109 protein-coding genes, 1 tRNA gene and 1 pseudogene (1 of these 111 cut by a window edge) are annotated in these 111,121 nt (G+C 71.2%); 67 read left to right on the top strand and 44 right to left on the bottom strand.

Going from position 1 to position 111,121, the window contains the following annotated elements; all coding sequences use genetic code 11:
- The 3 genes from ACWDN5_RS03225 to ACWDN5_RS03215 all read right to left on the bottom strand — a co-directional run.
- A protein-coding gene (locus ACWDN5_RS03225) for a ferritin (RefSeq protein WP_310968218.1) crosses the window boundary here: on the bottom strand, positions 1 to 304 show its 5' portion. It extends 251 nt beyond the left edge of the window; the window shows 304 of its 555 coding nt (coding positions 1–304); it begins with the start codon at positions 302 to 304; the stop codon falls past the left edge of the window.
- Between the two features lie 145 nt (positions 305 to 449).
- Entirely contained in the window at positions 450 to 1,634 is a 1,185-nt protein-coding gene (locus ACWDN5_RS03220) for an arginine deiminase (RefSeq protein ID WP_449674180.1), read from the bottom strand.
- A 41-nt stretch (positions 1,635 to 1,675) separates the two neighbouring features.
- On the bottom strand, positions 1,676 to 2,488 hold the full coding sequence (locus tag ACWDN5_RS03215; RefSeq protein ID WP_310968217.1) for a CPBP family intramembrane glutamic endopeptidase: 813 nt from the start codon (positions 2,486 to 2,488) through the stop codon (positions 1,676 to 1,678).
- Positions 2,489 to 2,510: 22 nt separating this feature from the next.
- On the opposite strand from ACWDN5_RS03215, the gene ACWDN5_RS03210 reads away from it, so the two are divergent.
- On the top strand, positions 2,511 to 2,972 hold the full coding sequence (locus ACWDN5_RS03210; RefSeq protein WP_003076947.1) for a PPOX class F420-dependent oxidoreductase: 462 nt from the start codon (positions 2,511 to 2,513) through the stop codon (positions 2,970 to 2,972).
- Here ACWDN5_RS03210 and ACWDN5_RS03205 read toward each other — a convergent pair.
- Positions 2,964 to 3,758 (bottom strand): DUF2470 domain-containing protein, encoded by a 795-nt coding sequence (locus tag ACWDN5_RS03205; protein ID WP_310968215.1) that lies wholly within the window; start codon positions 3,756 to 3,758, stop codon positions 2,964 to 2,966. The two genes, ACWDN5_RS03210 and ACWDN5_RS03205, sit on opposite strands and share 9 nt — an antisense overlap.
- Before the next feature lie 151 nt (positions 3,759 to 3,909).
- On the opposite strand from ACWDN5_RS03205, the gene ACWDN5_RS03200 reads away from it, so the two are divergent.
- Positions 3,910 to 4,938 carry a hypothetical protein gene (locus ACWDN5_RS03200; RefSeq protein ID WP_449674130.1) on the top strand — a complete coding sequence of 343 codons (1,029 nt, stop codon included), beginning with the start codon at positions 3,910 to 3,912 and terminating at the stop codon, positions 4,936 to 4,938.
- Here ACWDN5_RS03200 and ACWDN5_RS03195 read toward each other — a convergent pair.
- Positions 4,905 to 6,143 (bottom strand): MFS transporter, encoded by a 1,239-nt coding sequence (locus ACWDN5_RS03195; RefSeq protein WP_449674178.1) that lies wholly within the window; start codon positions 6,141 to 6,143, stop codon positions 4,905 to 4,907. The genes ACWDN5_RS03200 and ACWDN5_RS03195 overlap by 34 nt on opposite strands.
- A gap of 92 nt (positions 6,144 to 6,235) precedes the next feature.
- Here ACWDN5_RS03195 and ACWDN5_RS03190 point away from each other — a divergent pair, with 92 nt between their 5' ends.
- Complete coding sequence (locus ACWDN5_RS03190) at positions 6,236 to 7,132, top strand: LysR family transcriptional regulator (RefSeq protein ID WP_310968213.1); 897 nt, start codon at positions 6,236 to 6,238, stop codon at positions 7,130 to 7,132.
- On the opposite strand, the gene ACWDN5_RS03185 is transcribed toward ACWDN5_RS03190, so the two are convergent.
- From ACWDN5_RS03185 to ACWDN5_RS03175, 3 genes are all read right to left on the bottom strand, one after another.
- Positions 7,129 to 7,866 carry a hypothetical protein gene (locus ACWDN5_RS03185; protein WP_449674127.1) on the bottom strand — a complete coding sequence of 246 codons (738 nt, stop codon included), beginning with the start codon at positions 7,864 to 7,866 and terminating at the stop codon, positions 7,129 to 7,131. The two genes, ACWDN5_RS03190 and ACWDN5_RS03185, sit on opposite strands and share 4 nt — an antisense overlap.
- A gap of 1 nt (position 7,867) precedes the next feature.
- On the bottom strand, positions 7,868 to 9,676 hold the full coding sequence (locus ACWDN5_RS03180) for a substrate-binding and vWA domain-containing protein (protein WP_449674125.1): 1,809 nt from the start codon (positions 9,674 to 9,676) through the stop codon (positions 7,868 to 7,870).
- Between the two features lie 80 nt (positions 9,677 to 9,756).
- The gene (locus tag ACWDN5_RS03175) at positions 9,757 to 10,929 is read right to left on the bottom strand and encodes a homogentisate 1,2-dioxygenase (RefSeq protein ID WP_310968210.1); all 1,173 of its coding nucleotides are present in this window, start codon (positions 10,927 to 10,929) and stop codon (positions 9,757 to 9,759) included.
- An 85-nt stretch (positions 10,930 to 11,014) separates the two neighbouring features.
- On the opposite strand from ACWDN5_RS03175, the gene ACWDN5_RS03170 reads away from it, so the two are divergent.
- Complete coding sequence (locus ACWDN5_RS03170; protein WP_310968509.1) at positions 11,015 to 11,869, top strand: hypothetical protein; 855 nt, start codon at positions 11,015 to 11,017, stop codon at positions 11,867 to 11,869.
- Positions 11,866 to 12,507 (top strand): IclR family transcriptional regulator, encoded by a 642-nt coding sequence (locus ACWDN5_RS03165; protein WP_310968209.1) that lies wholly within the window; start codon positions 11,866 to 11,868, stop codon positions 12,505 to 12,507. Before ACWDN5_RS03170 ends, ACWDN5_RS03165 begins: the two co-directional genes overlap by 4 nt.
- Here the strand turns inward: ACWDN5_RS03165 and ACWDN5_RS03160 are convergent.
- A complete protein-coding gene (locus tag ACWDN5_RS03160; protein ID WP_449674121.1) occupies positions 12,491 to 13,144 on the bottom strand; it encodes a DUF998 domain-containing protein in 654 nt (217 codons plus the stop codon). The genes ACWDN5_RS03165 and ACWDN5_RS03160 overlap by 17 nt on opposite strands.
- 56 nt (positions 13,145 to 13,200) lie before the next feature.
- Positions 13,201 to 13,788 carry a TMEM165/GDT1 family protein gene (locus ACWDN5_RS03155; protein ID WP_310968508.1) on the bottom strand — a complete coding sequence of 196 codons (588 nt, stop codon included), beginning with the start codon at positions 13,786 to 13,788 and terminating at the stop codon, positions 13,201 to 13,203.
- 187 nt (positions 13,789 to 13,975) lie between these two features.
- On the opposite strand from ACWDN5_RS03155, the gene ACWDN5_RS03150 reads away from it, so the two are divergent.
- From ACWDN5_RS03150 to ACWDN5_RS03125, 6 genes and pseudogenes are all read left to right on the top strand, one after another.
- Entirely contained in the window at positions 13,976 to 14,935 is a 960-nt protein-coding gene (locus tag ACWDN5_RS03150; RefSeq protein ID WP_449674119.1) for a S41 family peptidase, read from the top strand.
- A 71-nt stretch (positions 14,936 to 15,006) separates the two neighbouring features.
- Positions 15,007 to 16,482, top strand: a complete 1,476-nt coding sequence (locus ACWDN5_RS03145; protein ID WP_449674117.1) for a cytochrome ubiquinol oxidase subunit I — start codon at positions 15,007 to 15,009, stop codon at positions 16,480 to 16,482.
- A gap of 358 nt (positions 16,483 to 16,840) precedes the next feature.
- The gene (cydB, locus tag ACWDN5_RS03140; protein WP_310968205.1) at positions 16,841 to 17,848 is read left to right on the top strand and encodes a cytochrome d ubiquinol oxidase subunit II; all 1,008 of its coding nucleotides are present in this window, start codon (positions 16,841 to 16,843) and stop codon (positions 17,846 to 17,848) included.
- Complete coding sequence (gene cydD / locus ACWDN5_RS03135) at positions 17,845 to 21,063, top strand: thiol reductant ABC exporter subunit CydD (RefSeq protein WP_449674115.1); 3,219 nt, start codon at positions 17,845 to 17,847, stop codon at positions 21,061 to 21,063. Before cydB ends, cydD begins: the two co-directional genes overlap by 4 nt.
- Before the next feature lie 59 nt (positions 21,064 to 21,122).
- Positions 21,123 to 21,321 (top strand): annotated as a pseudogene (locus ACWDN5_RS03130) (GAF domain-containing sensor histidine kinase); the annotation flags it as partial.
- 212 nt (positions 21,322 to 21,533) lie between these two features.
- Positions 21,534 to 22,775, top strand: coding sequence for a histidine kinase (locus tag ACWDN5_RS03125; protein WP_449674175.1), 1,242 nt, complete (start codon positions 21,534 to 21,536; stop codon positions 22,773 to 22,775).
- Between the two features lie 193 nt (positions 22,776 to 22,968).
- Here the strand turns inward: ACWDN5_RS03125 and ACWDN5_RS03120 are convergent, their stop codons facing one another.
- Complete coding sequence (locus tag ACWDN5_RS03120; protein ID WP_043788689.1) at positions 22,969 to 23,595, bottom strand: response regulator; 627 nt, start codon at positions 23,593 to 23,595, stop codon at positions 22,969 to 22,971.
- Between the two features lie 285 nt (positions 23,596 to 23,880).
- On the opposite strand from ACWDN5_RS03120, the gene ACWDN5_RS03115 reads away from it, so the two are divergent.
- Positions 23,881 to 24,348, top strand: coding sequence for an excalibur calcium-binding domain-containing protein (locus ACWDN5_RS03115; protein ID WP_449674113.1), 468 nt, complete (start codon positions 23,881 to 23,883; stop codon positions 24,346 to 24,348).
- Positions 24,345 to 24,995, top strand: coding sequence for a class F sortase (locus ACWDN5_RS03110; RefSeq protein ID WP_449674111.1), 651 nt, complete (start codon positions 24,345 to 24,347; stop codon positions 24,993 to 24,995). Before ACWDN5_RS03115 ends, ACWDN5_RS03110 begins: the two co-directional genes overlap by 4 nt.
- Here the strand turns inward: ACWDN5_RS03110 and ACWDN5_RS03105 are convergent.
- The gene (locus ACWDN5_RS03105) at positions 24,965 to 26,119 is read right to left on the bottom strand and encodes a helicase-associated domain-containing protein (RefSeq protein ID WP_449674109.1); all 1,155 of its coding nucleotides are present in this window, start codon (positions 26,117 to 26,119) and stop codon (positions 24,965 to 24,967) included. The genes ACWDN5_RS03110 and ACWDN5_RS03105 overlap by 31 nt on opposite strands.
- Positions 26,120 to 26,136: 17 nt before the next feature.
- Positions 26,137 to 26,337, bottom strand: coding sequence for a hypothetical protein (locus ACWDN5_RS03100; RefSeq protein ID WP_449674107.1), 201 nt, complete (start codon positions 26,335 to 26,337; stop codon positions 26,137 to 26,139).
- Positions 26,338 to 26,528: 191 nt separating this feature from the next.
- On the opposite strand from ACWDN5_RS03100, the gene ACWDN5_RS03095 reads away from it, so the two are divergent.
- Both ACWDN5_RS03095 and ACWDN5_RS03090 read left to right on the top strand, forming a co-directional pair.
- On the top strand, positions 26,529 to 27,896 hold the full coding sequence (locus tag ACWDN5_RS03095) for an exonuclease domain-containing protein (protein ID WP_449674105.1): 1,368 nt from the start codon (positions 26,529 to 26,531) through the stop codon (positions 27,894 to 27,896).
- A gap of 139 nt (positions 27,897 to 28,035) precedes the next feature.
- Positions 28,036 to 28,362: a DUF3024 domain-containing protein gene (locus tag ACWDN5_RS03090; protein WP_310968198.1), complete on the top strand. Its 327-nt coding sequence runs from the start codon at positions 28,036 to 28,038 to the stop codon at positions 28,360 to 28,362.
- On the opposite strand, the gene ACWDN5_RS03085 is transcribed toward ACWDN5_RS03090, so the two are convergent.
- Positions 28,359 to 28,676, bottom strand: coding sequence for a nucleotide pyrophosphohydrolase (locus ACWDN5_RS03085; RefSeq protein ID WP_310968197.1), 318 nt, complete (start codon positions 28,674 to 28,676; stop codon positions 28,359 to 28,361). The two genes, ACWDN5_RS03090 and ACWDN5_RS03085, sit on opposite strands and share 4 nt — an antisense overlap.
- A gap of 193 nt (positions 28,677 to 28,869) precedes the next feature.
- On the opposite strand from ACWDN5_RS03085, the gene ACWDN5_RS03080 reads away from it, so the two are divergent.
- The 3 genes from ACWDN5_RS03080 to ACWDN5_RS03070 all read left to right on the top strand — a co-directional run bounded on the left by ACWDN5_RS03080 (position 28,870) and on the right by ACWDN5_RS03070 (position 32,937).
- Positions 28,870 to 29,790, top strand: coding sequence for a nitrate- and nitrite sensing domain-containing protein (locus tag ACWDN5_RS03080; protein ID WP_449674102.1), 921 nt, complete (start codon positions 28,870 to 28,872; stop codon positions 29,788 to 29,790).
- Between the two features lie 88 nt (positions 29,791 to 29,878).
- The gene (locus tag ACWDN5_RS03075) at positions 29,879 to 31,240 is read left to right on the top strand and encodes a DUF6880 family protein (RefSeq protein ID WP_396136861.1); all 1,362 of its coding nucleotides are present in this window, start codon (positions 29,879 to 29,881) and stop codon (positions 31,238 to 31,240) included.
- A gap of 188 nt (positions 31,241 to 31,428) precedes the next feature.
- On the top strand, positions 31,429 to 32,937 hold the full coding sequence (locus ACWDN5_RS03070) for a hypothetical protein (RefSeq protein ID WP_310968195.1): 1,509 nt from the start codon (positions 31,429 to 31,431) through the stop codon (positions 32,935 to 32,937).
- A gap of 3 nt (positions 32,938 to 32,940) precedes the next feature.
- On the opposite strand, the gene ACWDN5_RS03065 is transcribed toward ACWDN5_RS03070, so the two are convergent.
- The 3 genes from ACWDN5_RS03065 to ACWDN5_RS03055 all read right to left on the bottom strand — a co-directional run bounded on the left by ACWDN5_RS03065 (position 32,941) and on the right by ACWDN5_RS03055 (position 34,985).
- Entirely contained in the window at positions 32,941 to 33,096 is a 156-nt protein-coding gene (locus ACWDN5_RS03065) for a hypothetical protein (protein WP_449674100.1), read from the bottom strand.
- A gap of 220 nt (positions 33,097 to 33,316) precedes the next feature.
- Positions 33,317 to 34,249 (bottom strand): type I pantothenate kinase, encoded by a 933-nt coding sequence (gene coaA, locus ACWDN5_RS03060; RefSeq protein WP_004558577.1) that lies wholly within the window; start codon positions 34,247 to 34,249, stop codon positions 33,317 to 33,319.
- Positions 34,250 to 34,373: 124 nt separating this feature from the next.
- Positions 34,374 to 34,985, bottom strand: coding sequence for a macro domain-containing protein (locus ACWDN5_RS03055; RefSeq protein ID WP_310968193.1), 612 nt, complete (start codon positions 34,983 to 34,985; stop codon positions 34,374 to 34,376).
- A 98-nt stretch (positions 34,986 to 35,083) separates the two neighbouring features.
- Here ACWDN5_RS03055 and pheA point away from each other — a divergent pair, with 98 nt between their 5' ends.
- The 3 genes from pheA (at position 35,084) to ACWDN5_RS03040 (ending at position 37,362) form a co-directional block, all read left to right on the top strand.
- Complete coding sequence (gene pheA / locus ACWDN5_RS03050) at positions 35,084 to 35,992, top strand: prephenate dehydratase (protein WP_310968192.1); 909 nt, start codon at positions 35,084 to 35,086, stop codon at positions 35,990 to 35,992.
- Positions 35,989 to 36,606, top strand: a complete 618-nt coding sequence (locus tag ACWDN5_RS03045; RefSeq protein ID WP_449674097.1) for a histidine phosphatase family protein — start codon at positions 35,989 to 35,991, stop codon at positions 36,604 to 36,606. Before pheA ends, ACWDN5_RS03045 begins: the two co-directional genes overlap by 4 nt.
- 117 nt (positions 36,607 to 36,723) lie before the next feature.
- Positions 36,724 to 37,362 carry a DUF4232 domain-containing protein gene (locus ACWDN5_RS03040; protein ID WP_310968505.1) on the top strand — a complete coding sequence of 213 codons (639 nt, stop codon included), beginning with the start codon at positions 36,724 to 36,726 and terminating at the stop codon, positions 37,360 to 37,362.
- A 51-nt stretch (positions 37,363 to 37,413) separates the two neighbouring features.
- Here ACWDN5_RS03040 and ACWDN5_RS03035 read toward each other — a convergent pair whose 3' ends face one another.
- The 4 genes from ACWDN5_RS03035 to ACWDN5_RS03020 all read right to left on the bottom strand — a co-directional run bounded on the left by ACWDN5_RS03035 (position 37,414) and on the right by ACWDN5_RS03020 (position 40,738).
- Positions 37,414 to 37,890 carry a hypothetical protein gene (locus ACWDN5_RS03035; RefSeq protein WP_310968190.1) on the bottom strand — a complete coding sequence of 159 codons (477 nt, stop codon included), beginning with the start codon at positions 37,888 to 37,890 and terminating at the stop codon, positions 37,414 to 37,416.
- Positions 37,891 to 37,929: 39 nt separating this feature from the next.
- The gene (locus ACWDN5_RS03030) at positions 37,930 to 39,195 is read right to left on the bottom strand and encodes an MFS transporter (RefSeq protein ID WP_449674095.1); all 1,266 of its coding nucleotides are present in this window, start codon (positions 39,193 to 39,195) and stop codon (positions 37,930 to 37,932) included.
- A 164-nt stretch (positions 39,196 to 39,359) separates the two neighbouring features.
- A complete protein-coding gene (locus ACWDN5_RS03025) occupies positions 39,360 to 39,710 on the bottom strand; it encodes a metallopeptidase family protein (RefSeq protein ID WP_310968188.1) in 351 nt (116 codons plus the stop codon).
- Complete coding sequence (locus ACWDN5_RS03020) at positions 39,710 to 40,738, bottom strand: septum formation family protein (RefSeq protein WP_310968187.1); 1,029 nt, start codon at positions 40,736 to 40,738, stop codon at positions 39,710 to 39,712. The genes ACWDN5_RS03025 and ACWDN5_RS03020 overlap by 1 nt, the downstream gene beginning before the upstream one ends.
- 94 nt (positions 40,739 to 40,832) lie before the next feature.
- On the opposite strand from ACWDN5_RS03020, the gene ACWDN5_RS03015 reads away from it, so the two are divergent.
- The 4 genes from ACWDN5_RS03015 to ACWDN5_RS03000 are packed head-to-tail and all read left to right on the top strand — an operon-like array spanning position 40,833 to position 44,030.
- On the top strand, positions 40,833 to 41,444 hold the full coding sequence (locus ACWDN5_RS03015) for a hypothetical protein (RefSeq protein WP_449674093.1): 612 nt from the start codon (positions 40,833 to 40,835) through the stop codon (positions 41,442 to 41,444).
- Positions 41,445 to 42,611 carry a glutathionylspermidine synthase family protein gene (locus ACWDN5_RS03010; RefSeq protein WP_449674091.1) on the top strand — a complete coding sequence of 389 codons (1,167 nt, stop codon included), beginning with the start codon at positions 41,445 to 41,447 and terminating at the stop codon, positions 42,609 to 42,611.
- 37 nt (positions 42,612 to 42,648) lie between these two features.
- A complete protein-coding gene (locus ACWDN5_RS03005) occupies positions 42,649 to 43,101 on the top strand; it encodes a DUF350 domain-containing protein (RefSeq protein ID WP_310968184.1) in 453 nt (150 codons plus the stop codon).
- A gap of 23 nt (positions 43,102 to 43,124) precedes the next feature.
- On the top strand, positions 43,125 to 44,030 hold the full coding sequence (locus ACWDN5_RS03000; protein WP_449674089.1) for a haloalkane dehalogenase: 906 nt from the start codon (positions 43,125 to 43,127) through the stop codon (positions 44,028 to 44,030).
- Positions 44,031 to 44,372: 342 nt separating this feature from the next.
- Here ACWDN5_RS03000 and ACWDN5_RS02995 read toward each other — a convergent pair whose 3' ends face one another.
- Entirely contained in the window at positions 44,373 to 44,729 is a 357-nt protein-coding gene (locus tag ACWDN5_RS02995; RefSeq protein WP_449674087.1) for a bleomycin resistance protein, read from the bottom strand.
- A 318-nt stretch (positions 44,730 to 45,047) separates the two neighbouring features.
- A complete protein-coding gene (locus tag ACWDN5_RS02990; protein WP_449674085.1) occupies positions 45,048 to 45,983 on the bottom strand; it encodes an NADP-dependent oxidoreductase in 936 nt (311 codons plus the stop codon).
- Between the two features lie 82 nt (positions 45,984 to 46,065).
- Here ACWDN5_RS02990 and ACWDN5_RS02985 point away from each other — a divergent pair, with 82 nt between their 5' ends.
- Entirely contained in the window at positions 46,066 to 46,638 is a 573-nt protein-coding gene (locus ACWDN5_RS02985; RefSeq protein WP_449674083.1) for a TetR/AcrR family transcriptional regulator, read from the top strand.
- 12 nt (positions 46,639 to 46,650) lie between these two features.
- Here ACWDN5_RS02985 and ACWDN5_RS02980 read toward each other — a convergent pair whose 3' ends face one another.
- Complete coding sequence (locus tag ACWDN5_RS02980) at positions 46,651 to 47,946, bottom strand: aspartate aminotransferase family protein (RefSeq protein ID WP_449674082.1); 1,296 nt, start codon at positions 47,944 to 47,946, stop codon at positions 46,651 to 46,653.
- Positions 47,947 to 48,064: 118 nt separating this feature from the next.
- Here ACWDN5_RS02980 and serS point away from each other — a divergent pair, with 118 nt between their 5' ends.
- Complete coding sequence (gene serS, locus ACWDN5_RS02975) at positions 48,065 to 49,324, top strand: serine--tRNA ligase (protein ID WP_449674080.1); 1,260 nt, start codon at positions 48,065 to 48,067, stop codon at positions 49,322 to 49,324.
- Positions 49,325 to 49,389: 65 nt separating this feature from the next.
- Positions 49,390 to 50,391: a DUF3558 family protein gene (locus ACWDN5_RS02970; protein ID WP_310968176.1), complete on the top strand. Its 1,002-nt coding sequence runs from the start codon at positions 49,390 to 49,392 to the stop codon at positions 50,389 to 50,391.
- On the opposite strand, the gene lhgO is transcribed toward ACWDN5_RS02970, so the two are convergent.
- Positions 50,388 to 51,578 carry an L-2-hydroxyglutarate oxidase gene (lhgO, locus tag ACWDN5_RS02965; RefSeq protein WP_310968175.1) on the bottom strand — a complete coding sequence of 397 codons (1,191 nt, stop codon included), beginning with the start codon at positions 51,576 to 51,578 and terminating at the stop codon, positions 50,388 to 50,390. The two genes, ACWDN5_RS02970 and lhgO, sit on opposite strands and share 4 nt — an antisense overlap.
- An 11-nt stretch (positions 51,579 to 51,589) precedes the next feature.
- On the bottom strand, positions 51,590 to 54,703 hold the full coding sequence (locus tag ACWDN5_RS02960; RefSeq protein WP_449674077.1) for a BTAD domain-containing putative transcriptional regulator: 3,114 nt from the start codon (positions 54,701 to 54,703) through the stop codon (positions 51,590 to 51,592).
- 126 nt (positions 54,704 to 54,829) lie between these two features.
- Here ACWDN5_RS02960 and ACWDN5_RS02955 point away from each other — a divergent pair, with 126 nt between their 5' ends.
- From ACWDN5_RS02955 to ACWDN5_RS02925, 7 genes are all read left to right on the top strand, one after another.
- Positions 54,830 to 55,963: a DegT/DnrJ/EryC1/StrS family aminotransferase gene (locus tag ACWDN5_RS02955; protein WP_449674075.1), complete on the top strand. Its 1,134-nt coding sequence runs from the start codon at positions 54,830 to 54,832 to the stop codon at positions 55,961 to 55,963.
- A gap of 23 nt (positions 55,964 to 55,986) precedes the next feature.
- Entirely contained in the window at positions 55,987 to 56,916 is a 930-nt protein-coding gene (locus tag ACWDN5_RS02950) for an NAD-dependent epimerase/dehydratase family protein (RefSeq protein ID WP_310968172.1), read from the top strand.
- A 32-nt stretch (positions 56,917 to 56,948) separates the two neighbouring features.
- Positions 56,949 to 58,145: a glycosyltransferase family 4 protein gene (locus ACWDN5_RS02945; RefSeq protein WP_449674173.1), complete on the top strand. Its 1,197-nt coding sequence runs from the start codon at positions 56,949 to 56,951 to the stop codon at positions 58,143 to 58,145.
- The gene (locus tag ACWDN5_RS02940) at positions 58,132 to 58,761 is read left to right on the top strand and encodes an acyltransferase (protein ID WP_449674073.1); all 630 of its coding nucleotides are present in this window, start codon (positions 58,132 to 58,134) and stop codon (positions 58,759 to 58,761) included. The genes ACWDN5_RS02945 and ACWDN5_RS02940 overlap by 14 nt, the downstream gene beginning before the upstream one ends.
- 264 nt (positions 58,762 to 59,025) lie before the next feature.
- A complete protein-coding gene (locus ACWDN5_RS02935) occupies positions 59,026 to 59,535 on the top strand; it encodes a SigE family RNA polymerase sigma factor (RefSeq protein ID WP_310968170.1) in 510 nt (169 codons plus the stop codon).
- Positions 59,532 to 60,239 (top strand): hypothetical protein, encoded by a 708-nt coding sequence (locus tag ACWDN5_RS02930; RefSeq protein WP_449674071.1) that lies wholly within the window; start codon positions 59,532 to 59,534, stop codon positions 60,237 to 60,239. Before ACWDN5_RS02935 ends, ACWDN5_RS02930 begins: the two co-directional genes overlap by 4 nt.
- Positions 60,240 to 60,279: 40 nt before the next feature.
- Positions 60,280 to 61,665, top strand: coding sequence for a M20/M25/M40 family metallo-hydrolase (locus ACWDN5_RS02925; protein WP_449674069.1), 1,386 nt, complete (start codon positions 60,280 to 60,282; stop codon positions 61,663 to 61,665).
- On the opposite strand, the gene ACWDN5_RS02920 is transcribed toward ACWDN5_RS02925, so the two are convergent.
- Together ACWDN5_RS02920 and ACWDN5_RS02915 are read right to left on the bottom strand one after the other, a co-directional pair.
- Positions 61,662 to 62,618, bottom strand: coding sequence for a Gfo/Idh/MocA family protein (locus ACWDN5_RS02920; protein ID WP_310968167.1), 957 nt, complete (start codon positions 62,616 to 62,618; stop codon positions 61,662 to 61,664). The two genes, ACWDN5_RS02925 and ACWDN5_RS02920, sit on opposite strands and share 4 nt — an antisense overlap.
- Positions 62,615 to 63,721 carry a DegT/DnrJ/EryC1/StrS family aminotransferase gene (locus ACWDN5_RS02915; protein WP_449674067.1) on the bottom strand — a complete coding sequence of 369 codons (1,107 nt, stop codon included), beginning with the start codon at positions 63,719 to 63,721 and terminating at the stop codon, positions 62,615 to 62,617. Before ACWDN5_RS02915 ends, ACWDN5_RS02920 begins: the two co-directional genes overlap by 4 nt.
- A 149-nt stretch (positions 63,722 to 63,870) precedes the next feature.
- Between ACWDN5_RS02915 and ACWDN5_RS02910 the strand changes: the two genes are divergently transcribed.
- Genes ACWDN5_RS02910 through ACWDN5_RS02880 form a run of 7 tightly spaced genes read left to right on the top strand, consistent with a single transcriptional unit; the run spans position 63,871 to position 70,217 of the window.
- On the top strand, positions 63,871 to 64,590 hold the full coding sequence (locus ACWDN5_RS02910) for an acyl-ACP--UDP-N-acetylglucosamine O-acyltransferase family protein (protein WP_310968165.1): 720 nt from the start codon (positions 63,871 to 63,873) through the stop codon (positions 64,588 to 64,590).
- A gap of 10 nt (positions 64,591 to 64,600) precedes the next feature.
- Positions 64,601 to 64,846: an acyl carrier protein gene (locus ACWDN5_RS02905; RefSeq protein ID WP_003096467.1), complete on the top strand. Its 246-nt coding sequence runs from the start codon at positions 64,601 to 64,603 to the stop codon at positions 64,844 to 64,846.
- Complete coding sequence (locus ACWDN5_RS02900) at positions 64,839 to 65,567, top strand: SDR family NAD(P)-dependent oxidoreductase (RefSeq protein ID WP_310968164.1); 729 nt, start codon at positions 64,839 to 64,841, stop codon at positions 65,565 to 65,567. Before ACWDN5_RS02905 ends, ACWDN5_RS02900 begins: the two co-directional genes overlap by 8 nt.
- Positions 65,564 to 66,958 (top strand): AMP-binding protein, encoded by a 1,395-nt coding sequence (locus ACWDN5_RS02895; protein WP_449674064.1) that lies wholly within the window; start codon positions 65,564 to 65,566, stop codon positions 66,956 to 66,958. The genes ACWDN5_RS02900 and ACWDN5_RS02895 overlap by 4 nt, the downstream gene beginning before the upstream one ends.
- Entirely contained in the window at positions 66,955 to 68,007 is a 1,053-nt protein-coding gene (locus ACWDN5_RS02890; RefSeq protein ID WP_310968162.1) for a LuxE/PaaK family acyltransferase, read from the top strand. The genes ACWDN5_RS02895 and ACWDN5_RS02890 overlap by 4 nt, the downstream gene beginning before the upstream one ends.
- Positions 68,004 to 69,248: an acyl-CoA reductase gene (locus ACWDN5_RS02885; protein ID WP_449674062.1), complete on the top strand. Its 1,245-nt coding sequence runs from the start codon at positions 68,004 to 68,006 to the stop codon at positions 69,246 to 69,248. Before ACWDN5_RS02890 ends, ACWDN5_RS02885 begins: the two co-directional genes overlap by 4 nt.
- A gap of 12 nt (positions 69,249 to 69,260) precedes the next feature.
- Positions 69,261 to 70,217, top strand: coding sequence for a lysylphosphatidylglycerol synthase transmembrane domain-containing protein (locus ACWDN5_RS02880; RefSeq protein WP_449674060.1), 957 nt, complete (start codon positions 69,261 to 69,263; stop codon positions 70,215 to 70,217).
- A 139-nt stretch (positions 70,218 to 70,356) separates the two neighbouring features.
- Here ACWDN5_RS02880 and ACWDN5_RS02875 read toward each other — a convergent pair whose 3' ends face one another.
- A complete protein-coding gene (locus ACWDN5_RS02875; protein WP_449674059.1) occupies positions 70,357 to 72,222 on the bottom strand; it encodes a DUF6541 family protein in 1,866 nt (621 codons plus the stop codon).
- A 267-nt stretch (positions 72,223 to 72,489) separates the two neighbouring features.
- Between ACWDN5_RS02875 and ACWDN5_RS02870 the strand changes: the two genes are divergently transcribed.
- Genes ACWDN5_RS02870 through ACWDN5_RS02860 form a run of 3 tightly spaced genes read left to right on the top strand, consistent with a single transcriptional unit; the run spans position 72,490 to position 76,304 of the window.
- Positions 72,490 to 74,133 (top strand): hypothetical protein, encoded by a 1,644-nt coding sequence (locus ACWDN5_RS02870; RefSeq protein ID WP_449674057.1) that lies wholly within the window; start codon positions 72,490 to 72,492, stop codon positions 74,131 to 74,133.
- Positions 74,130 to 75,566 (top strand): glycan biosynthesis hexose transferase WsfD, encoded by a 1,437-nt coding sequence (wsfD, locus tag ACWDN5_RS02865; RefSeq protein WP_449674055.1) that lies wholly within the window; start codon positions 74,130 to 74,132, stop codon positions 75,564 to 75,566. The genes ACWDN5_RS02870 and wsfD overlap by 4 nt, the downstream gene beginning before the upstream one ends.
- A gap of 9 nt (positions 75,567 to 75,575) precedes the next feature.
- A complete protein-coding gene (locus tag ACWDN5_RS02860; protein ID WP_449674053.1) occupies positions 75,576 to 76,304 on the top strand; it encodes a lysophospholipid acyltransferase family protein in 729 nt (242 codons plus the stop codon).
- A 66-nt stretch (positions 76,305 to 76,370) separates the two neighbouring features.
- Here ACWDN5_RS02860 and ACWDN5_RS02855 read toward each other — a convergent pair whose 3' ends face one another.
- Positions 76,371 to 77,168, bottom strand: coding sequence for an HAD family hydrolase (locus ACWDN5_RS02855; RefSeq protein ID WP_310968503.1), 798 nt, complete (start codon positions 77,166 to 77,168; stop codon positions 76,371 to 76,373).
- 96 nt (positions 77,169 to 77,264) lie between these two features.
- On the opposite strand from ACWDN5_RS02855, the gene ACWDN5_RS02850 reads away from it, so the two are divergent.
- Positions 77,265 to 78,146, top strand: a complete 882-nt coding sequence (locus ACWDN5_RS02850; RefSeq protein WP_449674052.1) for an LLM class flavin-dependent oxidoreductase — start codon at positions 77,265 to 77,267, stop codon at positions 78,144 to 78,146.
- A gap of 138 nt (positions 78,147 to 78,284) precedes the next feature.
- On the opposite strand, the gene ACWDN5_RS02845 is transcribed toward ACWDN5_RS02850, so the two are convergent.
- Positions 78,285 to 80,294: a DUF6541 family protein gene (locus tag ACWDN5_RS02845; protein ID WP_449674050.1), complete on the bottom strand. Its 2,010-nt coding sequence runs from the start codon at positions 80,292 to 80,294 to the stop codon at positions 78,285 to 78,287.
- A gap of 79 nt (positions 80,295 to 80,373) precedes the next feature.
- Between ACWDN5_RS02845 and glf the strand changes: the two genes are divergently transcribed.
- The 5 genes from glf (at position 80,374) to ACWDN5_RS02820 (ending at position 85,331) form a co-directional block, all read left to right on the top strand.
- On the top strand, positions 80,374 to 81,597 hold the full coding sequence (glf, locus tag ACWDN5_RS02840) for a UDP-galactopyranose mutase (protein ID WP_310968153.1): 1,224 nt from the start codon (positions 80,374 to 80,376) through the stop codon (positions 81,595 to 81,597).
- Positions 81,590 to 82,108 carry a phosphatase PAP2 family protein gene (locus tag ACWDN5_RS02835; protein WP_449674048.1) on the top strand — a complete coding sequence of 173 codons (519 nt, stop codon included), beginning with the start codon at positions 81,590 to 81,592 and terminating at the stop codon, positions 82,106 to 82,108. Before glf ends, ACWDN5_RS02835 begins: the two co-directional genes overlap by 8 nt.
- Positions 82,105 to 83,055: a decaprenyl-phosphate phosphoribosyltransferase gene (locus ACWDN5_RS02830; protein WP_310968151.1), complete on the top strand. Its 951-nt coding sequence runs from the start codon at positions 82,105 to 82,107 to the stop codon at positions 83,053 to 83,055. Before ACWDN5_RS02835 ends, ACWDN5_RS02830 begins: the two co-directional genes overlap by 4 nt.
- 107 nt (positions 83,056 to 83,162) lie before the next feature.
- Positions 83,163 to 83,741 carry a hypothetical protein gene (locus ACWDN5_RS02825; RefSeq protein ID WP_449674046.1) on the top strand — a complete coding sequence of 193 codons (579 nt, stop codon included), beginning with the start codon at positions 83,163 to 83,165 and terminating at the stop codon, positions 83,739 to 83,741.
- Between the two features lie 75 nt (positions 83,742 to 83,816).
- Positions 83,817 to 85,331, top strand: coding sequence for a hypothetical protein (locus ACWDN5_RS02820; protein ID WP_449674044.1), 1,515 nt, complete (start codon positions 83,817 to 83,819; stop codon positions 85,329 to 85,331).
- Positions 85,332 to 85,342: 11 nt separating this feature from the next.
- Here ACWDN5_RS02820 and ACWDN5_RS02815 read toward each other — a convergent pair whose 3' ends face one another.
- Together ACWDN5_RS02815 and ACWDN5_RS02810 are read right to left on the bottom strand one after the other, a co-directional pair.
- The gene (locus ACWDN5_RS02815; protein WP_310968148.1) at positions 85,343 to 86,098 is read right to left on the bottom strand and encodes a decaprenylphospho-beta-D-erythro-pentofuranosid-2-ulose 2-reductase; all 756 of its coding nucleotides are present in this window, start codon (positions 86,096 to 86,098) and stop codon (positions 85,343 to 85,345) included.
- Complete coding sequence (locus ACWDN5_RS02810) at positions 86,095 to 87,429, bottom strand: FAD-binding oxidoreductase (protein WP_310968502.1); 1,335 nt, start codon at positions 87,427 to 87,429, stop codon at positions 86,095 to 86,097. The genes ACWDN5_RS02815 and ACWDN5_RS02810 overlap by 4 nt, the downstream gene beginning before the upstream one ends.
- A 161-nt stretch (positions 87,430 to 87,590) precedes the next feature.
- Here ACWDN5_RS02810 and ACWDN5_RS02805 point away from each other — a divergent pair, with 161 nt between their 5' ends.
- Together ACWDN5_RS02805 and ACWDN5_RS02800 are read left to right on the top strand one after the other, a co-directional pair.
- Positions 87,591 to 88,058 (top strand): GtrA family protein, encoded by a 468-nt coding sequence (locus ACWDN5_RS02805; RefSeq protein ID WP_167384516.1) that lies wholly within the window; start codon positions 87,591 to 87,593, stop codon positions 88,056 to 88,058.
- A 6-nt stretch (positions 88,059 to 88,064) separates the two neighbouring features.
- Complete coding sequence (locus ACWDN5_RS02800; protein WP_449674042.1) at positions 88,065 to 89,984, top strand: glycosyltransferase; 1,920 nt, start codon at positions 88,065 to 88,067, stop codon at positions 89,982 to 89,984.
- 50 nt (positions 89,985 to 90,034) lie between these two features.
- Here the strand turns inward: ACWDN5_RS02800 and ACWDN5_RS02795 are convergent, their stop codons facing one another.
- A complete protein-coding gene (locus tag ACWDN5_RS02795) occupies positions 90,035 to 90,280 on the bottom strand; it encodes a hypothetical protein (RefSeq protein WP_310968146.1) in 246 nt (81 codons plus the stop codon).
- A 105-nt stretch (positions 90,281 to 90,385) separates the two neighbouring features.
- On the opposite strand from ACWDN5_RS02795, the gene ACWDN5_RS02790 reads away from it, so the two are divergent.
- The 4 genes from ACWDN5_RS02790 (at position 90,386) to ACWDN5_RS02775 (ending at position 93,805) form a co-directional block, all read left to right on the top strand.
- Positions 90,386 to 91,147: an ESX secretion-associated protein EspG gene (locus ACWDN5_RS02790; RefSeq protein WP_310968145.1), complete on the top strand. Its 762-nt coding sequence runs from the start codon at positions 90,386 to 90,388 to the stop codon at positions 91,145 to 91,147.
- Between the two features lie 129 nt (positions 91,148 to 91,276).
- Positions 91,277 to 91,726: a hypothetical protein gene (locus ACWDN5_RS02785; RefSeq protein WP_310968144.1), complete on the top strand. Its 450-nt coding sequence runs from the start codon at positions 91,277 to 91,279 to the stop codon at positions 91,724 to 91,726.
- Between the two features lie 43 nt (positions 91,727 to 91,769).
- Positions 91,770 to 92,306, top strand: a complete 537-nt coding sequence (locus ACWDN5_RS02780) for a DUF3558 family protein (protein WP_449674041.1) — start codon at positions 91,770 to 91,772, stop codon at positions 92,304 to 92,306.
- Positions 92,307 to 92,314: 8 nt separating this feature from the next.
- Entirely contained in the window at positions 92,315 to 93,805 is a 1,491-nt protein-coding gene (locus ACWDN5_RS02775) for a hypothetical protein (RefSeq protein ID WP_449674040.1), read from the top strand.
- Positions 93,806 to 93,839: 34 nt separating this feature from the next.
- Here ACWDN5_RS02775 and glfT1 read toward each other — a convergent pair whose 3' ends face one another.
- From glfT1 to wzm, 3 genes are read right to left on the bottom strand one after another with little or no spacing between them, the layout of a single operon-like run.
- Positions 93,840 to 94,748, bottom strand: coding sequence for a galactofuranosyltransferase GlfT1 (gene glfT1, locus ACWDN5_RS02770; RefSeq protein WP_310968141.1), 909 nt, complete (start codon positions 94,746 to 94,748; stop codon positions 93,840 to 93,842).
- Positions 94,748 to 95,563 (bottom strand): galactan export ABC transporter ATP-binding subunit Wzt/RfbE, encoded by an 816-nt coding sequence (gene wzt, locus ACWDN5_RS02765; protein ID WP_310968140.1) that lies wholly within the window; start codon positions 95,561 to 95,563, stop codon positions 94,748 to 94,750. Before wzt ends, glfT1 begins: the two co-directional genes overlap by 1 nt.
- A gap of 3 nt (positions 95,564 to 95,566) precedes the next feature.
- Complete coding sequence (gene wzm / locus ACWDN5_RS02760; RefSeq protein ID WP_310968139.1) at positions 95,567 to 96,532, bottom strand: galactan export ABC transporter permease subunit Wzm/RfbD; 966 nt, start codon at positions 96,530 to 96,532, stop codon at positions 95,567 to 95,569.
- A 128-nt stretch (positions 96,533 to 96,660) separates the two neighbouring features.
- Here wzm and ACWDN5_RS02755 point away from each other — a divergent pair, with 128 nt between their 5' ends.
- Both ACWDN5_RS02755 and neuC read left to right on the top strand, forming a co-directional pair.
- The gene (locus ACWDN5_RS02755; RefSeq protein WP_449674037.1) at positions 96,661 to 97,686 is read left to right on the top strand and encodes an N-acetylneuraminate synthase family protein; all 1,026 of its coding nucleotides are present in this window, start codon (positions 96,661 to 96,663) and stop codon (positions 97,684 to 97,686) included.
- Positions 97,679 to 98,809: a UDP-N-acetylglucosamine 2-epimerase gene (neuC, locus tag ACWDN5_RS02750; RefSeq protein ID WP_449674035.1), complete on the top strand. Its 1,131-nt coding sequence runs from the start codon at positions 97,679 to 97,681 to the stop codon at positions 98,807 to 98,809. The genes ACWDN5_RS02755 and neuC overlap by 8 nt, the downstream gene beginning before the upstream one ends.
- Here neuC and ACWDN5_RS02745 read toward each other — a convergent pair.
- Positions 98,806 to 99,480 (bottom strand): acylneuraminate cytidylyltransferase family protein, encoded by a 675-nt coding sequence (locus tag ACWDN5_RS02745; protein WP_310968136.1) that lies wholly within the window; start codon positions 99,478 to 99,480, stop codon positions 98,806 to 98,808. The two genes, neuC and ACWDN5_RS02745, sit on opposite strands and share 4 nt — an antisense overlap.
- A gap of 101 nt (positions 99,481 to 99,581) precedes the next feature.
- On the opposite strand from ACWDN5_RS02745, the gene ACWDN5_RS02740 reads away from it, so the two are divergent.
- Both ACWDN5_RS02740 and ACWDN5_RS02735 read left to right on the top strand, forming a co-directional pair.
- Complete coding sequence (locus ACWDN5_RS02740; protein ID WP_449674033.1) at positions 99,582 to 100,265, top strand: hypothetical protein; 684 nt, start codon at positions 99,582 to 99,584, stop codon at positions 100,263 to 100,265.
- Positions 100,266 to 100,279: 14 nt separating this feature from the next.
- Entirely contained in the window at positions 100,280 to 100,717 is a 438-nt protein-coding gene (locus ACWDN5_RS02735; RefSeq protein WP_449674031.1) for a hypothetical protein, read from the top strand.
- Positions 100,718 to 101,103: 386 nt separating this feature from the next.
- Here the strand turns inward: ACWDN5_RS02735 and ACWDN5_RS02730 are convergent, their stop codons facing one another.
- Positions 101,104 to 101,676 carry a bacterial proteasome activator family protein gene (locus ACWDN5_RS02730; protein ID WP_310968133.1) on the bottom strand — a complete coding sequence of 191 codons (573 nt, stop codon included), beginning with the start codon at positions 101,674 to 101,676 and terminating at the stop codon, positions 101,104 to 101,106.
- Positions 101,677 to 101,810: 134 nt separating this feature from the next.
- Here ACWDN5_RS02730 and ACWDN5_RS02725 point away from each other — a divergent pair, with 134 nt between their 5' ends.
- A complete protein-coding gene (locus ACWDN5_RS02725; RefSeq protein ID WP_004558816.1) occupies positions 101,811 to 103,010 on the top strand; it encodes a cysteine desulfurase-like protein in 1,200 nt (399 codons plus the stop codon).
- On the opposite strand, the gene ACWDN5_RS02720 is transcribed toward ACWDN5_RS02725, so the two are convergent.
- Positions 103,007 to 103,984 (bottom strand): NAD(P)H-quinone oxidoreductase, encoded by a 978-nt coding sequence (locus ACWDN5_RS02720; RefSeq protein WP_449674028.1) that lies wholly within the window; start codon positions 103,982 to 103,984, stop codon positions 103,007 to 103,009. The two genes, ACWDN5_RS02725 and ACWDN5_RS02720, sit on opposite strands and share 4 nt — an antisense overlap.
- An 81-nt stretch (positions 103,985 to 104,065) precedes the next feature.
- Here ACWDN5_RS02720 and ACWDN5_RS02715 point away from each other — a divergent pair, with 81 nt between their 5' ends.
- On the top strand, positions 104,066 to 105,607 hold the full coding sequence (locus ACWDN5_RS02715; protein ID WP_449674026.1) for a M28 family metallopeptidase: 1,542 nt from the start codon (positions 104,066 to 104,068) through the stop codon (positions 105,605 to 105,607).
- Positions 105,608 to 105,658: 51 nt separating this feature from the next.
- On the opposite strand, the gene ypfJ is transcribed toward ACWDN5_RS02715, so the two are convergent.
- Positions 105,659 to 106,585: a KPN_02809 family neutral zinc metallopeptidase gene (ypfJ, locus tag ACWDN5_RS02710; protein ID WP_449674024.1), complete on the bottom strand. Its 927-nt coding sequence runs from the start codon at positions 106,583 to 106,585 to the stop codon at positions 105,659 to 105,661.
- A gap of 504 nt (positions 106,586 to 107,089) precedes the next feature.
- Between ypfJ and ACWDN5_RS02705 the strand changes: the two genes are divergently transcribed.
- Positions 107,090 to 107,545, top strand: a complete 456-nt coding sequence (locus tag ACWDN5_RS02705; RefSeq protein WP_396136860.1) for a MarR family winged helix-turn-helix transcriptional regulator — start codon at positions 107,090 to 107,092, stop codon at positions 107,543 to 107,545.
- Positions 107,546 to 107,578: 33 nt separating this feature from the next.
- On the opposite strand, the gene ACWDN5_RS02700 is transcribed toward ACWDN5_RS02705, so the two are convergent.
- Positions 107,579 to 107,665: transfer RNA gene (locus ACWDN5_RS02700), tRNA-Ser, on the bottom strand.
- A gap of 64 nt (positions 107,666 to 107,729) precedes the next feature.
- On the opposite strand from ACWDN5_RS02700, the gene ACWDN5_RS02695 reads away from it, so the two are divergent.
- On the top strand, positions 107,730 to 108,200 hold the full coding sequence (locus ACWDN5_RS02695; protein WP_449674022.1) for a hypothetical protein: 471 nt from the start codon (positions 107,730 to 107,732) through the stop codon (positions 108,198 to 108,200).
- On the opposite strand, the gene ACWDN5_RS02690 is transcribed toward ACWDN5_RS02695, so the two are convergent.
- Positions 108,181 to 109,020, bottom strand: a complete 840-nt coding sequence (locus ACWDN5_RS02690) for a patatin-like phospholipase family protein (RefSeq protein WP_310968127.1) — start codon at positions 109,018 to 109,020, stop codon at positions 108,181 to 108,183. The two genes, ACWDN5_RS02695 and ACWDN5_RS02690, sit on opposite strands and share 20 nt — an antisense overlap.
- A 79-nt stretch (positions 109,021 to 109,099) precedes the next feature.
- Here ACWDN5_RS02690 and ACWDN5_RS02685 point away from each other — a divergent pair, with 79 nt between their 5' ends.
- Positions 109,100 to 109,534, top strand: a complete 435-nt coding sequence (locus ACWDN5_RS02685) for a VOC family protein (RefSeq protein ID WP_310968126.1) — start codon at positions 109,100 to 109,102, stop codon at positions 109,532 to 109,534.
- Between the two features lies 1 nt (position 109,535).
- On the opposite strand, the gene ACWDN5_RS02680 is transcribed toward ACWDN5_RS02685, so the two are convergent.
- Entirely contained in the window at positions 109,536 to 109,817 is a 282-nt protein-coding gene (locus tag ACWDN5_RS02680; protein ID WP_310968125.1) for a DUF2277 domain-containing protein, read from the bottom strand.
- A gap of 101 nt (positions 109,818 to 109,918) precedes the next feature.
- Here ACWDN5_RS02680 and ACWDN5_RS02675 point away from each other — a divergent pair, with 101 nt between their 5' ends.
- A complete protein-coding gene (locus tag ACWDN5_RS02675) occupies positions 109,919 to 110,860 on the top strand; it encodes an Ldh family oxidoreductase (protein ID WP_310968124.1) in 942 nt (313 codons plus the stop codon).
- Positions 110,861 to 111,121: the final 261 nt, after the last annotated feature.

Here is a 111,121-nt window from a genome sequence, read left to right as displayed (position 1 = left end):
TCTCCTGCTCGAGCGCGAGCTCGATGAGCTCGGTGACGCCGGAGAAGTCGTTGCGCACCTCCCCGGTGCCGGGGATCTCGACGTGGTGGTCGCGGTCGAGCATGTACTGCACGAGCGCCATCGCGTGGTTGCGCTCCTCGACGGACTGCTTGTAGAAGTGCTTCGCCAGCTGCGGGAGGTCCTCGGCGTCGAACCACACCGCGAGCGCGATGTACTGCTGGGACGCGTTGAACTCGTTGTGGATCTGCGCCTGCAGCAGTTCGTAGAACTTCGAGCGCGGCTCTTTCTTCTTGGTGAGGGCCATGCAGACCAGAATAGATCAAGATTGGCGGGAATTCCACTCGGGACTGGTGATCTGGCCCCTATTAGGGTTACCATTCCTAAAGAAGACCTGCCTAATTTAAGTAAGCCTTCCCTAAAAGCCGTGGCAATTTAGGGAAGGCTTCCCATCACAGCGGATCACGCCGGACCGGGCAGGACATGCACCGCGGCCCGCCCCGGCCGGAGCCCAGTTCGGAGCCCGCGATCGGCAGCACCTCGATGCCGGCCGCCTCCAGCCGTTCGTTCGTCTCGACATTGCGCTCGTAGCCGACGACGACACCCGGCGCCAGGGCGAGCGTGTTGTTGCCGTCGTCCCATTGCTCGCGTTCGGCCGTCACGGGGTCGAGGCCGGTGTCGATGACGCGCAGCCGGTCGATTTCCATCGCTTCGGCCGCGGCCACCAGGAACGGCGCCGGGCCGGCCACCTTCACCCCGCCGTCGCCGGTCGGGCGCAGCGTGAACGCCGTCAGCGAGTCGCGGGCCAGCGGGTACATCACCACCGCGTCCGCGTCGACCATCGTGCACACCGTGTCCAGGTGCATGGTCGCGCGGGACTGCTCGATCGGCACCGCCAGCACGGTGTGCGCGATGCCGTCGGCGAACACCGACCGGGCCAGGGACTCCGCGCCGGCCGCCGTCGTCCGCTCACCGACGCCGATGGCGAGCACGCCCGGGGCCAGCAGCATCACGTCGCCGCCCTCGATCGGCGCCGAATGGGCGCCGTACGCGCGGGCGGCGTGGCGGAACTGCGGGTGGTAGGCGTAGATCAGGTCGAGCACCGCCGTCTCGCGGCGGCGCGCGGGCATGTTCAGGGACGAAATCGCCACCCGGTCGGCGATCCACACCGACGAGTCGCGCGTGAACAGCAGGTTCGGCAGCGGGTCGACGGCGAAGTCGTGCGGGTGGTTCATCATCCGCACCAGCGACGCGCCTTCCGCGGACGGCAGCTCCTCGAACGTCATGCCGGCCATCAGCACCTCGGCGAGCCCGGCCGCGTCGACGCCCGAGAGGTGCGAACGCAGCGAGTCGGCCAGGTCGCCGCCGAGCCGCCGGTCGTCGACCGCCGCGTGCACGCCCGCCGCGTGCGCCCGGTCGTCTTCCAGCGCCGTCCGCAGGGCGTCGGCCAGCAGCAGCACGCTCACCCCGCGGCCGCGCAGCACCTCGGCGAACGCGTCGTGCTCGTCCTGGGCCCGGTCGACCCACGGGATCGAGTCGAACAGGAGCTGGTCGTTGTTGCGGGGCGTCAGCCTTTTGAGCTCGTTGCCGGGCCGGTGCAGCAGCACCGCGCGCAGGGGTCCGACTTCGCTGTCCACCCGGGGAGGTGCCGTTTCGTCGATCACCCCCCAGATCCTAGTCAGGGGAGCCAGGAAACGTGCCCCTTGAGCAGCGAGTATCCGACGAACGACACGAAGTCGAACAGCGTGTGGGCGGCGACCAGCGGCCACAGCCGGTTGGTCTTCTGCCACAGCCGTCCGAACACCAGCCCCATGATCAGGTTCCCGACGAACCCGCCGAAGCCCTGGTACAGGTGGTACGACCCGCGCAGCACGGCGGCGCCGAACACCGCGGTGTTCTCCCGGACGCCGAGCTGCCGCAGCCGCGTCAGCAGGTAGCCGATGACCAGGACTTCCTCGGCGAAGGCGTTGCCGAACGCCGAGAGCGTCAGCGAGATCGGCCGCCACCACGTATCGCCCAAAGTGGACGGTTGCACGGCCAGGCTGAACCCGAGGTGGTACGAGATGAAGTACAGCGCCAGCCCCGGGATGCCGATCAGCGCGGCGAGCACGACGGTCAGCAGCGCGTCCCGGCCCGGTGCCCGCCGGTCCAGGCCGATCTGCGCGACCTTGACGCCCGCGCGCCACAGCAGGTACAGCCCGAGCGCGCCCCAGCCGACCAGCTGCGCCGCCGACAGCAGCTGCTTGAGCAGGTCGATCAGGCTCGCCGCGGCCTGCGGCACGTTCAGCTGGGTCTGCTGCTGGGCCAGCGGCACCGGCTGCAGCAGCGAGTCCACAAGGGACAGCAGGCTGCGCACGCCGGACATGCCGAGCGTGATCCCGAAGACGATCAGCAGCTCGAGCTTGATCGCGCGGCGCTCGCGCGGGTCGTCGACCGGTTCCGGGAACGACGGCCGGGCCGGGGCCAGCCACGATCGCGCGGTGAACGTCATGGACGCACGCTACCTTCGGGGTATGCCGAGGAGCATCGCCACCAACGAAACCGTCGACCGCGCCGCGCTGGTCGAGTTCCTGTCGACCCGCCACCGCGCCATCCTGCTGACCACGAAGGCCGACGGCGGCCCGCAGCTCTCGCCGGTGACCTGCGGCGTCGACGCCGAGGGCAGGCTGGTCGTCTCGACCTACCCGAAGCGCGCGAAGGTCGTGAACGTCAAGCGCAACCCGAAGGTTTCGGCCTGCATCCTGTCCGACGAGTGGAACGACCAGTGGGTGCAGCTGAACGGCACCGCCGAGGTGCTGGACATCCCGGATTCGGTCGAGCCGCTCGTCGAGTACTTCCGCGCCATTTCCGGCGAACACCCGGACTGGGACGAATACCGCGAGGCCATGGTCAAGCAGGGCAAGAGCATCATCCGCGTGACGATCGAGAGCTGGGGGCCGATCGCGAAGGGCGGGTTCCCGGCCGAACTAGCCTGACCGCCCGCGCAGGAACGGGCAGCCGACCAGCCGGCGCAGCTCCGACGCGAGCTGCGCCGGGCTGTCGACGGACTTCGAGAACGCCAGCCGCACGTCGTGGTCGCCGCTGTCGGACTCGACGCGCAGCCGCAGCCCGAACCGGTCGAGCCCGAGCGGGCGGATCCGGCCGCCGCGCAGCGAGGCCGGCAGGTGCTTCGCGAGCTGCTCGACGACGTCGGAGTGGTCGCTCTCCAGGTGCCGCAGCCACTGGGCCTCGTAGTCGTGGAACGGGTCGGGCGGCGCGGCGCTGAACATGTGCGGGCGCAGCGAGTGCGTGCCCTCGGCGTCGGCGAGCACGAGCGACGCCGGGGTGAGCCGCAGCAGCGTGACGCCGTGGCCGACGTCGAGGAGCCGTTCGTCCGGCCGCGTCTCGGCGATCGCCACCGCCCGCGCGCGGGCCGAAACCGGCGAGAGCGGCCGCAGCCAGCCGGTGATCCACAGCAGCCCGCGGATCGGTTCCCGCAGGTCGACCGGGGCCTGGTCGGCGAGCTCGACCATCACGGCCAGCTCCCCGCGCTGAGTCTGCTTCGCCGCGCCGACCATCGGGTGGTCGTCGGGCAGCAGCACGCTGACGCTGCCGCTGTGGTGCACGTGGTGCAGCACCGGCACGACCCGCCGGCCGTCGAGGTCCGTGCGATCGCAGGTCGGCAGCAACGACGCGGGGCCGTTGCGGGTCGCGATCGTCTTGGCGCGCTCGGCGGGGTTCGGCGCCGGCGGGCGGCGGACGGTTGTGGGTGCCTCGGTCACGGCTCACCTCCTACTTAGGTGAGCCTAACCTGAATTCGGCGGTCTGGGTAGTCGTGGCGCTCACGTCCCACCCGTTGATCGGCACATCCGGTAACGCCGGTGCCCACTTTGCCGAAAAGCGGTTAACAACCCGACCCCGTGGGGGTTCCGCGTGCCGATCGTCCCGGTCCCCGAGCGCGTCAGCGCGTTCGAACTCGACCCCGCCATGCCGTCCGGGGCCCTCCCGATCTTCGGCGAGTACCTCGACCGCCTCGGCCGCGACACCGCGAACCAGCGGCTCGTGGCCGCGTTCTTCGTGGTGTTCGGGTTCGCCCAGTTCTTCGCCGGCGCCGGAGTGGCGCTGCCGGTCGGCACGTTCGCGCTGGCCGGCGCGATCGAGGCGTGGTGGCTCCACCGCGCGCACGCCCACCTGCCCGAGACGCGGTTGAAGCGGGAAGCGTTCCGGCAGGTGGACATCGCCGCCGGCGGCCTGGTCGCGGCCGGCCGGACGGTCGGCGTGCGCCTCCCGGACGGCCGGTGGCTGCGCGTCCGGCTCGACGAAGCCCACCGGTTGCTGGTCGCCGGGCACCGCCGGATCTGGCTGCTGGGCCGCGGCCCCAAGGTGTTCGTCGGCTTTTCCGGCGTGGTGCGGGTCCGCAGCGCCCGGATCCACGACACCCCGCCGCCGGGTGCCGTACCGGTCCCGCAACCGGCCGGGTCCCGCTCGCCGAGGCTCGACCCCGTGCTGGCCGCACACCGCCGCCAGCTGGCCCGCGACCTGCGCACGACGGCGGCGTTCCTGCTGGTGCTGGCCGGGTTCGCGGTCTGGGTCGCACTCGACTTCCCGGTGGTGGGGTGGCTCGCGTGGCCGTGCGGCGCAGGCGCGCTCCTGGGCGCCCTCGCGGCCGTGTGGCGAGCGATCACCTACCGCAGGCCCCTCCCGGCGGACCATTGGACGGAGCTGCGCGCGGTCCTCGACGGCCCGGTCCGCATGACCCGCCACGGCGCGGCGAGGCTGAGCGGCCTGACGATGCTGGCCGACGGCCGCGTGGTCCGCTTCCGCCTCCCCAAGGTGGACCCTTCGATGGCGGCGAACATCGCGGCGACGGGCCGCCTCTGGATCGCGGGCGCCCCCCGCCCGGGCGCGGCCAAGACAGGCCTCCCGGGCTACCCGGTACTGGGCACGGTCTGGCTCGGTTGAGCAGGCGTCCGATCGCGGCGGGGCAGCAGCAACGGCGTCGCCAGCACCAGCACCCCGGCGATCCCGATGGCCCAGCGTGGCCCGGTCAGACCGGCGAGCAGGCCCCAGAGCGCGGTCAGCGTGGCGATCGACGCCTTCGTGCTGATCGACCACGCCGAAAGCGTCCGCGCGATGCGGTCCGCCGGGAGTTGCTCGAGCCGGTAGGTCGCGAGCACCGGGTTGAAGACGCTGCAGCTGACGATCAGGCCGAGTTCGACGACCATTACGTAGCCGAGCCCGCCGGTGCCCGCCGGGATGAACGCCAGGGCGAGCAGCCAGCACGCCCTGATCGCGCCGGACGTCACCAGGACCGGGTGGCGCCCGAACTTCGCGACGAGCCGCGGGGTCAGCCGCGAACCGGCGAGCCCGCCGAGGCACGGTACGGCGAACGCGAGCCCGTACTGCCACGGCGGGAACCCCAGCTGGTTGAGCATCAGCACGGCGAGCAGCGGCTCGGTGCCCATGACCAGGCCGTTGAACACCATCGCGTTGAACAGCAGCGGCCGCAGTCCCCGATGCGCCAGCAGGAAGCGCCAGCCGTCGGCGAGGTCGCGCGGGCGCAGCCGGGTGGCGGTGCGCGGGCGCGGTTCGTCCCCGCCGATCGCGCGGATCCCGAGCGCGGAGAGCAGGAAGCTGACGGCGTTGGCGACCACCGACGTCACCGGCCCGAACAGCGCGAACGCCGCCCCGCCCAGCGGCGGCCCGAGCGCGGTGGCGGTCCAGTTCGTCGCCTCGAACCGGCCGTTCGCGACGAGCAGGTCTTCGGGCGGCACCAGGCCCTTGAGGAAGGCCCCGCTCGCGGAGGTGAAGGTGATGTCCGCCGCGGCGACGACCACCGAGACGGCCAGCAGCTGCCCGAAGCTCAGCACGCCGAGGCCATAGGCGGCCGGAACGCTGACCAGCGCGCCGAACCGCACGAGGTCCATGGCCACCATCACCGGCCGCTTCCGCCGGCGGTCGACCCACGGCCCCAGCGGAACGGCGACGAGCGCCCCGACGGCCGGCCCGACCGCGGCCAGCGCCGAGACGGCCGCGGGCCCGGCGTGCAGGACGAGGATCGCGAGCATGGGGAAGGCGCCGAAGCCGAGCCACGTCCCGAAGGCGCTCACCGCGTAGGCCGACCAGAGCCACCTGAACCGCGGTCCCAGCGACCGCCCGCGCATCACGTCGGAGATCAAAGCGGGAACGGTCGCGCGCGGCAAACAACCGACGCGGCGGCGAGCCACAACGCCGCGTTGTGAATCTAGAGTCGGGCGTCGTGGACCTCGACGCCGTGCGCACCTTCGTCGCTGTGGTGGAGGCGGGCCGGTTCCAGGACGCCGCCACCGACCTGTCGATCACGCAGCAGGCCGTCTCGAAACGCATCGCCGCGCTGGAGAAGTCGCTCGGGGCGCGGCTGTTCACGCGCACTGCGCGCGGCGCCGTGCTCACCGGCGATGGAACGGCCTTCTTACCGCACGCTCGCGAGCTCCTGGCGGCCGAGCTGCGCGCGCTGGCGTCGGTGCGCACCGGCCCGCTCCGCGTCGACGTCATCGGCAGGCGGCTGTGCCCGGCCACGTTGCTGCGCGGGTTCCACCAGGCACACCCCGACGTAGCGCTCGAGGTCGCGACGCTCTTCGACACCGCGATCGCGGCGCTCCTGGACGGCTCGATCGACGCGTCGTTCCGCGCGGTCGTCACGCTGCCCGCGGACCTCGACGCCCAGTGGGTGCTCGACGAGCCGATCCAGCTGATGTGCGGCCCCGCGCACCCGCTGGCGAACGCGGCTTCGGTGACTCCGGCGGAGCTGGCCGGGCACCGGATCCGGCTCCCCGGCGTGGTGCCCGGGACGGAGTGGGGCGCCTACTACACCGAGTTCGCGGCCGCGTTCGGCCTGTGGATCGACGCCGCCGGGCCCAACTTCGGCATCGAGGTGGTGCTGGACACGCTCGCGGAGTCGGCGGAGGTGGCGACGTTGCTCGGCGCGGGAAGCCGGGTGCTGTGGCCGCCGGCGCACGACCTGCGGCGCGTGCCGATCGAAGGTCCCGTGCCGGTGTACCCGCATTCGCTGGTGTGGCGGCGGGGTAACGCGCACCCCGGGCTCACGGCGCTTCGGCGTCACCTCGCGAAGAGCGAGCGCGTCGCCGGCGCGTGGCGGCCGGGCTGGGCCGCCTAACCCAGCGACTTCCGCGTCGCCTGCTCGGTCTCCAGTACGCCCTGGCGGATGCCTTCCAGCTGGTCGCTCAGCTCGCGCACCGCGCCGGTGTCCACGGTGACGTCCGACGTCGCCGCCGTCAGTTCCGCCACTCGGGCCACCAGGCTGTCCAGGCCGAGTGCGCCCGATTGCAGCTGGGCCAGCAGCTTGTCCCGGGCGCCGGACAGCCGCGCGTGCACGTCCGCCTGGGCCTGGACCGCCGACAGCGCCTGCTCGAGGTCGCCGCGGACCTCTTCGCGGGCCGACGTCAGCGACTGCTCCAGCCGGCGCCGCTCGCGCCTGACCGCGTCGAGGTCGACGCGGGACAGCGCCTGGCCCGTCGCCGACGCGCGGCCGGCCAGGCGCCTCAGCGTCGACAGCGTCTCCTGGACCGCCGGCTCCATGTCCGCCACGCGGTCGGCGAGCGGACCGGATTCGAGCGAGCCGCTCAGCGAGGCGAACCCCTCCGCCGCGGCCGACGCCCGGTTCAGCCAGCTCTCCTCGGCCGAGCCGGGCGTTACGTCCAGCACCCGGGCTTCCCGCGGTGGCGGCTCCTTCTCGCGGGTTGCCACCGCCACGCCCGCCCGCGCGGCGAGCACCGCCACCCCGACCCCGAGGGCGGCGACGACCGGCAGCTGCACGGCCCAGGCCACGCCGGCCGACGTGGCGGCGAGCAGCAGCCCCCACGGTTCGGCGAGCTCACGGGCGAACTTCATGTCAGAAATTGGAGATCACGGAGGTGAACACCTGGTTGATCGAGTCCGGTTTGGACGAATCGTACTCCGAACCCGCGGTCGCCTCGGCGATCTGCTTCAGCACGTCCTGGTCGGCGTCCGAGCCGTAGGCGATGGTGAACAACCGGACCGACTCCGCGTTGCCCTCCGGCCGCAACTGTGGCACCAAGTGTTCGAGGTCGATGCCGCCGGAGTCCTCGTTCCGGCCGTCGGTCAGCACCACGACCGCGTTGATCGCCGCCGGGTCCAGGTGGGCCTTCATGTACTCGTACGCGGCCAGCGACGAGTCGTACAACCCCGTGCCGGACTGGGGAGTCAGCCCGCTCAGCCGCATGGCCAGGGTCTCCTTGCCGCTCGTCCCGAGCGCCTGGACCGGGAGCAGCTCCTGGTAGTCCTTGTCGCCGTCGAGGTGGGTCGAGAACTGCCAGAGCCCGACCTGGTCGCGCGGCACGAACTGGCCGAGCGAGTCGATCGCGGCCTGCTTCGCCAGGTCGATCTTGCTCTTGCCGGTGCCCCTCACCTCGTCGCCCATCGAGCCCGAGACGTCCACGACGAGCAGCACGTTCGCCTTCTTCCGCAGGTCGGTCCAGGACGCCAGCAGCTTCGACAGCACCGACGGCGACGGCGGCCGCAGGAAGCTGATCTTCGCGTCCGGCTGGACGCCGTTGGCTGGCGTCGCCTGCGGGCCCGGCTTGCCCTCGAAGGACCGGAAGCCGAGCGCGGCGAACTTCGCCTGCGTCTCGGCGAGGCGCAGGTAGCCGAGGAAGTCCGCGGCGACCTGCTTGCGCACCGGGTCCGCCCAGTTCAACGTGACGAACGGGTGGTCGGAGTTGAGCGTCCCGTCACCCGGGTAGATCGCCACCAGCGGCACCTTCGGCGGCCCGTGCTGCCCGACCTTGGCCGGGTCGTTCGTCGGGTTGCCCTGGTTGTAGCCGATCAGCGAGTTCTCCTCGACGGTCACCGCCGAGATGTACGACAGCGCCGCGCCCTTGTCGTCGGCCTTCTGCAGGTTGGTCAGGAAGGTGAGCGTGGTGTCGCCGTAGTGCACGATCGCCTGCTCGATGTTCGTGACGAACTGCTTCGCGTCCGGCTTCTCGAGCGCGGCCGCGGTGAGGTCGGACGACGTGCCGGTGGCGGCGTAGTAGGCACCGATCGTCGCGTTCAGCCCGGACGTCGAGATGTTCGGGTTCGTCTTGCCGAGCCGGAACTTGCCCCACTCCGGGTGGCCGTACTTCGCCCAGCCCGCCGGGTCGGTGGCCAGGCCGGCGAGGTCCTTCCAGCCGATCGCCTTGCCGGGCCAGCCGAGCGCCTCGGCCATCGGCTTCGGCATCGCGACGACCAGCGGCGCGTTCGCGATCGACGGCGGATCACCGTCCGGCACGAGCGAACCGGTGTCGCCCTTCGCGTTGACTCGCAGCAGGTTGACCCAGCCGCTCGCGGCCGGTGTCCAGACGTCCGGGCGCGGCCCGTCGACGGCTTCGTTCCAGCCGTTCGCCAGCGCCTGCATCGCGACGCCGGACGACTTCGATTTCACGACGACGTCGACGCAGTGCCCGGCGACCGTCCGTCCGGAGTAGGCCTTCGCGGCCTCTTGGACGATTCCGGCCTTTTCCGGTGACGAAGCGACGTTGAGCGCGATCGCGTCCGCGCCCGAGCACTTCGGCGCGTCGGCCTCGTCGCTCGAATCGCTGGTCCAGTAGCGGATTCCGATGATCAAGGCGATCGCGACCACGATCGCGGCCAGGAACGGGAGAACTTTTCTCTTTCGACGTGCTGGCTGGGAATTGATCATCGAAACCTCCCCGTTCCGCCACCCGGATTTCCATTATCCGGCCGGCGGAACGGGAAGGGGACGGTATTTCCGAATCTTGACTATGACTTAGGGCCGCGGCGCGACCACGTCCAGGCGTAGCCGGGGTCTTCGGACGCCTCGGCCGCTTCGCCGAGCTCCAGCGGCGCGAACGTGTCGACCATGACCGCCGTCTCGTCGAAGAACTCCGCGCCGATCGACGCCTCCGCCGCACCGGGCTGCGGGCCGTGCGTGAAACCGGACGGGTGCAGCGAGAGCGAGCCGATGCCGATCCCCGAGCCCTTCCGGGCCTCGTAGTTGCCGCGCACGTAGAACATCAGCTCGTCGGAGTCGACGTTCGCGTGGTTGTACGGCACCGGGATCGCGCCCTCGTGGTAGTCGACCTTCCGCGGGCAGAAGGAGCAGACGACGAAGTTCGGGCCCTCGAACGTCTGGTGCACGGGCGGCGGCTGGTGGACGCGGCCGGTGATCGGCTCGAAGTCGTCGATGTTGAACACCCACGGGTAGAGGCAGCCGTCCCAGCCGACGACGTCGAACGGGTGCGTCGCGTAGGTGTAGCGGGTCAGCCCGGCGCGGTGCCGCACGAGCACCTCGACGTCCTCGCCGTCCTCCAGCAGCGGCTCCTCCGGCCCGCGGATGTCGCGCTCGCAGTACGGCGAGTGCTCCAGGAACTGCCCCTTCGCGGACAGATAGCGCTTCGGCGGCCCGATGTGGCCGCGCGCCTCGAGGGTGAAGAGGTTGACCTCGCCGTCGGGGACGACCCGGTAGGTGCACGACGTCGGGATCACGACGTAGTCGCCGTCGCCGACCTCGAGGCGGCCGTAGATGGTCTCGAAGGTCGCCGAGCCGCCGTGGACGTAGAAGAGCTCGTCGCCGGCCGCATTGCGGTACAGCGGGCTGGGCGCGGTCGCGGTGACGAACCCGATGGTGACGTCGTTGTTGCCGAACAGCCGCCGCCGGTCGGTCACCGCGTCGGCCTCGCCGCCGAACTTGAGGTCCCGGGTCTGGAACGACCGCGGCTTGAGTGGGTGGTTCGGGGTGAGCGACCCGCGGTCCTCCGCGACCGCGACGGCGTCGACGATCGCCGTCGGCAGGCCGCGGTGGTAGAGCAGCGCGGAGTCGGCGGAGAAGCCCTCGACGCCCATCAGCTCCTCGGCGTAGAGCCCGCCGTCCGGCTTCCGGAACGCGGTGTGCCGCTTGTGCGGGATCTCGCCTACTCGCCGGTAGTAAGGCATCGACGTCCCCTTCTGACGTGTTCGTTGTGCGAACGATTTTGTCCTGATGTCGTACGCTACTAGCGTGTCAGTCGTGTCAAGCGCTGTGGAACTCACGCCCCCCGGCCCCCGTGGAATTCCTCCCCTGTTCGCGAGGCTCGTCGACGACTCGGCGCTGTTCCCTCCGGGCGATGCGGCCATGCCCGAAGCACTCCGTGCGCACTTCGCCAGCCGGGGCTCCGAACACGCCGGTGTCCTGGGGGTTTTCCTCTGCCAGGCGTCGCGGCTGCCCGAGCTCATCACCGAGCTGATCAAGATCAAGCCGAAGCAGCCGCTGCCGCTTTCGCTGATCATCGACACCGGCCTGGGCGGGGTCCCGAAAGCCATCTCGATCGTCGAATCGCGCAGTGAGCTGCTCGCGCTGCGGATGGTCGAGATGCCCGCGCCGTCGGACGTCGACGAGGTGTGGCTCGAGCGCGTCTCGGAGTTCGTCCCCGAGGACGTCATCCGGGTGGTCGAGCCGCGGCGCGGCGTCGGCTGGCTCGACGGCGTCCGGAAGGTGATCGAGCACGGCAGCTGGCCGAAGATCCGCTGCGGCGGGCAGGCGGGCGAGAACTTCCCCAGCGTCGACGAGGTGGCCGACTTCCTCGCCGTCGTCAGCGGGTCCACCGGGGCGTCGTTCAAGGCGACGAACAGCCTGCACCGCGCGGTCCGGCACACCGACCCGGACACCGGGTTCGTGCACCACGGCTTCCTGAACCTGCTCGTGGCCTCCGCGCGCAGCCTCGCCGGCGGCGACGTCCGGGGCGCGCTGGAGTCGACCGACGCCCAGGCGCTGGCCGAGGAGGCCCGTGCGCTGTCCGAGCCGGCCGCGAAGGCCGTGCGGGCGCTCTTCGCGTCCTACGCGGCGGCGTCGTTCGAGGAGCCGGTCGCGGACCTGGGCGAACTCGGCTTGCTGTGACCAGCCGGGAGGGGTCGCTGACGCTGGACCGGGGCTTGGCGCTGCTGCAGGCAGTCGCCGACGCCGGTGGCGACGCGGCGACCATCTCCGAGCTGGCGGTGGCCATCGGGGCCAGCCGCGCGGCCGTCTACCGGCTGCTCGTGCCGCTGTCGGAGCGCGGGCTGGTCTGGCGCGACGGCACCAAGGTCCGGCTCGGTGTCGGGCTGCTCCGGCTGGCGGGGCAGGTGCTGCCGCAGCTGCGGGACGCGGCCGGCCCGGTGCTGCGGGAGCTGGCCGAGAAGGTCGGCGCGACCGCGCACCTGTCGGTCGCGCAGGGGCCGCAAGCGCTTGCGGTGGCCGTCGTCGAGCCGTCCTGGACCAACTTCCACGTCGCCTACCGGGTGGGCAGCCGGCATTCGCTGACCGCCGGCGCGGCCGGCAAGGCGATGAGCCTGCGGCCGGGCGGCGACGGCTGGGTGACGTCGACGGGCGAGCTCGAAGCGGGCGCGTCCGGCGTCGCGGCGCCGGTGCGCGGGGTACCGGGGCTGCGGGCGAGCGTCGGCGTCGTCTCGATGGAGCCGCTGAAGGCGGCCGAAGTGGGCCCGCAGGTCGTCGCGGCCGCCACCCGGCTCGCCGAAATCCTCAAGACGGACGGTTGAGCAGCGGCCGGACCATCGTCAGCAGCAGGGCGACGTCGACGGTGAACAGCAGGCGCTCGAACAGGCCCAGCGTGACGTCCTGCTGGGCCGGGCCGAGGACGAGCGTCAGGACGAACCCGGCGAGCACCACGCCGACGCTGGCGAAACTCGCCGTGGCCAGGCGCCGGATCGTCGTCCGGCGGGGTTCCCACGGGCAGCGCTCGCGGCCCTTGCACGTGAGCACGAACGCGGCCGCGGGCAGCGCGACGAACGCCGTCAGCGCGGCGATGTTGTGGACCTGTCCGGCCAGCGAACGCGCCTGGCCGTCCGGGTCGACGGGGACGAGGCCGCAGACCAGCAGCCCGGCCGACCAGACGCCGAGCAGCACGCAGACGGCGGTGGTGCCCGGGCGGTGGGCCTTCGCGATGCCGGCGAGCAGCGCCACCGAGCCGAGGGACAGTGCCAGGCACATGACGCTGAACAGGGGAGCGGCCGAGGACGTGCCGAGCTTGCCGTAGACGTACTCCGACAGCGTCTGCCAGATCGGGCTGACCTGGCCCGACAGCCGCAGGTGCAGGTCGATCGAGATGGCCACGGCGACGCCGATGCCGCCGAGCGCGACCCGGCCGTGCAGCGGCGAGACGGCATGCGAGTTCACCTGGTGCTCCCCCTTTCGTTCCCGAAAGGTTACCGGGCGAACCTGTGAGGCAGCCGTCAGAAGGCGAGCTGGACCAGCGCGAACGCGGCGAACCCGGCAAAGGCGAACCCGGCGCAGCGCTGGATCAGCTTCGGCTTGATCCGGCTGCGGATCTTCGCGCCGATGAACACGGCGAGCCCGGCGACCACCACGAGCGCGGTGAAGGCGCCGACGCCGACGGCGAACGGGTTGCCGATGCGGGCGGCGAGGCTGGCCGTCGCGAGCTGCGAGGCGTCGCCCCACTCGGCGGCGAAGAGCACGCCGAACGACGTCATCGCCGAGCGCGTGAAGGACGCCGGGGAGGGGCCGGTGCGCGAAGCGTCTTCGCCCGCTTCGTCCGCTTCGCTGAAACCCTCGCGAAGGAGCATGAAAGAGCCGAGGCCGAACATCGCGGCGACGACCAGGGAAAGCACGACGTCCGGTAACAGCGTCAACACGCTGCCGAACGCGACCGCTATGACGCATTGCACGGCGAACGCGGCGCACACCCCGGCGAAAACCGGCCAACCGCGGAAACGGGTGGTCAGCACCAGGGTCGCGACGAGCGTCTTGTCCGGCAGTTCCACGGCGAGGACCAGGCCGAACGCGCTGATCAGCGCCACCATAGCGGCAGTCATGAGTATTCTTTCGCCCCTTTCACTGCAACGATAAAGGGGAGGTCAGGAAAGTCGCAAGCTGATGGTGATCGCGAAATTGCTCGATCGGCGGCCATGAATTTGACATCCAGGGCTGTCGCACAATTTTCTTCGGTGCGCCGAATTTTCGGTTGTGGCCTGCGGTAAGTTCACCGGCATGGGGTCACAGGCGCGTGCTGCGCAGGTCGAAGAGGTCATCCGCCGGGTCGAAGCGCACTACGTCTTCCCGGACGTCGCCGCGAAGCTCGCGAAGGTGCTTCGGGCGCGTCTCGACGAAGGCGCGTACGCGGAGCTGGGCGAAGCGGAATTCGCGACGGCCGTCACAACCGACCTGCAGTCGGTGAACGACGACAAACACCTCCGGCTGCGTCACCACCTCGACCCCGTCGCCGTGGACGGTGCCGCGGAACACGCGTCCGAGCAGTTCCGGCGCGCCGGCGAGCTGGAGAACTTCGGGATCGCGGCGGTGCGGCGGCTCGCGGGCAACGTCGGCTACCTCGACACGACCATGCTCTACCCGATCGACCTCGCCGCGCCGTCGGTCTCGGCGGCGATGACGTTGATCGCCTCGGCCGACGCGCTGCTGCTCGACGTCCGGCACAACCGCGGCGGCGACCCGGAGACCAGCGCGTTCCTGCAGAGCTACCTCGTCGACGAGCGCACCCACTACCTCGACTTCTACGAGCGCGACGGCGACCGCGTCACCCAGATGTGGACGCTGCCGTACGTCCCGGGCCCGAAGTTCGGCGGCACCAAGCCGATCTGGGTGCTCACCGGCCCGGTGACGTTCTCCGGCGGCGAGGACCTCGCCTTCTCGCTGCAGCGGCAGGGCCGCGCGAAGACCGTCGGCGAAACGACGCGAGGCGGCGCGCACCCCTGCGATCGCTACAAAGTGGACACCTACCTGGACGTGACCGTGCCGATCGCCCGCTCGTACGACCCGGAGTCGGGGGAGAACTGGGAGGGCGTCGGCGTGGCGCCGAACATCCCGGTCGAGGCGGACAAGGCGTTCGACACCGCGTACGCGCTGGCGCTGCGGCACGTCCTCGAGCTGGGCGACGAGGGGCCGCGGCGGGTCGTGGGCGAAGAGGCGCGGAAGGCCCTCGACCAGCGGTAGGACGTTGGTCCCGCCGGGAACGGGACCAGTTGATCTGGCCGGGTCAGGCCCCCCGGAGCAGGCTGGACCACGTGGAGGTCCTTGAGCTAGCGCGGTGGCAGTTCGGCATCACCACCGTCTACCACTTCCTGATGGTCCCGCTGACCATCGGGCTGTCGATCCTGGTCGCGGCGATGCAGACCGCTTGGGTCCGCACCGGCGATCCGCGGCACCTGAAGATGACCAAGTTCTGGGGCAAGCTGCTGCTGGTCAACTTCGCCATGGGCGTGGTGACCGGGATCGTGCAGGAGTTCCAGTTCGGGATGAACTGGAGCGCGTACTCCCGCTTCGTCGGCGACGTCTTCGGCGCGCCGCTGGCGATGGAAGGGCTCGTCGCGTTCTTCGTCGAGTCGACGTTCCTCGGCCTGTGGATCTTCGGCTGGGACCGGCTGCCGAAGAAGGTGCACCTGGCGTGCGCGTGGGCGTTCTCGCTGGCCACGATGGCGTCGGCGTACTTCATCCTGGCCGCGAACTCGTGGATGCAGCACCCGGTGGGCGTGACGTTCGAGAACGGCAAGCCGACCATGAACTCGATCTGGGCGGTGCTGACGAACAACACGGCACTGGCCGCGATCCCGCACACCCTGGCCGGCGCGTTCTCGGTGGCGGCGGCGTTCCTGGTGGGCGTCGCGGGCTGGCACCTCTGGCGGCGTCGCGCCAATGAGGACGTCTGGTGCTCGTCGCTGCGCCTCGGCGGCTGGGTCGGCGTGGCGGCGTTCGCGGTCCTGGCGATCACGGGTGACGCGCAGGGCAAGCTGATGTTCGAGCAGCAGCCGATGAAGATGGCGTCGGCGGAAGCCCTGTGCCACACGGAAAAGCCGGCCAGCTTCTCGATCATCGCGATCGGCGACGTCTCGGGCGCGAACTGCGAGGACGTGAAGACGTTCAACGTGCCCGCGCTGCTGTCGTTCCTGGCGCACAACGACTTCTCGACGGAGGTCAAGGGCGTCGAGAACCTGGTGACGGAGTACCAGGCCAAGTACGGCACGAACTACCCGGACGACCCGGCGCTGGGTTCGCTGGCGGGCAAGCCGATCGACTACGTCCCCAACCTCCCGGTGACGTACTGGGGCTTCCGCATGATGATCGGCTTCGGCGCGATCTCGGCGGGTATCGGCCTGCTTGCCCTCTGGCTGACCCGCCGAGGCCGCCTCCCGAGCGGCCGCTGGTTCCCACTTCTGGTCCTCGGCGGCATCGCAACCCCGTTCCTCGGCAACAGCGCGGGCTGGATCTTCACCGAGATGGGCCGTCAGCCGTTCGTGGTGGCCCCCAACCCCACCGGCGTCGACGGCGTGTGGATGTTCACCGCCCAGGCGGTGTCGAGGCTGACGACGGGCGAGGTCTGGACGTCGTTGATCGCCCTGACCACGGTGTACGCGGCCCTCGGCGTGGTGGAGGTCTACCTGATGCGCAAGTACATCCGCGGCGGCGTCGAAGCGGTGATGCCCCCGGAGAAGCCCGAGGATTCCGACAAACCGGGCGAGGACACGCTCGCCTTCGCGTACTGAGGCGGCCGACGATGCCAAATCTTCAGCTCAGCGCCTGTGCGGCAGCGAGCCGACCGAGTACCGGCCGAATCGCCGACCGGAACAACCTGCCGGACACACCCCGCCCCACTCGAGGGCCCGCTTCGTCCGGTTCGACGCAGCTCCCGCGCCTCACGGCCACTCCGGCTGCGCCAAAACCCCAGCTCAGCAGGGGTGCAGCAGCCTCTCACCAACCAAAAGCAGCCCCCGCCCTTCCCGGGGGGCGTCCCCAAACCCAGTGTATCGGCCCGATCACTCTCCAGGGTTACCCACAGCAAATCTGTGGACAACTCGACCCGTTGTGGATAACTCGCGGCGACCGGTCGGTCGGAGGTGCCCGATGACCCTCGCCATCGTCTGGTTTGTCGTCATCGCCTTCTTCTGGCTCGGCTACCTCTTCCTCGAAGGCTTCGACTTCGGCGTCGGCATGCTGCTGCCCGTCCTCGCGAAGGACAACACCGAGCGGCGCGTCATGGTCAACACCATCGGCCCGGTCTGGGACGGCAACGAAGTCTGGCTCATCGTCGCCGGCGGGGCCATGTTCGCCGCCTTCCCCGCCTGGTACGCGGGGCTGTTCTCGGCCGCCTACCTGCCGCTGCTGCTCGTGCTGCTCGCCCTCATCGGCCGCGGCGTCGCCTTCGAGTACCGCGGCAAGGTCGACTCCGACCGCTGGCGCCGCAACTGGGACCGCGTCATCATGATCGGCTCGTGGATCCCGCCGCTCGGCGTCGGCCTCATCCTCGCCACCACCGTCCTCGGCCTGCCCCTCGACGCCGCCGGCAACCGCGCCGGCGGAGCGTTCGCCGCCGTCCGGTGGGACACCCTGCTCGGCGCGCTCGCCATCGCCGCCTTTTCGATCACCCACGGCGCCGCGTTCCTCGCCCTCAAAACCAGCGGTGAACTGCGGGAACGCGCGAAGAACCTGGCCGGCAAACTGCTCCCGGTCGCCATGGTGCCGATGGTCGCGTTCCTCGCGGTCGTCCAGTGGCGCGCCGGCACGTTGTGGACACTGCTCTCGTTCGGGATCAGTGCTCTCGCTGCCGCCGTCGCGTGGCTTCGGCTGCGCGCCGACCGCGACGGGCAGGCGTTCGCCGCGCTCGGCGTCGTCATCGCCGGGGCTGCCGTCACGATGTTCGGCGCGCTGTTCCCCAACGTGCTGCCCTCCACCCTCGACGCCGCCAACACCCTGACCATCGAGGGCGCCGCGTCGAGCCCGTACACGCTGACCGTGATGACCTGGGTCGCCGTCTTCGGCGCCCCGGCGGTGCTGGTCTACCAAGGCTGGACGTACTGGGTGTTCCGCAAGCGCATCGGCACCCAGCACATCCCGGCGGTCCACGCACCATGAACGAACTTCCCGGGCGCGCAACCCTTCTCGCCTCGGAGTCCACAGTGGACTCAGCGCGGCCGGGAAAGGGCCCGCTCGGCGCGCTGCCGGCCCTCGTGCCGGCCGTGCGCCGGGCGCTGGCCCTGGTGGGCTTCCTGTCGTTCGTCAACGCCGCTGCCCTGGTGGCACAGGCATTCCTGCTCGCGGACGTCCTCGCGGCGATCGTCGGAGCAGGATCCGGGGGACGCACCGCCCAGCTGGCCGCGCTGCTCGCGCTCGTCGCGACGCGCGCGCTGACCGGCTGGGCGGTGCGCACGGTCTCCGCCCGCGCCGCCGCGACAGCGCAACGCGAACTCCGCGCCAAGGCCGTCGACCACGCGCTGCGCCTGGGCCCCGAGTGGATCGCCCAGCGCGGCCACGGCGAGCTGACCGCGCTCACCACCCGCGGCCTCGACGCGCTCGACGCCTACTTCCGCGAATACCTCCCCGCCCTGGTCACGGCGGCCGTCGTGCCCCTCGGCGCCGGCGCGGCGATCCTGTTCGCCGACTGGCCATCCGGCGTCATCGTCGCGCTGACCGTGCCGCTGCTGCCGATGTTCGCCATCCTCGTCGGCAAGTACACCGCCGACCGCGTCGCCGGCGCGACCGACGCGACGCACCGGATGTCCGAGCGGCTCCTGGAACTCGTCCGCGTGCTGCCGGTGCTGACCGCGTTCCGCCGGGCCGCGGCCCAGGCCGAGACCGTCCGGCGGCTGTCCGAACGCCACCGCCGCGCGACGCTCAAGACGTTGAAAGTCGCCTTCTCCTCGGCCTTCGTGCTCGAACTGGTCGCGACGCTGTCGGTGGCGCTCGTCGCGGTGGTGATCGGCGTCCGGCTCGCCGGCGGCAGCCTGCCGCTGGCCATCGGGCTCGGCGTGCTGATCCTCGCGCCGGAGTGCTACCAGCCGTTGCGTGCGGTCGGCGCGGCGTTCCACGCCAGCGAGGACGGCATCGAAGCGGTCCGGCGCGTCGCCGACCTGCTGGCCCTCCCCGTGCCGCCGTCGGGGACCGCGATCCCGGAGCGGGGTGAGGTGCGGGTGGCAGCGCTGCGGGTGGCGCGCCGCGGCGGCTTCGCCCCGGACGGCGAGTCGTTCGCCGTCCGCCCCGGCGAGACGGTCTGGCTCCGCGCCCCGAGCGGCGGCGGCAAGTCGACGACGCTCTCGGCCCTGCTCGGCTTCGTCCCGGCGGACGACGGCACCATCACGATCGGCTCGACCGGCCTCGCCGACGCCGACCTCGCGCGCTGGCGTGAGCAGGTCGCGTGGGTGCCGCAGTCGCCGGTGTTCACCGGCGGCACGGTCCGCGAGGAAGCGGGCTCGTCGGACGAGCTGCTCGCCGAACTCGGCCTCAACGGGCTGGCCGACCGGCCGGTTTCCCAGCTGTCGCTGGGTCAGCGTCAACGCGTCGCCGTCGCGCGGGCGCTGAACCGGGTGCGGCACGGCGCCTGGCTGCTGCTGCTCGACGAGCCGACGGCGCACCTCGACGAAGCCAGCGCGCGCCTGGTGCTCGACGCGGTGCAGCGCGCCGTCGACAACGGCGCGGCGGCGATCATCGCGGCCCACGAACGCACCGCGGCTGTCGACCTGCCGTCGGAGGCCACTGCTTCGGCCGAGACGTCCACAGTGGACTCGTCGGACGCGCCGCTGAAGTGGCGCGCGCTCCTCGACGGACGTCTCTTCGGCGGCGCCGCGCTGGGCGCGCTGGCGCTGCTGGCCGGCGTGGCGCTGACGGCGACGTCAGGCTGGCTGATCGCCAAGGCGTCCCAGCAGCCGCCGATCCTGACGTTGACGGTCGCGGTCGTCGGCGTCCGCGCGTTCGGCCTCGGCCGTGCGGGGCTCCGGTACGTCGAACGGCTGGTCACGCACGACGCCGCGTTCCGCATCGCCGGCCGCGTCCGCGTGCGGCTGTGGAACTCGCTGGTCCGTCTCGGGCCGGCGCGGAGCCTGCGCGCGGGCGAGGGGCAACGCCGGCTGGTGGGCGACGTCGACACCGTGCGCGACCTCCTGCCGCGGGTGGTGTCGCCGCCGCTGGTGGTGCTCCTGGTTGCGGCCGGTGCGATCGCCGTGCAGACGTGGGTGCTGCCGGCGGCGGGCCTGACCCTCGCGGCGGCGGTGGCACTCGGGCTGTGCGCCCCATGGGTTGCCCTGCGTGCGGAGCGCCGGGCGACGTCCGCGCTGGCCACCGGCCGACGCGAGGTGGCCACCCGAGTCTTGGTGATCTTCGAAGCGGCGGCCGAGCTGCTCGCGTTCGGCACAGCGGGGAACCACCGCCGCGCCCTCACCGACGCCGACACGCACCTGGTGACGCAAGCGCGTCGCCAGGTGTTCGGCGCGGGCGCGGCGGAGGCGCTGGTGACGCTGGTCTGCGGAGCGGCGACGGTCGTCAGCACGGCGTTCGCCGCGGCGGCGGTCGCGGACGGACGGCTCGACCCGGTCCTGGCGCCGCTGCTGGCGCTGGTGCCGCTCGCGCTGGCGGAGGTCCTGGCGCTGCTCCCGCCGGTCGCGCAGCACTGGGACACGCTGCAACGTGCGCGCCGCCGCCTCGCCGACGTGCCGGAAGCGCCGGTGCTCGCGACACGGGGGCCGGCGGTCTCGTTGCGGGGAGCGGACTTCGGCTGGCCGGGCGGACCGGTGGTGTTGCACGACGTCGACGTCGACCTGGCACCCGGAACGTACGCGGCGGTGGTCGGCCCGAGCGGGGCGGGCAAGTCGACGCTCGTCGCGGCGTTGCTGGGGTTCCTCGAGCCCAGCCGTGGCGCGGTCGAGGTCCCGGATGCGGTGGCCTGGGCCCCGCAGGAGCCGATGCTCGCGGCGACGACGATCGCCGAGAACCTCCGCCTGGCCCGCCCGACGGCGACCGAGGACGAGCTGCGCGCGGCGTTGCAAGCCGCTTCGCTCGACGTCCCGCCGGAGACGGTGCTCGGCAGCGGCGGCACCGGACTGTCCGGCGGCCAGGCCCAGCGGGTGGCGCTGGCGCGGGCGCTGCTCGGGGCGCCGTCGGCGGGGCTGGTGCTGCTGGACGAGCCGACCGCGCACCTGGACGAAGCGACGGCCCGGGTGGTGCGAGCCCACCTGCGGGAGGCCCTGGCCGGCCGCACGGTGGTGCACGTGACGCACGTGGCGGAGGAGGCGGCCGGCGCGGACGTGGTCCTCGAGGTCCGCGACGGCCGCGTCGTGACCAGGGTGCCGGTGCCGTGATCGATTCCCGCGGTGTCCTTGCCGCGCCGTCGCCGCGCCGCGCGATAATGGCGGAACTCATGGATCCGACGCTTGCCGCGCGGGCACTGTCCGCGGCCACAGAGATCACGAGCACCGCCCTGTCCGGCGACGACCCGGGAGCGGTGCTGGACACGGTCGTGGCCAGAGCGGCCGAGCTGGCCGACGCCGACCTGGGCCTGGCCATGGTGAGCACGGAGGACGGCCGGGTCGTGGTCGAGGCCGCCCACTACGCCACACCCCACCCGGCAAGCAGCCCGAGTTCCGGCGGTGCGGGACTGGGTGCCGACGCCGGCCAGCCGCTCGAGGCGCTCGGCGATGTGCACGGCGACTCGGCCCCGCTGCGCAGCGCGGACTCCGGTGCGCCCACTGCACCGGCGGGCGAGGCCGGCTCGGCTCAGCCTCCCGGTGGCCCAGGGCCGGGCACCAACGCAGGCGAGCCGCCAGCAGCGCTGGGCGGCAGTGCGGACTCCGTCGCGGCGCTCGGCGGAGCGACTGCCTCCAGCGCGGCGGCGGACGATGCGCGTCCTGGCGGCCCAGGGCCGGGCACCGACGCAGGCGAGCCGCCGGCAGCGCTGGGCGGCGGCAGTGCGGACTCGGTCGCGGCGCTCGGCGGAGCGTCCGGCTCCAGCGCGGCGGGGGACGATGCGCGTCCTGGCGACCCGGACCAGCTCGTCGGCAGCTCGGACTTCGCCAGCCCGGCGGCCGATGCTCGCTCCCCGCAACCAGGTGCGCTGCCCGGCACAGGGTCCACTGGCGAGTCGCTGCGGGGGTTGGCTCTTCCCGCTGACTCCGCGGCCGGCCAGGTGGCCCGCGGGGGTGAACCCGTGTCCAGCGAAGACTTCACCGTCGATCCTCGCACCGCGCCCTACGTGCCCGCCGAACTCCACGGCTACGGTCCCTTCGCGGCCGCGCCGTTCGGGTCCGGGGGGCGGGTGCTCGGGTCGCTCACCGTCTACCGGAAACGGGGGCGGGAGCCCTTCTCCGCGGGCACCGTCGAGATGCTTGTCGCCTTCGCTGCCCAGGCCGGGGTTGTCCTCGCGCTCGCCGAAGGAGCCAACGCGCGCCATCGCGTTGCCCTCTACGAAGAGCGGGAGCGCATTGCCCGCGAGCTTCACGACGTCATCGTCCAGCGGCTCTACGGTGCCGGGATGCAGCTGGACCGCGTCCGGCGGAACATGCGCAAGCGGTTCGCCCAGGCCGATGGGGCTCGGCTTTCCGATGCCATCGACCAGCTCGACCAGACCATCGAGGAAATCCGCGGCACCGTGCGCGCGCTGCGGTCGCCGGAGCCTCGCCACGACACCGGCACGCCCACCGACCTCGCCGAGTCGGCGCGCGGCGAGGTTCGCATCGCCGGCGAGCTGCTCGGCTACCCGCCGACCCTGGAGCTGTCCGGCGAATTCGCCGACATCCCCGCGGAACGCGCCGACCACATCCGGGCCGCGCTGCGGGAAGCACTGTCCAATGTGGTCCGGCATTCCGGCGCCAGCGAAACCCGCGTGACGCTCACCAGGGACTCCGGCGGCGTCAAACTCCGCGTGCGGGACAACGGTTCCGGTGTTCCCCAAGGCGTGGCCACCCGGGGGCTGCGCCATCTCGCCGAACGCGCGGACGCCGCGGGCGGGAAGTTCTTCCTGAACTCCTCACCCAGCCTCGGCACCCTCGTCGCCTTCGACCTGCCGCTCGACTGACTCATCCTTCTCGGGTCATCCAGCCTCCCTTCCACGCCCTCGACATTGATCTTACCGGTCCATCGAACATATATTCGACTCACGTTCGAGTGAATCTCGGTCGGGAAACGACCTGATCGACATGGCTGACCGTGACGAGGTGCGGGAAAGGTCGCAGCGAACGGCGGATTGCGGACGCGGCAGCTGCGGATGGTTACTTCTCGCGCCGCGCGATCCAGGCCGCCGCCTGCGTCCGGCGCTGCATGCCGAGCTTCGCCAGCACCGACGTGACGTAGTTCTTGACCGTCTTCTCCGCGAGGAACAACCGCTCGGCGATCTCGCGGTTCGACAGGCCCTGGCCGATCAGCTCGAGCACGTCGCGTTCGCGCTCGGTGAGCGTCGCCAGCTCGTCCGTCGGCGGGTGGCGCATCTTGTCCAGCACGCGCGCCGTGCTCACCGGGTCCAGTAGCGACCGCCCGGCCGCCACCTCGCGGACCGCGTTCACGACGTCCTGCCCGCGCACCTGCTTCAGCAGGTACCCCGCCGCGCCGGCCATGATCGCGCCGACCATCGCCTCTTCGTCGTCGAACGCGGTGAGCATCAGGCAGGCCGGCGGGTTCGGCTTCGAGCGCAGCTCGCGGCAGAGCGTGATGCCGTCGCCGTCGCCGAGGCGGACGTCGACCACCGCGACCTCCGGCTCGACGTGCATCGCCACCGCCAGGGCCTCTTCGACGCTGCTCGCCTCGGCGACGACCTCGATGTCGGGCTCGTCGCCGAGGAGGTCGCGGAGCCCGCGGCGGACCAGTTCGTGGTCGTCGACGAGCAGTACCTGGATCGGCATACCCCGAGGCTACGGGGTGTGCGGGCGCCGCGGTGGCGGCCGGTCGGCACCGTCACACGTGAATTACCTCAAAGGTGTGACCGCGCGGCCCGTAACATTCCGGCCGGCAGGCATTCCTGGACGGTGAATCCGCAGGTCAACACCGAAACGCGAAAGAATCACGGAACCCGTCGCTCTTCGTGGAGCGCTGGCATTTCCGGAATTCCGGAAACGTCCGTAACAGCGTCGCCGAGACGGCGATAGTAACCACGCAATCGCCCCAGATTCCGTTCGGAAGGAATTCCGTTGTCCCTGTTTCGTCGTGCCTTGACGACGGCCGCCGCCGTTGCCGGGTTCGCTCTCCTCGGCCCCGTCCCCTTCGCTTCCGCGCAGCTCGCGACCCCGCTCGCCGCCGACAAAGACTGCTCGGACTTCCAGTACCAGGAGGAAGCCCAGGCGGTCCTCGACGCCACGCCGGGCGACCCGAACGGCCTGGACCGCGACAAGAACGGCATCGCCTGCGAAACGCTCCCGCACCGGCCGAAGCAGCCGGCCACCGCAACAACTTCCACGACGAAAAAGACCACCACTCCGCCGAAGAAGGACACCAAAAAGACCGGCGGCCAGGTGAAGGTCAAGCCGGTCGGCGGCGTCGCCACCGGCGGCGGTGAGCCGGACGACGACGTTCCCGGTTTCCTCGTGCTCAGCGGCACGCTGTTCGCCGCGACGGTGTCCGGCGGCATGGTGCTCTACCTGCGCCGGCGCCCGAGTTGAGGCACCCGCGTCTGTGGCCCGCGGTCACCGCGGTCGTCGCCGCGCTCGGCGTCGTCGTGGCCGTGGCCCTCGTCCTCGTCCTGGCGCCGAAGGCACCGCAGGAGATCGCCCCGCCGAGCCCGGCCGCCCCGGACGCGGTGGGCACCGCGAGCCTCGCGCACCCCACGGCAACGACCGCCGACGGCCTCCCCTCGGCGAAACCGGCGTCACTGACCATCCCGGCGATCGGCGTGCGGGCCGGGGAGATCAAGGACCTCGGCCTGACGCCGGACGGCGCGCTGGAAGTCCCGGGCGACGCCACGACCGTCGGCTGGTTCACCGGCGCGCCGTCGCCCGGGGAGACCGGCCCGGCGGTGCTGGCCGCGCACGTCGACTACAAGCACGTGCCCGGCGCGTTCTCCCGCCTGAAGGACCTGCGGCCGGGCGAACAGGCCAGGGTCGGCCGCGCGGACGGCCGGATCGCCGTCTTCACCGTCTACCGCGTCGACCGCTACGCGAAGGCCGCGTTCCCGACCGACGAGGTCTACGGCGACACCCCGGACCCCGAGCTGCGGCTCATCACCTGCGGCGGGGCGTTCGACCGGTCGAGCGGCAACTACCTCGACAACGTCGTGGCCTACGCGAGGCTCACCGCCGTCGAGGCCTGAGCCAGCTCGATCCGCGCCAGCTCGAGCCGCCGGTAGGTGCGCTCGTGGAGGGACCAGACGTCCAGGACGTCACCGTCGAGCTCGGGGTAGGCGACGACGAGGTGCTCGCCGCCGTACGCGATGTCCACCGGCAGCCCGGCTTCGAGCTGCCAGCAGAGCTGTTGCTGCTTCGGCGTGAGCCGGCCGGCGTAGCGGTCGCTCATCGCCCGCGCGAGCTGGCCGCGCAGCAGCGCCGGGCCGGTCACCGGGGCGGCCAGCAACCGCTCGGCGTGGCCGGCGGGATCGGGTGGCTGTTCGCCGGGTTCTGGGTCGCGGACGGCCACCGTCGGCTCGGCCTGGTCGCGGGCGGGCAGCACGATGCTGCCGTCCGCGGCGTGGCGGGTCGGCGCGTAACCCGCTTCGCGCAACGCCTCCAGTGTACGACCGGCGTCCACAGTGGACGTCAACACGGTCGGCGCCACCGCGCGCAGGCCGAGTTTGGCGAGCTTCCGGTGCGCGGCGAGCTCGGCCAGCACGGCGGGCTCGCCGACGACGACGCTCGCGACGTCGATGACCTGCGCCTCGCCGTGCCGCCGCGCGACGTCGTTGACCAGGTACACCAGCGGCTGCGGCAGCTCGCCGGTGGCGACGCCGCGCAGGTCGCCGAGCAGTTCGGCGACCTGAACGCCCAGGTCGAACGCCCGCCGCACGGACGCCGGCGAGAAGCGCCAGCTGGTCGCGGTGCCCTGCGCCTCCCGATCGGCGACGCGGTCGAGCAGCGCGGCGAGCCGGGCGTCGGGTGAGCCGGGCACGATCGCCGTCAGGTCGGTGCCGAACAACGCGGTCGTGCGCGCCCGGGAGACCAGTTCGCCGGTGACTTCGACGAGCCTCTCCGGGGCGAGCAGGGCGCGTCCGGCCGAGGTGACGGCGCCGTGCGCGATGACGCCGAGCAGTTCGCCCTCCCCGAGCGCCTCCCGGACGAGCCCGCCGAAGTCGTCGGTCGGCAGCAGCGGCGCGTGCCACCCGGCCAGCTCGATCAGCGCGTCGACGTCGGTCACGGCGTCGCCGGGCGCGAGCCTGGCCAGCAGCCGCACGAGCAGCCGCCGGACCAGCGCCTCGACGTCGGTCCCGAACTCCGGGGGCACCGGGTCCCACCAGGTCGTCAGCAGCAGCCGGTAGAGCAGCGCCGGCTCGGGCCGGGCGAGGTCCGGGTTGGGCGCGAGCGTGGGCAGGACGCCGGGGCGGCGGCGGTCGTGACCTTCGGCTCGGGTGCCTTCCCGAAGATCGCGCCGAGCACGAACAGGACCGCGAACGCGGCCAGGACGATCTTCAGCCAGTTCGGAAAGCGCTTCTTCGGCTGCATGCGGGATTTCCTCGTTCCTCGAGCGACGTGCCGACGGTGTACTCGGGAAATCTCCCGCCGTTGTTACGCGCGAGCCCGTGATCGACCACCAGTCGTTATCCGGCGGAATGTTGCCGTCACGATCACGTCACGAACCACGGCCGCACGCCGAAAAGCTGTCACAGCGGCCGATCGGGAAACGACCTGCGGACGTGATCGAATCCCTCGCGCTGCTCGGCACCGGCGGCTTCCCCGCGCACGGTCTCGACTTCACCGCACTGGACATCCGGACCACCGGGTTGCGCCCGGGCCGCGTCGTCGAACTCGCCGCGGTGCGGGTGCACGCCGACGGCTCGCACGCCGGTGAGCTTTCGACGCTGGTGGACCCCGGGCCGGGGGTGCCGCTCGTCCACGGCATCACGCGCGGCGAGCTCGACGGCGCACCGTCGTTCGGCGAGGTGCTGGGCCCGCTGCTCGACCTCTGCGCCGGCAGCGTCGTCGTGGCGCACGACCCGGCCTTCACCGGGGCGTTCCTCGACCGCGAGATCGGGGCACTCGGCGTCCGGGTGCCCGCGCTGCCGGGCGTTTCGACGACGGCGGCCGCCCGGTCGGTGCTGCGGCTGCCCAACTACCGGACGGCCACCGTGGCGCACGCCCTCGGCGTGCCCACCGGGCCCTCGGCCCTGGCGGCGGCGCGGACGATCGCGCGGCTGGCGACCGTCCTGTTCGGCCGGTACGGCCTGACGTTCGCGACCCCGCCGGCCTTCCCGAGCCTGCCGCGGTTCGCCGGCGGCCGGCTGCTTCCCCGCGCGGAGGAGCCGCCCGCCGAGCCGGGGTGGATGGCCGAGGCCGTCGAGCGGATCCCCGACGGCGGAGCCGGGAACGCCTACCTGGACCTGCTCGCCGGGGTCGTCGCCGATCAGCACCTGACACCCGACGAGGTGACGGCCTTGGCCGCGTTGGCGCGCGAGGCGGGGCTGTCCGAAGCGTACGTGCGCTCGACGCACGAGCAGTTCGTGACCGCGTTGCGGGAGATCGCGGAACGGGACGGCGTGGTGACCGTGGCGGAAGCGCGCGAACTGCGGCAGGTGGCGACCGCGCTCGGCGTCGCCGGCGCCGGTGACCTGCGGCCGAGCGCGGGCGGCAAGCCGACCCGGGTGCTGGTGCTCGGCGCCGGCATCGCGGCGGACCGGCTGCGGGCCCGCGTCCTCGCCGAGGGTGTCCAGCTGGCGAAGAAGCTGACCGCGAGCGTCACGCACCTGGTGGCCGACGAGACCGTGCCCGCGAACGAGCCCCGCCTGACGCGGGCCGCCGAGCTGGGTGCCGTCCTGCTCGACGTCGGGTCCGCACCGGTCGCCCTCGGGTTCGAACCACCGCCCGCCCGGCCGGCCGCGGCGCCCGCCGCGACGTCGAAGCTCGTCGGTGGGCGGATCCTGATGGGGATCGGGCTGCTGCTGATGGTCATCGTCGTCCTCGCGATGTTCGGCGGAACACCGGTGGCCGCCGGGATCTTCTTCGCCGCGTTCGGGATCGGGGCCCTGGTCGGCGGCTGGTGGCTCGCCGAGCCCGTGGCGCGCTAGCCTCGGTGCGGTGCCGCGGCTGATCCACTTGAACGGGCCGTCCGGGATCGGGAAGTCCACGAGGCTGGCGACCAGCTCACCCACGACGCCGTGCTCGCCCACCTGCGCGCCGGGTGACGCGGTCCGGTTCACTGGAGTCATGGCAATTCCGGAGCTCGCGCTGCGGCAGATCGAACGGTGGTGCGCGCAGCGCGTCCCCGAGCACCTCCAGGACCGGGTCCGGGTCGAGTGCCGGACGCGGGGCCGCGCGGTCACCATCGTCGAACGCCGCGCGCCGCAGGCCGGGGCCGACTGGAGCGAGCAGGAGATCGCGCAGCTGCGGTTCGACGAGTTCGGCATCTGGTCGGTGTGGTGGGCCGACCGGGACGGGCAGTGGCTGAGCCACCCCGACGGGCCGGTCGCCAGCACGCCGCCCGCGCTGCTCGCCGAGATCGACCGCGACCCCTGCGGGGTGTTCTGGGGCTAGGCCGGCGGCGGGAACCGGACCTCGTTGCGGTCGATCTTCGCGTGGGCCGCCGCGGCCAGGTCGACGCCGAGGCGGTCGGCCAGCTGCAGCAGGTACAGCGTGACGTCCGCGATCTCGTCCAGCACCTTGCCCTCCAGCGCCGGATCCGCGCGCCACGCGTCGGATTCCTCGGGGGTCAGCCACTGGAACAGCGAGGTCAGCTCGCCGACTTCGCCGGAAAGCGCCATCACGAGGTTCTTCGGGGTGTGGTACGGCTCCCAGGCACGGGCCGCGGCGAAAGCTCGCAGCCGCTGGGTCACGTCGTCGAAAGTCACGGGCGGCATTGTGCCTGGTGGTCACCACCGCTTTCGGGGGTCCGGGTGGCGGAGCCCCCGGCCCGGGCGAAGCCCGGCAATCACAGTGCGTCAGCGGCCGTATGGCGGACGGGCGTTGACCGGTGAATCTCTCACTCAATAGGTTGAACTTCGTCGGGATTGTTGCGGGGACCAAGGCTGGGAAGGGAACGTCTTGAAGTACCTGCGCTCCGTCCGCGGCCGCATGCTGGGCATCGCGTTCATCCCCGGTGGCGCGCTCGTCGCCGTGGCTGTCGTGATCGCGATTCTCCTGATCCACCAAGCGGTTCGGACCCGGGACCTGGCCGTGGAGACGGCGGCCGCGGCGGACCGGACGGCCCGCGCGGTGGTCGCGTTGCAGGCCGAGCGGAGCGCGGCGATGGCCGCGCCCGAGCAGCGCAGTGCCGCGTACGCCGGCTACACCCAGCGGATCGAGTCCGCCATCGCCGGGCTGCGCGAGTACGCGCGCCACGCCCCGGACGCCGAGTCCGGCTACCAGCAGACCACCGCCGTCGAGCTGCTTTCCGTCGCCGAAGGCATGGATCGCTCCGATTCCCTCGCCCTGGCCGGGCTGGACAACGTCACGCGGGGGTCGTTCACCTCCGCCGTCGCCTCCTACCGGGCCGAGCTGGCCCGGGTCGTCCCGCAGCTCACCGAGAGTGGCCGGATGGCGTACGAAACGCTCACGCGTAGCGCCGAATGGAGCAGCCTGGCGGCCGCCGAGAACGCTTTCACCGCCGCCGAACCGCTTCCGGTGCCCGAGCCCACGTGGCGGAACGCTTCCTACGCCGTGTCCGCCCAGCTCGGCCTGCTGTACACGCAGCAGAGCCAGTACGCCGTGCAGCTGACGCTCGACGACGGCCGCCGCACCCTTGCCGGTGCCCTCGCCGCGGGGACGGCGCTCCTGTTGTTCGCCGTGCTCCTGATGGTGGTGGTCCGGCGGCTCGTGGCTCGGGTGCCGGTGCCGGTCGTCCCGATCATGGTGCCGACCGTCCACCCGGCCATCCCGCGACCCCGCCACGCACGGTCACGACGGCCGGGGATCCCGGACCCGTGGCCGCTGAAAGCCGTGTTCGACGACCTGCGCCGCCGATGAGGTGCTCACCCACCGTCGCTGATTACTCCGAAAAGAGCACGCGGTTGGCCCACACGCGTGCTGGCGCCCGTCGGGCAGACTGGTGCGCGTGAGTCCCCTCTCGGATCTTCGCCTCTACCTGCGCACTTTGGACGCGGAGACGCTGGCGGACCTGCTGTACGCCCAAGCCGAGCGCGATCCCGAGCTGCGGCACTCGCTCGAACTGCGCGCGGCCACCCAATCCGGTGACGTCAGCGAGGCGCACCGGCTGCTCGACACCGCGGTCACCGACGGGAACGTCGAGTACACCGCGAAGATCGGCGCGGTCCTCGACACGCTGCAGCGGATGCTCGACGCCGGCAGCCGCGCCGATCTTGCCCCGCTGGCCCGGCGCACGGTCGACGACATCAGCGAGGTGCTGGAGCAGTCCGGCGACCACGCCGGCGACCTGGCGGACCGGCTGGACCGGGCCGTCGAGCTGTACGCCCGCGCGTGCGCCGCCCGGCCGCCGGACCCGGAGAAGCTGGCCGACTGGATCCTCGAGGTCGAGTTCGACGGCCCCGGCCGCCCGGTGATCGACCTCGCCGAGTTCGCGTCCGCACTGGGCGAGCCGGGGCTCAAGCGGATCAAGTCCACTGTGGACGACGTGCTCGCGGCGAACGGGCCGGGCCACCGCCGCGACGTGGCCGAACGGCTGCGGGAGCAGCTGGCCGAGGTGCTCGGCGACGTCGACGAGCTGGTGGCGATCCTGTCGGCCAAGCCGCCGCGGGTGGACGTCAGCCTCAAGATCGTCCGGGTGCTGCGGGCCGCCGGGCGCCACAGCGAGGCCATCGCGCACGCCGCCCGCGCGCTCACCCACGACAAGCAGCCGCCGGCACCGGAGCCGGAGAGCGAAACCTCCCGCCGTCGCAAGGAATTCGACGCCGAACCGGGCCTCGGGACCTACGCGGCCCTGCGCGAGGCCGCGACGAACGACGGGAAGTGGACGACCCAGCGCCGGGAAGCGCTCGCTCGCCTGCGCGAACGTGCCGCCGAAGGTGCCGAACAGGCCGGCGAGCTCGTCCGCGTCCTGCTCGACGACGGCCGTCCCGACGAAGCCTGGCGCGCCTGCGTCCGGTTCGGTGCGTCCGCCGAGCTCAAGCTCGAACTGGCCGAACAGCGGGCGGCCGAGCACCCGGCCGAGGCGATCCCGGTCCTCCGCGAACACGTCGACGAGCTCATCGAGCGCAAGGACCCGCAGGCCTACCGGGAAGCCGCCCGCCGGCTGAAGCTGTTGCGCACCTTGCACAAGCGCGCCGAAACGCCGGACGAATTCACCGCTTACCTGGCCGCTCTGGTGGAAAACCACCGGCGGAAAACCCGCCTGATCACGGAAATCCGGGCGGCCAGGATCGCGCTGCCGAAAGCCGTGACAACCGGGGCTTCGCCCCGGGCCGGGGGCTCCGCCACCCGGACCCCCAAAAGCCCGTAACCTCGCAGCGCAGCCCTCGTTGAGCCGGGAGAACCGGTGATTCACGTGCACCGGGACATCGTGAGCGCGCCAGGCGTCGCGGTGGCCCAGTTCCGTCGTCCAGGCTCGGCGCCTCCCCGTCGAGCACCCGGCGGGACCCGCGCCAGGGCCACCGCGACCCGCTCGCGGTGAAGTGAAAGCATGAGGCCATGAGCCCGGTGAGTCGCGCCCGCAAGAGGCAGCCGCAGCCCGTCACGCACAGCGTGACCGGCTTGTTCAAGGACGTCCTGAACGACTTCTCGGCGCTGGGCGCCGACCCCGCGCCGGTCGACGTCGAACTGCTCGCCTCCGAGGTGCTCGGCCAGTTCCGCGACCTGCCCGTCGAGGACGGCGAAGAGCCGCTCGGCCTGGAACTCATCGGCTTCGCCCAGCGCAAGATCACGCCGGGCGCCGCCGCGCTGCTGGCCGCCCTCAAGGTCGTCGCCGAGACCGACGTCGAACGCAAGGCCGCCGACGCCGGACTCCAGGTCGTCCTCGGCCGCGGCATCCCCGAGCCCGCCTTCGCCGCCGGGCTGGGCCGGGTCACCGCCGGCGAGTGCTGGCGGACCGGGGACGTCTACGGCGACGAGTCGTCCCTGCTCTGCGTCTTCACCCACGGCGACCAGGCGTACGGCCTGCTCGCGCTGCTCGACTTCACCGAGGGCGGCCGGGTGCGGGACCTCGTCGTGATCGACGGGCCCGCGGACGTCGTCGCCGAGATGCGGGAGCAGTCCGACGCCGACCCGGAGCTGGTCCTCTTCGAGGCCGTCGACCCCGCCGAAGCCCACCGCCTGATCGCGGACGGCCTCGCCGCCACCGACCACCTCGACGAGGCCGACGTCAGCGAGGACTACGCCCGCTTCCACGCCGTCGCGCTCACCTGGTGCCGCGCGCTGCCGGAACCGGCGCTCGTGCCCGAGGTCGCCGAGTGGTCCGACGCCGAGCGCGCGGCCGTCGTCGAGCAGTTCGTCGCGGCGAGCGGTGAGGACGCCGGCGCCGCCCGCTCGATCGGCAGCCTGCTGCTGGAGCACGGCCTGCGCACCGACCCGGGCAACCCGCTGCGCGTCGGGCCGGAGAAGATCGCGCGGTTCCTCGAGGGGCTGCTCGGCGAGGAGTACGAACTCGACGCCGACCACGAGGACGCCGTCGAGCCGGTCGTGCTGGCCTGGGTGCAGTGGACCGGCGAGCGGGCGCACCTGACCGAGACGGCGATCGCCGCCCTCGACGAAGCCGTCCAGGACTACCTGAGCGAGTACACCGACGAGGACGACTCCCCGCTGGAGCGCTACTTCGCCGACACCGGCGACCTGTCGCCGACCGAACTGGCCGACGCGCTGGAGCGCCGGATGTTCGCGGTGCCGTCGACGACCACGGAGATCGACGAGGAAGAGGTCGACCTCGACCCGACCGACGCCGACCAGCGCCGCGCACTCGTCATCGCCGAGGCCGACGAGGACGAGGACGAGCAGCGACTGATCCTGCGCGCGACGATCGTCGACCAGCTGTGGGACAACGAGCCCGCCGAGGTCTGGCAGGCCGCCGAGCGCCTCGGCGAGGGTGAGCTCGACCGCGACGAGATCTTCGAGCAGCTCATCGACACACTGGAAAACAGCCTGCTGGACGCGGAAAACCTCGAATACGACGCCGACGCCTACGTCGAGGCGCTGGCCGAGCTCTGATCGCTAAGGGAGGGGGCCCGCGTGTTCCGCGGGCTTCGCTTTCCTGCGGCGCTCCTGCAGCCGGTCGTCGAAGTCGACGACGAAGGTTCCCGCGGCCATCGCGATCAGCAAGGCCAGACCGAGCACCGCACCGACCCACGTGAGGATCATGGTGAACATCGTGGGCCTCCTCCCCAGCTCAGAGCCGTTTTCCTGACTCCTTCAGGGTCGCTTTCACAACGCATGCCCGGTATCGGCCAACCGGTTACGGCTGAACGACCCGCCTCGGCCGAACGGCCGGTTTCCGGCGCGGAGAGTCGTCACCGGTCAACGAATCGTGTGCGCGCCTTCGCTCAGCGTGCCAAAGCGCGGCATGTGGGTGACGAGGTGCGTGACCAGGTCAGAGCTTGCGCAAGCGGACCCGGTTGATGGTGTGGTCGCAGTCCTTGCGCAGCACCAGCGTCGCCCGGGGGCGGGTCGGCTTGATGTTCTCCATCAGGTTCGGCTCGTTGATCGAGTGCCACAGGTGGCGCGCCTCGGCGCGGGCCTCGTCGTCGGGCAGGCCGGCGAAGTGGTGGAAGTGCGACGCCGGGTCCGCGAACGCCGTGTGCCGCAGCTCCAGGAACCGCTCGATGTACCAGCGCTGGATGTCGTCGGTGTGCGCGTCGACGTAGATCGAGAAGTCGAAGAGGTCGGACACCATCAGCCGCGGTCCCGGCTGGAGCACGTTCAGTCCCTCGACGATGAGGATGTCCGGCTGCTGCACGACCTGCTCCTGGCCGGGCAGGATGTCGTAGGCCAGGTGCGAGTACACCGGCGCGGCGACCCGCTCGGCGCCCGACTTCACCTCGGTGACGAACCGCAGCAGCGCGCGGCGGTCGTAGCTCTCCGGGAACCCCTTGCGGTGCATGATCCCGCGGCGCATCAGCTCGGCGCGCGGGTACAGGAAGCCGTCGGTGGTGACCAGGTCGACGCGGGGGTGGTCCGGCCAGCGGGCGAGCAGCGTGCGCAGGATGCGGGCGGTGGTCGACTTGCCGACCGCCACGCTCCCGGCGATGCCGATCACGAACGGGACCTTCGTGCCGCGGGAGTCGTCACCGAGGAACGTCGTCGTCGCTTCGTAGAGCCGCTGGCGCGCGGCGACCTGGAGGTTGATCAGGCGGGAGAGCGGCAGGTAGACGTCAGCCACCTCGGCCAGGTCGACCTGCTCGCCCAGACCGCGCAGCCGCAGCAGCTCGGCCGCGGTCAGCGGCAACGGGGTCGAGCTCCTGAGTTCTTTCCATTGTTCCCGGTGCAGCTCGACATACGGGCTGAGTTCGCGGACCCGGGTCATCGCACACTCCTCCGGCCGTCGCCTGCACTGGCGGACGTTCACCTGCGTGATTAACGGTAGGGCTTACGGCCGGTGAAAGCGCTGTGACGTAGTCCACCCCCTACCGGGGGTTGATCACCCAGCGTCACATTTTTCCGAAGACTTCAGCCCAGGCCGCGGCGACCTGCCGGGCGCAGGTCGCGGGGGCGACGCCGCCGACGCCGGTGCCGAGGCCCGGCATCGCGATCGTGTCGACGAACTCCCGCACCGGGCCGTGGTCGAGCCGGCCGTCGCGCCAGGTCAGGAACACCGCGCGGGCGGCGAGGTACGGGTGGACGGTGTCGGCGGGCAGCCGTTCGCCGGGTTCCCGCATGGTCGGGGCGCTGATCAGCCAGGCCGGCTCGGCCTCGCCGGTCGGCACCACCACGGCGTCGCCGATCGGCAGCTCGCCGCCGTGGAAGGCCAGGACGGCGCTGCGGACGCTCTGCTCCACGCCCGGGAACGCCTGCGCGTAGACGGCGTCGATGCCGCCGCGCATCCAGCCGTAGGAGTTGGCCGGGCTGACCACGGCCTGGGCGACGACGTCGAGCACCGACCCGCGGTGCACCCGGACCCGGCCGGCCAGTTTCTGCGCGGCGGCGGTCCAGGCGGCGGCGAGTGGTTCATCGACGGCGCACAGCACCAGTTCCGGTGCGCGGGGGGCGAGCGGCGGCTTGGCGCCCTCACGTCCGGTGTGCGTGCCCGATTCGGCGGTCACCCGCTCAGCATCGCAAAAAATGCCACCCGGCGTAACCGGTTCCCGTACCGGCTGTCCGAGTGAATGTCGCCACGCCCGGGCCCCGTAGCCTGGGTGCTGTGTCACGGATCGCATACTTCGGCCCCCGAGGGACCTTCACCGAACAGGCCGCGCGGGTGCTCGCCGCCGGCGAAGAACTGATCCCGTACGAGACCGTCCGGCTCGCGATGACCGCGGTCCGCGCCGGCGAAGCGGACGCGGCGTGCGTCCCGATCGAGAACTCCGTCGAAGGCGTGGTGCCCACCACGCTCGACGGGTTCAGCGAGTCGACCCCGCTGGTCGCCGTCGCCGAGACGATCCTGCCGGTCCACTTCAGCGTGCTGACCCGGCCGGGGAACTCGGAGATCCGGACCGTCGCCAGCCACCCGCACGCGCTGGCCCAGGTCCGCGAATGGCTCGACGCGAACCTGCCGGGCGCGCACGCGGTGGCGTCTTCGTCGACGTCGGCCGCCGCGGTCGGCGTGCTGGAGGGCGACTTCGACGCGGCGGTCTGCGCGCCGGTCGCGAACGAGCACTACCACCTCGAGGTGCTGGCCACCGAGGTCGCCGACGTCCCCGACGCGGCGACGCGGTTCCTGCTGGTCCGCCGCCCGGGCGAGCTGCCGGATCCGACGGGCGCCGACCGGACGTCCGTGGTCGCCGCGGCCGCGAACCGCACCGGCACGCTCGCCGAGCTGCTCACCGAGCTGGCCGGCCGCGGCATCAACCTGACCCGGCTCGACGCCCGCCCGACGCGCAACAACTTCGGCGAGTACCGCTTCTTCATCGACTTCGAAGGCCACGTCGCCGAGCCGCGGGTCCTCGACGCGCTGACGGCGTTGCGCCGGCACTGCCGCAACCTGCGGTTCCTCGGCTCGCACCCGCGGGCCGACGGCGTCCCCACCACGATCGTCGACGGCTTCGGCAACGACGACTTCGTCGAAGCGGCCGTGTGGGCCGACGCGGTGCGCAAGGGGGACATGGCGTGAGGCTGCTGCTCATCCGCCACGGGCAGACCGACGGGAACGTCCGCGGCGCGCTGGACACCGCCCTGCCCGGCCCGCCGCTGACCGACCTCGGCCGCCGGCAGGCGGACGCCCTCGCCGCGCGGCTGGCGGAGGAGCCGCTGGTCGCGGTGTACGCGTCGCAGGCGACGCGCGCCCAGCAGACGGCGGCGCCGCTGGCCGCCCGGTTTTCCCTGGACGTGCAGGTCGTCGACGGCGTGCACGAGGTCGTCGCGGGCGACCTCGAAGGGGCGACGGACCACGCGTCGATCCGGACCTACATGGAGACGGTCCGGCGCTGGACGCTCGGCGAGCTGGCGCCGTCGCTGCCCGGCGGGGAGAGCGGCACCAGCGTGCGCACCCGGATGCTGGACGCGGTCGGCCGGCTGCGCGCCAAGCACGAACAGGCCGACTCGGACGGAGTGATCGCCCTGGTCAGCCACGGTGGCGCGATCCGGCTGACCGGCGAATGGCTGGCCCCGAACGTGCACGCCGACGTCGCCAACGCGGCGCTGATCCCGAACACCGGGCTGGTGGAACTGGTAGCGCAGCCGGAAGGGCAGTGGCGGTGCCTGACCTGGGTCGACACCCCGCTCTGAAGACCCCGAAAGTGTGATTCCGTCACGTTTAGAACACGTCCGGTGGGGAATTTACGAAAGCAGCCAACCCGGCCGCGTCCCGGTACGTCTACCCAGTAGCACCACACCAGGGAGGCGATTGACATGAAGCTTTCACGGTTGTTCCCGGTCGTCGCGGCTTCGGCGGGCGTTCTCGCGCTCTCCGCCTGCGGCGGTGGCGGCACCACGAACGCGGCGTCCAGCTCGACGCCGTCCAGCTCGGAGTCACCGACCGCCACCCCCACGGTCACCACCGCCACGTCGAGCGCGTCCGCCACGCCGGCCGCGCCGCCGGTCGCCCAGCCCGCGGACGACGGGCTGTGCAAGGCCGGCGACGTCAAGCTCTCGCTCGGCCAGGGCGACGCGGGCGCCGGCTCGGTGTACCGGCCGCTGCTCATCACGAACTCCAGCGCGAAGCCCTGCACCATCCAGGGCTTCCCGGGTGTGTCCTATGTGGCCGGCCCGGACGGGCACCAGGTCGGCAAGGACGCCTTCCGCGAAGGCACCAAGGGCAACGCCGTCAAGCTGAACCCGGGCCAGACCGCGGCCGCCGACATCCAGTTCGTCAACGTGCGGAACTTCGACCCGGGCGCCTGCCAGCCGACGGCGGTCCGCGGCCTGCGCATCTACCTGCCGCAGGAGACCGCGTCGAACTTCGTGCCCTCGGAGGGCACGGGCTGCGCCGGCACGAAGATCCCCGGCAACCAGCTGGCCGTGAAGACGGTCCACCCAGCCTAACCCGGACCCCGCCCCGCCACCGCCCTCAACGGACGGGCTTCGCCCGGCTGTTCAGATCCTGCCGCAAATCTCCTTGGCCTCGGTCAGGTGCCGCTGGCCGGAGATGTCGTTGAAGTGCAGGCTCAGCACCATCCGGCTGACGCCGTCGATGTGGTCGGCCAGCGGCTGGTAGTTGGCGTTCACCTGGGCGGCGGCCGCGGACAGCTCGCGCGCGGCCACCATCCGGTGCAGCCGCTCCCCGCTGAGGGCGGGGGTCAGCGACGGCTGCGTGTCCCGGCTCGTGTCGGGCAGCTCGCCCACCCGGTCGAGCGCCTGGCACGCCGCGACGGCGTCGTCGAGCGCGCCGGCGTGCACTCCGGACAGTCCCCACAGGAGCCCGAGGACGCTGCCGCCCAGCACGAACCCGGCCACCGCGCACAGCACGAGCAACCGGCGTGCCGGCGGGGGCGGCTTGACCTCGGCCTCCTCCGAAGGCTCGTCAAAGTCCGGATCGGCGTCGGTGCCGGTCCCCGGGTCCACGGTGCGCATGACTGCCTCCTCACCACCTGGGTGAGGAGCTATTTCAGCTCACAATCCGGGATCGTGGTGGGTCAGCGCCGTGGCTGAGTCCGATTTGTCACCGAGGGAGAACCGCCGCATCGTGCCGATCGCGAACGCGGCGATCACCAGCATGGCGACGCCGGACACCGCGAAGGTCCGCGCGGCCGAACCGAGCTGCTCGGTCAGCACGCCGCCCAGCAGCGCGCCGACCGGGATCGCACCCCAGACGACCGTGCGCCACACCCCGAGCACCCGGCCGAGCAGCTCGCCGGGCACGAGCGTGTGCCGGGCCGTCGCCAGCACGACGTTCACCGCCACCACCGCCGCCGCGAACAGCCCGAACAGCGCCGCGCCCGCGACCGGCGAGCGCACCAGACCCATCCCGCCGAACCCGAGGCCGCAGCAGACGATCCCGCCGGCGACGACCGGGAGCCGTCCGGTCGCCCGCACCAGCCGCGGAGCCACGCCCGCGCCGAGCAGCCCGCCGATCCCGCCGACGAAGGCGAAGAACCCGAAGGTCGCGTCGGACAGGTGGAGGTCCTCGAGCGCGTACAGCACCAGCTGGGCCTGCGCGAGCTCACTGACCAGGCTGAGCAGTCCGGCGACGACGAGCAGCCGCAGCAGCAGCGGGTGCCGGCGCAGCCAGCGCAGGCCGTCGGCGAGCTCGGTGCGTAGCTTCGCCGGTTCGACCGGCTTCTCCGCCTTCGCGCGGTAGGTGCCGGCGAGCCCGAGCAGTACCGCCGCCGCGATCGCGAAGCCGGCGGAGTTGAGGATGAACGGGAAGGCGGCGAAGAGGGCGAAGGTCAGGCTGCCCACCGGGCCGCCGAGGAACGTCTGCCCGACGATCTCGCAGGCCTGCAGCTTGCTGTTGGCGGCGTCCAGCGAACCGTTGCCGACGACCGCCGGGATCAGCGCGTTCGCCGCGCTGTCGGCGATCGTCTCGGCCGTCCCGATGATCAGCGCGGTCAGGTAGACCAGCCAGATCGTCATGCCGCCGGTGGCGACGAGCACGGCCAGCGCGCCGACCGCGGCCGCGCGGGCGGTGTTCGCGACGATCATCGCGCGCCGCCGGTCGATCCGGTCGACCAGCGCGCCGGCGACCGCGGCGAACAGCAGCCACGGCAGGAACTGGGTGGCGGACAGGCCGGCGATGAGCACCGGATCGCGGGTCAGGGTCGTGGCCAGCAGAGGCAGGGCCACCTTGCCGATGCCGTCCCCCAGGTGGGACGCCGCGCTCGACGTCAGCAGCCAGGTGAGTCTTCGGCCGCTCCCGTCGTTCCGGGCTTCGTTCACTGTGCCTCCCCGCACGCCGCCCGACGACTTCGGGTACGAGGATAACCGCGAAGATGGCTGCGCGTGGTCACGTTGTCACTAGCGGTGAATCTCGTGACAGTATCCGCTGGCAAGCGCGGAATTCGGTGGAACGTGGGAAGGGGACGCGGGAATCCGGGCCCGGCTCAGCCCCAGCCGAGCTCGTGCAGCCGGGCGTCGTCGATGCCGAAGTGGTGGCCCAGCTCGTGCACGACGGTGATCAGGACCTCCTCGACGACCTCGTCCTCGTCCTCGCACATGGCCAGGATCGGCTGCCGGTAGATCGAGATCCGGTCGGGCAGCACCCCGCCGTAGGACGACGTCCGTTCGGTCAGCGCGATGCCGTGGTAGAGCCCGAGGATGTCCGGCGCCTCGTCGTTGAACTCCTCGACCAGCACGACGACGTTGTCCATCGCGCGCGCGAACTCGGGCGGCACCTCGTCCAGGGCTTCCGAGACCAGTTCTTCGAACCGCTCCCGGCTCATCTCGACGGCCATCAGCCGTTCTGCTTCGTCGACGGAGGGGCGGAGTTCGACGTGGCCGGGCCCCCGCCGCCGTCCGACGGCGGGCCGCCGTCCTGGGGCTGGCCGCCGTCCGGACCGGCCGGGGCGGCCTTGATGCTGCCGGTCACCGCCTGCAGGCCGCTCTTGTCGGGCAGCAGCGAGGCCACCTTGCAGTTGACCTTGGTCGAGCCGGTGTCCCAGCTCTCCTGCTCCCGCAGGTCCCAGGTCAGGATCAGCTTCTTCGCGTCGAGGTCGGCGCCGCCGGTGTAGTCGCCGGCCGCCTTGTTGCACTCGGTGTCGAGCCAGGCCTTCTGGTCGTCCTGGGAGGGGTAGCCCTCCTTGAACTTCGTCTTGAGGTCGAGGGTCGCGACGATCTCGTACGAGTGCGGCTTCGTGCAGTCGATCGGGTCGCCGACGCCCTTGCCGAGCAGCGCCAGGCAGGTGCCCGGCTCGAAGACCAGCGACTGGTCCTGGTCCTTGGCCGGCCCGGTGGTCGGCAGCAGCTTGCCGCCGGGGCCCGCCCACTGCAGGCCGCACCGCAGCTGGCGGTCGCCGTCGTCCCACTGCGACGGGGTCGGGCGGAGCAGGTTGGTCGTGAGCTTGCCGTACGGGTCGAGCTTGTGCCCGAGGTAGGGCTTCACGTCCGAGGTGCACTTCTGCTGCGCGATCTGCTGCCACTGCTCCAGCGACGGGACGGGCGCGCCCTCCGGGAACTGGGCGCCGATGTCCACGAGCGTGGTCACCTCGAACAGGTGCGGCTCGGTGCAGGCCACCTTGCGCGCGTCGCTCGCGTCCGGGTTGTCCCAGGTCAGGCAGCTGCCGGGCGGGGAGTGGAAGGCCTCCTGGGCGGCCGCGGACAGCTTGCCGGCGCCGCCGCCGGATCCGCCGGTGATGCCGTCGCTCCACGAGAACACGACGCTGAGCGCGAGCGCGATCAACGCGCCCGCGAAGATCCCGCCCATCACGACGCGGGTGCGCAGCGTCTGGGTGGCGGTGGGGAACCGATCGGCGCTGGGAGACATCGCAGTCCATGATGCCCGCGCCGCGCATGACGTGCGCGGTCCGGGTGGTTAGGGTGGTCACGGTTTCGCGGTGGCCGGTGATTACGGAGCGCACATGACGCAGGACAACAATACTGGGGACCAGCCGCCCCCCGAGCCGCCGAAGCGCGGCTCGATGAGGTTTCAGGACTCGAACACCCAGCCCCGCCAGCCCTCGCTGGCCGAGCAGCGGGCCCGGCAGCAGGCGCTGGCCCAGGAGGAACGGGACGAGGAGCTGGCCCGCCAGGCCGACGCCAAGGCGGCGACCCGGCGCAAGATCCTGATCGGCAGCGGTGTCACGGTCGGGCTCGTCGGCCTGGTCGCGACGTTCTACACGGTCGCGAAGCCGCAGGGCGAGGTCACGGCGGTCTGCACCGACTCGAACGGTGTGGTCCAGAACGACGACTACTGCGACGACAACTACGTCACCAGCCACGGTGGCTACCACAGCGGCGGCTTCCTGTTCCTGCCGATCCCGGGCGGCGGCTACAACAGCTACCGCTACAACTACGGCGGCACCGGGGTCATCGGCCAGCGGGTGAGCGGCGGCACGTACGACGCGCCGTCGTCGCGGACCACCGTCAACACGAAGTCCGGCAAGTCCGTCCAGCGCGGCGGCTTCGGCATCAGCGGGAAGAGCGGCAGCACCGGGGGCACCGGCGGCAGCGGCAAGAGCGGGGGATCGTAGGTGTACCGGGACCGGCGGGAGCCGCGGCGCGACTGGCAGCGGATCGTCGAAGAGCAGGGGCTCGTCTACGGCACGCCGGCCCGCGACAGCAGCGGCCGGATGCGGCCGTACTGGGACGAGTCCGTGCACTACGTCTTCGAGATGGACGAGGTCCTGTCCCTCGAAGCCGACGTCGAACTGCTGCACTCGATGTGCCTGGAAGCCGTCGACAACGTCGTGACGACCGAGGGCTACCAGCGCTTCGGCATCCCCGAATGGGTCTGGCCGCACATCGCCGAGTCGTGGAAGCGGCAGGACCCGCACGTCTACGGCCGGTTCGACCTGCGCTACGACGGCAAGTCGCCGGCGAAGCTGCTCGAGTACAACGCGGACACGCCGACCACGCTGCTGGAGGCGTCGCTGCTGCAGTGGCACTGGAAGACCGACGTCTTCCCGGACGACGACCAGTGGAACTCGATCCACGAGAAGCTGGTCGAGCGCTGGTCGCAGCTGCAGGACAAGCTGCCGTCGAACGAGCTGCACTTCACCTGGTCGGCGGCCGACCCGTCGGGTGAGGACAACGTCACGACGGCGTACCTGCAGGAGACCGCGGCCGAGGCCGGGCTGGACACGGTGGGCCTGGCGATCGAGGAGATCGGCTGGGACCCGGTGCTCAAGCGGTTCGTCGACCTCGAAGAGGCGCAGATGGCGACCGTGCTGAAGCTGTACCCGTGGGAGTGGGTGGTCGACGAGGAGTTCGGCCGCCACGCCGTCGAGTCGCTGCCGCGGACGCTGTGGATCGAGCCGCTCTGGAAGATGATCCTCTCCAACAAGACGCTGCTGGCGATCCTGTGGGAGAACTACCCGGGCCACCCGAACCTGCTGCCGGCGTTCGCCGACGACCCGGGCCTGCTGACGGAGTACGTCCGCAAGCCGAAGCTGGGCCGCGAGGGCGCGAACGTCCAGATCGTCGCGACCGGCTACGAAACCCAGACCGACGGCGTGTACGGCGCGGAAGGGTTCGTCTACCAGGCGTTCGACCCCCTGCCCGAGTTCGACGGCTACCGGCCGGCGCTCGGCGCGTGGATCGTCGGCGACAGCTCCGCCGGCCTGGGCATCCGAGAGACTGGCGGCCTGGTGACCGACGACGGTGCCGCCTTCGTCCCACATCGCATCGTCGAGTCGTGATAAAACACCCCATCGCTGACCTCTTGGGAGAAAACTCGTGACCTCGACGCTTGCGCTGTCCGACACGTTCGGCTCCGACCTCGTGCGGGGGATCGGCGCGATCCTGCTGTACGGCGTCGTCGGCCTGCTGCTGATGTTCGCCGGCTTCTACGCGATCGACTGGACCACCCCCGGCAAGCTGTCGAAGCTGGTGACCCAGGGCCTGCCGAACGCCGTGATCGTGACGGCGTCCGGGATGCTCTCGATGGCGTTCATCGTGGTGGTGGCGATCTTCAACTCGGCGAGCGATCTGACCGAGGGCCTGATCACCTCGCTGGTCTACGGCCTGCTGGGGATCGCGGTCCAGGTGATCGCGGTCCGGCTCCTGGAGTGGGCCACCCGCATCGACGTGGCCTCGACCATCGAGAGCGAGAAGTTCGCCCCGGTGAGCATCGTGGTCGCGGCGGCCCACCTCGGCCTGGGCCTCGTGGTGGCGGTCGGCATTTCCTGACGTTCCCCACTACCGTGGGGTAGGTGCGCCTGCTGAGGACACCGGACGACCGGTTCACGGACCTGCCCGAGTTCCCGTACGAGCCCCGCTACGCGGAGCTGGCGGATCCCCACGGCGGCCGGATCAGAGTGGGGTACGTCGAGGCGGGCCCGGCGGACGGCCCGGTGGTCCTCTTGTTGCACGGCGAGCCGAGCTGGTCGTTCCTGTACCGCAAGATGCTCCCGGTCCTGGCGGCCGCGGGGCTGCGGGCGATCGCACCGGACCTGGTCGGCTTCGGCCGGTCCGACAAACCGGCCGAGCTGGCGGACCACTCGTACGCCCGGCACGTGGAGTGGATGCGCGGCTTCGCGTTCGACGCCCTGGACCTGCACGACGTGACGTTGGTCGGCCAGGACTGGGGAGGCTTGATCGGCCTGCGGCTGGTGGCTGCTTCGCCCTCGCGGTTCTCCGGGGTCGTGGCCTCGAACACGGGCCTCCCGACGGGCGACGTCGACATGCCGGAGGCGTGGCACGCATTCCGCACGGCGGTCGAGAAGGCACCGGTGCTGGACGTGGCGCGCTTCGTGCAGTCGGGGTGCAAGTCGGTCCTGCCGGAAGCGGAGAGGGCGGCTTACGACGCACCGTTCCCGAACGAGATGTACAAGGCGGGCCCGCGAGCAATGCCGGGCCTGGTGCCGTACCGGCCGGACAACCCGGCATCGGCGGCGAACCGCGCGGCGTGGAAGACGCTGACCGAGCTGGAGATCCCGTTCTTGGTGGCGTTCTCCGACGGCGACCCGATAACCGGAGGGATGGCACCGGTGTTGAGGCGCTCGATGAAGGGCGCACAGGGACTGGACCACCCGGTGATCAAGGGGGCGGGCCACTTCCTGCAGGAGGACGCGGGCGAGGAGCTGGCTGAGCACGTGGCGCGGTTCGTGCGGGGTTGAGCAAACCGGCGGCCGGGAGCGCAAGCCGGCCAACGAGGTCGGACCCGCCCCAGCCGCGGCAGAAAGACAAAGACTGTCCTCGTCGGACGGGCAGGTTCCGGGATGACCACCGGCTTTCGCTGTCGGCCCGCGTTGGCTCGCCGGCCGCCCTCTGCGCCTGGATCGTCGAGAAGTTCTGGTCGTGGACCGACTCCGGTCGCGACCTGATGCTCTACTGGCTGCCCGGCACGCCGGTTCCCGAACATCCGGTACTGGAACGAGCCCGGCAAGGGCGGCCACTTCGCGGCGTTCGAGCAGCCGGCGTTGTTCGTCGACGAGGTCTTCCGGCTGGTCCGCTGATGGTCACCCGTTCTCGGTAAGCGGCTGGCTGAAGATCAACAAGTGCCCATCGGGTGTCCGCACGTTGAAGTCGCGCATCCCGTAGGGCCGGTCAGCCAGTGGCTCGACGATGTCGGCGCCGCGGTCGCGCAGCTCGTCGTGGCAGGAATCGACGTCGTCGACGATAACCGTCACCCTGGCCGGGCCGACGCTGCTTTCGGCGTACAGGTGGAACTCGGCGGTGTTGCGGACCACGGCCGCGTAGCTAGGTGGGGTCTCCCAGGTGAATATGGTGTCGAATCCGAGCACGTCCGTGAAGTACGACCGCGCTGCCTGCACATCTCGGCACGGCAGCACGGGAACCGCCACCCGCATGACCATTCCGTCACCTTACCTGACTTTGGGTCAAGATCGCTGATCTTGGGTAGGGTACTGGCTGTCGAGCTGCGGTTTCGTCTTGTGAACGGCGAAAATCTGCGCAGGCGGTGGCCGCTGCGTGCGCCCGCACCGCTGATCTGGGGCCGGCGTCACTGGTTCTCTACGATGTGTCCACCTTGTACTTCGAGACCGGATGTCTAAACACGACCGACGTGCGCGGCCGATCTCCCACCACAAGCGCGAGTCGATCGACGCGCACCTGACGGTCGCGACGACCGCCGTAATTTCGACGGCCTCAGGCGACGGGATGACCACCCAGCTTCACATGTCTATGACGAGCTTTCCGTGTACGTGCCTCTTTGCTTGGAGTTCTGCTGCCGTGCGGACCTGCTCCATCCGGAAGGTTGCCGCGATCGGGATGCGGAGGTTGCCCGCCCCCACCTGTTTTGCGATTTCTTCCGACGTGTTGGCGGGGGCGTTTGCGCCGTTGGCCGCCGGTATCCCTTCCAGCTGGGCTGCGATCGTGCAGATGCGGGTGTCCGGGAGGCCTAGGGTGCGAGCTACCTGCGCCGTTTCCGTTCCGTGCAGGTCGATGGCTGCGGTGATCCCGTCGGGTGCCAGGGCTCGGACCTGGTCGGCCAGGCCGTCGCCGTAGGTCAGTGGCTCGGCTCCCAGTTCGCGCAGGAACTCGGCCGATGTTGCCGAGCCCGTTCCCAGTACACGTGCTCCGGCCATGCGGGCCAGTTGGACCGCGAACACTCCGACACCTCCCGCCGCGCCGCCGATCAGCACCGTGTCCTGCGGGCCGGGGTTGATCACCGCCAGGGCTGCCGCTGCCGTGCGGCCGGCGATCGACAGGGTGGCGGCCGTGCGGTCGTCGACTTCGGGCGGCGTGTGGTGCACCTCGTCCGCCGCGGGGTCTCCGGCTGCTTCGACCACCACGAAGTCCGCGACCGCTCGGGACAACGCGCTTCCGAACACCCGGTCGCCCGGGGTGAAGCCGGTTACCCCCGCGCCCACCTGGTCGACCACGCCCGCGAAGTCGGTGCCGAAGCCCACCGGGAGGCTCAAGCCGAACCGGGCCGCCGTGTCCGCGTCGGCCGTCATGATCCAGTCCATCGGGTTGAGGCCGGCCGCGGTGACCCGCACCCGGAGCTGTCCCGGGCCCGCCTCCGGCGTGGAGACCTCCTGGACTTCGAGCACCTCGGGCCCGCCGAACGCTTCGAGGCGGACCGCCCTGCTCCTGTTCTCCCGCATGAGTCTCCTCCGGACGCAGTGAAACGGACTATGCTCCGTTTCTGCGATCCACCGTAACACAAGAACCGGAGCGTGATCCGTTTTGACTGACGTGCCGAAGCGCGCGGACGCGAGCCGCAACCGTGACCAGCTGCTCGCGGTGGCGACCCGCATGTTCGCGTCCGGGGGTGCCGAGCCGCCGATGCGGGCGATCGCCCGGGAGGCCGGGGTGGGCATCGCCACGCTCTACCGGCACTTCCCGACCCGGGAGTCGCTGGTCGACGCGGTCTACCGGGACCAGGTCGGGCGGCTGACCACCGGAGCCCGGGAACTGCTCGGCCGGCTGGCCCCGGCCGCGGCCATGCGGTGCTGGATGGACCTGTTCGGCGACTGGATCGCGACCAAGAACGGCATGCTCGACACGCTGCTCGCGATGATCGAGGCGGGCGAGATCGCGCACGCGCGGACCCGGGCCGAGCTGCTGTCGGCCGTCTCCACGATCCTCGACGCCGGCCGCGCCGCGGGGGACCTCCGCACCGATGTCAGCGCCGAAGACATCGCCGCTTCCCTCATCGGCATCTTCACCGTGGCGCCCCGGCCCGGACAGGAGGAGAAAGCCGGCCGGCTGTTGGACCTGCTGATGGACGGGCTCAGGCCGGGCGCCCGGCCGGCGTGAGCCCGTCCGAACTCACTCCGCCAGCGCCGCGTGCGTGGCCGCCAGGGAATCCACCAGGATGTCCAAGCCCTCCTGGGCCTCGTCCGCCGTCAGCGTCATCGGGGGGCCCAGCCGCAGGACGTTGCCGTGCAGGCCACCCTTGCCGATCAGCAACCCCCGCTTCTTCGTCTCCTCCAGCATCCGCGCCGCCGCCGCGACATTCGGCGAAGTCGTGCCCGGCTTGATCAGTTCCACGCCGATCATCAGGCCCTTGCCCCGGACCTCGGCGACGATCGGCGAGTCACCCGCACGCAACCCCGACATCAGCTGTTCGCCGCGGGCCGCGCAGTTCGCCTGGAGGTCGTGGTCCTTGATGTAGTCCAAGACCGCCGTCGCCCCGGCCATCGATACCGGGTTGCCGCCGAACGTCGAGAACGACTGGGCCTGGAAGCAGTCCAACACGTCCCCGCGCGCCACGACTCCGCCCACCGCGAGGCCGTTGCCCAGCCCCTTCGCGAACGTCATCATGTCCGGCGTGACGCCGTGGGCCTCGATGCCCCAGAAGTGCTCGCCCGTCCGTCCCCAGCCCGTCTGGACCTCGTCCGAGATGAACAGCACCCGGTACTCGTCCAGGACCTCCTTCATCGCCCGGAACAGGCCGTCCGGGGGGAGGCTGAAGCCGCCCACCCCCTGGATCGGCTCGGCGATCAAGCACGCCACGTCGCCCGCGGTGGCCGTGTCCAGGACGTCCACCAGGTCCGCGACGCACGCGTCGATGTACTCGGCGTCCGAGAGCGACCGGAACGGGCTTCGGTAGCGGTACCCGCCGTGGACGTAGTTGACCTTCACCGGGCTCAGGGCCGAGGCCGACCAGCCGCGGTTGCCCGTGATCGCCACCGTTCCGAACGAGCGGCCGTGGTACGAATTCCGCATCGCCAGCACCTGGTTGCTGCGGCGGTACTGCGTGGCCAGCATCAACGCCGTGTCGTTGGCCTCGCTGCCCGAGTTCGTGAAGAACACCTTGGCGTCCGGGATCCCGGACAACGCGGCGATCCGCTCGGCCAGCTCGACCTGGGACCTGATCAGGTACAGCGTCGAGGTGTGGAGGATGCCCGTGTCGAGCTGCTTGCGGACCGCGTCGCCGATCTCAGCGACGTCGTAGCCCATCGAATTGGTCAGCACCCCCGCGAAGAAGTCCAGGTACGTGCGGCCCTGGGAGTCCGTCATCCGGCGGTCGTGCGCGTGCACGATCTCGATCGGCTCCTCGTAGAGCAGCGACATCCAGGACGGCATGACTGCGCGGTGCCGGGCGAGCAGCTCATCGGTCATCGAACGCCTCCTCGGGGTCTCAAGCGAGTATGAGGAGGCCGTGAACAGGGCTTCAACGATCAGACTGTCGGGATAACCCAGTAGGGACGCACAGTCTGTACGGACTACCCTCTGACCCGTGATTGACCCCAGGACTCTGCGCGAAGACCCGGAAGCCGTGCGCGCGTCGCAGCGCGCCCGTGGTGAAGACGAGGGAGTGGTCGACAAGCTGCTCTCCCTCGACACCCGGCGCCGGTCTTCGATCGCGGCCGCCGACAAGCTGCGCAACGAGCAGAAGCTCCTGGGCAAGCAGATCCCGAAGGCGCCGCCGGAGGAGAAGCAGCGGCTGCTGGCCACCGCCAAGGAGCTCGCCGCGCAGGTCAAGGCGGCCGAGGTGGAGCAGAACACCGCGTCGGAGGAGTTCGACACGCTGTTCCGGACCGTGCCGAACCTCGTCCACCCGAGCGCGCCGGTCGGCGGCGAGGACGACTTCACCGTCCTCAAGCACGTCGGCGAGCCGACGAAGCTCGGCTTCGCCCCGAAGGACCACCTCGAGCTGCTCGAAGGCCTCGGCGGCGTCGACATGGAACGCGGCGCGAAGGTCTCGGGCTCGCGGTTCTACTTCCTCACCGGCGTCGGCGCGCAGCTGCAGCTCGGCCTGCTCAACATGGCCATCGCCCAGGCCCTCGAGAACGGCTTCACGCCGATGATCACGCCGTCGCTGGTGCGTCCGGAGATCATGGCCGGCACCGGCTTCCTCGGGCAGCACTCGAGCGAGATCTACCACCTCGAGGACGACGACCTCTACCTCGTCGGCACGTCGGAGGTGCCGCTCGCCGGCTTCCACTCCGACGAGATCCTCGACCTCACCGAGTCGAAGCGCTACGCGGGCTGGTCGTCCTGCTACCGCCGCGAGGCCGGCTCGTACGGCAAGGACACCCGCGGCATCATCCGCGTCCACCAGTTCGACAAGGTGGAAATGTTCGTCTACGCGAAGCCGGCCGACGCCGAGGCCGAGCACGAGCGGCTGCTCGGCTGGGAAGAGCAGATGCTCGCCAAGATCGAGGTGCCCTACCGGGTGATCGACACCGCGACCGGTGACCTCGGCACGTCCGCGCACCGCAAGTTCGACTGCGAGGCGTGGATCCCGACCCAGGACACCTACCGCGAGCTGACCTCGACGTCGAACTGCACGACGTTCCAGGCCCGCCGCCTGTCCATCCGCTACCGCGACGAGAACGGCAAGCCGCAGATCGCCGCGACGCTCAACGGCACCCTGGCCACCACCCGGTGGATCGTCGCGATCGTCGAGAACCACCAGCAGGAGGACGGCTCGGTCCGCGTGCCGGAGGCGCTGCGCCCGTTCGTCGGCGGCAAGGACGTCCTCACGCCTCGCTGAATCGGGCGGATCCGCGGTGCTGCTCCGTTCGTCCCAGTAGTGTCCGGGCCGAACAGGAGGAACTCATGCGGATGAGGTGGCAGGTCGCGGTCGCACTGGCGGCCGTGACCGTGGTGACCGGCTGCACGGTGACGGTCGGCGGCTCGGCGTCGCCGGTGCCCGGCCAGGGCCCGGTCGTCACGGCCGTCGACGCCTGCGCGCTGCTCGACCAGGCGCAGGTCGACGCCCTCGGCTACCAGTCGCCCGGCCGTTCCGTGAAGGAGAACAAGGACCGGCTGCAGCCGCCGATGTGCCTGTGGAGCTCGAAGGACGACGTCGAGCCGTCGGCCGTCCTCAACGTCGGCGTCGCCTCGGACATGGACTTCAACGAGTACATCTCCGGCGCCGTCAAGAAGTCCGGGCCGGAGCGGATCGGCGGGCTCAGCTGGACGCAGTATGCCTCGATCCTGCCGGACGACTGCGTGTACTACGCCCTGCTCGGCGCCAAGTCGTTCGCCTACGTCAGCGTCTCGGCCGGCAAGCTCGACAAGTCGTGTGAGCTGGCGAAGGTCGTCATCCCGCAGGTCGCGGCCCACCTGCCGGGCGGCCAGGACGCGCCGCCGGTGACACCGACGACGTCGGCGAAACCGGAGCCGGGCGGCCCGCTGCTGTCGGCGGACCCGTGCGCGATGCTGAAACCCGACCAGGTGGCCCAGCTGAAGGACATCTCGCCCACCGGCGAGAAGGACACCTCGTCCACGGTGCCGAACGCGTCCTTTTGCCTCTGGGACGACACCGACGGCGACGGCGGCCAGAAGGCGTTCGAGGTCTGGTTCGGCCCGAGCACGCCGGTCGGCGACTGGCCGGGCGCGAAGGGCGTCACCCCGACCGAAACCGTCGACGTCGGCGGCAAGAAGTGGGGCCTGTTCCCGAACATGGGCGGCCTGCGGGTCACCTGCGGCGCGACCCTCGCCATCACCGACACGTCGTCGGTGCAGGTGGTCAGCGGGTTCGTCGGCGACGACACGAAAACCTGCGACCTCGTGAAGCAGGGCCTCCCGCTGGTGACCGCGAACCTGCCGGGTTAGTTCTCCGAGGACACCTGGTCCGCGATGTGGCGCGCGATCTCCAGCGCGCTCGTCGCGGCCGGCGACGGCGCGTTCAGGACGTGCACCTGGTCGCGCGTGGTCTCGATGAGGAAGTCGTCGACGAGCGAGCCGTCGCGGCGCATCGCCTGGGCGCGCACGCCGGAGCCGTGGCGGACGATGTCGTCCTCGGTGACGGCCGGGACGAGCCGGGCGAGGCTCGCGGCGAACCGCTTCTTCGAGAACGAGCGGCGGACCTCGTCGAGGCCGGTCGGGAACGCGTACTTCTTCGCGAGCCGCCAGGCGCCGGGGAAGGCGGCGACCTCGGCGACGTCCTTCGCCGAGAAGTCGCGCCAGCGGTAGCCCTCGCGGCGCAGCGCGAGCACGGCGTTCGGGCCGGCGTGGACGCTGCCGTCGAGCATGCGCGTGAGGTGCACGCCGAGGAACGGCAGCGTCGGGTCCGGCACCGGGTAGATCAGGCCCTTGACCAGGTGCCGGCGGTCCGGCTTGAGCTCGTAGTACTCGCCGCGGAACGGCACGATCTTCGCCGACGGCGTCAGCCCGGCCAGCCGCGCGACGCGGTCGGAGTGCAGGCCGGCGCAGTTCACCAGGGCGTCGGCCTGCACGACGTCGTCGCCGGTCGCGACCTCGACGCCGCCGTTGCTCCCGGCCCGGATGGCCACGGCCGGTGCGTTCAGCCGCAGGTCGACGCCGGCTTCGTCGAGCAGCCGGACGAGCGCGTGGCAGACGGCCGGGAAGTCGATGATCCCGGTGGATTCGACGCGCAGCGCGGCGACGCAGGCGACCTCGGGCTCGTACTCGCGCGCTTCGGCGGGCGAGATCTGCTTGGCCGGGACGCCGTTGGCCTCGGCCCGCTCGGCCAGGGTGTTCAGCGCGGGGATCTCCCGTTCGTCGGTCGCGACGACGAGCTTCCCGCACACCTCGACGGGCACGCCGTACTGGCGCGCGAAGTCCACGATGGACCGATTGCCGGCGACCGACATCCGCGCCTTGAAGGAACCGGGCTTGTAGTAGAGCCCGGCGTGCACGACGTTCGAGTTGTGCCCGGTCTGGTGTGCCGCCCAGCGGGCTTCCTTCTCCAGGACGGTGACGTCCAGCCCGCGCCTGGTCAGCTCCCAGGCCACGGCCAGACCGACGATCCCGCCCCCGACGACTACGACGTTGCGCACGGTCGATCAGGCTACGCGAGCGGGGAAGGGCCTGGTGAGCCGGTCAGTCCGGCCGCGCTCAAGGCCTTCTGGGCGCTCATCCCCAACCCCATCGCGTAGGCGCGTTCGAAACCGTCCGCGCCCAGCGCCGCCACGACTCGCCCCCGCACCGACGACGCGTCCGGGTCACCCGCGATCGACGTCCCGCGCACGCCCGCCGCCGCGCCCAGGAGCGTGGCCGCCTGGTCCGGTGGCACCACCCCGGCCAAGCCCTCCAAGGCGAACGCCACCACGTCGCCCGCGTGCCACTGGCGTCCGGTCAGCAACGCCGACCGGTGCAGCCGGGCCGCTTCCGCGGGACGTCCTTCGGCCACGGCCAGCCACCCGAGCGAGAGCAGCGTCATCGCGCGGACCGTCTCCGCCGCGAACGAGCCGCCCGGGCACTCCGCCAGCGCCTGCTCGCACCACGAACGGGCCGCCGCCAGGTCACCGGACAGCCGGGCCAGGTTCGCCAACCCGACGCAGGCCGCCGCGCGCGACTCCGGCATGCCCGACCGGCGGGCCGTGGCCGCGGCCAGCTCGTAGTCCGCACGGGCCCGGGCGTGCTCGCCCGACAGCAGGTGGTTCCACGCGCGGCGGCAGATCAGGTCCGCGACGTCGTCCGTCGCGCCGATCTCGTGCATCAGGCCGAGCGCCTCGTCCATCAGCGGCAACGCGGCCGCGTGCTCGCCCCGCCAGGTCAGCAGCTGGGACAGGTGGTCCAGCGCCATCGACAGGCCCCACCGCTCGCCCAGCGCGCGGAACTGCGCCGCGCCCTCGCGCAGGCCCTCTTCGGCGCCCGCCAGGTCGCCGGACATCATCGCCCGCAGGCCCATGCCCATCGGCAGCAGCGCCCACGCCCAGGCGTCGCCGGCCGCCAGCAGGCCTTCGCCGCGGCCGGTCAGCTCGTCGTCGTCGCCGGGCGGGCCGGCGACGACGCCCATCAGCATCACCAGGATCGGGTTCCGGGGCGACCAGTCGCCGTCCGCCGCGTACCGCCGGACCAGCGGCAGGTACTGCTCCAGCGACTCGTCCGGATGCCCGGACAACGCGCCGAGCACGCACACCAGGAACTCCTCGGCGTACTCCTCGCGCACCTCGGGCGAGCACCGCGACACGACGGCCAGCGACAGCCCGGCGCCCTCGAACCGCCGTCCACGCATCCACCAGTACATCGCCAGCAGCGGCACCAGCCGCAGCGCGAGCACGACGTCGTGCTCGGTCGACCAGCGCAGCGCGGCCAGGAGGTTGTCGTAGTCGGCGTCCAGCCGGGCCAGCCAGTCCAGCTGCTCCGCGGTCCGCAGCTTCGGATCGGCTTCGCCGGCGAACCGCAGGAAGTACTCGGCGTGCGCGCGGTGGAACGTCTCCGCTTCGCCCGCTTCGGCGAGTTTCCCGGCGCCGAACGCGCGGATCGTCTCCAGCATCCGGAACCGCCCGCCGACGGCTTCCACCAGGGACTTGTCGGCCAGCTCCGGCAGCAGGTCGACGTCGGCGCCGCACACCTCGGCGGCGGCCGCGGCGGTCGCGCCGCCGGAGAACACCGCGAGTCTCCTGGCCAGCGCCCGTTCCTCGGCGGTCAGCAGGTCCCAGCTCCACTCGACGACCCCGCGCAGCGAGCGGTGCCGGGCCTCGGCCGTCCGGCTGCCGCGGGCCAGGAGCCGGAACCGGTCGTCGAGCCGGGCCGCGATTTCGCCGAGCTCGAGGGACCGGACGCGGGCCGCGGCCAGCTCCAGGGCCAGCGGCAGGCCGTCGAGGGCCGCGCAGACGTGCTGGACGTCGCCGATCGTCGACTCGTCGAGCGCGAACGCGGGATCGCTCGCGGCCGCGCGTTCGGCGAACAACCGGACGGCCGCGAAGTCCCGGGCCTGCGCCGCGGACGTCCCGGGCGGCGGGACGGCCAGCCGCGGCACCGGCGCCAGCTGCTCGCCGGTGATGCCGAGCGGCTCGCGACTGGTGGCCAGGACCCGCAGCCCGGGGCAGGCGGCGAGCAGGCGTGCGACCAGTCGGGCCGCCTCTTCGACGACGTGCTCGCAGTTGTCCAGCACCAGCAGCACCGGGCGGGTCCGCAACGCCGAGACCAGCCGCTCGACCGGGTTCTGCGGGCCGCCGCGCGCGCTCTCGCGCAGGCCGAGCGCGGCCAGCACCGCGCCGGCGACGGCACCGCCGCCGTGCGGGGCGAGCTCGACGAACGCCACCGGGCCGGCCTGGGCCGTCGCGACCTCGACCGCCAGCCGCGTCTTGCCGGTGCCACCGGGGCCCGTCAGCGTCACGAGCCGGGCGCGTCCGAGCAGCTCCGCCACCTGCCGCAGCTCGGCGTCGCGGCCGACGAAGCTGGTCAGCTGCGCGGGCAACGCCGGCAGGACCGGCTTCTCGGTCTCGCCGCGAAGCACCGCGAGGTGTGCTTCGGCGAGCTCCGGGCCGGGATCGGCGCCCAGCTCGTCGGCCAGCGTGCGGCGGGCGTCTTCGAACGCGGCGAGCGCGTCGGCCGGCCGTCCCGCGGCGGCGAGGGCCCGGATCAGCTGCGCGCGTGGCCGTTCCCGCAGGGGCTGCGCGGCGACGGTCTCCCGCAGGCCGGCGAGGACGTCTTCGGCCTGCCCGAGCGCCAGCCGGGCCTCGGCGTGGTCGTCCACGGCGTCCGCCCGCAGCTCCTCGAGCCGGGTGACCTGCGGCGCGGCGAAGGGCGCGTCCGCGAGGTCGGTGAACGCGGGCCCGCGCCACAACGCCAGTGCGTCGCCCAGCATCTCCGCGGCCCGCGTGTGCTCGCCGTTCTTCAGCAGCGCGCGGCCGTCGCGGGCCAGCCGTTCGAAGCGGTGAACGTCCACTTCGTCCGGTGCGACGACGAGCCGGTACCCGGCCGCGGTGAATTCGACCGGCGCGAGGTCCTTCAACGCCGTCCGCAGCCGCGACACCTGCGACTGGAGGGCGTTCGCGGCGCCGTCCGGCGGGTGCTCGCCGTACATGCCGTCGATCAGCCGGTCGGCCGGGACGAACCGCCCGGCGTCGAGAGCGAGCAACGCCAGCAGCGTCCGCGACCGCGGGCCGCCCACCGCCACCGCCGCGCCATCGGGGCGCCACGCGGCGACGGCCCCCAGCACCCCGAATCGCATGGACCCAGCCTAAGACGTCCCCGACCTGCGGTGGGGGTCACTCCAAACGGGAGTTCGGCGTGGTCCTGTGAATCACCTGAGCGTGCGTCTATACACTTCGCCGGGTCCCCACGCAATGGGAGAGGTATGTCGTCCGAGAGCATTGCCCTAGGTCAACCCACCGTGGGCGAAGAGGAGCTCGCTGCCGTAGCCGAGGTGTTCCGCTCCGGCTGGCTCGCCGGTGCCGGCCCGGCCTGCCGCCGCTTCGAAGAGCGGTTCGCCCAGGTCACCGGTACGGCGCACGCGCTGACGACCGCGAACTGCGGCTCGGCGCTCTTCCTCGGGCTCCAGGTCCTCGGCGTCCGGCCGGGCGACGAGGTGATCGTCGGCGACTACACGTTCCCGGCGACCGGCCACGCCGTCGTGCAGGCCGGCGCGAAGCCGGTGTTCGCCGACATCCGCCCGGACGTCTTCAGCGCGGACCCGGCGCACGTCGAGGCCCTGATCACGCCGAAGACGGTCGGGATCCTCGCGGTCGACGTCGCCGGCCAGCCCGGTGACTTCGACGAGTACCGCGCGATCGCCGACAAGCACGGCCTCTGGCTCTTCGAGGACGCCGCCTGCGCCGCGGGCGCGACGTACAAGACCCGCCCGGCCGGCAGCCTCGCCGACCTGGCCGCGTTCTCCTTCCACGGCCGTAAGGGCATCACCGCCGGCGAGGGCGGCGCGCTGGTCTCCGACCGCGAAGACCTCATCGCCCGCGCCCGCAAGCTGCACACCTACGGCATCGAGCCGGCCATCAGCCGCGAAGGCTCGGACACGCTGCCCATCCCGGAGTTCCACGAGCTCGGCTACAACTTCCGCCTCTCGGACGTCCAGGCCGCGATCATGAACGTCCAGCTCGACCGCCTCCCCGACCTCCTCGCCGCCCGCCGTTCGGTCGCGAAGCGCTACCACGAGGCGTTCGCCGACGTCGACGCGCTGACCGTGCCGGTGGAGCTGCCCGACCGCGAGCACCCGTGGCAGGCCTACCTGCTCACGGTCGCGCCCGAAGTCAGCCGCGACACCCTGGCCCTGCGGATCCGCTCCCAGGGCGTCCAGTGCAACTTCGGCACGTACGCCTCGCACCTGCAGCCGATCTACGGGCCTCAGGCCCCGCTGCCCGTCTCGGCCGACGCGTTCGCGCGCCAGCTCGCCGTCCCGATGCACGCCAACCTCACCGACGCCGACGTCACCCGGGTCGCCGAGGTCGTGCGCGAAGCCGTGCAGTCCCTGTCCTGAAGCCGCCGACCGAGGAGAAATTGGTGTCCGACAAGAAGGTGCTCTTCACCGGGGGCGGCGGCTTCATCGCCGCGCACGTGATCCCGCTGCTGATCGAGGGCGGCTACACGGTCCGGATCTTCGACAACATGACCCGCGGCGACCGCGCCCGGGTCAACGAGTTCGTCGCCACCGGCAAGGTCGAACTGGTCGAGAAGGACGTCCGGTACGGCGGCGCGGTGCGCGAGGCGATGCGCGGCTGCACGCACGTCATCCACTTCGCGACGGTGTCGATCAACAAGTCGATCGCCGACCCGCACGAGTCGATCGACATCAACATGATCGGCAACCACAACGTCTTCGCGGCGGCCGCCGACGAGGGTGTCGAGCGGCTGGTGTTCGCCTCGACCGCGTCGGTCTACGGCGACCCGAAGCGGCTGCCGATGCACGAGGACGACGAGCTGCGCCCGCTCACGCCGTACTGCATCTCCAAGCGCGCCGGCGAGGACCTGCTCGGCTTCTACGAGCGCCAGAAGGGCCTGTCCTGGAACGCGCTGCGGTTCTTCAACGTGTACGGCCCCGGCCAGAAGATCGAGGCCTACTACACGTCGGTGATCAACCACTTCATCCAGCGCCTCCGCAACGGCCAGCCGCCGATCATCGACGGCCGCGGCGACCAGTCGATGGACTTCGTGCACGTGACGGACCTGGCGCACGCCGTCGTCGCGGCGCTGGAGTCGGAGAAGGCCAACGTGCCGATCAACATCGGCACCGGCATCGACACGTCGATCGCGGCGCTGGCCAAGATCCTCATCGAGGCGGTCGGCGTCGACGTCGAGCCGCTGTTCAACGACCGGGACGTGCTGGTCTCGCGGCGCGCGGCCGACATCAGCCGGGCGCGGGACGTGCTGGGCTGGGAGCCGCGGATCACCGTCGAGGACGGCATGCGGGATCTGGTCAAGGAAACCGAGTGAGCACCACCGCGGGGCCTGCGCAAGGGCGTGCCATGCGCATCGCGGTGGTGAACAACTTCTTCCCGCCGCGGGTGGGCGGCAGCGCGCACATGGCGGCGTCGCTGGCGGCCCAGTTCGCCGCGGCCGGGCACGAAGTCCTCGCGATCACGGCCGCGTACGCCGACGCCCCGGCCGAGGAGGAACGGGACGGCTACCGCGTCGTGCGCCTCCCCGCGGTGAAGATGCCGCAGATCGGCCTGTCGATCGACTTCGACATGAGCTTCGCGTCCCTGCGGCCGGGCAACTGGCGGCGGCTGTGGAAGCTGCTGGACGAGTTCCAGCCGGACGCGATCCACCTGCACGGCCAGTTCTTCGACCTCTCGTGGCTGGCCGGGATCTGGGCGCGGCGGCACGGCGTCCCGACCCTGCTGACCATCCACACGCTGCTGATCAGCGACAACAAGTTGTACGGCGGCGTGTTCCGGCTGCTCGACGCGGTCCTGGTGCGGCCGATCCTGGCCTATATGCGGCCGAAGTACGTCATCCTCGACAAGCTGGGCGTCGACTACTGCGTCGCGCGGTACGGCACGAGCGACGCGAACTCGGAGTACTTCCCGATCGCCGTCGACACGGGACACTTCGCGAAGCCGGTGACGAAGGACGTCCGCGCGGAGCACGGGATCGGCGACGCCCCGCTGATCGTGTCGCTCGGGCACGTCATCCCGCTGCGCAACCGGCTGCCGCTGATCGAGGCCCTGCCGTCCATTTTGGACAAGCACCCCGGGGTGCGGGTGGTGGTCGTCGGCCGGGTCTACCACGACGCGTTCCTGAAGCGGGCCGGCGAGCTGGGCGTGTCGGACGCGCTGGTGGTGACGGGCGCGGTGCCGAAGGAGGACGTCCCGGCGTACTTCGCGGCGGCGGACATCGTCACCCACGACCTCAACGGCGGCTGCGGCACGGCGTCGCTGGAGGCGATGCTGTCGGGTACGGCGACGATCGCGTCGGTGACCGAGGACAACTACCCGGGCATCGAGCTGCGCAACGGCGAGAACGTGCTGCTGGTCCGCCCGGACGATGCGGAAGCCGTGGCGCGCACGGTGATCGAGCTGCTCGACGACCCGGAGAAGCGGGCCCTGATCGCGCAGCGCGAGAGCGAACTGGTGCGGTCGAACTTCGGCCTCGACGTCGTCGCGGAAGAGCACCTCAGGACCTTCGAGAAGCTGGTGTCGGAAGCCGATGTTCTTCGATGACGAGCGCAGCCACCGGCTGCGCCCGCAGATCCTGACCGAGCTCGTCTCGCAGTACATGAACGACGCCGAGCGCGCGCAGTTCTACGGGCTGCCCTCGACGTGCCGCGTGCGCGAGCGCGTGAAGATCATCAGCCCCGAGAACCTGAAGATGGGCGACCACTGCTGGATCGGCGAAGGCGCGGCGTTGGACGCCAGCGGCGGCCTGGAGATCGGCGAGCACACCAGCATCGGGCTCAACACGCTGATCTTCACGCACTCGAGCTGGCTGGCGAACATGACGCTGCAGAACCACTCGGGCAGCGACCTGATCGAGCGCAAGCCGGTCAAGATCGGCAAGGGTTGCTTCATCGGCGGCCTGGTGGTGATCATGGCCGGCGTGACGATCGGCGACTTCGCGACGGTCCAGCCGAATTCGGTGGTGGCCAAGGACGTCCCGCCGCGGACCTTGGTGGCGGGGAATCCGGCCCGGGTGTTCCAGCGGTACGACGAGGAGTACATCCAGTCCGAAGTGGACCGTGTGCGCGCGGAGAACGCCCGGCGGCGGGAGATCGCGGAGTCACAAGGGCAGAACACTTCGGGCTGGGGAGCCCCATCGGGCGACTACTCGGAGGAGTAGCGATCCGGCATGGCCCAGCGGCCCTGACGTGGATGACGGCGGCACCGGCGCCGGACGCCGGCGCCGCCGTCGTGAAACCGCCCGATCCTCCCGGCGGCGAAGTCTCTTCGCACGGAACCGCACGCAGGACTCTAGTACTCGGTGACCCAGCGCGAGATATCGGTTACACAACGTTTCGATGAGCTTCGGTATACGCCGGCGAGATCCACGAAGCAACCTTTCCCTGCCCCGGCCGTCGCTGGAAAGGACGGAACGAGGTGATCCATGGCGCGCGGCGACGAGGAGTTCGCGGAGTTCGTCCGCGTGTCGTCGGCTCGGCTCACGCACGCCGCGTTCCTGCTCACCGGTGATCGCCACCAGGCCGAAGACGCCGCCCAGACCGCCTTCACGCGCACCTACGCGGCCTGGTCGCGGGTGCGGCACAAGGACGCCTACGGCTACGCCCGGACCGTCCTGGTGAACCACGTCATCGACGGCTGGCGGCGCCCCATCCGCGAGTACGCCACCGAGGCCATGCCCGAGCAGCAGGACCGCCTCGACGTCGACCAGGCCGTCACCCAGCGCGCGTGGCTCACCGCGGTGCTCAAGACGCTCACCGACCGCGAACGCGCCGTCGTCGTGCTGCGGCACTTCTTCGACCTGCCCGAAGCCGACGTGGCCCGTGAGCTCGGCGTTTCCCTCGGTACCGTGAAGAGCACGAACTCGCGGGCGCTGGCCAAGCTGCGGGTCGAGGCGGACCCGGAGGACACGCTGATCGGAGGGAGCGGGCGGTGAACGAGCTCGACGACTTCCGCGCCGCCCTCCGGCAGCCGCCCGAGGTGCCCTTCGCCGAACCCGATCTCGCCGGGATCATGGCCGGTGGGAGGCGTATCCGACGTCGCCGGCGGCTGCTGACCGGGACCGCCGGGGTCGCCGCCGCGGCCGCCGTGGTGCTCGTCGTGGTGTTCGCCATCCAGCTGCGGCAGCCCGCGCCCGCGCCGGTCGCGCAGCCGCCGTCCCCGGCCCCGGCCGTGTCGACGACCGCCGGACCGCCCGCGGAGCAGCCGATCGGGGACGTCGTCGGCACCGGCATCCGGACCGCGGCCGGGGAGCTCGTCTTCTACGCGCGGGCCATCGACCTGCCGGAACTGCCGGGCACCCGGTTCGGCCTGGTGGCCGGTCTCCGGTCCGGGGCCTCGCTGCGGGCCCTGCAGGTGACGAACGAGTTCCGCGGCTCCGACCGCTCGTTCGGCTTCCACGCCACCGACGGCGGCGAGACGGTCGGCAACCAGCTCATCCCGGTCTTCGGCTACTTCGCCGGCCCGGCGGCGCGGATCACCACCACGGTGCACGGCAAGACGATCGAGGCCCGGCTGGCGACCTGGACCGCGGACTCGACCGTGGTCTTCTTCTGGTTCGACCCCGTCGAGGTCCCGAACTCCGCCGTCTTGACACCCCTGATCGCCTTCGACGCCGACGGAAAGCGGCTCACCAAGTAGGCGGTACCCGGCCACGCGATGCGGGCGTAAGACGGGCACCGTGACCTCTCGACGAGCGTTCCTCACCGCCACGGCCGCGCTGGGCGTGACGGCCGCCGCCCCGGCCGGTGCCGCCGAACTCGGGGACCGCGGGCCCGGCGGCCCGGTCCGCTCCCAGCGTCCCGACGCCGAGCTGCGGGCTTTGCTGCGCCAGGTCGACGAGCGGCGGATCGAAGCGACCGTCCGCCGGCTGGCCGCGTTCGGCACCCGGCACACGCTGTCCGCCCAGGACGACCCCGCCCGCGGCATCGGTGCCGCGCGCGACTGGCTCTTCGCGCAGTACCAGCAGATCGCGGCCGCGTCCGGCGGCCGGCTGAGCGTCGAGCTCCAGTCGTACGTCCAGCCGCCCGCCGACCGGATCCCGGTGCCGACGCAGATCACCAACGTCGTCGCGACGCTGCGTGGGTCCACCGATGCCGGCCGCGTGTACGTCGTTTCGGGGCACTACGACTCGCGCCGCACCGACGTCATGGACTTCACCGGGGACGCGCCGGGCGCCGACGACGACGCTTCGGGCGTCGCGGTCGCCCTGGAGCTGGCTCGGGTGCTCTCGACGCGGCAACCGGCCGCGACGATCGTCTTCGCCGCCGTCGCGGGTGAGGAACAGGGCCTCTACGGCTCGCGGTTCATGGCGCGGCAGTTCAAGGCGGCCGGCACCGACGTCCAGGCGATGTTCACCGACGACATCGTCGGCTCGAGCCGCGCCGACGACGGCACGCGCGCCCCCTTCACGATCCGCCTCTTCGCCGAGGGCGTGCCGACGGCGGAAACCCCGGCCGAAGCGAACCTGCGCCGCAGCATCGGCGGCGAGAACGACTCCCCGCCGCGGCAGCTGGCCCGGTTCGTGAAGTCCGTGGCGGAGAACGACGCGACCGGCATGACCGTCCGCGTCATCCACCGCCGCGACCGCTACCTGCGCGGCGGCGACCACATCGGCTTCCTGGAGCAGGGTTACCCGGCGGCGCGGTTCACCGAGCCGAACGAGGACTTCGCCCACCAGCACCAGGACGTCCGCGTCGAGAGCGGTGTCCAGTACGGCGATCTGCCGGAGTTCTGCGACTTCCCGTTCATCGCGCGGGTCGCCCGGGTGAACGGCGCCGCGCTGTGGTCGCTCGCCACGGCGCCGGGCACGCCGAAGGGCGTCAAGATCCGCACGGCGGCGCTGACGAACGACTCGGAACTGCTGTGGGACGCGACACCGGGCGCGACGGGCTACGAGGTCCTCTGGCGCGAAACCACCGCGCCGGACTGGACGCATGCGATCGGCGTCGGCCCGGCGCTGACGGCGAAGATCGACCTGTCCAAGGACAACGTCTTCTTCGGCGTCCGCGCGGTGGGCCCCGGTGGCCGCCGGAGCCCGGCCGCGTTCCCGGTGCCGGTGAGCTAGGCCGCGGCCTGCGTCAGAACCTGCTCGACGACGTGGTGCGAGGGCAGGATCAGGTCGCGCTCGGTGTCGGCGTCGATCTTGCCCTCGAGCAGGTCGCAGAAGCGGTCCAGCTGGGTGGCGAGCGGCTCGCGGGCGGTGACCAGCTCCGGGATCTCGATGACCGTCTGCTGCCGGTAGCCGAGGCCGTCCGGGGTGACGGAGTCGTGCGAGACGTGCCGGTAGATCGTGACGTCCCGGCGCAGCAGGTCGATCTCGATCAGCCGGTCGAGCTCGGAGACGACCAGCGAGCGGACCTTCTTCTGGCCCAGCCGCGAGGCCGAGACCGTGGCCAGGCCGGTCGGGAAGGACAGCACCGTCTCGATGGTGTCCTCGGCGCCCTCGACCGACGACGGGTGGAAGTACCCCGCGCCGGACGTCACGCGGGCCGGGGTCGCGCCGCCGAAGAACTGGATCGCCAGGTCGACGTCGTGCACCAGCAGGTCCCACGCCACCCCGGTCTTGATGCGGGGCGCGTACGGGCCGTGGCGGCGGGCCATCAGGTGCACCGGCTCGTTCACCAGCGCCCGCGCGGTCATCACCGCCGGGTTGTAGCGCTCCAGCAGCCCGCACATCAGCGGGATGTCGTTCTTCGCCGACAGCGAAACGATTTCCTGGGACTTCTCGAAGCTGTTGCAGACCGGCTTCTCGACCAGCATCGGCTTGCCCTGGCGGAAGATCTCCTGCGCCAGGTCGTAGTGCACCTCGGTGGCCGACGCCAGCACCACGGCGTCCACATCGGACAATTCGCCGATCTCCGGTGTCCACCGCGTTTCGTACCGGTCGGCGACGGCCTTGCCCGCTTCCTCGCGCGGATCGATCACGCGGACCAGGTCGACGCGCTCGTTCTGGGCGAGCACGCGGGCGTGGAGGGAACCCATGTTCCCGGTACCGACAAGAGCGATCCGATGCGTCATGCGCCCAGTACCTCGCGAACGGTTTCGATGATGGTGTCCAGGTCGGACTCGGTCAGGTGCGGGTGCACCGGCAGCGAAAGCGCCTGCTCGGCGACCGACTTCGCGACCGGGAAGTCCTCGACGCGCGCGCCCGGGATCAGGTCGTGACCCGCGTAGCAGTCGTAGTCGAAGACGATCTTGGGGTAGTAGATGCCGTTGCCGATGCCGCGCTCGGTGAGCGCCGTGGCCAGCTCGTCGCGCGAGAGGAACGCGTGCGGCCCGACCAGCACCGTGTACTGGTGCCACACGTGCTCGCGGCCCGGCAGCACCTGCGGGACGTCGAGGCCCGGCGTGCCGGCGAGCCCCTCGGACAGCCGCTTCGCGTTCGCCTGGCGGGCGGCGGTCAGCTGGTCGAGCTTCGCCAGCTGCGGAATGCCCACGGCCGCGTGCAGGTCGGTCATCCGGTAGTTGTGGCCGGCGACCTCGTACTGGTACCGGGCGCGCATGCCCTGGTTGCGCAGCACGCGCAGCTTGTCGGCCAGCGCGTCGTCGTCCGTGGTGATGACACCGCCCTCGGCGGTGGTGATGTTCTTCGTCGCGTACAGAGAGAAGCAGCCGATGCCGAACGAACCGGCCGGCTTGCCCTCGAACGACGCGCCGACGGCCTGCGCCGAGTCCTCGATCACCTGCAGGCCGCGCTCGGCGGCGAGCGGCGCGAGCTTGCCCATGTCCGCCGTCTGGCCGTAGAGGTGCACCGGCATCAGGACCTTCGTGCGGTCCGTCACGGCCTTGGCCACGGCGTCGGGGTCGATCGCGAAGTCGTCGCGCCGGATGTCGGCGAAGCGGACGGTCGCGCCGGCCTCGAGGATCGCGTTCAGCGTCGCCACGAAGGTGAACGGCGAGGTGATGACCTCGTCACCCGGCTGCAGGTCCAGCACCTGGAGGGCCGCGACCAGCGCGGTGGTCCCGTTGTTGACCGCGATCGCGTGCTTCGTCCCGGAGACCGCCGCGAAGGCGTCTTCGAAGCGCTTGACCATCGGTCCCTGTGCGATGGCGCCGGAGCGCAGCACCTCGACGACGAGGTCCTCCGCGTCGCGGACGTCGACCACAGTGATGGGGATCATGGGCAGTCTCTCTCGGCAGGCGATTTCGGTGCGTCCGGTACAGTGAGCCGCCGGTTCTGCGCCCGGCCGCCCTGCAGCAACGCGGGCCACACGTTACCGGGCGCGGCAGCACGCCCAGTACCCAGCCGCCGACGAACGGATACCCGCCCGTGGCCAACCGCATCCACCCGACCGCCGTCATCGGCGAAGGCGTCGAGCTCGGCGAGGACAACGTCATCGGGCCGTTCGCGGTGATCGCGGGCCCCACGCGGATCGGGGACGGCAACTGGATCGGCCCGCACGTGACCATCGGCACGCCGGGCGAGGACCGCGGCCGCCCGCACCCGGCGGCCTGGGAAGACGCCCCGGCCGGTGACCCGGATCACGACGGGCACGGTGTCGTCATCGGCAGCCGCAACCGGATCCGCGAGTACGTGAGTGTCCACCAAGGGACCTGGCGGACAACGACGGTCGGCAGCGACGGCTACTACCTCCGCAACTCCCACATCGCGCACGACTGCCTGGTCGGCGACGGCGTGACGATCGCGTCGAACGCCGTCACGGGTGGCCACTGCCACATCTGGGACGGCGCGAACCTCGGCATGGGCGCGATCCTGCACCAGAAGGTCGTGATCGGGCCCGGCGCGATGATCGGGATGGGCTCGGCGGTGCGGCGCGAGATCGGCGCGTTCACCATCGCCGTCGGCAACCCGGCCCGCGTCACCGGCGTCAACGTGGTGGGCCTGTCCCGCCGTGGTCTCGACGAGGAGACGATCGAGGCTCTCGGGCCGTGGCTGAAGGGCAAGGAAGGTCTCCCGGACGTCACACTGCCCGGCGACCTCTCTACCTTGGTAAAGGCGTGGGACGCTCGCCCGCGCGACGAGCACTAGGAGTCAACGCATGTCCGAAGTCGCCCCCAAGCTGCGCGAGGTCTTCGTCGAGGCGCTGGACCTCGACGGCGGTGTCGACGTCGAGAACCTGAAGTACCGCGACATCGAGGCGTGGGACTCGGTCGGCCACATGGCGCTGGTCGCGGCCATCGAGGACGAGTTCGACGTCGAGTTCGACACCGACCAGGTCATCGACATGTCGAGCTTCAAGGTCGCCGTCGACATGGTCACCGAGCTCCAGTCGAAGAATGACTGATTTGTCCGGTCGCGTCGCGCTCGTCACGGGCGGGACGCGGGGGATCGGCCTGGCCACCGCCCGCGCTCTGGTGGAAGCGGGCGCGACGGTGGTGCTGACCGGACGTGACGAAGCTCGCGCGAAGGAAGCGGCGGCCTCCGTGGGCGCTTCCGGGCTCGCGCTGGACGTCACCGACGCCAAAGCGGTGTCTTCGCTGGTCAGGGGGGTCGCAAAGGAGCACGGGAAGCTCGACGTCGTCGTCGCGAACGCCGGGATCATGGAGGACGCGCTCCTCGGCATGATCAAGGAAGACCTCGTCGACACGACGCTGAGCACGAACGTCGCCGGCACGCTGCACACCGTCCAGGCCGCGGCCCGGGCGATGATGCGGAAGAAGTCGGGGGCGATCGTCGTGCTCGCCTCCATCGTCGGCGAGTACGGAAGCGCCGGTCAGACGGTGTATGCGGCGTCGAAGGCGGCGGTGGCGAACATCGCGCGGTCGGCGGCGAAGGAGCTCGGCCGGTCCGGCATCCGCGTCAACGCGGTCGCGCCGGGCGTCATCGAGACCGATCTCACCTCGGGCCTGAGCGAGGACGCGAAGGCGGAGAACGCCGGCAAGACGCCGCTCGGGCGCCTGGGCCGGCCCGAAGAAGTGGCGAACGCGATCCGGTTCCTGGTGAGCGACGAAGCGTCGTTCATCACCGGCCAGGTGCTGGGGATCGACGGAGGCTTGGTGCTGTGACGCTGTTGGGTGCGGGAGCCCGGCTGGTCGATGTGGCCGGGGGCCGCACGCTGGCGGGCGCGGAACTGTCGGCCGAGGTCGGCCGGGCGATGGAGAAGCTGGCGGCGCTGCCCACCGGCGTCGTGTTCGCGCGGATGTCGGTCGACCTGGACAGCGTGCTGACCTACCTGGGCGCGTTCGAATCCGGGCGGGCGATCGCGCTGATCGACCCGGCACTGGACGCGGACGTGCTGGCCGGGCTGGTCTCGCGGTTCCGGCCGGCGGCCGTGCTGTCGGCTTCGGGTGCCGCGCCCGACGGGTATGCCGCACGGGGTGCCGACTGGGTCCGCACGTCGGCCGACGGGGTCGTGCCGCACCCCGACCTCGCCGTCCTGCTGCCGACCAGCGGCTCGACCGGTAACCCGAAGCTCGTCCGGCTCTCGCGCCAGGCGATCCTCTCGAACGCCGACGCCATCGCGCAGGTGCTGCACATCGACGCCGACGAGGTCGCTCCCACCTGCCTGCCCCTGCACTACAGCTACGGCCTGTCGGTGCTGAACTCGCACCTGGTGCGGGACGCGACCGTCGTGATCGAGCCGTCCGGCGTGCTCGGCCGCGGCTTCTGGGACGCGGTGAACACCCACGGCGTCACGTCGCTCTCGGGTGTCCCGTACCACTACGAAATGCTGCGGCGGCTCAAGTTCGACCCCGCGAAGTACCCGACGCTGCGCACGCTGACGCAGGCCGGCGGGAAGCTGCGCGACGAACTGGTCGCCGAGTTCAACGAGAAGATGCTCGCCGTCGGCGGCCGGATGTACGTCATGTACGGCCAGACCGAGGCGGCGCCGCGGATGACGACGGTGCCCGCCGAAAAGCTGGCCGAAAAGCTCGGTTCCGCCGGGCCGGCGCTGCCGGGCGGCCGGTTCTCGGTCCGTCGCGACGACGGCTCGGAGACCACGCACCCGAAAATTGTCGGTGAGGTCGTCTACCGTGGGCCCAACGTGATGATGGGCTATGCGGACGACGAGTCCGGACTGGCCAAGGGCGACGAATACGGTGGCGTGCTGGCCACCGGTGACCTCGGGTACCTCGACGAAGAGGGGTACCTGTTCATCACCGGCCGGCTCAAGCGCATCGGCAAGGTGTTCGGCAACCGCGTCAGCCTCGACGATCTCGAGCAGGCCGTGCGCACGGCGGCGGTCGGGATCGACGTGGTGGCCGCGGTGGCGGCGGGCGACAAGGTCGTGCTGTTCGCCGAGGGCGCCGACACCGGCATCTGCAAGGACGCGTCGCGGGCGCTGGCCGAGCGGCTGCACCTGCACGCCAGCGGGTTCGACGTCCGCCCGATCGAAACCGTGCCGCTGCTGGCCAGCGGCAAGATCGACTACCGGACCTTGGAGGGGCGGGTATGAGTGTGTTCACGCGGTCGCAGGCCGACCGGGAGGCCTTGCTGCTGCCCGAGCTGGCCTCGCTGACGGCCCACCACCGGGCGAATTCCGAAGGCTACGACCGGATCCTGTCGTCGCTGGGGATCGCTGCGGACGCGCGTTTCGGCTCGATCGCGGACCTGCCGTGGCTGCCGGTGCGGATGTTCAAGACGCACGACCTGAAGTCCGTCCCGGACAGCGAGGTCTTCAAGACGCTGACGTCGTCGGGCACCACCGGCGCCGGCGCGTCCCGGATCTACCTGGACAAGGAGGCGGCGGGCGCGCAGACCAAGCAGCTGGGCGCGACGCTGCAGGAGGTCCTCGGCGGGGAGCGGCTGCCGATGCTGATGGTCGACACGATCGGCATCATCAAGAACCGCCGCTCGTTCTCCGCGCGCGGCGCGGGTGTGCTGGGCATGGCGAACTTCGGCCGCAAGCACACGTACGTGCTCGACGAGAACGACCAGCCGGACGTCGAGGCGGTCAAGAAGTTCCTCGCCGAGTACGGCGACAAGCCGTTCCTGATCTTCGGCTTCACGTTCATGGTGTGGCTGTACCTCTACGAGGTCGCGCGGGACCACGGGCTCGACCTGTCGAACGGCATCCTGATCCACAGCGGTGGCTGGAAGAAGCTGATCGACCGCGCGGTGGACAACACCGAGTTCCGGCGGCGGTTCAAAGAGGACACCGGCCTGACCCGGATCCACAACTACTACGGGATGATCGAGCAGATCGGCACGGTGTTCCTCGAAGGGCCGTCCGGGAACTCGCTGTACTGCCCGGACTTCGCCGACGTCGTCATCCGGAACCCGGAGACGTGGGAAGAGCAGCCGGTCGGGGAGCCGGGCGTGATCGAGGTCGTCTCGACGCTGCCGCGGTCGTACCCGGGGCACGTGCTGCTGACCGAAGACCTCGGCGTCTACAACGGCATCGACGACGGCGACTGGCCGGGCAAGCACTTCTCGGTGCTCGGGCGGCTGCCGAAGGCGGAGGCCCGCGGGTGCTCCGACACGTTCTCGGGAGCGGCGGCGTGACTTCTCTGACCCAGCGGTTCCCCGCTTCGGCCCCGATCGAGGTCGGTTCCCTGGTCGACGAGCTGCGCGCTTCGCCGCCGGGCGGTCGGCTGCGCGTCGGCGACCCGCGGATCGTCGAGTTCGTCACGAAGTTCGCCCGCAAGCTGCTCGCCCCGGCCACCGCGCGCCGGTTCCCGGAGCTCGCGTCGCTCGGCTTCTTCCTGCGCAAGGGCGAAATCGCCAAGGCGCTGTCCACTCTGGACACCTCGGGGAACGCGCTGCGGTTCCCGCGCGGGCTGGTCTTCCACGTGCCGCCGGCGAACGTCGACACGATCTTCGTCTACTCGTGGGCGCTGTCCGCGCTGGCGGGCAACCACAACGTCGTGCGAGTCTCGTCGCGCTCGGCCGGGGCCGCCGAGGCGGTGCTGGAGGCGCTGAACGCCGCACTGTCCGAAGTGGACGCTTCGGTGGCCGACGCCATCCGGGCGACCCAGCGGATGGTGACCTACGACCGCAGCGACGAGGTGAGCGGCGCCCTGTCGCTGGCCGCCGACCTGCGCGTCATCTGGGGCGGCGACGGCTCGGTCGCGGCCCTGCGGAAGTACCCCCTGGCCCCGCACGCGCGTGACCTGACGTTCCCGGACCGCTCGTCCTTCGCCGTCGCGTCGGTGGCGGGCTGGCAGCGGGCGTCCGCCGAAGAGCGGCGCGCGGCCGCGGAGGGCTTCTACAACGACTCGTACTGGTTCGACCAGGCCGCCTGCTCGTCGCCGCGCGCGGTGTTCTGGGTCGGCGACGAAGCGGGTGCGTCCGCGGCCGGGAGCGAGTTCCGCACGCTGCTGGCTTCGGTGCTGGAGACGAAGCAGCACGTCACCGAGCCGGCGATGGCGGTCCAGAAGCGCGTCTCGGCGTACGGCGCGGCGGTCGACGGGCTGGTCAAGGAGATCGAGTTCCAGGGCAACGGCCTGGCGACGCTCGAGCTGACCGACCCGGCGGTGCTGCCGCGCGAGTGGCTCGGCGCGGGCACGTTCGCCAACGCGCGGGTGTCCTCGCTGGCCGACCTGGTGCCGATCGTCCTCCGGAAGGACCAGACGGTCAGCCAGTTCGGCTTCACCGCCGAGGAGCTGACGGCGTTCGCGCACGAGCTCGCGGGCCGCGGCGTCGACCGGATCGTGCCGTTCGGCTCCGCCCTGACCTTCTCCGCGGTGTGGGACGGTTACGATCTGCTCTCCGAGTTCAGCCGCCTGGTCACGGTGCAGGCCTGAGGAGAGCCGTCGATGACGAAAGTTGAGGACCTGCCGGCGGCGGGAAAGCAGCCGAAGTCCACCCGGGCGAAGATCCTCGACGTCGTCCGGTGGGTGGCGATCCTGCTGGTCCTCGGCTTCGCGGCGAAGCAGCTGGCGGCCAACTGGGGCGAGTTCTGGCACACCCTGCGGGACGTCGCCTGGGAGTCGTCCCTGCTGAGCCTGGTCGCCCTGGTCGCAGCCATCCTGGTCTCGACCTGGGGCTGGCAGGTGATGGTCGACGACCTGGGCAAGCCGATCGGCTACGCCCGGGGCGCGCAGATCTGCCTGGTCGGCTCGCTCGGCAAGTACGTGCCGGGGTCGGTCTGGGCGTACCTGCTGCAGATGGAGCTGGGCCGCAAGGCGGGCCTGGCCCGCGCCCGGATCTTCACCGGCTCCCTGATCCAGCTCGGCGTGGGCGTGGTGTCGGCGCTGGTGGTGTCGCTCCTGGCGGCCCCGGCGGTGTTCAGCAACAGCCCGCGCGCGCTGTGGCTGTTCGTGCTCATCCCGCTCGGCCTGGCGATGCTGCACCCGAAGATCCTGACCTGGGGCACGTCCCTGGTCCTGCGGATCCTCCGGCGCCCCCCGCTGGCCCACCCGCTCGGCTGGGCGGTGATCGGCAAGGTCTTCGGCGCCTCGACGGCGGCGTGGTGCCTGCAGGGCGTCCACCTCTGGCTCCTGGCCAACTCGGTGGGCACCCCGGGCCTGAGCGGCTTCGTGCTCTGCGTGGGCGCGATGGCCGTGGCGATGACGGTGGGCACGTTCGCGTTCATCCTCCCCAGCGGCGTCGGCGTCCGCGAGGTGGCCCAGGTGGCGGTCCTGACGGCGAGCGGCCTGACGGTCGGCCAGGCCACCGCGTTCGCGGTCGCCTCCCGCGTGATGTTCACGGTCGCCGACCTGCTCACGGCCGGCTTCGCCGCGGTCGCCGCCCGCACCGCCCGCTCCGCCTGAACCCTTCCGCCGTGTCGTCCGCCCAGGTACGCGTGTCGTCCATCCCGGTACGCGTGTCGTCCGCCTGGGTACGCGAGCCAGCACCCCTGCCTGACGTTGTCCCCAGGTTGTCCACAGGGGTTGCGCACATGTGGACAACTCACGGCGTCAGCCGGTAGATCACCGCGTCCGGGTTGCGGTAGACCACCGTCAAGAACGGCTCGCCCGCCAAACCGACCAGCCCCGGCTGATAAGGCCGGACCGGATCACCGGACGGCTTTCCCGAAATGACCCAATGGATGTTCCACCGGCGCACCGCCGCCCGCACCGCCGGATCCGTCGAATAGTTTCGAAAGCGGTTTGCCAGCAACACCGCGTCCGACGGTGGGGAAGTTTCGTCGAAATGCCCGGCGACGGTTCGAATTCCCGCCAAAGCGTAAGTCCACGCGGTTCCGTCGGACCGGTCGTTCATCGCCCACTCGCCGGGCGCGGCCAGGGTGCCGAGCGCCAGCATCGCGGCCTGCTCGCCGGGTGTCACGCGCAGCGTCGACGGGTCCGCCGCCTGGTAGCCCGGGTACACCTGGTCGCCGTTCGACCGGACGTACAGCCCGTTCGAAAGCAGCACGAACCCCGGCAGGACCAGCAAGGCGACCGCCTGGACCCGCGACGGCAACCGGTCGCGCAACCAGGCCTGCGCCGACGCCAAGCCGTGGGCCGCCAGGACCGACAGCGGGACCGCCGCCATCGAGAAGAACCGGAACGGGTCGTCCCACCAGGGCCGGGACAGGGCCATCACGATCGGCGCGTTGGACGACGCCACCGCCACGTACGCCAACCCCGTCACCAACGCCGTCAGGCCGATCCAGCGCAGCTCACCCGCCCGCGCGAAGAACACGATCCCCAAGAACAACGCCACCGACAGCCACACCTGCGGGTGCGGCTCGAAGTGCTGGAACCCCAGCAGGGCGCCCAACGCCGTCGACGCGCGGTACTCGCTCGGCCAGCCGTAGTACGGCAACGCCAGCCCCAGCGCTCCGAACAGCTGCAGCCACGCCACCAGCAGCGACACCACCGCGATCGGCAGCAACGCCAGCAGGTCGCGGCCGAGCCGGCGCCACCCCGCCAGCCAGCGCTGCCCCAGCATCGGGCCCGCGAACAGGATCCCGCCGAACAACGTCGACGGGTGGATGCACAGCAGCCCCACCGCGGCGAGCACCAGCACCAGCCCGGTGTCCGGCGCGGCCCGCTCCAGGTACCGCCGCAGCGCCACCGCGGCCAACGGCGTCAGCGTCACGCCCAGCGCGAACGGCAGCAGCGGCCCGCGGTTCATCGACTCGTAGACGCCCGTCACCGGCGCCACCGCCGTCAGCGCCACGGCGCCCGCGAGCACGGCCCGGCCGCGGAACTGCCGCACCAGCGTCACCAGCGACAGCGCCAGCAGACCCGGCAGCAGCACGGTGTTCGCGTCCAGCGTCTCCGGGATCGACCCGCCGCCGAGCCGGTACGTCACCGACGCCAGCAGGTGGTAGGCGTTGGGGTAGAACACTGGTGGCGCGTCGCCGTACCAGTTCACGTGGCCCGTGCCGAACAGGCTGCCGTCGCCGGTGTCGGCGAGGTAGCGAACGGCGTTGCCGTGGTAGACCGCGTCGAACCCCTGGGGCAGCGCCCCGATCCGGCCCATCCCGAGCAGAGCCGCCCAGACCCCGGTGGCGGCCGCGAACAGCAGGCAGGCCAGTACCGCCAGGTGTCCACTTCTCGTCCACAATGGCGGTTCCGGCGACCGGCCGCGCACCGTGAACCTCCGCACACCGAAAGCGATCCCGGCGAACACGACCGTCGACACCGCGTACGTCAGCGGCGTGAACGGCAGCCCGGCCGCGGCGGCCCACGGACCGGTCAGCCCGCCGACGGCGTAGCTCAGCAACGGCGCCGTCCCGGCCAGGACCCAGCCGCGCAAACCCGCCGCGAGACCGATCAGGAGACCCGGCCCGGCGATGACGACAATGGCGATGCCTGCGGAGAGCACGGTGGAGACTAAGCCGGGAATGACCGGCTCGTCGCGTCGACGGGATAGCCCGATCGGCGCTTTTTCAGGACGTCACTTCGGCCGTCCGAGGCGACACCCGATCGGGTTATTCTGACCGGTGAATTTCCCTGATTGACTGTCGCCGGCGAAGTGATCCACCCCCATTCGGTCCCGTGATCGATCCACGCGAAACACTTCGCCGCCGATGATCGATAACCTGGCCGGGGAGCCGGCCGGGCGGGTGCGGTGCGAGGCGGAGGGGGCCGGGTGGTCTACGCGGTCGTGGTGGCGTGGCTGGTCGTCGCCGCGATCGTGGTGCTGACCTGGACCCGCCTCGACGCCGACCGCGGCCTGCGCGCCTTCGTCCTCACCCTCGCACTCGGCCTCTCGCTGCTGCACCAGCTACTGTTCGCGACCGTCACCGAAGACGCGCTGGTCACCTTCCGCTACGCGCAGAACATCGCCGACGGCAACGGGCCGGTCTTCAACCCCGGTGAACGCGTCGAGGGGTACACGAACTTCCTCTGGCTGGTCCTGGTCGCGCTGCCGCGTGCCGCGTTCGGCGCCGACATCCGCACGACGGCGGTCGTCCTGGGCGTCCTCGCCGCGCTCGGCTGCGTGCTCCTGGCGTACTTCCTGGCCAACCGGATCGTCACCGCGGCCGGCGCCGCGCCGCGGCCCGCGATCGGCGTGGCCGCCGCGGTGCTCACCGCGAGCGCCGGCGGCCTCGCCGTCTACGGCGCCTCGGGTTCCGAAGTCCCGCTGTTCGTGCTGCTCGTCCTCGCCGCCGGGTACGCGCTCGCGGCGCGCCGCCCGGTGGTCGCCGGGGTGGTGGTCGCCTTCGCCGTGATGACCAGCCCGGAAGGCCTGGTGGTCGCCGTGCTGGCCGGCCTGTGGCTGGCCGGGGCGGCCCTCAAGGAGAAGCACAGCTGGTGGGCGCCGGTGGGGTACGTTCTGGGCGCGCTGGTCTTCCTGATCCCGCGGCTGGCCTGGCGCGCGACGTTCTACCAGCACTTCCTCCCCGCCCCGCTGGCCGCGAAGCTCGGTGGGCCGCTCGATGAGCACCTCGCCACCGGCTGGCCGTACCTCGCCGGGTTCGCCCTGGCCCACCAGGGGTTCCTGCTGCTGGGGCTGGTCGCCGCGGTCGCGCTGCTGCTGCGTCGCACCGAAGCTGTGGAGGCTCGGGCGCTGCTCTGGCTGCTGTTCGCGATGGCCGCCGGGCTGGCCGCGGCGGCCGTGCTCATCGGCGGCGACCCCGGTCCGTCGTGGCGGCTGCTGGCCCCGATCCCGCCGCTGCTGGCCGTCGCGGCCGCCGGGACGTACGGCGTACTGACCGTGGACGTCGTGGCGAAGCCGTCGCCGTGGCCGAAGCCGGTCACGCCGCGGCTCGTCCCGGTGACCGCCTGCGGGCTGGCCGGCATCGCGGTCCTCGTCTCGGTGCTCAGCCCCGAGATGCTCGACCGGGTCCGCGTCTGGCACTCGCACGGCACCGAACTCGCCGAAATCGGCGACTGGCTCGGCGACTACCTGCCGCCCGGCTCCGTCGTCAGCGCCGCCGCCCCCGGCGCCCTCGCCGCCCACGGCGGGCAGCTGCTCATCATCGACGTCCTCGGCCGCACCGACGACCACATCGCCCGCGAAGGGCGGCACGACGGCGGCGTCGCGACCGACTACGACTACGTGGTGAACAGCCGCCGCCCGACCGTCGCCGTGCCCGCCGAGGGCGGCTACGCCGACCGCCAGCACTGCGTGATCGACCCGGTGTACGCGGGCAAGTACGAGGTCGCGACCTTCCGCCGCGTCGGCACGCCCTACTGGGTGTCGGTGTACCCGCGGGCGGAACAGGCGAAGTCGCTGGTCGCCGACCTCGACAAGGGCCCGGACTTCCGCTACGTACCCTGTCCTTCGTGAAGCTCGAGGCCCCGGACCGGCAGCTGGGCGCGGAAGCGCGGCTCGGGATCGGGGTGTTCGGCGCGTCGCTCGCCCTGTTCGTGGTGCGGTTCCTGGTGCCGCGCCCGATCGCGATGTCCAACAACGGCGACGGCGGCCGCGTGCTGTGCGGCGCCGGGATCACCTGGAAGGGCCTGCCCGAGCCGTTCGTCCACCTCAGCTACCCGCCCGCGCCGGGACCGCCGTGCCGGCCGACGTACCTGCTGACGCAGAGCTGGCTCGCGGACCTGGCCGTCCGCGTCGGACGGCTGATCGGCCTCCACGGCACGCTGAGCCTGGTCATCCTGGGCCTGCTGAGCAGCGTCATCGCCGCGGCGGCGATCACGGCCGTCGTGCTCGGCCTGCCACACCCGCGCCGGACCCGGCTGTTCGTGGCGGCCGGGCTCCTGCTGGTCGTCGCGGACTCGGCGTTCTTCGGCTACTTCGCGGCGATCCTCGGCGAAGGCGCGGCCTTCCTCGGCTTGCTGCTGGCCGTCGGCGGCCTGCTCCTGACCGCCCGGGAAGGCCGGTGGAGCTACGCGGGGATGGCGGTGACGTTCGCGGGCGGCGTCCTGGTGGTCAACGCCAAGGTCCAGACGCTGATCATCCTGCCGATCCTCGCGCTGGCGATCCTGCTGGTCCGCCCGGGCACGCTGAGCGGGGCCAAGCGGTGGGCGGCGGCGGTGCTGGTCATCGGCGCGATCGGCGCTGTCACGCTCTCCGCGCAGCAGAGCGTCGAGCCCGCCCGAGCGCCCGACGGCACCTACAGCGCCTTCCCGGGCGACGACTCCCGCGAGATCAACGTCTTCAACTCGATCTTCCTCAACATCGTCGACGGCAAGCACGACACCCAGGCCGACCTGGCCGCCCTCGGACTGCCGCCGTCGTTCGCGCCGTACGCGGGCAACGGCTGGTGGCACCCGCACCCGGCGACGACGGACCCGCTGTACCCGCGGTACCGCGACAAGATCAGCCGCCGGAACGTCGTGACGTACTTCGCGACCCACCCCGGCCGGACCCTGGCCGTGCTCGACCGCGCCGCCACCGACCAGCTCACCGCCCGGCCGGACTACCTCGGCAGCTTCGACCGGGACGCCGGCTTCCCGCCGCACGCGCAGGAGTACCGGGTGCCGGTCGTGTCGTGGCTGACCGGCCTGCTCGCCCCGCTCGGGCTGTTCGCGCTCGTCCCCATCTGGCTGTTCGTGCTGCTCAGGGCCTGGTCGCGGCGGCGGGACGCGCTCGGCGTCGTGCTGGCGTTCCTGTTCGCGGTCTCGGTGACGCAGTTCGGCACCGCGGCTCTCGGCGACGGCATCGAAGGCATCAAGCACCAGTCCGTCGCGCTGTTTTCGATCTTGCTCGCGCTCGTATTGTGTTCTTCCCCGCTGAACCGCCGCGCCGAACCTACGGTCCCGTAACCTGGCCGGATGGCCGACCTGGTTTACCCGCCCGTGATCGCGGCGGCCCGGACGATGTTCCGGGTACTCGACAACCGCATCCGGATCGAGGGCGCGGAGCACATCCCGCGCCGCGGCGGCGCGGTCATCGCGTGCAACCACGTGAGCTACCTGGACTTCATCTTCTGCGGGCTCGGCGCGCGCCCGGCCAAGCGGCTGACGCGGTTCATGGCGAAGAAGGAGATCTTCGACAACAAGATCGCCGGGCCGCTGATGCGCGGGATGCACCACATCTCCGTCGACCGCTCCGCCGGGCTGGCCTCCTACCGCGAGGCGCTCGCGAAGCTGCAGGCCGGCGAGGTCGTCGGCGTCTTCCCCGAGGCCACCATCAGCCAGTCGTTCACCGTCAAGGAGATCAAGTCGGGCGCGGTCCGGATGGCCGCGGCGGCCGGCGTCCCGGTCGTGCCGATGGCGCTGTGGGGCACCCAGCGGCTGTGGACGAAGGGCCGCCCGAAGGACCTGACCCGGCGGCACGTGCCGATCTCGATCCTCATCGGCGAGCTGATGCACCCGGCGAAGGGGGACGACTGGGACGTCGTCACGAAGGAGCTGCGCACCCGGATGAGCGCGCTGCTCGACCGCGCCCAGGCCGAGTACCCGGACCAGCCGGCGTCCGACGAGGAACGCTGGTGGCTGCCCGCCCACCTGGGCGGCACGGCGCCGACCCCGGCCGAAGCGGCCGAGCTCGACCGCCGGTGACATCCGGGGCTTCGCCCCGCGCCGGGGGCTCCGCCACCCGGACCCCCGCAAGACGGTTAGAACCAGCTAGAACCAGCGCTCGAGCACCTGGGCGACGCCGTCTTCGCCGGCCGGGCCGGTGATCTCGTCGGCCACGGACCGCGCCTGCGGGTGCCCGTTCTGCATCGCGACGCCGTGACCGGCCCACCGGAGCATCTCGACGTCGTTGGGCATGTCGCCGAAGGCGATCACCCGCTCGGGCTCGACCCCGAGCCGCCCGGCGACGTCGGCGAGCCCGGTCGCCTTGGTGATGCCGTGCGCGGACAGCTCGACCAGCCCGCCCGACGACGAGTACGTCACGTCGACGTCCCGGTCGAACAGCGCGTTCACCGCGTCCGCCATCTCCTCCGACGACATCCCGCGGTGGCTGACCAGCAGCTTGATCGCCGGGTGCCCGAGCACCTCGGCCCGCGGCGCGGTGCGGCCTTCGCCGTCGCCCCACGGGTTGTGGTAGTCCGGCTCGATCACGAAGTTGCGCATGTCGTGGTCGGCGCCGGTGCTGACCCGCTCGGTGGCCAGCCGGCAGCCGGGCAGGGCCTTGTCCAGCGCGTGCGCGATGTCGTGGAGCAGCTCGGGCCGCAGCAGGCCGTGCACCGCGACGACCTCCTCGCGGCCGCAGTCGTACAGGACGGCGCCGTTCGCGCACACCGCGTACCCGGTCAGCTCGAGGGGCCCGGCCACGGGCGCGATCCAGCGCGGCGGCCGCCCGGTGGCCAGCACGAACGGCACACCCGCGTCGATCGCCCGGCGCACGGTGGCGATCGTGCGGCCGGTCAGGGATTCGGAGGGGCCGAGCAGGGTGCCGTCGACGTCGGACGCGATCAACTGGGGTCTCTCCACCCCGTCATTGTCCCTGACTCGTTCGGGCGAAGACGTTCCCATCCGTGCGACAGCCGGTGGTGACCGATAGTGTCCGGCCTTGTGCGAGTAGGCATCGTCATTCTTCCGGAAGATCGTTGGTGGGCCGCCGAGCCGAAGTGGCGTGCCGCCGAGGAGTACGGCTTCGACCACGCTTGGACCTACGACCACCTCGGCTGGAGAAACCTGGTCGACGGCCCGTGGTTCTCCGCGATCCCGACCCTGACCGCGGCGGCGACGGTGACGTCCCGCATCCGGCTCGGCACGTTCGTGGCGTCCCCGGTCGCCCGGCACCCCGTGCCGTTCATGCGGGAGCTCAACACCCTCGACGACATCTCGGACGGCCGGTTCGTCCTCGGCGTCGGCGCGGGCGTGGACCACCTCCGCTACGACGGCGCGGTGCTCGGCGCCCCAGAGTTGACGCCCAAACAGCGAGTGGACCGCTTCACCGAGTTCGTCGAGGCGCTCGACGGGCTGCTCATGACCGACAAGTTCGACTTCGACGGCGAGTACTACCGGGCCCGCGAGGCCCGCAACCTGCCCGGCCCGGTCCAGCGGCCGCGGCTGCCGTTCGTCGTCGCGGCGAACGGCCCGCGCACGATGACCCTCGCCGCGCGCTTCGGCGCGGGCTGGGTGACGACCGGCAAGGGCGGCGAGACCGCCGACGAGTGGTGGGCCGGCATCGAGCAGCTCACCGAGGTCTTCGACGGGCGGCTGGACGCGGCGGGCCGCGACCGCGCGAGCATCCAGCGGTTCCTCAGCCTGGACGCGTCACCGGTGTTCTCGCTGAGCAGCGTGGAGGCGTTCCGCGACGCCGTGGGCCGGGCGAAGGAGCTCGGCTTCACCGACGTCATCTCGCACTGGCCGCGGTCGTCGTCGCCGTACGAAGGCCGGGAAGCCGTGCTGGAGCAGGTCGCGAGCGACGTCCTGCCGGAGCTGCGCTAGTCCGAACGAGTGACATCGGGGTGATCGGGAAACCGATTGCCGGTCCGCCGGCGTCGATACTTTGCAGACGACCGAGATCACCCCGGGGGTGCGGGGGCCCTCGTGGCCGCGGAGGGGCGCCGCGGCCACGAGGGCGTTCTACTTCACGATCCGGTAAATGACCGCGCCCGGGTTCCGGTAGACGACCTGCAGGAAGTCGTGCCCGTCCAGGTGCTGCAGGCCCCACGCGATGGGCGTGTCCCGGCGGATGGTGCCGCTGCCCACCAGCACGTAGTGGATGTTCAGCCGCTGAACGGCCGCGCGCACCTGCGGGTCGCTGTCGTAGTCGACGAAGTGCCGGGCCAGGTAGAGCGCGTCCGGCGGGGCCACCCCGGCGTCGTAGTGGCCGGCCACCGGGTGCACGCCGGTCAGGGCGTACATCCAGGCCGTGCCGTCGAGCCGGTCGTTGAGCACCTTCTGGTCGGCGGGGATGCCGAGCGTGCCGAGGTGGTCCATCGCGTCGATCTCGTCCTGGCTGACCGGCGGGACCACCTCGCCGGGCAGGCCGTTGTAGTAGAGCAGCGACACCGTCTTGGCGTTGGCCGCGCGGTAGAACCCGCCGGTCAGCACGCCCATCGCGACGACCAGGAGCACCGCCGTCGCCAGCCCCACCCGGCCGGTCAGCCACGGCCGCGCGCGCACCCAGGCGCGGCCGCTCGCGAGCTTCGCCAGCCACCGCTGCGTCTCGCTCATGCCGTGCGCGGCGAGCAGGCACAGCGGGATCGACGCCAGCGCCATCAGCCGGAACCGGTCGTTCCACCACGGCCGCGACAGCGAGATGACCCAGTGTTCGCCGCCGAAGCAGGCGACCACCACGAACAACGCCGACAGCCCGAGCGCCGAGAGCACCAGCCAGCGCATCCGCCGCAGCGCCACCAGCGTCAGCACGCCGATCGCGAGGAACACCGTCAGCCAGATCTGCGGCACCGGCAGCACCTGCTTGAACGTCGCCAGCATGGCCAGTGCCTTCCACACCGGCATGTGCGAGCCCCAGGCGTAGTACGGGTACGAGCCGGACGTGAAGCCGATCGCGCCGAGGATCATCGGCGCGGACAGCCCGCCGGCGAAGACCATCACCGGAACCATCCGCAGCACGTCGCCGCCGATGACCCGCCAGGCCCGCTTGCCCTCGGGGACGCCGTCGACGCGACGGCCGCGCAGTGCCCGGTACCAGCGCTGCACCACCAGCGGGAACGCGAACAGGATCGCCCCGAACAGCGCGCTGGAGTGCGCGGCGAGCAGGCCGGTCGCGGTCAGGGCGAGCACCGCCCCGGTGTCCACGCCCGGCCGCGCGACGAACCGCTGCAGCGCGATCACCGCCAGCGGCGTCAGCACGATGCCGAGCGCGAACGGCAGCAGCCCGCTCGACACCGACTCGTACGCCCCGGTCGTCGCGCCACCGGCGACCAGCGCGGCGCTGCCGGCGAACACCGCGCGGCCGCCGAGCTGCCGGACCAGGGCGGCCATGGCCAGGGCGAACAGCCCGGCGATCGGCATCGTGATCGCGTTGAGCGTGACCGGGATCGACGTCCCGGACAGCTCGTAGACCAGGGCCCCGACCAGGTGGTAGGCGTTCGGGTAGAAGGAGCCGGCCGGGTACCAGTTGATGGTGCCCATGCCGGTCAGCGAGCCGTCGCCGGTCTCGGCGATGTAGCGGATGCCGTTCGCGTGGAAGACGGTGTCCCAGCGCTGGAACACCGCGGTCGTCCCGCCGCGGCCGGAGACGACCACGGCGATCGACACGGCGACGGCGATCGCGACGCAGGCCCCGACGGCCAGGTGGGCCCGGCGCGTCCAGGGCACGGCGGGCTCCTCGGCGCCCGGGGTGAGCCAGCCGCGCGCGGTGGCCAGGCGGCGCAGGCCGTACAGCACGCCGGCGAGCAGCAGGGTGACCGCGGCCACGCTGAGCGGGCCGTACGGGATGTGCGCGATGGCCAGCCAGGGCCCGGCCAGGCCGGTGATGGCGTAGCTGAGCAGCGGCGCGAGGCCGGCCAGGGCCCAGCCGCGCAGGCCGGCGGCCCACCCGGCGACCCCGCCGGGGACCGCCAGCACGGCCAGGTAGGTGGCCACCGCGCCGAAGTAGCTCCAGAAGTCCTCGGGTGCAGGCACTGCTTTCCAGGTGTGTCGTAGGCCGAAATGTGATAGGTGGGTGCGGGCCGTGCGACCGACCTGCGTACCCTCGACGCCCGTGAGCGCGCACACGAACCCCGCCAAGATTACTGAAGACGATTTCGCAGGTTACGACCTCGTCGTCGTCGGGTCCGGCTTCTTCGGCCTGACGGTCGCCGAACGGGCCGCGGCCGAGCTGGGCAAGAAGGTCCTCGTCCTCGAGCGACGCAGCCACCTCGGCGGCAACGCGTACTCGGAGCCCGACCCGGAGACGGGCATCGAGGTGCACAAGTACGGGGCGCACCTGTTCCACACCTCGAACAAGCGCGTGTGGGAGTACGTCAACCGGTTCACCGAGTTCACGAACTACCAGCACCGCGTCTTCGCGCGGGTCAAGGACCAGGTCTACTCGTTCCCGATGAACCTGGGCCTGATCAACCAGTTCTTCGGCAAGTCGCACACCCCGGACGAAGCGCGCGAGCTGATCGCGAAGCAGGCGTCCGAGTTCGAGACCTCCGCCGCGCAGAACCTCGAGGAGAAGGCGATCTCGCTGATCGGCCGCCCGCTCTACGAGGCGTTCATCAAGGGCTACACCGCGAAGCAGTGGGAGAACGACCCCAAGAACCTGGGCGAGAACATCATCACGCGCCTGCCGGTCCGCTACAACTTCGACAACCGGTACTTCAACGACACCTACGAGGGCCTGCCCGTCAACGGGTACACCGCGTGGCTCGAGAAGATGGCCGAGCACGAGAACATCGAGATCCGGCTGAACGTCGACTACTTCGACGTCCGCGAGCACATCCCGGCGGGCACCCCGACCGTCTACACCGGGCCGCTGGACCGCTACTTCGGCTACTCGGCGGGCAAGTTCACCTGGCGCACCGTCGACTTCGAGTCCGAGGTCGCCGAGACCGGTGACTTCCAGGGCACCTCGGTCGTCAACTACAACGACCAGGAAGTCCCCTACACCCGGATCATCGAGTTCCGGCACTTCCACCCGGAGCGGGACTACCCCAAGGACAAGACGGTCATCTTCCGCGAGTACTCCCGCTTCGCGGGCGAGGACGACGAGCCGTACTACCCGATCAACACGCCGGAGAACCGCGAGAAGCTCGAGGCCTACCGCGAGCTGGCCAAGGCCGAGGCCCGCGAGAAGAACGTGCTGTTCGGCGGCCGGCTGGGCACGTACAAGTACCTCGACATGCACATGGCCATCGGCTCGGCGCTGTCGGCGTTCGACAACAAGATCGCCCCGCACCTGACCGACGGTGCGCCGCTCGACGGGTCCCTCGATGCTTGAGAAGGGGCAGCCCGCCGGAGAGGTGGCGGTCCTCGCGAAGGCGCAGGGCTTTCTGAAGAGTGAAGCTTCGGTGAAGGCTGCGCGCGGCATGTCGCACTTCGGCGAGCACGCGCTGGGCTGGTTCGGCCTCGGCCTGATCGGGGCTGTGGTCGACAAGGAACGGCGCAAGGACTGGCTGGTCGCTTCGGCGGGTGTCGTCGGGGCGCACGCGGCGTCGATCGCGGTGAAACGCGTGGTCAGGCGGCCGCGACCGGACCACTCGAGCGTCGAGGTCCTGGTCGGCACGCCGAGCAAGCTGAGCTTCCCGTCGTCGCACGCGACGTCCACTACGGCGGCGGCGGTGCTCTACTCCGGATTGACCGGGCGTAACCTGGTGCCCGCCCTGGTACCGCCGATGCTGGCCTCGAGGCTCGTGCTCGGCGTTCACTATCCGACAGACGTTCTGGCCGGTGCAGCTCTCGGGGGGCTCGTCGGTGGTCTGATACGACGGAAGCTGAAGAAGAACCCATGAGCGAGACGACCGAGCAGCGCGACAGCGACGAAACTGCCGTGACTCCTGAGGTTGGTGTGTCACGCGGGCCGTTCGGCCTGGTCGGCGGCGTCATCAAGACGGCGCGGCCGCGGCAGTGGGTGAAGAACGTCCTGGTCTTCGCGGCCCCGTTCTTCGCGTTCTCGAAGTCGACCGACCGCACCGGTCTCCTGATCGACGCGGTCATTGCCTTCGTGGCCTTTTCGCTGGTGGCGAGCTCGGTCTACCTCATCAACGACGCCATCGACGTCGAGGCCGACCGTGCCCACCCGACCAAGCGCAACCGGCCCATCGCGGCCGGCATCGTGCCGGTCCCCGTCGCGTACGGGGCCGCGGTCGTGTTCTTCCTGGCCGGCCTCGGCGTGTCGTTCCTCGCCAGCTGGCAGCTGGCGGTCGTGCTGGGCGTCTACGAGGCCGTCCAGCTCGGCTACTGCTTCGGCCTCAAGCACCAGCCGGTGGTCGACCTGGCCATCGTCGGCTCGGGCTTCCTGATGCGCTCGATCGCCGGTGGCGTGGCGGGCGGCATCGCGCTGTCCCAGTGGTTCCTGCTGGTCACGGCGTTCGGCTCGCTGTTCATGGTGGCGGGCAAGCGCTACGCGGAGATCATGCTGTTCGAGCGGACCGGCGCGAAGATCCGCTCGTCGCTGAAGAAGTATTCGGCGAGTTACCTGCGGTTCGTCTGGGCGACCTCGGCGGCGATCCTGATCATGTCGTACTGCCTGTGGGCGTTCGAGATCCGCCAGACCGAGCACAACTCGGTGTGGGCGCTGATCTCGATGGTCCCGTTCCTGGTGGCGGTGCTCAGGTACGCGGTGGACGTCGACGGCGGCATCGCGGGCGAGCCGGAGGAGATCGCGCTCAAGGACCGCATCCTGCAGGTGCTGGGCGCGACCTGGGTGATCACCCTGTTCCTGTCGTTCTACCTGTGACTCTTCGCGAATCGACAGCTTCGCTACAGGTCACGCACAGCTGACGGGCGCACCCTGAGGTGGTGGGGGCGGGCACTGCGCCCGTCCCCGTGACCACAGGAGCGACCATGAACGACCAGCCGCGCGAGCAAAAGGCCCCGGACGGAGCCGAGCAGCCGACAGTCGAGCACCCGACCCCGGCGCCCGACGCCCCCACCGCGGCGAACGAGACCCCCGCGCCGAGCGCCCCGGCAGCCGAGCCCGCGGTCCCGGGCCAGCCCGCCGCCTCGCCGACCTCCGCCGCCGCGCAAGGTGCGGCCGACCCGGCGGCGTCCGGCCAGCCCGCATCCGGCACCCCGGCCGACCAGACCGCCGTCCACGGCCAGCAGCCCCGACCCACCGGCCAGCCCGGCCCAGGCCACCCCTACGCCGCCTGGGGCCCACCTCAAGCCGCTCCGCGGCAGGCCGGCGGGTTCCGGCGGTTCGTCGGTCACCGGGCCACCCAGCTCGTCGCCGTCGGTGTGCTCGGCATGCTCGTCGGCGCGGGGATCGTCGGCGGGATCGCCGCCGCGAGCCACCACGGTCCGCGGGATGGCCGTCCCGGCGTGCACCGCCAGTACAACGGCCCCGACCAGGGCTTCGACGGCCGCGGGCCCGGCTTCGGCGGCCGTGGCAACGCCGGCTCCGGGACCGGGGACGGCATCTGATCCCCGACTGTGGCCTCGGCCACCCATACCCCGCTCAGATCACAGAAGCATCACGAGCGGGGTACGGTACCCGGGATGCGAAGCGCCTCCGCAGAACTCCCCAAAGCCGTCCGCGCGCTGCCGGCGGCCATCCCCGCCACCCGCGCTTGGGCCCTGCCGGCGGGCGCCGCGGCCGCCTCCGCCCTCGTGTTCGCCCTGGTCAGCAGCCATCTCATCGATGACACCTACATCACGCTGTCCTACGCGAAGAACCTCGCCTTCCACGGCCACTGGGGCCTGATCGAGCAAGGGACGGCCAACACCGCGACGTCCCCGCTGAACGTCCTGGCCCTCGGCGCGGTCACGTTCCTCGTGCGCGACGCCGTGCTGGCCGCCGGGGTCGTCTTCGTCGCCGCGCAGGTGCTGCTCGTGCTGGGCCTGCGCCGGCTCGGCGAGCGCACCGGCCTGCCACCGGCGTTCGCGCCGCTGACGTTCGCGTTGCTGCTGCTCAACCCGCTGCTGCTGTCCTCGATCGGCCTGGAGGTCGCCCTCGGCGCCACCGGCGTCGTGTGGACGCTGGTCTACGCCGGCGAGCGCCGGGCCGGCCGCCTGGGCGTGGTGATCGGCCTGCTCGCGCTCGTCCGGATCGACCTGCTGCTGATCGCCGCGGTGCTGTTCGCGGCCCGCCGCGAGTTCTGGACCGGCATCTGGCGGACGGCCTTCGCGGCGCTCGCCGTCACGCTGCCGTGGTTCGGGTTCAGCTGGGTGGTGCTCGGTTCGGCCGTGCCGGACACGCTCGTCATCAAGATCAGCCAGCAGTCGTGGGGACCGTTCAGCTTCACCAACGGCCCGCTGCTGTACTGGCGCAACTTCCCGGCCGCGGCCGCGCTGTCGTTCCTGCCGCTGCTGCTGGCGGCCCTGACCGGCATGGCGTGGCTCGTCCAGTACCGCCGCGGCTCCGAGACGGCCCGCCGCCTGAGGCCGTTCGCGGCGCTCGCCGTCGCCGGCGCGCTGCACTACCTGGCCTACAGCCAGCTGGGCGTGCCGCCCTACCACTGGTACTACGCGCCGAGCATCATCGGCGCGACGATCTTCCTCGCCGCCTGCGCATCGGCGGTCCCGGAGCGCGTCCGGCGTGCGACGTGGACGCTGGCCGGAGCGGCGCTCGTGGCGAGTGCCGCGGTGTACGCGCTGCCGGGCCTGCCCCGCCAGTTCGCGCCGATCACGAGCAACCACGCCTCGACGACGGAGTACCGCGAAATCGGCCACGAGCTGGCGGCGATCGCCCACGGCCGCAAGGTCGAGACGGCGGGCGAGGTCGGCGCACTGGCGTACGCGTGCGACTGCGAGCTGGTCGACGAGTTCTCCGACCGCGGAGCCGTCGACCCGGCCATCACCGAGACCAAGCGCCGCAGCGGCGACCTGGGCCGGGCGCTGCTGGAGGCCAACTTCCACAACTTCGACCACAGCATCGCACCGACGAGCCCGGACCTGGTCCTGGCGACGACCCGCCGCACCCCACCCCGGACGGCCCTGGCGAGCTGGCACATCGACTCACCGTGGGTGGGCAGCCAGAACCTCTACCTGGTGCCCGCGCACGCCGTGAGGTGACGCCGAGCGCGTCAGATCGGCAGCTTGCGGAAGATCGGCCGCGGGACGTGCCGCAGGGCCGACATCACCAGGCGGAACGGCGCCGGCGCCCAGACCAGGTCCTTGCCGGCGCGCGCCGCGCCGACCGCGATCTCCGCCACCTGCTCGGCCGTCTGCGCCAGCGGGGCGTCCTTGAGCCCCTCGGTCATCTTCGTCTTCACGTGGCCCGGGCGGACGACCGTCACCTTCGCCCCGAACGGCGCGAGCGCCTCGCCGAGACCCAGGTAGAACCCGTCGAAGCCGGCCTTCGTCGAGCCGTACACGAAGTTGGACCGGCGGACGCGCTCGCCCGCCACCGACGACAGCGCGATCACCGTGCCGTGGCCCTGGGCCTTGAGCTTCTCCGACAGCGCGACGCCGACCGACACCGCCGCCGTGTAGTTCACCGTGGCCAGCTCGACCGCCTTCGCGTGGTCCTGCCAGACCTCTTCCGGGTCGCCGAGCAGGCCGAACGCCACGACGGCCACGTCGATGTCGCCGCCCTCGAACGCCTTGGCCAGCACACCCGGGTGCGAGTCCGTGTCCTTCGCGTCGAAGTCCACTGTGGACACCTCGGCGCCGCGGTCCTTCAGGCGCTGGGCGGCCGCCTCCAGCCGGGGCGACGGGCGGGCGGCCAGCACGACCCGCAGGGGCTTCTCGGCCAGGTACTTCTCGGCGATCGCCAGCGCGATGTCGGACGTGCCGCCGAGCAGGAGCAGGGACTGGGGGTTGCCCACCGCGTCGATCACAGTTCGAGCCTCCGGCTCATGTCAGAGGCGAAAACGCCTTCGGGGTCGATGGAAGCGCGCACCTTGCGCCACTCTTCGAGGCGCGGGTACATCTTCGCGAACGTCTCGGGCGAGGTGCGCGAGTCCTTCGCCGTGTACAGCCGCCCGCCCAGCTCCAGGACGTCTTCGTCGAGCTCCTGGCAGAACCGGCTGAGGCCGTCCTTGATCGGGAAGTCGACGCAGACCATCCAGCCCGGGTGCGGGAACGACAGCGGCGCCGCGTTGCCCTCGCCCATGCGCTTGAAGACGTTGAGGAAGGACACGTGCCCCGACTCGGCGATCTTCTTGACGATGTTCCGCAGCGGCTCGTGCGCGTTCGGCGGCGTCGAGAACTGGTACTGCAGGAAGCCCTTCGAGCCGTAGGCCCGGTTCCACTCGCCGAACATGTCGAGCGGGTGGTAGAAGGCGGTCAGGTTCTGGATCACGCCGCGGGCGGCCTTCGGCGTCTTGCGGTAGTACAGCTCGCCGATGGCGCCGAAGGTCAGCTTGTTGGCCAGGCCGTTCGGGAAGACGTCCGGAAGCGTCGCGATCTGGGGGGCGTCGAACTTCAGCGGGTTCGCGCGCAGCTTCGGCGGCAGTTCGTCCAGCTTGGCCAGCGAACCGCGGCCGAAGGCGGCACGGCCGAGCTTCGCGCCGGTGGAGATCGTGTCGAACCACGCCGACGAGTACGTGTAGTTGTCGTCGGAACCGTCGGTGACCAGTTCCAGGGTCTCGTCGAGGTTGTTCGTGCGCTCGTTGTCCGCGAGGAAGTACGCGGTTTCGGTCTTGGTCATCCGGATCTTGGCCCGGACGATGATGCCGGTCAGGCCGATGCCCGCGACGGTCGCCCAGAACAGCTCGGCGTCCGGGCCGTCCGGCGTCAGCGTGCGGACCTGCCCGTCGGCGGTGATCAGGTCCATCGACACGACGTGGTTGCCGAAGCTGCCCGCGCTGTGGTGGTTCTTGCCGTGGATGTCGTTGGCGATCGCGCCGCCGATGGTCACCTGGCGCGTGCCCGGCAGCACCGGGACCCACAGGCCGTACGGCAGGGCCTCGCGCATCAGCTGGTCGAGGCTGACGCCGGCGTCGACGTCGACGAGCGCGGTGTCCGGGTCGATCGAGTGGATCCGGTTCAGCGCCGTCATGTCGACGACGAGGCCGCCGGCGTTCTGCGCCGGGTCGCCGTAGGACCGGCCGAGGCCGCGGGCGATCACGCCGCGCGCACCGGCCTGGGCCACGGCGCGGGCGATCACTTCGACATCGGAGGTGGTCAGCACGTCGGCGATGGTCGGTGACGTCCGCGCCCAGCCCATGAGCGTGCGACGCTGTGTGTTGGGTACTTGGGTCACCCGACCAGGGTAGCCACGCCCAACCACGCCCGGAACGTGACCCTGAAGTGCTCATCTCTACACTTTGCGCATCAAGGCACAAGCGCCCGCGCGGGTGACCGTGACACAGGTGACGAGGTAATGCAGTGGTGGCGACCGATCCGCAAGCCGACATAGCGGCTGCGCAGTCCTCCCCGGGACTGCTGGGCCAGCTCATCCGCTTCGCCCTCATCGGGGGCTTCTGCGCCCTCGTCGACCTGGGCACCTACACGCTGCTGACGCAGGTGGCCGGGATGGCCACCTCACCGTGGGTCGACATCGCCCGCGCTATCTCTTTCATCGTGGGCACGACCACGGCGTTCTTCCTGAACCGGAAGTTCACCTTCGCCGGCGGGCGCCGCGACGGGAAGGCGCAGATCGGCTCGTTCGTCCTGCTCTACACCGTGACGTTCTTCGTCGCGGTCGGGGTGAACCAGCTGGCCCTGCAGGTGCTGCCGGAGTCCGCGTGGCAGCACACGCTGTGCTGGGCCGTGTCGCAGGCCACCGCCACCGTGATCAATTTCGTCATGCTCAAGTGGGTCGTGTTCCGCGAGCCGTCGACCAAGGAGAACTGAGGAACCATGCCCGGTAAGACAGCTACCCCGGCGCCGACCACCGAAGCCGGCGCGGCCGCCGAGACGCGGTTCACCGAGCACACTCCGCAGGGCCGCCTGACGGCGCAGCGCGGGCTCTACGCCGGCCCGGCGCCGATCGTCAGCAAGGACCTGTACGCCGAGCTCGAGTGGGGCGCGGCCGTGCGGGAACGTGCGTCGATCACCCTCGAGCCCGCCTCCAAGGTGTCGGGCAACACGTACTTCGGCCGGTTCCCGGCCAGCTACTGGCAGCGCTGGACGACGGTGACCGAGGTCTCGGTCGAGGCGGTCGTCACCGGCACCGGCCTGCTCTCCATGGGCGCCTCCGACGTCGAGGGCGAGCCCCGCGTGGTGGCCGCCGAGCAGGTCAAGGACGCCAAGCAGGCCAAGGTGTCGCTGACCGGCAAGCTGGACAAGTTCTACGACGGCGGCGCGCTCTGGCTCGACCTCGAGACCGAGGGCGGCCAGACGCTGCGCGTCGAGCAGGTCCGCTGGACCGTCGACGCCCCGGAGAAGATCCGCCCGACCGCGGTCACCATCTGCACGATGAACCGCGCCGACGACTGCCTGAAGAACCTCCAGGCCCTCGCCGCCGACGTCTCCTCGCTGGACACGCTGGACGCGATCTACGTCGCCGACCAGGGCACCGACCTCGTCGAGTCCCGCGACGGCTTCGAGCAGGTCGCCAAGGACCTCGCCGACAAGCTGCACTACATCAAGCAGCCGAACCTCGGCGGCGCCGGCGGCTTCACCCGCGGCCTCTTCGAGGTCGCCGGGCACACCGCGACCGAGCACGCGAACGTCCTGTTCATGGACGACGACGTCCTGCTCGAGCCGGACCTGGTGATCCGGATGACGGCGTTCTCCAACCGCGCCGCCAACCCGATCATCGTCGGCGGCCAGATGCTCAACCTGTTCCACCCGAACCAGCTGCACGTCGGCGCCGAGTACGCCCGGCTCAACACCCTGGAGCCCGGCCAGCCGGTCGAGCACTCGCTGTCCACCGCCGACCTGCTCGGCGTGGACGAGGAGACGCTGAAGCCGAACCGCCAGGAACGCCGCCTCGACGCCGGCTACAACGGCTGGTGGTCGTGCCTGATCCCCTACGAGGTGGTCCAGGCCACCGGCTACCCGCTGCCGTTCTTCTTCCAGTGGGACGACGCCGAGTACTCCTACCGGGCCCGCGCGCACGGCTTCCCGACCGTCACCCTGCCGGGTGCGGGCGTGTGGCACGCGGACTTCCACATGAAGGACTGGGACGAGTGGCACCGGTACTTCAACCTGCGCAACTCGATCATCACCGCGGCGCTGCACTCGCCGTTCAACCTGAACCTGCTTTCGCGCGTGCTCATCGCGCAGCTGGTGCGCTACCTGCTCGGCATGCAGTACGGCCTGTCGGCGACGCTGATCAAGGCCGTCGAGGACTTCCTGAAGGGCCCGGAGATCCTGCGTGACGGCGGGGTCGAGGCGATGAAGGAGATCCGCCGGATCCGCGACGACTACCCGGAGACCAAGCGCCACAAGGCGACCGACGTCCCGGGCATCGCGTCCAACGACATCGGCATCATCAACAGCGCGCCGCGGCCCAGCATGCAGCGCCTGGTGCTGATCAAGCGCGTCCTCGACCGGGTGCTCGGCCGCAGCCGCTTCGGGCTCGGCGCGGTGCCGATCGACGAGGCCAACTGGTGGCACATCGCGCTGTTCGACACGGCCGTGGTCACCGACGCGAGCCAGGAAGGCGTCCGCGTCCGGTCCTACGACCGGGTGAAGATGTTCGCGCTGGCCAAGCAGGGCGCGCGCGTCATCCAGCGGCTGCGCAAGGAAGGCGCGGCGGTGCAGGAGCAGTACAAGCGCGCCATGCCGGAGCTCACCTCGCGCGAGAACTGGAAGCGCCTGTACAAGCTCTGACGTGCTTCGCGAAGGCCGTCTCACGAACGTCGTGAGGCGGCCTTCGCCGTTCACGCGTGCAAGCCGAAGACTTTGCTCTTGCGGTTGAGGTCGTCGATGTAGGCGGCGGCGACGTGCGCGAAGTTGACCGCGACCACCGAGTCGTCCTTGGTGGTCACCGATTCGACGGCGCCGGCCTTGACGAGCTGGGCGAGCCGGCCCGCCAGCTTCCCGGATTCTTCGGTGGTGAGCGCGAACAGCAGCGGTTCGCCGCCGGTGGCGAGGTGCAGGACGAGGGCGGGTTTCGTGTCGGCCATGCGTCCATCGGACCAGCGGCGATCTTGCCCCGGCAAGCGGGTTCGCTGAGGGCGGAGCTACGGTTTTCGCGAAGGCCGGACTCATCCGCGGGGGGTTGGAAGCGAATGCCGCACTCGTTCTCGCTGTCACTGGCGGCGGTGGACATCCTGCTCGAGCAGCTCGGGCTGGGCCGCGCGCCGACGCCGTTCGAAGTTCCGCACGTCGGCACGACGATCGAGCAGCGCGCGATGATCCGCGACGCCGTCGTCCGCGACCTGACCGGCCGGGGGCTGTGGAGCCGGGGGAGGCTGGACGCGGACGCCGAGCTGGCGCTGGCGACGTTCGTCCGCGGCAGCGTGACCATCAACGCGGCCGCCGAGCTGGGTGACCGCCACCTGTTCGCGCGGGTGGCGTCCGACGGCCAGTTCGCGGTGCTGGCCCGCCAGGAGGAGAACCTGATCGTCTTCGAGGAGGTCCGCCCGACGGGCATCGTCCCGGCGATCGTCGACCTCCTCCCGCTGACCCCGGCGGCACCGGGCCAGTCGGTGACGATCTCGAGGCCGGTCCAGCAGCCCCGCCACCAGCGCCGCGACGAGGCGTACGACCCGTTCGCCGGCGTCACCGGCCCGCGGTCGCAAAGCGCGGGAGGCCCGCAGGTCCGCATGATCGAGCGGGTGTTCCAGGAGCCGAAGAAGCGCGTGGGCCAGTTCACCGCCCAGACCCGCGCGGGCGCGTTCCCCCCGCTGGCCTGGTTCGACACCCCGAGCGGCCGCTGGCTGATGTCGTCCAGGGCGGCAGCGGACGGCCAGCGCTGGATCACCTACGCCCCGGCGGACAACGCACGCTTGGCCCAGCAGCTGTACGCCCAGCTCGAAGGCCAGTTCTGACGTTCGGGAACCGTTCGTGGCGAGGCTGCGTCCGAGGTGAAGATCGGTGAACGGCCGTGGCCGAGGGTGCCCGGCTAGTAGACTCCCGGGTGCACACGCACGGGCGAAGCGATTCGGGGTGGAACAGCGATGCAGATGGCTGACGGCGGGGGCGGAGGCTCGTTCACGGACATCCTCAACCCGCTCTCTTCGGCCGGTATGGGCGCCGCGGTGCAAAGCGTCACGGCCGAAACCCAGAAGCTGGTCGACGCGGCCAAGGGTGGCGGGTTCAAGATCACCCCGGAAGGTGTCAAGCCGCTCCGGGACGCGCTGACCGAGCTGGTCAACGACCTCACCAGTCTCCGGTCCGAGACGTATGCGCTGGACCAGGCGCCTCAGCTCGGGAGCCACCCGTACGGCCAGACAGTCGCGTCGCACGACCAGAAGAGCGCCACCGAAGCCGAAAACTCGGCCACGGCTGTGCTGACCCAGCTCCAGCAGGTCGCGAAACAGGCCGACGAAGCACTGGCGAGGGCGGCGGGCCTGTACCAGGAAACCGAGAGTGGAGCCTTCACCGCGCTCCAGACCAAGCAGGCCTGAGGTAATGACAAAACTCCTTCTCGTTCGTGCCGTGCTCCCGCTCGTGGCCGGCGGGGCGCTCCTGGCCGGCTGCACCGGCACGCAGACGGGGACCGCGTCGCCCGCTCCGTCCTCGTCGGCGTCCACCGCGCCCACGGAGAGCTCGTCGTCCGCCGGCGGGGGCGGTACGCAGTCGATCACCGATCCGTGCTCGCTCCTCGAGCTGGGTGACCTGAGCAGCTACGGCCAGTTCAACCAGCCGGAGAAAAAGACGCTCGGCGGCGCCCGCACGTGCAAGTACCAGAAGAAGATCGCCTCGGCCAGCGACGCCACCATGGTCATCGGCGTGAACGTCCGCGACGATGCTTCGGTCGACCAGGTCAGGGACACCGGCGGTGGCGTGGTCGACAAGCCCATCAACGGCCGGCCCGCGAAGGAAGCGCCGGACGGCGCCGCGGTGGGATGCACGCTCGGACTCGCTGTCGGGGCTTCTTCGCGAGTGGACGTGGCGGTGCTTTTGGACAGCTCATCGAACGAGGCTTGCCAGGTTGCCGAGAAGGTCGCGACCTCCGCTGTCGAACCGCGGTTGCCGAAGGGATAGGGGAACCCATGAGCACGCGACAGGGACCGACGCCGAAGACCGAGGACAAGACGCCTCAAGAGGTCCAGAACATGGCGCCCGCCGAGCGGGATGCCTACCTGCAGCAGAAGGCCGAAGAGGGCGTCGACCCCGGGAGCTGGCTGTTCGGGCCGGTCCAGCAGTGGATCGCCCAGGCGCAGGCCAAGAACCAGTCGCAGCAGATGGGCGACAAGAACGTCGCCGACGCCACCAAGGGTCGTGATGTCGAGTACGTCTCGGGGCTGAACGCGCCCAACGCGGACTACAAGGGCACCGACCACACCCAGCTGCAGGCGTTCCTCCAGAGCAACCTCAACGTCGACCAGGTGTCCGAGGTCTCGACCGCCTACCACCAGGTCCACCAGGTCTTCGACAAGTTCGCGCAGTCGATGAACACCGCCGTCAACGCCTCCAAGGGCACCTGGGAAGGCAGCGCCGCCGAGAACGCGCAGCAGTACTTCACCAGCCTCGGCAAGTGGTCCGACGCCAACTCCCAAAACGCCAAGCTGGCCTCGGAAACCATCTACGACCAGGGGCAGGCCGCCGCCACGGCGAAGAACTCCATGCCCGCTCCCATTCCGTTCAGCTGGAAGGACGAGTTCAAGGGCTGGGCCACCTCGAACCCCTTCAACCTGGCCGACAACGTCGACAAGTCGATCCAGAAGCAGAAGGACAGCCAGGCCGCGCACGACGAGGCCGCCGGCGTGATGGCGACGTACGACAAGAACCTCTACGAAGCCGCCTCCAAGCAGCCCGCCTTCGCGCCGCCGCCCAGCTTCAGCACCGGTGGGGGCAGCGATGATCCCAACGGGACCGGCGACAAGAACGGCATCAACAACCCCTCCAGCGTGAACATGCCCGGCGGCAACTCGGGGACCACGCCCGGCGGCCACGCCCAGGGCTTCTCCTCCGGGCCCGTCCCCGGCATGGGCGGGTCCGCCGCGCACATCTCCGGCCCCGGCTCGACCACCGGCGCCGGGCTCCTGCCCGCGGGCACCACCACGCCGTCCGGCTTCACGCCCGGCTTGGCTCCGGCGGCCTCGACGCAGAACCCGAACCAGCAGTTCGGCGGGATGCCGCCGATGAGCCCGATGCCGATGGGCGGGATGAACTTCGGCGGCGACGAGGCCTACAACTCCAAGGTCGGCGGGGGCGGCGGACGCGGGAGCGGCGGGTTCGGTCCCGGCGGCTCGGGCGCGGCCGGCGGCAACGCGACGGGCGCGGGCGCCGCGTCCGGGGCGGCCCGGCCGGGCGGGATCGGTGCCGCCGAAGCGGCCGCCGGACGCGGGATGGGCGGCCTCGGCGCCGGTGCCGCCGGGCGCGGCGGTGGCATGGGCCCCGGTGGCGGCCTCGGCCGCGGCCAGAAGGGCGAGGGCGACGAGGACACCGAGCACTCGCGGCCGACCTACCTGGTCGAGGGTGACCCCGACGAGGTCTTCGGCACCGACATGCGCACCGCGCCGCCGGTCATCGGCGAATAGCACGAAAAAGGGGCCCCCGGCCGGGGGCCCCTTTTCAGTAGCGGTAGAACTTCTCCGCGCGGCCCTGCCGCACCAGCTTCAGCCACTGCAGGAACGCCTTCGGGTCCCGCTTCACGCCCACGAAGTACAGTCCGAACCGGACGATCTCCAGCGCGCCGATCTTCCGCATCCCCGGCTGCGACAGCAGATATCCGCGGTTGCGGTAGGTGTAGTACCGCTTGACCTCGTTCTCCGGGTCCTGCGCGTGGAACTTGCCGCCCAGCATGGGCTTGAACTCGTCCGAGCCGTCCGGGTGCAGGTACTTCGTCTTCAGCGACGTGCCGAACGGCAGCCCCGAGCGGGCCAGCCGCCGGTGCAGCTCGACCTCGTCGCCGCGGAAGAACAGGCGCAGGTCCGGCACCCCGACGACGTCCAAAGTGGACGCCCGGAACAGCGCGCCGTTCATCAGGGACGCGATGCCCGGCAGGAAGTCCACGCCCAGCTCGGACTGCGAACGCTTCCAGGTCAGGCCGCGGCGCAGCGGGAACGCCAGCTTGTCCGGCGCGTCGATGTTCGACACCACCGGCGAAATCTCCGCCAGGTCCCGCTTTTCCGCTTCCTCCAGCAGGATCGCGAGCACGTTCTCGTCGGCCGGACGCCCGTCGTCGTCGGCCAGCCAGACCCAGTCCGCGCCCAGCGAAAGCGCGTGCAGCATGCCGAGCGCGAACCCGCCGGCGCCGCCGAGGTTCCGGTGCGACGGCAGGTACGTGTACGGCAGCGGGTAGTTCTCGACGACTTCGCGCGCGGAGTCGTCCGGCCCGTTGTCGACGACCACCAGGTGGTCGACCGGCCGGGTCTGGGCCGCGATGATCTTCAGCGAGTCCGCGAGCAGCTCGCGCCGGTGCCGCGTGACGACCACGCCGACGACCGCGCCGTCGGGCAGCTGCCGGGTCTCGCTCGCCATCATTCCCCGCCGTTCGTCGTCGCCACCGGCTCGATGCCGAAGCGCTGCAAGGTTTCCTGGCTCATGTTCTCGAAGGGGTCGCGGCCCTTGTAGGACGTCAGGACGTCCCGCAGCGAACCCTGCTGCTTGAGGTGCCCCTCGTCCATCCAGATGGCCGAGTCGCACAGCTCGAACAGGAACTCGTCCGAGTGGCTCGCGAACACCAGGATGCCGGAGCGCTTGACGAGGTCCTTGAGCCGGTCGCGTGCCTTGTTCAGGAACGCAGCGTCGACCGCGCCGATGCCCTCGTCGAGGATCAGGATCTCGGGGTCGATCGACGTGACGACACCCAGCGCCAGCCGCACGCGCATACCGGTCGAGTACGTCCGCAGCGGCATCTGCAGGTAGTCGCCGAGCTCGGTGAACTCCGCGATGTCGTCGACCCGCTTCTCCATCTCCTTGGCGGTCATGCCGAGGAACAGGCCGCGGATGATGATGTTCTCCTGGCCGGAGATCTCCGGGTCCATGCCGACACCGAGGTCGAAGACCGGCGCGATCTTGCCCTCGATCCGCGACGACCCGCGGGTCGGCTCGTAGATGCCGGCGAGCAGCCGCAGCAGCGTGGACTTGCCCGCGCCGTTGTGCCCGACCAGGCCGACCCGGTCGCCTTCGCGGAGGTTGAGGGTCACGTCGTGCAGGGCCTCGATGATCGGCACCTTGGTGTCGGTGCCGATCTTGCCGCCGACCTTGCCGAGGACCTTCTTCTTCATCGACCGGGTCTTCGCGTCGAAGATCGGGAAGTCGACGAAGGCGTTGTGGACGTCAATGCTGACCATGTGTCACACCCAGTAGGAGACGCGGGCACGGTAGTTGCGCATCGCGACGAGCGCGAGCGCCCAGCCGACGACGGTGATGCAGCCGACCACGATCCAGTTGCCGGCGGTGAACGTCTGGCCGAGCAGCGGCGCGCGCACCACCTGGATGAAGTGGTACAGCGGGTTGGCCGTGATGTACGGCAGCGCCCACGAGACGTTGTCCCGGGCACCGCCCGCCATCAGCTGGTCCACCGGCCAGACGATCGGCGTGGCGTAGAACAGCAGCTGGATCAGCGAGTTGATCACCTGCGGGATGTCGCGGAACCGGGTCGAGATGATGCCCAGCAGCAGCGTGACCCAGCCCGCGTTCAGCGCGAGCAGCGCGAACCCGGGGATGGCCAGCAGGATCGACCAGTTGAGGCCGGGGTGGCAGAACGTGCCGGCGCAGGCGTCGAACGTCGGCGTGACCGGGCCCTTGGTGAGGGAGTACGGCCCGTCGAGCGAGTTGAAGAAGATGACCAGGACGACGACGTAGACGATCATGTTGTGCGCCAGCAGCAGCGTCTGCCGCCACACGGTGCGCAGCATGTACACGCTCAGCGGCGCCGGGAGCTGCTTGATCAGCCCCTCGTTCGTGATGAACGTTTCCATGCCCTCGGAGAGGCAGCCGCTGACGAAGCCCCACAGGATGAAGCCGGTGGAGAGGTAGGGCAGGAACACCTCGACGGGCGTCGCGAACAGCTGCGAGTACAGCAACCCGAGCCCGAGCGCGATGACGGCCTGGCTGATGGTGATCCAGAAGGGCCCGATCACCGACCGGCGGTAGCGCTGCTTGATGTCCTGCCAGCCGAGGTGACCCCACAGCTCGCGGGCGCGGAAACCGGCCTTGATGTCGGCGAAGGCCCGCGAGAACGTCTTGCTGTCCGACGTCGGCGGTGCGGACGTCGCTACTGGTGAGTCTGCGGCCTGAACCGTGCTGGTGGCATGCACGTGGACGAGGGTACCGATGGGATCCGGGGCGCCTTGAGAGGGCACGGGCGTCGGGCGGGACCGGGCCCGGCGGCCCACGGGATAAGGTCGGGGACGGACCGCAGCCACGCAGCGACCCGGAGGTCTCCATGTTCATGCTCGGCGAGCACCCGGTCGGTGCCGACCACCCCCCTCTCGTGATCGCCGAGATCGGGATCAACCACGAGGGCGATCCCAAGAAGGCGCACAAGATGGTCGACGACGCCGCGGACGCCGGCGTCCAGGTCGTCAAGATCCAGACCCACGTCGTCGACGACGAGATGATCCCGAACGACGTCGTGCCCGGCAACGCCGACGAGCCGATCTGGGACATGATGAACCGCGTCGCGCTCACCGCCGAGGACGAGCGGGAGATCAAGGCGCACGCCGAGGAGCGCGGGCTCGTCTTCCTGTCGACGCCGTTCTCGCGCGCCGCCGCCGACCGGCTGGCCGAGCTGGGGGTCGAGGGCTTCAAGATCGGCTCCGGGGAGTGCAACAACTACCCCCTGATCCGCCACGTGGCCTCGTTCGGCAAGCCGGTCATCCTCTCGACCGGGATGAACGACATCGCGTCCATCACCCCGGCCGTCGAGATCCTGCGGGCCGCGGGGGTCGGGTTCGCGCTGCTGCACTGCACGTCGCTGTACCCGACGCCGCCGGAGCAGGTGCGGCTCGGCGCGATCGCGGAGCTGCACGCCGCCTTCCCGGACGCCGAACTCGGGCTTTCCGACCACACCACCACGATCTACCCGTGCCTGGGCGCGGTCGCGCTCGGCGCTTCGGTGCTCGAGCGGCACTTCACCTCGGACATGAGCTGGCCGGGCCCGGACATCCCGGTTTCGTCGACGCCGGCGGAGTTCAAGCAGCTCGTCGAGGGCTCGCGCCTGATCCACGCCTCGCGCGGCGGGTCTAAGCAGATCCTGGCCGAGGAACAGCCGACGATCGACTTCGCCTACGCCTGCGTGGTCACCACCAAGGACGTCGCCGAGGGCGAGGCCCTGACCACGGACAACATCTGGGTCAAGCGCCCGGGCACCGGCGAGATCAAGGCCAAGGACTACGAGAGCCTGCTCGGCCGGGCCGTCACCCGGGCGCTGCCGGCGAACACGCAGGTGAGCTGGGCGGACCTTGGCTGAGCCCGGGCGGCGTGAGGTCCTGTTCCTCACCGGGACCCGCGCCGACTTCGGGAAGCTGCGGGACGTCATGCTCGCCGTGCAGAAGAGCCCGGTGCTGTCCGCCCGCATCGTCGTCACCGGCATGCACATGCTGCGCAGCTACGGCTACACGGTGCGCGAGATCGAGCTGGCCGGGCTGGAACGGCTGCACCTGATCCCGAACCAGATCGAAGACGAGCCGATGGCGCTCGTGCTGGCCAACACCGTCCAGGCGCTGGCCCGGCTGGTGCACGAGGAGCAGCCGGCCGCGATCGTCGTGCACGGCGACCGGGTCGAGGCCCTCGCCGGGGCGATCGTCGGCTCGCTGGCGAACGTGCGGGTCGTGCACATCGAAGGCGGCGAGGTCAGCGGCACGATCGACGACGTCATCCGGCACTCGCTGTCGAAGCACGCCCACGTGCACCTGGTCGCCAACGAGACGGCCCGGCGCCGGCTGCTGCAGCTCGGCGAGGAGGAGGACCGGATCTTCGTCGTCGGCAGCCCCGAGGTCGACGTCCTGACGTCGGCGCGGCTGCCCGACCTCGACGAGGTCCGGCGCCACTACGAGATCCCGTTCACCGACTACGGCCTGCTCGCCCTGCACCCGGTGACGACCGAGCGCGACCAGAACCGGCGCAACGCGGCGGCCGTGGTCGACGCCGTGCTCACCGAGGGCAACTGGGTCGTCATCGACCCGAACAACGACGAAGGCTGCCGCGAGATCAGGAGCGAGCTCGACCGGCTCGACGGGCCCCGGTTCGTCCGCCTGCCGTCGATGCGGTTCGAGTACTTCGTCACCTTGATGAAGAACGCGGCCGTCGTGCTGGGCAATTCGAGCGCCGGCGTGCGGGAGGCGCCGGTCCTGGGGACGCCGTCGGTCACCGTCGGCACCCGGCAGCGCAACCGGGCGATGGCCCCCAGCGTGCTCTCGGTCGAGCCGACCGCCGAAGCCGTCGCGGCCGGGATCGGCAAGGCCCGCGCCATGGGCCGGTGCGAGCCGCACACCGAGTTCGGCGAGCCGGGCGCGCACCGCCGGATCATCGACCTGCTCGAAGGCGAGGAGATCTGGCGGCCTTCGCTCTACAAGGCCTTCGTGGACCGCTAGCCGGTCACGTGCTGCTCGGCCAGCACGAGGTCCGCGGCGGAGTCGATGTCGATCGCCCGCTCGACCGGAACGAACTGGGGCCGCACCTCGGGGATGAAGAACCGCTCGTGCCGGCGCAGGTCGCCGGCGCGGACGAGGTAGATGCCGCCGGTGGGCCGCAGCACGACCGGCAGCGTCTGCCGGGGTGCTTCGAGGTCGGCCCAGTCCCGGACCGGGGCGATCCCGCCGTCCGGCGTCTCCAGGCACACCTTCAGCGGGTGGTGGTCGGTCGAGCGGCACATCTGTACGACCGAGCCGGTCGGCCGGTCCGCGTGGATGTCGAGGCACTCGGCGATGTCCTCGGCCGTCCGCAGCGGCGAGGTGGGCTGGAGCAGCAGGACGAGCGTCGAATCGGGGACGCCGAGCGTGTCGAGCGCGTGCGTGACCGCGGGCAGCGTCCGGCTGGCCGCGTCCGCGAGGTGGGCGGGCCTGGCGACGGTCCGGGCACCCTCGGCCTCGGCCGCGGCGGCGATGTCGGCGTCGTCGGTGGTGACGACGACGTCGGCGATCCCGGCCGCGACGGCGGTGTGCACGGTGTGCGCGACCAGCGGACGGCCCCGGAAGGGCGCCAGGTTCTTGCCCGGCAGCCCGACGGAGCCGCCCCTCGCCGGGACGATGGCCAGCGCGGTCACAGAGGACCCCTTCCGGGTAACGACAGTGGTCTGTCGGCTATTGTCCGTCTGCTCGGCTGCCGCCTGACGGCGGCCCCGGACACCGATGCCTTGGGGGAGCGATGAGTCAAACCCAGTTCGCGGGCGAAGCCTCCGAGCAGCTCGCCGAGGGTGACATGCTCCGTGACCTCCTGATCGCCTACGCCCGCGGCCAGCGCGTCGAGACGATCGCGGTGGTCGGCAACGCGCCGATGACGCCCGACGCCGAGCGAGCCGCCCTGATCGACGGCAGCGACCTCGTCTTCCGCATGACGACCTTCGCGCTGGACGAACCGGACGCCGAACCGACGTACGGCCGCCGCACCGACGTCGTGGTGGTCCACCGCGGGGTCATGGTCTCGCCGTACACGTTCGCCGACTACACCTCGCGGCTGTACCTGCTCGCCGAGCCGGGCCGGCTGTTCTGGGAGCCCGAGACGCTGCCCGACTGGTGGCCCGCCGACCTGGGGTTCGTGCCGATTCCGAACCGGCAGTTCGTGCTGCCGCTGTCGAAGCTGCTGGGCCTGTCCGCGGACGAGCAAGTCTGGGCCACGACCGGCACGCTGGTGACCTACCTGTGCCGGCAGCTGTTCCCGGAGGCGCTGGTGCGCCTCACCGGGGTGTCGATCATCGAACGGCCGGACCAGACCGACTTCGAGCACGCCTGGGGCAGCAAGGTCGGGGTCACCGCGGAACACCGGCTGCACGCGGAATCGAAGCTGCTGAGCACTTGGCGTGACTCCGGAAGAATCGAGATCATACAGTGAGTGACATTCGCGGAGTGGTGGTTCCACGGGCGAAAGCGCTCGCCGGCCTGGCCTGGCGACCGGTGATGGCCCGGCTCCGGCCGCGCATCGAGCAGATAGCGACCGACCGCATCCAGCCCGAACTCGATCGCCTGCACGGCCACCTCGCCGACCTGCGCCGGGACGTCGAGCACGCGACGCAGGAACTCGACGGCCACGTGAAGTGGCTGTACGACGAGCAGCGCCGCTTGGCGCCTCACCTGGCGGCGCTGGAGGCCCGTATCGCGGCCTTCGAGCGGCCGGGGTCGGTGGCCCGCCTGGCGGAGCGGCTCGAGTACGCGCCGGACGAGGCCGAGGAGGTCCGCGCGGAGCACGCCCGCATCCGGGCCCGGCTGGCGGCGATCTCGAAGTACGAGGAGCGCTTGGCCCGCTTGGAGGAGGACGTCGCGGCCCGGCGCGAGGTCGCCGGCTGAGTCGGTCGCCGCTGTGGGGTGGAGGCGGGTCTTTGCCCGGAGCCCTGGCTGATCTGGGCGGGTGCTCGCTTGCTGCCCACCACCCCGAAGCCGTGATTGTGACTACGGCCGGTGGTACCGCGTCAAGGCGGGAAAGCGTGCCTTGACCCGGCACCACCGGCCGCGTGCTGGCTTCGGATCGGGGTGGCGGGGGAGGCCTGGGTGGGGTGCCGGGTTGGGCGGCGGGCCCGCGGTGTTGCGAATGACTCATTCGGGACCTCGGACGTCCCGAATGAGTCATTCGCGACCTTTGAGGAGCCTATCGGCACCCCCGGACAGACCCCCCGCCGTGCCGACTTGTCCACAGAGGTTGTCCACAGGCCCTTCGGTCTGTGGACAACCTCCACTCAGAGGTACTGGCCCGTCCCCGAAATCCCCGGCCCGTGGTCAGGCCCATGCCCGTGTCCGGCCAGCCCCGAAGGGCCAGCGGGCAGCCCACGCCGCATCTGCTCCAGCTGGACCCGGGCCGCCATCTGCTGGGCGAACAGGGCCGTCTGGATTCCGCTGAACAGGCCCTCCAGCCAGCCGACCAGCTGCGCCTGGGCGATCCGCAGCTCCGCGTCCGACGGGGTCGAGTCGTTCGTGAACGGCCTGACCAGCCTTTCCAGCTCGTCCTGCAGCTCCGGGGCCAAGGCCTTCTCGAGCTCGCGGATCGACGTCTGGTGGATCTCCCGCACGCGCGTGCGGGACGCGTCGTCGAGCGGGGCCGCCCGGACCTCCTCCAGGAGCTGCTTGATCATCGTGCCGATGCGCATCACCTTCGCCGGCTCCTCGACGAGGTCGCCCACCGATTCGGGGTGGTCGCCCTCGACGGGGGCTGCGCCCACTGGCGTGCCGTCCGGTCCGACGACCACCACGTGGGGTGAAGATTCCTGGCCCGGGTCACCCGCTGTGAAGTTCGGCTCGGTCATGTGCTCCATCCTGGCTTGCCTTCGACACGCTCCGCGACACCCAGGGGGTGTCCGTCTCCGAGCGTAGCCGTAAACCGGGTTCCCGGTGGCTCTCCACCCAACCCCGGACGCACGGCGAAACCGCACGTCCGTACGGTGTCCCCATGGCGTTCGACGTCGCTCGTATCCGTGGGCTCTTTCCCGCGCTGGGTGACGGCTGGATTCACTTCGACGGCGCCGCCGGAATGCTGGTCCCGGAACAGGTCGCTTCGGCCGTTTCCACGGCGATGCGAGCCCCGGTGTCCGGGCCGGGCGGAGCGTTTCCGGCCTCACAACGCGCGGAAAGCATCGTTACCGCGGCCCGCCGGGCCGTGGCCGACCTGGTCGGGGCCGACCCGGCTGCCGTCGTGCTCGGGCCGAGCGCGCCGGTCATGCTGCGCCGGCTCGTCGACGCGCTCGCCGAGCGGTGGACCATCGGCGACGAAGTCGTCGTGTCCCGGCTCGACGAACAAGCCAACCTGGCGCCCTGGCAACGCGCCGCCAAGCGCGTCGGCGCCGTCGTGCGCTGGGGTGAGATCGACATCGAGACCTGCGAGCTGCCCGCGTGGCAGTACGAGCAGCTCGTGTCCGCGCGCACCAAGGCCGTCGCCGTCACGCTCGCGTCCGGGTCCGTCGGCACCCGGCCGGACGTGCCGACGATCATCGAGTTCGCCAAGCGGGTCGGCGCGCTCGTCGTCGTCGACGCGACCTACGCCGCGCCCTTCCTGCCGCTCGACATCAACGCCCTCGGCGCCGACGTCATGGTCGTGTCCGCGCAGGCCTGGGGTGGCCCCTCGGTGGGTGCCCTGGTCTTCCGCGACCCCGAGCTGATCGAACGGATCCCGTCGGCGTCGCTCGACCCGATGGCCCGCGGCGCCGCCCGCCTGGAGCTCGGCCCGCACGCCTACCCGCTGCTCGCCGGCCTCATCGCGTCGATCGACTACCTCTCCGGCCTCGACGACGCCGCCACCGGATCGCGCCGCGAGCGGCTGGTCACCTCGCTCGGGTCGGCGAAGTCCTACCACGCCGGGCTGCTCGCGCAGCTGTCCACGGAACTGCTGTCGCTGCGGCACATCATGGTCATCGGCAACGCCATGCGCCGCATCCCCGCGCTCGCCTTCGCCGTCGCCGGCAAGAAGGCGCCCGAAGTCGCCGAGTACCTGGCGACGCAGGGCCTGTGCGCCTTCGCCGACGACGGCACGAGCGGCGTCTTCGCGTCACTCGGCGTCGGAGAAGTGGGCGGCGCCGTGCGGATCGGCCTCGCCCACTACTCCAACGTCTTCGAGATCAACCAGCTCGTGCGGGTCCTCGAAGAACTGCGTTAGGACTTCGCGGCCAGCAGCACCTTGCCGAACACGCTGCCCTCTTCGAGGACGCGGTGCGCGGTCGAGGCTTCGGCCATCGGCACGACCTGGCCGACGATCGGCTTGACCAGACCTTCGGCGACCAGCGGCCACAGCCGCTCGCGGACGTCGGCGACGATCGCGGCCTTCTGGTCCAGCGGCCGGAAGCGCAGGCCCGCGGCGAACACCGACGCCCGCTTGCCGAGCAGCGCGCCGACGTTCAGCTCGCCCTTGACCCCGCCCTGCATGCCGATGATGACCAGCCGGCCGTCCTGCTGCAGCGCGTCGACGTTGCGGCCCAGGTAGGACGCGCCCATGTTGTCGAGGATGACGTTCGCGCCGCCGGTCTCCGCGCGGAGCACCTCGACGAAGTCCTGCTCCTTGTAGTTGATCGTGATGTCGGCGCCGAGCTGGCGGCAGCTCTCGAGCCGGTCCGGCGAGCCCGCGGTGACGGCGACCGTCGCGCCGAGCGCCTTGCCGACCTGGATGGCGTGCGTGCCGATGCCGCCCGCCCCGCCGTGGACCAGCAGCACCTCGCCCTCGGTGAGGTTCGCGTGCATGACGACGTTCGCCCACACCGTGCAGGCCACCTCGGGCAGCGCGGCCGCCGTGAGCAGGTCGATCTCGCCCGGCACCGGCAGCAGCTGTCCCGCGGGGACGACCGCCTTCTCCGCGTAGCCGCCGCCGGAGAGCAGAGCGCAGACCTCGTCGCCGACGTTCCAGCCTTCAACGCCCTCGCCGAGTTCCGCGATCGTGCCGGAGCATTCGAGGCCGAGGGTTTCGCTCGCACCGGGCGGGGGCGGGTAGTGGCCCTGGCGCTGCAGCAGATCCGCGCGGTTCACCGCGCTCGCCGCGACTTCCAGCAGCACCTCGCCGGGTCCGGGCCGCGGGTCCGCGACCTCCGCCCACTCGAGAACGTCCGGGTCACCTGGTTCACGGATGGTGATCGCGTACATGTGTCGACTGTATACCGCGGCGAAAGTTCCCGCCGAAAGGCGCATTGACGGACTTCGCATAGGGAACAAAGGTGAGCAACCATGTCACTCTTCAGAACGAAGTTCCTCCCGCCGGTGGCGATAGCCGCCGGTGCCACGCTGGTGCTCGGCCTGACCCCGGCCGCCGCCGCGAACACGGTCCCCGACGGTCCCGCCCTGGCGAAGCAGCTCGTCAAAAAGGTCGACGTCAACGGCGTCAACCGGCACTTGATCGCCCTCCAGCGCATTGCCGACACCAACGGCGGTACCCGCGCTGCGAGCACCGAGGGCCACCAGAAGTCGGCCGAGTACATCGCCACCAAGCTCGAGGCGGCCGGCTTCCAGGTCACCCGCCAGGAGTTCCCGTTCACCTACTCGGAGACGCTCGCCGAGAAGCTGACCGCGGGCGGCGCCAACGTCCCGGTCATCGCCATGGAGTACACGAAGTCGACGCCGGTCGGCGGCATCACCGCGCCGCTGTCCGTGGTCGCCGTGGACGACACCAGCGGCTGCGAGGCCACCGACTACACCGCGGACGTCGCGGGCAAGATCGCGCTGATCAAGCGCGGTGGCTGCTCGTTCGCGCAGAAGCAGCAGACGGCCGCCGCCGCGGGGGCGATCGGCGCCATCGTCTACAACAACACCGACGGCGACCTCAATGGGACCCTGGGGGGTCCGGAGAACGCCGCGATCCCGACCGGGGGCGTGACGGCGGCCGCGGGGGCGCAGCTGGCCACCCTCGGCGGGCAGAGCGTGACGCTGGAGCTGCGGGCCTTCCAGGAGGCGCGGACCAGCTACAACGTCATCGCCGAGACCAAGACCGGCCGCAAGGACAACGTCGTGATGCTGGGGTCGCACCTCGACAGCGTCCCGGCCGGCCCGGGCATCAACGACAACGGCAGCGGCTCCGCGGCCCTGCTCGAGACCGCGCTGCAGCTGGGCAGCAGCCCGAAGGTCAACAACGGCGTCCGCTTCGGCTTCTGGAGCGCGGAGGAGTTCGGCCTGATCGGCTCGACCTACTACGTCGACCAGCTGACCTTCGAGCAGCAGCTCGACATCGCGCTGTACCTGAACTTCGACATGATCGGCTCGCCCAACGCCGGCTACTTCGCCTACGACGGCGACAACTCCGACGGCGTCGGCGCGGGTGCCGGCCCGTACGGCTCGGCGCAGATCGAGAAGACCTTCGTCGACTTCATGCAGGCCGCGCGCGGGGTGTCCCTCGAGGGCACCGACTTCACCGGGCGTTCGGACTACGGCGAGTTCATCGCCGTCGGCATCCCGGCCGGCGGCCTCGACACCGGTGCCGAGGTGCTGAAGACCCCGGCGCAGGCGGCGAAGTGGGGTGGCCAGGCCGGCGTCGCGTTCGACCCGTGCTACCACCAGGCTTGCGACAACCTGGGCAACATCGACCGGGTCGCGCTGGACCGCAACGCGGACGGCCTCGCCTGGGCCCTCGGCGTCTACGCGACGAGCACCGAGAGCATCAACGGCGTCCAGCCGGGCAAGGCGAAGGCGGCCAAGCAGAAGGCCGCCGAGCGCAAGGCGCAGCGGAACTTCTCCGCCCGCGCCGTCGCGGGTGACCCGCACGCACTGACCGCCTGACGACAGACCGAAGGGGCCGTCCCGGCTGCGGGGCGGCCCCTTCGTCGTGGATCAACCCAGGTTGTTGGTGCCGAAGGTGTCGCAGCGGGCGGGTTCGCCGGTCTGGAAGCCGGTGGTGAACCACTTCTTGCGCTGCGCGGACGTGCCGTGGGTGAACTTCGAGCGGTCCACCTGGCCGCCGCCGAGGTTCTCCTGGATGTAGTCGTCGCCGATGCGGGACGCGGTGTCCAGCGCGGAGTTGACGTCGTCCTGGGTGACGTCGGTGATCAGCGGCTTGCCGCTCTCGGTCGGCGTCGTCGAGGCGTGGTTGGCCCAGACGCCGGCGTAGCAGTCGGCCTGCAGCTCCAGCCGCACCGAACCGGACGTCGGGCCGGTGCCGGTGCCCTTGCGGGAGGTGCCGAGCAGGTTCTGCACGTGGTGGCCGTACTCGTGGGCGAGCACGTACGCCTCGGTGAAGAGCCCGCCCTGCGCGCCGAAGCGGGTCTTCAGCTCGTCGAAGAAGGACAGGTCGATGTAGACGTCCGAATCGGCCGGGCAGTAGAACGGGCCGGTGTCGGAGGTGGCGCTGCCGCAGCCGGTGCGCACGCCGCCGTTGAAGAACTTCGTCGGGGCCTTCTGGTACGTCGAGCCGGAGCGGGCGAACTGCTGCGCCCAGTAGTCCTGGACGGAGTTCACGACCGCGACGATCGCGCAGTCGTGGTTCTTGTTGGCGTCGGCCCCGGTCTTGCACTCGCTGGCGAGCTTCGAGTTGTCGACCTGCTGGCCGGACCCGACGCTGCCGAGCCCGCCGCTCAGGCCGCTGCCGCCGGTGCTGACCCCGCCCAGCTGGGACAGCACGAAGTAGATGATCACGCCGACGATCCCGAGCCCACCGCCGCCGAGCGCCACGCGGCCGCCGATCCCGCCGCCGCCTCCACCGCTTCCGCGCAGGTCCTGGACTTCGGAGGCGTCCAGACCGGCGTCGTCGTCGAATCTCACCCGCAAATGTTAACGAGCCTGGGTGCGGCCGTCGCGCTGACGGGCGCACCCAGGCTTGTACCGAGGTATGTCTTTGGTCGAGCGGTTGGCCGCTTCCTGGGCCGGCGTTCAGGCGCTGTCATCACGGCTTCCGAGGCCGTGACCGGAGCCAGGCCCGACCGACGCCGTATGCGTGATACGCATGGAAGCCCGCTCTCGGCTGTTCACAGTCGCGGCCGAACCGGTAGGTGTCCGTTCCGGTCGCGGGGACGCAGCTGGCGGTCAACCGCGAGAATCACCCGCCACACAACCACCTGACCTCTCCTGGCGGAGAGCCGTGCCGTCTACCCTGACCGACCGTCCACCGACAAGCAGAATGCGCCTTTCCCGGCCGAGTCTCAACCTTTTCGTAACCCCACCTTCGGGCGATGTTGCGCCGGGGTTTTCAGCGGCCGACGGATCGGCGTCGGAGCGCGCGATTCGTTGATCAGCGTTCTACGCTGCCTTATGGCCGAGGAGCGTGCGGTGCGGTGGTTGAACGATGCCGAGATGGCGGCGTGGCGCTCCTACGTCGTGTCGACGCTCCTGCTGCGGCAGCGGCTGCACCGGGAGCTGGCCGAACGGCACGAGGTGTCGCTGACCGACTACGAGGTGCTCGTCTGCCTGCAGTCGCAGCCCGGCCGCCGGATGCGGATGTCCGAGCTGGCGATGTACATGGGGTCGACGAAGAGCAAGCTTTCGCACCAGGTGGCCAAGCTGGAGGAGGCGGGCCTGGTCCGGCGGGCGCGTGACCCGGAGGACAAGCGCGGCGTCATCACGGAAGCGACCGACGAGGGCCTCGCGCTGCTGGAGAAAGCGGCGCCGACGCACGTGGAGGGCGTGCGCGAGCACCTCATCGACCTGCTGAGCCCCGAGGAGCAGGCGACGATCGCCGCGGCGTTCGAGCGCGTGCAGGCGCACCTGCTGGAGCCGGAAAACTGAACCCGGGCGCGGCGGGCGCCCGGGTTCTCAGTGCGGTAGCGGTGGGATTCGAACCCACGGAGAGGTTGCCCCCTCGCATGTTTTCAAGACATGTTCCTTCGGCCGCTCGGACACGCTACCTCGCTCCACGAGCGTAGCCGACGGCCCGAGGCAACCCGGGCCGTGCCTCCGGCGTGCTCACGGCATGCGCACGCGATGGGACCCGGACGGCCCCGGCTGGGAGCCGGGCACCCGGGGTGCGCCGGTGACGGCGTTCTCGATGGCCTGCCTGGCGCTCGCGCTGGTGTCCTTCGGCGGCCTGGTCTTCCTCGCGGCCACGCTGCGGGAGCGGGCCGGTTCGGTGGTGGCCCCGGCGACCGTGGAGCGCGTGGTCGACGTGGGCCGGGTCGTCGCCGGCGTCGACGGCCGGCTCATGGACGTGCAGACGCCCACGAGCTACGACCGCCACACCCGCATCCGCACCGGGCGCGGCTACGTCCGCGGCAGCCGCATCGAGGTACGCCACTGGCCTGGCAAGGCCGAGACGGCGACCGACACCGCCGGCGAAGCCCGGTTGCCGGGCACCTGGATCTTCGCCGTCGCGGGCGGCGGGCTGCTGCTCGGCGTCGCCGGCCTGCTGGTGCCGGCCCGGCCGCTCAGGACCAGGTCAGCGTGAGCGCGGCACCCTGCGCACGCCCCGCTTCGGCGGCCGGCGTGCGCGTGGCCGGGTCGAGCGGGTTCTCGCCGATCGCCGCCTTCGATGCTTCGTCCGGCGTGATCAGCGCGACCTGTGCGCCCGCCGCGCGCAGGTCGTCCAGCACCTCCAGCAGCGGCTTCTCCATCGGCAGCGGGGCGTCCACCCCCAGCGGCGAAACCACGGTCACGCGCTGGAAGCCGGCCGCGTAGTCGGCGTTCTCGGCCGAGCGGACGCCGCCGTCGACGTACCGGCGGCCGCCGATGGTCACCGCCGGCCAGACGCCGGGGACCGCGCAGCTCGCCGCGACCGCGTCGACCAGCGGGACGCCGGACTCGCGGTCGAACCGCCGCGGCTCGCCCGTCTCCGCGTCCACGCCCACGATGACCAGGCGCTGCGCCGGCCACTCGTGCACCGGCAGCCGCGCGGAAATCACCGCGCGGCGATCCGCCTCGGACACCGTTTCGGCCGCCAAGGCCAGCTTCCCGACCGCCCGGCGCACCTCGGCCGGGTCGCTCGCGCCGGTGACCGCGCCGCCGAAGTCGGCGGCGAACTTCTCGAAGTCGATCTCGGCCGGGATCTCCGGCGTCTGCAAGGCCGGATCGGCCTGGCGCGCGTACAGCTCGGCCAGCGGACGGCCGCTCGCCACCTGCGCCGCCACGACCGACCCCGCCGACGTCCCGACGAGCAGGTCCGCGCCCGTCAGGTCCTGGCCGTGCTCGGCCAGCCCCGCCAGCAACCCCGTCGTCCACGCGATCCCGGCGACCCCGCCGCCGCCCAAAACCAGTGCTTGTCCGCCCATGCGGGCAGCCTAACGACGGGGACCGACAATTTCGGCGGCCGGCGCTACGCTCCAGGTCGGCGAGGCGAGAGGGGCGGCGATGACCGCGAAGATCGAAGGCTTCCACCACGTCAAGTTCCCGGTGAGCGACCTGGCGCGCAGCCGCGAGTGGTACGAGCGCGTGCTGGGGCTCGACGTCACCCACGAGTTCCCGGACGCCGACGGCGTCGTGCGCGGGGTGGCCGGCAGCGTCGACGGCGTGCCGGTGGCGTTGCGCGTGCAGGAGACGGCCGCCGCGGGGCTCGCCGGGTTCGACCCGGTCTGCTTCTCGATCGCCGACCGCGCGGCCGCCGAGGCGTGGCTCGCGCGGCTGGACGAGCTCGGCGTCGAGCACCCGCCGCTGTTCGAAGCCACCACCGGGTGGATGGTCCGCTTCAACGACCCCGACGGCATCGAGATCCGGCTCTACAGCCTGTCGAAGGACGACGGCGTCGACCACACCGGCGAGCGGGGTTACGCCCAGCCCGCGCGCTGATTCAAGGCTGGCGCAACGCCTTCGCGGCGATCCGCGCCTGCACCTCCGGACGGCGCAGCGGCGGCACGGTCGCCGGCGGCTGGCGGCGCTCGGGCAGCTCCTCCAGCAGCTGTGCGGTGATCCGGGTGATTTCGGCGACCGCCGCCTCGAACGGCTCGCGGGTGGCGGGCGACAGCGACTGCACGCCGGTGACCTTGCGGACGTACTGGCGGGCCGCGGCCTCGATCTCCTCGCCCGTCGCGGCCGGCTGCAGCCCCCGCAGGGTGGTGATGTTTCGGCACATGCCGCCCAGGGTACGTCGCTGCGGACCACTCGATCACACGGTCGGGTAGGCCGGGGCCGTCGTCGTTGACGCCCGCAGCGGCGCTGGGCAAGGTCGGGGAAGTGCCTCTCAGACCGCGCCCGTTCCGCTCCGCCCGCCCCGAACCCGGCATCGTCGAAGAAGAAGTCCCGGAAACCCCGATCCCGGAACAGGCCTGGCCCCGCGTGCGGGCCGACGAACTGGTCACCCTCGTGGCACACGTGTTCGCCGCGCACGGTCTCCCCGAAACCCGCGCCCGGATCGCCGCCGAAGCGCTCTGCCACGGCGATCTCACCGGCTCGCCGGAGACCGGGGTCGCCGACCTGACCCGCGTCCACCTGCCGCTGCTGAAGAACGGGCTCGTCGTGCCGCACGCCGAGCCGCTGATGATCGCCGACCGCGGGGCCGCCGCGCTGATCGACTACCGCCGCGCGCCCGGGCTCTGGGCCGTCGGCGACGCCATGGACCGGGCGGTGACGCGAGCCGGCCGCTTCGGCGTCGGGCTCGTCTCGCTGCGCGGCATCGGGCCGTTCGGCCGGGCCGGCCACCACGCCGCCCGCGCCCTGCCGCACGCCATGATCGGGCTGGTGCTGGCCGCGGGCGGCGAGCCCGGCCAGCCGATGAACCCGCTGGGCATGGCGGCACCGGGCGGCGCGTACCCCGAGTTCGTCTTCGACATGGACCGCCCCGGCGCGGAAGCGGCCGGGCTGACGCTGCTGGTCGAGGTCCTCGCCGGCGTGCTGTCCGGCGTCGCCGACCACGAGCACGACACCGGACTGCTGGTGCTGGCGATCGCGCCGACGACGCTGCGCAGCGCCGACGGCTTCTACCGCGCGGCGAGCGCCCTGTTCGGCAGCATGCTCGGCTGGGACGGCGGCGCGCCGATCCGCTACCCCGGCTGGCGCGAGGCCCAGCACCTCGAGCAGTGCCGGGCGCTGGGGGTGCCGCTGGCCGGTCCGGTGCGCCGCGAACTGGACGCGCTCGCCAGGGCGCTCGGCCTGCCGCCGCTGACCAGCGTCGGCTGACCAGCGCCCGAACGACACGGCCCCGCCCGCGAGGAGAAACGGCCCCGCCGCGGGGAGAACTCGATGCCGCGAATGACTCATTGGGGACACCGGAGGTCCCGAATGAGTCATTCGCGACACCGCGGGAGTGGCCGACACCGCGGGAGTGGCCGACACCGCGGGAGTGGCCGACACCGCGGGAGTGGCCGACACCGCGGGAGTGGCCGACACCGCGGGGGTGGCCGGCGTCGCGGGCCGGCCGATCCGGCGGATCACAGGTCC

The organism is Amycolatopsis sp. NPDC003731 (genome assembly GCF_053586895.1).
The sequence above is the reverse complement of the archived record's forward strand: the minus strand, read 5'-3'. Positions and strand labels throughout refer to the sequence as shown.

Excerpts from the sequence above, each read along its gene's own strand:
- ACWDN5_RS03215 (WP_310968217.1), bottom strand. The coding sequence starts at position 2,488 with ATGACGTTCACCGCGCGATCGTGGCTGGCCCCGGCCCGGCCGTCGTTC.
- ACWDN5_RS03210 (WP_003076947.1), top strand. The coding sequence starts at position 2,511 with ATGCCGAGGAGCATCGCCACCAACGAAACCGTCGACCGCGCCGCGCTG.
- ACWDN5_RS03185 (WP_449674127.1), bottom strand. The coding sequence starts at position 7,866 with ATGAAGTTCGCCCGTGAGCTCGCCGAACCGTGGGGGCTGCTGCTCGCC.
- ACWDN5_RS03180 (WP_449674125.1), bottom strand. The coding sequence starts at position 9,676 with ATGATCAATTCCCAGCCAGCACGTCGAAAGAGAAAAGTTCTCCCGTTC.
- ACWDN5_RS03175 (WP_310968210.1), bottom strand. The coding sequence starts at position 10,929 with ATGCCTTACTACCGGCGAGTAGGCGAGATCCCGCACAAGCGGCACACC.
- ACWDN5_RS03155 (WP_310968508.1), bottom strand. The coding sequence starts at position 13,788 with ATGGTGGCGCTGATCAGCGCGTTCGGCCTGGTCCTCGCCGTGGAACTG.
- ACWDN5_RS03150 (WP_449674119.1), top strand. The coding sequence starts at position 13,976 with ATGGGGTCACAGGCGCGTGCTGCGCAGGTCGAAGAGGTCATCCGCCGG.
- cydB (WP_310968205.1), top strand. The coding sequence starts at position 16,841 with ATGACCCTCGCCATCGTCTGGTTTGTCGTCATCGCCTTCTTCTGGCTC.
- cydD (WP_449674115.1), top strand. The coding sequence starts at position 17,845 with ATGAACGAACTTCCCGGGCGCGCAACCCTTCTCGCCTCGGAGTCCACA.
- ACWDN5_RS03120 (WP_043788689.1), bottom strand. The coding sequence starts at position 23,595 with ATGCCGATCCAGGTACTGCTCGTCGACGACCACGAACTGGTCCGCCGC.
- ACWDN5_RS03100 (WP_449674107.1), bottom strand. The coding sequence starts at position 26,337 with ATGCAGCCGAAGAAGCGCTTTCCGAACTGGCTGAAGATCGTCCTGGCC.
- ACWDN5_RS03090 (WP_310968198.1), top strand. The coding sequence starts at position 28,036 with ATGGCAATTCCGGAGCTCGCGCTGCGGCAGATCGAACGGTGGTGCGCG.
- ACWDN5_RS03070 (WP_310968195.1), top strand. The coding sequence starts at position 31,429 with ATGAGCCCGGTGAGTCGCGCCCGCAAGAGGCAGCCGCAGCCCGTCACG.
- ACWDN5_RS03065 (WP_449674100.1), bottom strand. The coding sequence starts at position 33,096 with ATGTTCACCATGATCCTCACGTGGGTCGGTGCGGTGCTCGGTCTGGCC.
- coaA (WP_004558577.1), bottom strand. The coding sequence starts at position 34,249 with ATGACCCGGGTCCGCGAACTCAGCCCGTATGTCGAGCTGCACCGGGAA.
- ACWDN5_RS03035 (WP_310968190.1), bottom strand. The coding sequence starts at position 37,890 with ATGCGCACCGTGGACCCGGGGACCGGCACCGACGCCGATCCGGACTTT.
- ACWDN5_RS03025 (WP_310968188.1), bottom strand. The coding sequence starts at position 39,710 with ATGGCCGTCGAGATGAGCCGGGAGCGGTTCGAAGAACTGGTCTCGGAA.
- ACWDN5_RS03020 (WP_310968187.1), bottom strand. The coding sequence starts at position 40,738 with ATGTCTCCCAGCGCCGATCGGTTCCCCACCGCCACCCAGACGCTGCGC.
- ACWDN5_RS03015 (WP_449674093.1), top strand. The coding sequence starts at position 40,833 with ATGACGCAGGACAACAATACTGGGGACCAGCCGCCCCCCGAGCCGCCG.
- ACWDN5_RS02995 (WP_449674087.1), bottom strand. The coding sequence starts at position 44,729 with ATGGTCATGCGGGTGGCGGTTCCCGTGCTGCCGTGCCGAGATGTGCAG.
- ACWDN5_RS02990 (WP_449674085.1), bottom strand. The coding sequence starts at position 45,983 with ATGCGGGAGAACAGGAGCAGGGCGGTCCGCCTCGAAGCGTTCGGCGGG.
- ACWDN5_RS02980 (WP_449674082.1), bottom strand. The coding sequence starts at position 47,946 with ATGACCGATGAGCTGCTCGCCCGGCACCGCGCAGTCATGCCGTCCTGG.
- ACWDN5_RS02970 (WP_310968176.1), top strand. The coding sequence starts at position 49,390 with ATGCGGATGAGGTGGCAGGTCGCGGTCGCACTGGCGGCCGTGACCGTG.
- ACWDN5_RS02960 (WP_449674077.1), bottom strand. The coding sequence starts at position 54,703 with ATGCGATTCGGGGTGCTGGGGGCCGTCGCCGCGTGGCGCCCCGATGGC.
- ACWDN5_RS02955 (WP_449674075.1), top strand. The coding sequence starts at position 54,830 with ATGTCGTCCGAGAGCATTGCCCTAGGTCAACCCACCGTGGGCGAAGAG.
- ACWDN5_RS02945 (WP_449674173.1), top strand. The coding sequence starts at position 56,949 with ATGCGCATCGCGGTGGTGAACAACTTCTTCCCGCCGCGGGTGGGCGGC.
- ACWDN5_RS02940 (WP_449674073.1), top strand. The coding sequence starts at position 58,132 with ATGTTCTTCGATGACGAGCGCAGCCACCGGCTGCGCCCGCAGATCCTG.
- ACWDN5_RS02935 (WP_310968170.1), top strand. The coding sequence starts at position 59,026 with ATGGCGCGCGGCGACGAGGAGTTCGCGGAGTTCGTCCGCGTGTCGTCG.
- ACWDN5_RS02920 (WP_310968167.1), bottom strand. The coding sequence starts at position 62,618 with ATGACGCATCGGATCGCTCTTGTCGGTACCGGGAACATGGGTTCCCTC.
- ACWDN5_RS02915 (WP_449674067.1), bottom strand. The coding sequence starts at position 63,721 with ATGATCCCCATCACTGTGGTCGACGTCCGCGACGCGGAGGACCTCGTC.
- ACWDN5_RS02905 (WP_003096467.1), top strand. The coding sequence starts at position 64,601 with ATGTCCGAAGTCGCCCCCAAGCTGCGCGAGGTCTTCGTCGAGGCGCTG.
- ACWDN5_RS02900 (WP_310968164.1), top strand. The coding sequence starts at position 64,839 with ATGACTGATTTGTCCGGTCGCGTCGCGCTCGTCACGGGCGGGACGCGG.
- ACWDN5_RS02890 (WP_310968162.1), top strand. The coding sequence starts at position 66,955 with ATGAGTGTGTTCACGCGGTCGCAGGCCGACCGGGAGGCCTTGCTGCTG.
- ACWDN5_RS02880 (WP_449674060.1), top strand. The coding sequence starts at position 69,261 with ATGACGAAAGTTGAGGACCTGCCGGCGGCGGGAAAGCAGCCGAAGTCC.
- ACWDN5_RS02860 (WP_449674053.1), top strand. The coding sequence starts at position 75,576 with ATGGCCGACCTGGTTTACCCGCCCGTGATCGCGGCGGCCCGGACGATG.
- ACWDN5_RS02835 (WP_449674048.1), top strand. The coding sequence starts at position 81,590 with ATGCTTGAGAAGGGGCAGCCCGCCGGAGAGGTGGCGGTCCTCGCGAAG.
- ACWDN5_RS02830 (WP_310968151.1), top strand. The coding sequence starts at position 82,105 with ATGAGCGAGACGACCGAGCAGCGCGACAGCGACGAAACTGCCGTGACT.
- ACWDN5_RS02825 (WP_449674046.1), top strand. The coding sequence starts at position 83,163 with ATGAACGACCAGCCGCGCGAGCAAAAGGCCCCGGACGGAGCCGAGCAG.
- ACWDN5_RS02820 (WP_449674044.1), top strand. The coding sequence starts at position 83,817 with ATGCGAAGCGCCTCCGCAGAACTCCCCAAAGCCGTCCGCGCGCTGCCG.
- ACWDN5_RS02810 (WP_310968502.1), bottom strand. The coding sequence starts at position 87,429 with ATGGGCTGGGCGCGGACGTCACCGACCATCGCCGACGTGCTGACCACC.
- ACWDN5_RS02800 (WP_449674042.1), top strand. The coding sequence starts at position 88,065 with ATGCCCGGTAAGACAGCTACCCCGGCGCCGACCACCGAAGCCGGCGCG.
- ACWDN5_RS02795 (WP_310968146.1), bottom strand. The coding sequence starts at position 90,280 with ATGGCCGACACGAAACCCGCCCTCGTCCTGCACCTCGCCACCGGCGGC.
- ACWDN5_RS02790 (WP_310968145.1), top strand. The coding sequence starts at position 90,386 with ATGCCGCACTCGTTCTCGCTGTCACTGGCGGCGGTGGACATCCTGCTC.
- ACWDN5_RS02785 (WP_310968144.1), top strand. The coding sequence starts at position 91,277 with ATGCAGATGGCTGACGGCGGGGGCGGAGGCTCGTTCACGGACATCCTC.
- ACWDN5_RS02775 (WP_449674040.1), top strand. The coding sequence starts at position 92,315 with ATGAGCACGCGACAGGGACCGACGCCGAAGACCGAGGACAAGACGCCT.
- glfT1 (WP_310968141.1), bottom strand. The coding sequence starts at position 94,748 with ATGGCGAGCGAGACCCGGCAGCTGCCCGACGGCGCGGTCGTCGGCGTG.
- wzt (WP_310968140.1), bottom strand. The coding sequence starts at position 95,563 with ATGGTCAGCATTGACGTCCACAACGCCTTCGTCGACTTCCCGATCTTC.
- ACWDN5_RS02755 (WP_449674037.1), top strand. The coding sequence starts at position 96,661 with ATGTTCATGCTCGGCGAGCACCCGGTCGGTGCCGACCACCCCCCTCTC.
- ACWDN5_RS02740 (WP_449674033.1), top strand. The coding sequence starts at position 99,582 with ATGAGTCAAACCCAGTTCGCGGGCGAAGCCTCCGAGCAGCTCGCCGAG.
- ACWDN5_RS02730 (WP_310968133.1), bottom strand. The coding sequence starts at position 101,676 with ATGGAGCACATGACCGAGCCGAACTTCACAGCGGGTGACCCGGGCCAG.
- ACWDN5_RS02725 (WP_004558816.1), top strand. The coding sequence starts at position 101,811 with ATGGCGTTCGACGTCGCTCGTATCCGTGGGCTCTTTCCCGCGCTGGGT.
- ACWDN5_RS02720 (WP_449674028.1), bottom strand. The coding sequence starts at position 103,984 with ATGTACGCGATCACCATCCGTGAACCAGGTGACCCGGACGTTCTCGAG.
- ACWDN5_RS02715 (WP_449674026.1), top strand. The coding sequence starts at position 104,066 with ATGTCACTCTTCAGAACGAAGTTCCTCCCGCCGGTGGCGATAGCCGCC.
- ACWDN5_RS02695 (WP_449674022.1), top strand. The coding sequence starts at position 107,730 with ATGCGCACGCGATGGGACCCGGACGGCCCCGGCTGGGAGCCGGGCACC.
- ACWDN5_RS02690 (WP_310968127.1), bottom strand. The coding sequence starts at position 109,020 with ATGGGCGGACAAGCACTGGTTTTGGGCGGCGGCGGGGTCGCCGGGATC.
- ACWDN5_RS02685 (WP_310968126.1), top strand. The coding sequence starts at position 109,100 with ATGACCGCGAAGATCGAAGGCTTCCACCACGTCAAGTTCCCGGTGAGC.
- ACWDN5_RS02680 (WP_310968125.1), bottom strand. The coding sequence starts at position 109,817 with ATGTGCCGAAACATCACCACCCTGCGGGGGCTGCAGCCGGCCGCGACG.